The sequence below is a fragment of the Nonomuraea sp. NPDC050643 genome, from assembly GCF_040654715.1.
In the GTDB taxonomy this organism is placed as follows: domain Bacteria; phylum Actinomycetota; class Actinomycetes; order Streptosporangiales; family Streptosporangiaceae; genus Nonomuraea.
On record NZ_JBFAIM010000061.1, the window covers coordinates 1 to 89,041 of the forward strand.

The following is an 89,041-nucleotide window of genomic DNA, read 5'->3' on the forward strand; positions in this document are numbered from 1 at the left end:
ACCGGCTCGCCGCCGCCGCCGCGCTGGCGCTGTGCGACGGCGCGGACGCCGAGGCGGCGGTCACCATGGGCGTCGGCGAGGCCTCGCGTTTCGTCGAGCGCGGCGGCGCCGCCGGCATCAAGGTGCACGAGCAGCGGCTCGGCGACCGGCCGCGCACGGCGCTCGAGGTGGCCAAGGTCACCCGGGCGCACGGGGGCCGGCTGATCGCCACCGGCGGCTGCTTCGACCTGCTGCACGCGGGGCACGTGAGCCTGCTGCGGCGGGCCAGGGCGCTGGGTGACGCGCTGGTCGTCTGCGTCAACTCCGACGACTCGGTACGCCGGCTGAAGGGCCCGTCCAGGCCCATCGTGGACGCGCGCGACCGGGTCGAGGTGCTGCGGGCGCTGGGCTGCGTGGACGCGGTCCTGGTGTTCGACGAGGACACGCCGGCGAGCGCCATCGCGTCGCTGCGCCCGGACGTGTGGGTCAAGGGCGGCGACTACGAGGGGGAAGTGCTGCCCGAATCCGAGGTCCTGGCCCGGCTCGGCGCGGAGACCGTCGTGCTGAGCACGCTGCCGGGACGTTCGACAACGAATCTGATCAAGGAGATCCAGTGAACATTCTGATCACCGGGGGAGCCTCCGGGCTCGGGCTGGCCACGGCGGAGGCCGTGGAGAAGGAGGGCTGGAAGGCCCTCGTGGTCGACGTACGCGAGCCCGACCAGCGTTTCGAGCACGTCACCGCGGACCTGGCCGACCGGGGCGAGGCCGAGCGCGCGGTCCGCGAGCTGGCCGAACGCGCCGGCGGCCTGGACGGCGTGGTGACGGCGGCGGGGATCGACGCCTGCGGGCGGCTGGAGGACGTCCCGGCCGCCGACTGGGAGCGCGTCATCTTGGTGAACCTGCTGGGCACGGCCTCGATCGTGCGGGCGGCGCTGCCGTATCTGAAGCACACCCGCGGCAAGATCGTCACCTGCGCCTCGACGCTGGGGCTGCGTCCGCTCAGCGACGCCTCGGCGTACTCGGCCTCGAAGTTCGGCGTCGTCGGCTTCACCAGGGGGCTGGCGGTCGAGCTGCGCGGCGAGGTCGGGGTGACGCTGCTGATCCCCGGCGGGATGCGGACGGGCTTCTTCGACGGCCGTCCCGAGCAGTACAAGCCGGGCCCGCAGGCGGGCCTGAACGATCCGGCCGACGTCGCGCAGACCATCGTCTTCGCGTTGCGCCAGCCGGCCGGATGCGAGGTGAGAGAGCTCGTCGTGTGCCCGTCCACGGAGACGTCATGGCCCTAGAACTTCTGGTGCTGCGCGGGCTCGGCCTGGGCGACCTGCTCACGGCCGTGCCCGCCCTGCGGGCGCTGCGTCAGGCCTTTCCCAAGCACCGCATCACGCTGGCGGCGCCGCGGACGCTGGCCGCGCTGCTGCCGCTGACCGGCGCCGTGGACGACCTGGTGGACGTGTCGGGGCCGGGGCCCGTGCCGTTCGAGCGGCCCGACATCGCGGTCAATCTGCACGGGAAGGGGCCGCAGAGCATCGAGGCGTTGCGGCGCACCGATCCCGGGCGGCTGATCAGCTTCGGCACCGGGCCGCCGTGGGCGGACGGCGTGCACGAGGTACGGCGCTGGTGCGGCCTGCTGGAATGGCACGGCATCGCCACCGACCCCGCCGACCTGATACTCGGCACCTCCGACCGGACGGGGCCGGTGATCGTGCATCCGGGCGCCGCCCATCCCGCGCGCCGCTGGCCGCCGGAACGGTTCGCCGAGGTGGCCGCCGAACTGGACGACGTCGTCGTCACCGGCACCGCGGACGAGGTGCCGCTGGCCAGGAGGGTCGCCGAGTTGGCCGGGCTGCCGCCCGAGCGCATGCTGGCCGGGCGGACCACGCTGGCCGACCTGATCGACCTGGTCAGCAGGTCACGGCTGGTGGTCTGCGGCGACACCGGCGTGGCGCACCTGGCGACGGCGTTCTGCGTGCCGTCGGTGGTGCTGTTCGGGCCGGTCTCCCCCGCGTTGTGGGGGCCGCCGCCGGGCTGGCGCCACGTCGCCCTGTGGGCCGGCCTGAACGGGGATCCGCATGGGGAACGGGTCGATCCCGGCCTGCTGAAGATCGAGGTTTCCGAAGTCGTGGACGCTGCCATGGAGGTCACATCATGAGGGCTCTGGTCACCGGGGGCGCCGGTTTCCTCGGTTCCTATCTGTGCGAGCGGTTGCTGGCCCAGGGGGCGGAGGTGATCTGCATGGACAGCTTCCTCACCGGAGGGCCGCGCAATGTCGAACATCTGCTGGTACGGCCCGAGTTCCGGCTCATCGAGTGCGACCTGACCGGCTACGTGCACGTGCCGGACCGGCTGGACCTGGTCCTGCACTTCGCCTCGGCCGCCTCGCCGACCGACTATCTGCGCTATCCGATCGAGACGTTGCGCGTGGGCAGCGTGGGCACCCTGCACGCGCTGGGGCTGGCCCGCGAGAAGGGCGCCAGGTTCGTGCTGGCCTCGACCAGCGAGGTGTACGGCGACCCGCTCGAACATCCGCAGCGCGAGACGTACTGGGGGAACGTCAACCCGGTGGGCCCGCGCAGCGTGTACGACGAGGCCAAGCGCTTCGCCGAGTCGCTGACCACGGCGTACCGGCATTCGCGGGCCACCGACACCGGCATCGTGCGCATCTTCAACACCTATGGCCCGCGCATGCGCCCGTTCGACGGCCGGGCCATCCCGACGTTCATCCGGCAGGCGCTGACCGGCGAGCCGATCACGATCACCGGCGACGGCTCGCAGACGCGCTCGATCTGCTACGTGGACGACACCGTGTCGGGCATCCTGGCCATGGCTCGCAGCGACTTCGCCGGTCCCGTCAACATCGGCAATCCCGACGAGCTGACCATGCTCGATCTGGCCACCCTGATCAGGGACCTGGCCGGGTCGTCGTCGGAGATCGTGTTCATCGACCGCCCCGCCGACGATCCGAAGGTCCGGCGGCCGGACACGTCGCTGGCGACCGAGCGGCTCGGCTGGTCTGCGGGCGTGCCGGCCAAGGAGGGCCTCCGGCGGACGATCGAGTGGTTCTCCGCCGAGCTGGCCACGACCGGGCGGCTGGCGCGGGTGTGAGCGGGCGCGGGCGGGTCCGCGGTCACGGGCCCGCCCGCGCTCACCTGGGGTTGCCCGCCCGCAGCCAGGCGAGGTAGTCGGCGACCCCTCGCGCGGTGTCGTAGTGCGGCTCGAAGCCGGTGTCCTCGCGCAGGCGGGTGACGTCGAGCCAGGTGCCGGCGGCGGGGCTGCCGGGCAGGTCGATGGAGGTGTCCGGGGCGGCCTTCCTGATCGCCGCGACGACCTCTCCGTTGGTCGTCAGCCGCCCGGAGGCCACGTTGTACGTCCGGTGCCGCAGCCCGTCGGCGAGTTGCAGCAGGGCGATGGCGCGGCCGCAGTCTCTGGCGTAGAGCAGGTCGATGCCGTCGCCCACCCGCAGCGGGCCGTACTCGGTGCCCCGGGCGGCGGCGTGGACGAGCTGCGGGGCGCCGAAGAACGGCGAGGGCGTGTGTCCGCCCGGGCCCCAGATGGCACCGATGCGGTAGTTGACGACGTCGATGCCGGTGGTCCTGGCGAGGTGGTCGCCCACCAGTTCGCCGATCTTCTTGAAGCCGGGGATCGGGTGCGCGGCGGCCATCGACAGCGGCAGGTCCTCGCGGAAGGGGCCGTCGCCGGGGACGTCGAGGTAGACGCCGATCGTGCTGGCCAGCCCGACGCGGGCCACTCCCCACTCGCGGGCGGCCTTGAACACGTTGAGCAGGCTCGCGAGGGACTTCTCCGCGCCTTCGAGGGGCTCGTACGCGCCGGGCGGCCACGGGACGGAGCCGGCGAGGTGCACGATGCCGGTGATCTTGTGGCGGGAGCCGATGTCGAGCAGCGCCCGCTCGTCGGTGAGGTCGGCCCGCTCGACGACGACGCGCTCGCCGGCGTGCTCCGGGGCCGGGCGGCGCTGGACGAGCACGCAGGACTCCCCCAGGTCGAGCAGCGCGCGGGTGACGTGGGTGCCGATGAACCCGAGGCCACCGGTGATCAGAATCATTGCCTTGTTGTCCTATCAGTAGTTTAGATCGTCAGCTCTACTGATAATCAGGCTATCAGAAGCGATAGTGGAGGACCACGTTGCCCTTCCTGGACAGGGCGGCGCTGTGCGCGGCCAGGCGGGTGACCAGGCGCAGGACCGGCGGGAAATCGGCGACCTCGGGCTCCCGCGTGCAGAGGATCTCCTTGACGAGCCCGAGCCTGGGGTTCCAGTGCTCGGGGACGTGGGGGTCGTCGAAGCCGGGGAACTTGGTGAGCCCGGCGATCGAGCGGCCGACCGGGTGGTGCCGCTGCGCCCAGACGGCGAACGGGCTGTAGCCGTTGAAGGCGATCTCCCCGCCGGGGAAGTGCCCGACGAGCCGGTCGAGCAGCGCGATCAGCTCCCGCTCGGACAGGAAGGCGATCAGGCCGTCGGCGACGATGACGGCCGGGCGGTCGCGGGGCAGGGCGTCGAGCCAGGCGGAGGTGGTCAGGTCGGCGGCGATGTCATGGTGGGTCGCCGCCTCGGGCAGGAGCTCGCGGCGGGCGGCGATGACGCCGGGGAGGTCGACGTCGTACCAGTCGGCGGTGGGCGGCAAGGTCAGGCGCAGAGCCCGGCTGTCGAGACCGGCGCCGAGGTCGAGGCCGACCGCGCCGGGGTGCGCGGCGAGGAAGCGGCCGGCCACCTCGTCCAGCTTCTTGGCGCGGTGGGCGATGTTGAGCGCGGCGCTGGGGGTGAGGTGGAGCTCGCGGTGGTCATATCCGGTCTCGCGGACGATCCGGTCGGCCATCGCGTCGCCGAGGATCGGGCGCGGCGAGCGGTTGTCGAGCGCCCTGCCGCACAACGTCAGCCACAGGCTCGCCTCCAGCGGGGTGAGCGTCTTCATGATCCGGTCTCCTTCAGTGCGTCCTTGGCCGCGTCGAGCACGGCGCCGCCGGTGTAGAGGCCGCGGGTGTAGAGCTCGAGCGTGGGCACCGCCAGGCGGCGCAGCGCCTCGGGGCCGAAGCTCTCGCAGCCGAGCGCCCGCGCCAGCGGGGGCGGCATGGTCAGCGTGGCCAGACTCGTCAGGACGGTCAGCACGGCCAGCGCCCGCACGTCGGACGACGGGTGCATCGAGCCGTCGGCGATCCCGGCGCGCAGGATCGCCTCCGACTCGGCCACCATCGTGGTGACGAACGTGGCGGCGGCGGGGGTGTCCTCCTCGATCGCGCGCGCCATGTACCGCACCTGAAGGCGGTATTCCTCCGGGTCGGCCAGGTATTCCTCCATGACGCCGCGCATCCCGGCCGGGTCGGCGTCCTCGCGGGCCCGGCGGACCAGCACGCTCAGGACATGGTCGTCGCAGGCGCTCCGCAGCTTGTCCTTGCTGCCGAAGTGGTGGATGACCAGCCCCGCGCTCACCCCGGCCGTGGCCGCGACGGCGCGCAGGTTCGCCTTCTGGAAGCCGTCGCGGGCGAAGTGGGCGATGGCGGCGTTGCGGATCTTCGCCTGGGTCGTCAGGTCTGAACACATGTTCAACATGCTAAACACATGTTCAGTCGCGTGCAACGAAAAACGGCCGCCCGGGATTCGGGCGGCCGTTCGGCCGGAGGTTCTGGGGAGGGCGGCCGGTCGGGGCTCAGCGGAAAGTGAGCCCGTTCGGCCGGAGGCTCAGCCGGAAGGCGAGCCCGTCCGGCCGGGGGCTCAGCGGAGGGCGACCCCCAGGAGGGCGTCGGCGAGGTCGCGGACGAGCGCCGGGGCGGCGGGGTCGGGGCCGCCGCCGGCCTCGATGGCCCGCTCGGCCCAGGCGTCGACGGCGGCCAGCGCGGCCGGGGAGTCGAGGTCGTCGGCCAGGCGCTCGCGCACCTCGGCCAGCAGGTCGTCCGCGCGCGGCCCCGAGGAGAGCGCGGCGGCCGCGCGCCACAGCGCCAGGCGGCGCTCGGCCGCCGCCATCAGCTCCGGCACGTATTCCCAGTCGGCCCGGTAGTGCTGGGCCAGCAGCACCAGCCTGACCGCCATCGGGTCGTGCTCGCGGCGCAGCTTGGAGACGAAGACCAGGTTGCCCTTGGACTTCGACATCTTCTCGCCGTCGAGCGCCACCATCCCGGCGTGGGTGTAGAACTTGGCGAACGGCCACTCGCCGGTCGCCGCATGGCCCTCGGAGGCGCCGCACTCGTGGTGCGGGAAGATCAGGTCGGAGCCGCCGCCGGCCACGTCGTAGCCGGCGCCCAGGTGGTCGAGGGCGATCGCGGTGCACTCGATGTGCCAGCCCGGACGTCCCCTGCCCAGCGGTGAGTCCCAGGCCGGCTCTCCGGGCCGCTCGGCCCGCCACAGCAGCCAGTCGAGCGGGTGCCGCTTGCCCGGCCGGTCGGGGTCGCCGCCCCGCTCGGCGAACAGGGCCGGCATCTCCTGCTCGCCGTAGCCGGACACCTGCCCGAACTTGGGCGCGTCGGCCACGCTGAAGTAGACGTCGCCGTCGAGGACGTAGGTGACGCCCTTGGCCGACAGCCTGGTGATCAGGTCCGCGACCTGGCCGACGACCTCGGTGACGCCGACGTATTCACGCGGCGGCATGATCCGCAGCGCCTCCATGTCGCCGCGGAACAGCTCGATCTCGCGCTCGGCCAGGTCCCGCCAGTCGATGCCGTTCTGCGCCGCCCGCTCCAGCAGCGGATCGTCCACGTCGGTGGCGTTCTGGGTGTAGTGGACCTCGTGGCCGGCGTCCCGCCACATCCGGCCGACGAGATCGAAGGCGTGGTAGGTGTTGGCGTGGCCGAGGTGGGTGGCGTCATAGGGGGTGATGCCGCAGACGTACATCCTGGCGGTCGGCCCGGGGTCGGTCTGCCGCACCTGCTTGGCCGACGTGTCGTAGAGACTCAGCGGAATGCTCTCACCTGGGAGCTGGGGAACGTTCTGGGCAGACCACGATCTCATGTCTTTGAGCCTATCCGTCCTGTTCGGCGGTGAGGTCGGTGAAGTCGTACGTCACATCCCCGGGCGAGATCGCGACCTCCATCACCGACAGGGAGGCGAAGATCCGCCCGTCCGGCAGCCGGTGCCGGACGATGAGCGCGCGCCTGTCGGAGGACGGCCGCACCTTGATCAGATCCCGCCATTCGGCGGCGGCGGTGAACTTCGGCAGGTAGTACACGACGCGCGGGTTCTCCGGGTCGAGGCCCGAGTTGACGACCATGCTGATGCCGTCGGGCAGGTCGGAGACGGCCAGGCGCTCGCCGTCCCAGCTGAACATCCGGACCGCGGTCAGGTCGGCGACCACCAGGTGAAAAGGGTCGTAGCGGGTCGGGTCGCCCTCGGGGGTCTCCCCCGAGTACGCCGCCCGCAGCGCCAGATCCCCCCTCGAGACCTTCGTCGTCACCTCGGCGGCCCGGCCGTGGCCGTTGAGCAGGGCCGCGGCGCGGCCGGCCGCCGGGTTGACGGCCAGCCACGTGCCTCCGGCCTTGAGGTCGCGCCCGCCGATCACGCCCGGATATTCCGGCCAGTGCTCCCCCGGGCCCTCCCACGGCCGGTCGGCGAACTCGTCCCGCACTCCCATGAGGGTCAGCGGCCGCCCGGTTCTCACGATCAGCGTGCACATGGGCAAAAGAGTATTAAACGGATCTGGCTATTTCAGATGGGGGGCCAGGGTATGGCGGGCCAGCCCTCCGACGGGTACGGGTGCACGCCGGTGTCGAGCAGCCGCCTGACGCGCTGCCAGGTGGCCTCCACCTCCGCCAGCGTGAGGAGTTCGCGCAGCCTGCGGCCCAGGGAGCCGGACTCGAGGTCGCGCTCGAGCTTGGCCAGCACCGCCACGGCCTCGCGGGCCAGCGGCTTGCCGCGCCACTGCCACAGCACCGTGCGGAGTTTGTCCTCGACGGAGAAGCAGACGCCGTGGTCGACCCCATAGACGTGGCCGGTGGGCAGCGGCAGCAGGTGGCCACCCTTGCGGTCGGCGTTGTTGACCACCGCGTCGAAGACCGCCATCCGCCGCACGACCGGGTTGCGGCTCTTGACCAGCCGCATGAGGTCGATCTCGCGCTCGGTGTCGATCCAGAGCTGGCACATGCCGGGGCCGAAGGGGCCGTCGCGGTAGACCGTGGGCGGCACGATGCGCCAGCCGGTCGCCTGGGAGACCTCGAACGCGGCCACCTCGCGCGCGGCGAGGGTGCCGTCGGGGAAGTCCCACAGGGGGCGCTCGCCGCGTACGGGCTTGTAGACGCAGGCGGCCGAGCGCGCGCCGAGCTTGACCGAGCAGTAGAGCGTCATGTTGGTCGCCTCGACGAGGCGCCCCGCGACCTCCAGGCTGCCGTCACGCAGCAGCGTGAGAGCCTCCTCGTCATGCATGGACGGCGGTGGGGAGGGCTGCTTGATGGCCGGTTCGCTCTCCGGAGCGGTCATGAAGCCGCCTCACCCCCGCGGTAGCCGTTGAGACGTACGCAGACGTGTCCGGCGGCGTCGAGCGGCTGTCCGCACAGGGGGCACGGCGGTCGGCCCGCCGAGACGATCTGGAGGGCGCGCTGGGTGAAGGCGCGGGCGGCTCCGGCGCTGATGCGCACGCGCAGCACCGCGGGATCGGTGCCCTCGAGATCATCCTCGTCGACGACCTCCTGTGCCTCGATCACCACTTGCGCGTGCTCGGCGTCCCAGGCCAGCGCCATGGTGCCCACGCGGAAGTCCTCCGCGACCGGCACGTCGAGCGGCGCCTCGTCGGCCAGGTCGGCGGGAGCCAGGGCGGGCACCTGCGCGGTGCCCCCGCTGAGGCGCAGCACCTCGTCGAGCAGCTCGTCGAGCCTGCCCGCCAGTGCGGCCACCTGCAACTTCTCCAGCGCCACCGTGGTCAGTCTGCCCTCGGCCCTGGCCTGCAGAAAAAAGACCCGTGCGCCCGGCTGCCCCAAGGCACCGGCGACGAACCTCTCTGGTGGGTCGTAGTCGAAGACCGGCATAGCCTGACCTTACGTGGTTCCGGGTCCGCCGCCGACGGCGGCATCGCTCCCGGTGATGTTTTCTCCCCCGTCTTTCTCCTCCGAATCCTCAGGAAGCCTCAATTCCCCCATATCGTTGACCCTGAGAACAAAGGGACGCAAGGGGGCATAGCGAATGACGGTGAGGGCCGCGGGATCGGCCGTTATCCGCTGAAAGTGATCGAGGTGGAGGCCCAGAGCGTCGGCGACGATCGCCTTGATCACGTCGCCATGGCTGCAAACCAGGTAGACACCCTTCTCCCCCAGGCGTTGATTCCACTCCCGGACGGCCGCGACGGCCCGGCGTTGCATTTCGGCCAGCGCCTCCCCTTCCGGAAATGTCACCGCACTCGGGTGCGCCTGCACGACCTGCCACAACGGGTCCTTGGCGAGCTCGGCGAGCGGCCGCCCGGTCCACGCGCCGTAGCCGCACTCGATGAAGCGGTCGTCGGTCTGGAGGTCGAGCCCGCGGCCTCCGGCAACCGCTTGAGCCGTTTCCTGGCAGCGTTCGAGCGGGCTGGAGACAATGGCGTCGAGCCTGACGCTCGCGACGCGCCCGGCGAGCGCGGCGGCCTGCGCCCTTCCCGCCTCGCTCAGATGGACTCCAGGAGTACGGCCGGCCAGCACCGGCCCGGTGAGGTCCGTCAGCCCGTGCCGGGCCAAAAGCAGCATGGTCACACAGCAAGTGTCGCAGGCGTCGATCACAACGTTTCATCGACGTGGACGGTAACCTGGCGGGATCATGGAGCAGCGCTATGTCGGCCACAGTGGCCTGTCGGTGTCCCGGCTGGGGCTCGGCACGATGACCTGGGGGCGTGACACCGACGCGGACGAGGCGGCCGCCCAGCTCCGCACGTTCCTCGACGCGGGCGGCAACCTCGTCGACACGGCCGACGTCTACACCGCCGGAGACTCCGAACGGCTGCTCGGGCGGATGCTGCGCGACTCGGTGCCGCGCTCCGAGCTGGTGATCTCCACCAAGGCCGTGGTGACGCCCGCGGGCCGCCGCCCGCGTGACGCCTCCCGGCGCCACCTGATCGCCGCGGTCGACGACTCGCTCAACCGCCTCGGGCTCGACTACGTCGACCTGTGGCAGCTCCACACCTACGACGCCGAGGTGCCCCTCGAGGAGACCCTGGCCGCGCTCGACGCCATCGTGTCCTCGGGCCGGGCCGTCTACGCGGGCGTCTGCGACTACGCCGGCTGGCAGCTCGCCACCGCCGCGGTCACCCAGCGGACGGTCCCCGGCCGCATCCCCATCACCGCCGCCCAGGTGGAATACTCCTTGCTGGCTCGTGAGCCCGAGCGGGAGCTGCTTCCCGCCGCGGCGCATCTGGGGGTGGGGGTGCTGGCCTGGTCCCCGCTCGGCCGCGGGGTGCTGACCGGCAAATACCGCACCGGCATCCCGGGCGACTCGCGCGCCGCGACCCCGCATTTCGCCGACTTCGTCCGCCCCTACCTCGACGAACGCAGCCGCCGCGTCGTCGAGTCCGTCATGACCGCCGCCGACGGCCTCGGTGTGTCACCGCTGGCGGTGGCCCTGTCCTGGGTCCGCGACCAGCCGGGCATCGCCTCGGCCATCGTCGGAGCCCGTACGCACGCGCAGCTCAAGGGCGTCCTGCCCGCCGAAGACGTGGTGCTGCCCATAGAGATCCGAGAGGCCCTCGACGATGTGTCGTCAATCGACTGACCCTGAACGAGAGTCTCTCTCGCGTATCACTAGTCGATACCGAATCGCAACTTTACCCGGCAAAAGCCTGCGTCTCACGAGCGATGTCCATAAAGATTTCCCCTGGAAGCGACGCAGGAGGGGACGGATGGGGAGCAGGACCGCGATCTCGGCTGGAGTTCTCGCGGTGGCGCTGGCGGCCGTCCCCGTGGCGGCGCCTGCGGCCTCGGCGGCCGTACAGGATTGCGCGCACGACGGCGGCCTGCTCTCGGGGGTGACCAACACCCTGTGCGACGTCGTGGAGGCGGTCACGGGCACCGTCGACACCCTCACCGGGGGCACGACCGACAAGGTGACGGACGGCGTCGACAACACCACGGACGAGGTGCTGGGGCGCGTCGGGGAGGCGGTGCCGACCACCCGGGCCGACACCTCCGACCGCACCGCCAAGACCTCACCGTCCGCGAGCCCGTCGCCGACGCGGACCGGACTGGTGCCCGAGACGCTCGACGAGGTGTGCCTGCCGGTGCTGGCGTGCGAGGACCAGAAGGTCGTCGGCACCCTGTCCCCCAAACCCACCCCCACCGCGACCGGCGAGCGCAGGGGCCGGCTCGTGGACGGCCGGGAGGACGCCTCGGCGGTGCCGACCGTGCCGTCCACGTCCCGCCCCGACAGCCGGCCGCAGCAGATGGGCACGGGGCGGCCGGTGCCGGAGAAGAAGACGGCCGACGCGGAGGAGCCGCGGGTCGACCTGCTGTGGCCCAACCCGTTCGCGCATGAGCTGACGGTGCCGATGCAGGACCAGCACGTGGTCCGTCCCAGCCCGCCGGCGTCCGACGTGCTGGGGACCGTCCTGACGATCGCCCTGCTGGGGTCGGCCGTCCTCGCCACGCGCATCGTCCAGCAGCGCCGGCACCGTACGGAGCCCACGGAGTCGATCCCCTTCGAGCCGGCCCGCGCCGGCAACGGCCGTCACCGCCTGGCCTGAGCCGCCCGGGCCGGCCCGTCTCAGAACGGAACACGCCCCCGAACCGCGCCACCGGTCGGTGGCCGTTCCGGGGGCGTGTGCGCGCCGGTCGTGGAGGGGGGTCAGGCGCCGATCGCGTGGACGCCGCCGTCCACGTGGACGATGTCGCCCGTCGTCGCCGGGAACCAGTCGGACATCAGCGCCACGCACGCCTTCGCCGCCGGGATCGTGTCGGACAGGTCCCAGCCCAGCGGGGCCTTGTCCGGCCAGCTGTCCTCGAACTCCTTGAAGCCGGGGATCGACTTGGCCGCCATCGTGCGCAGCGGGCCCGCCGCCACCAGGTTGACGCGGATGTTCTGCTTGCCCAGGTCGCGGGCCAGGTAGCGGTTGCAGGACTCCAGGCCGGCCTTGGCCACGCCCATCCAGTCGTAGACGGGCCAGGCCTTCGAGGCGTCGAAGTCGAGGCCGACCACCGCCCCGCCCTCCTTCATCAGCGGCAGGCAGGCCACCGCCAGGGACTTGAACGAGTACGTCGACACGTGCAGCGCCGTCGCGACGTCCTCCCACGAGGTGTTGAGGAAGTTGCCGCCGAGCGCCGTCTGCGGGGCGAAGCCGATCGAGTGGACCACGCCGTCGAGACCGTCCACGTGCTCGCCCACCCGGGCGGCCAGCGAGTCGAGGTGCTCGGTGTTCTGGACGTCGAGCTCCAGCACCGGCGCCGGCTCGGGCAGGCGCTTGGCGATGCGCTCCACCAGGCTCAGGCGGCCGAAGCCGGTCAGCACGACCGTGGCGCCCTCCTGCTGGGCCAGCTTGGCCACCGAGAACGCGATCGAGGCGTCGGTCAGGACACCGGTCACGAGGATGCGCTTGCCTTCGAGAATTCCCACGTCAGTGCCCCATTCCAAGTCCGCCGTCGACGGGGATCACGGCCCCGGTGATGTAGGAGGCGTCGTCGCCGGCCAGGAAGCGCACGACGCGCGCCACCTCCTCGGGGGCCGCCTGCCGCCCGAGGGGGATGTTGGCCACGATCGCCTCGTGGTCGAGCTCGGCCGTCATGTCGGTGGCGACGAAGCCGGGCGAGACCACGTTGACCGTGATGTTGCGCGAGCCGTATTCGCGGGCCATGGAGCGGGCGAAGCCGACCAGGCCGGCCTTGGAGGCCGCGTAGTTGGTCTGGCCGGCCTGGCCGCTCAGGCCGACGACGGAGGAGATGAAGATGACCCGGCCGCGCTTGAGCCGCATCATGGGCCTGATGGCCCGCTTGGCGACGCGGTAGGCGCCGGTCAGGTTGGCGTCGATGACGTCGGTGAAGGTGTCTTCCTTCATCATCGCCAGCAGGGTGTCCTTGGTGACGCCGGCGTTGGAGACCAGGACCTCGACGGGGCCGTGCTCGGCCTCCACCTTGTCGAAGGCGGCCTCGACGTCGGCCATGCTGGTGACGTCGCAGCGCACGCCGAACAGGCCCTCGGGCGGCTCCCCCGATCGGTAGGTGACCGCGACGTTGTCGCCCGCCGCGGCGAGTTCACGGGCGATCGCGAGGCCTATGCCGCGATTGCCCCCGGTGACGAGTACAGAGCGTGCCATGGCAACTGACGCTATCTCCTACCCGCCGGTATCCGGTTGTCCGGGTGGCACAAGATCGCAGGGTTAGGATCGTGGACATGCGCCAGATCGATCCCGATTTCCTGGAGCTGCCCCTGCGGCAGCTCGCGGACGCCGCCTTGCAACGCGCTCGCGACCTCGGCGCCGAGCACGCCGACTTCCGGCTGGAACGCGTCAGGGCCGAGACGCTCAGCCTGTACGACGCCCGCCTCGAAGGCGCCATGGACGCCGACGACCTCGGCTACGCCGTGCGCGTCGTCAAGGGCGGCACGTGGGGGTTCGCCGCCGGCATCCACCTGACGCCCGAGGCCGCCGCGGCGGTCGCCGAGCAGGCGGTGCGGGTGGCCGAGGTGAGCGCCCCGATCAACCGGGAGCCCATCGAGCTGGCGCCCGAGCCGAGACACGCCGAGGCGGTGTGGGTGTCGGCCTACGACGTCGACCCGTTCGAGGTGGCCGCCGCCGACAAGGTGAGCCTGCTGGCGGAGTGGTCGGCCGGCCTGCTGAAGGGCGCCGACCACGTCTCGGCGCGGCTGCTGCAGGTCAAGGAGCAGAAGTTCTACGCCGACACGGCGGGCACGGTGACCACGCAGCAGCGGGTGCGGGTGCATCCGAGGCTCAACGCGATGAAGGCGGGCGAGAGCGGCTTCGACGACATGTCGACGATCGCCCCGCCGGTCGGCCGCGGGTACGAATACCTGACCGGCACCGGCTGGGACTGGCAGGGCGAGCTGGCCAGGCTGCCCGAGCTGCTGGCGGAGAAGCTGGCGGCGCCCTCGGCCGAGGCGGGCGACTACGACCTGGTGATCGACCCGTCCAACCTGTGGCTGACGATCCACGAGTCGATCGGCCACGCCACGGAGCTGGACCGGGCGCTGGGCTACGAGGCGGCCTACGCGGGCACCAGCTTCGCCACGTTCGACCAACTGGGCGAGCTGGTCTACGGCTCGCCGCTGATGAACGTCACCGGCGACAGGACGGTCACCCACGGCCTGGCCACGGTCGGCTACGACGACGAGGGCGTCCAGGGGCAGAGCTTCGACATCGTCAGGGACGGCATCCTGGTGGGCTACCAGCTCGACCGGCGGATGGCGCTGATGAAGGGGTTCGGGCGGTCCAACGGGTGCGCGTTCGCCGACTCGCCCGGCCACATGCCGATCCAGCGCATGGCGAACGTGTCGCTGGCGCCGGCGCCCGGCGGCCCCTCGACCGACGAGCTCATCGCGGGCGTCGAGCGGGGCCTCTACATCGTCGGCGACAAGAGCTGGTCGATCGACATGCAGCGCTACAACTTCCAGTTCACCGGGCAGCGGGCGTACCGGATCTCGCACGGGAAGCTGGCCGGGCAGGTCAGGGACTTCGCCTACCAGGCGACGACGACGGACTTCTGGCAGTCGATGGAGGCGGTCGGCGGGCCCGGCACCTACGTGCTCGGCGGCGCGTTCAACTGCGGCAAGGGGCAGCCGGGGCAGGTCGCGCCGGTCAGCCACGGTTGTCCGTCGGCGCTGTTCAAGGGCGTGCGGATCCTCAACACGGTGCAGGAGGGCGGGAAGTGACTACTCCCCAGGAGATGGTGGACAGGGCGCTCGGGCTCTCCCGCAACGACGGCTGCGTGGTGCTGGTCGACGAGACGTCCACGGCCAATCTGCGGTTCGCGGGCAACACGCTGACCACGAACGGGGTCGCCCGGTCCGCGCAACTGACCGTGATCTCGGTCGCGGGGCAGGGCGTGGGGATCGTCTCGCGCGCCGCCGTACGCGCCGAGCAGCTCGAGGACATCGTGGCGGCGGCCGACGCGGCGGCGCGTGAGGCGCGGCCCGCCGAGGACACCCGGCCGCTCGTGGCGGGCGGGGCGGCCTCACCGCACTGGGACGAGGAGGTGCGGCCGACCGACATCGGGGTGTTCGAGGGGTTCGCGCCTGCGCTCGGCGACGCGTTCTCGGCGGCGGAGGCGGGCGGCAGGAGGCTCTACGGGTTCGCCGAGCACTCCATGACCTCGACGTTCCTCGGCACGTCCACGGGCCTGCGGCTGCGCCACGACCAGCCGACCGGGCGGCTGGAGCTCAACGCCAAGTCCGCCGACCTCAAGCGCTCGGCGTGGACCGGCGTGTCCACGCGCGACTTCACCGACGTCGACGTGGCCGCCCTCGGCTCCTCGCTGGCGCAGCGGCTGGAGTGGGCCAAGAACCGCGTCGACCTGCCGGCGGGCCGCTACGAGACGCTGCTGCCGCCGAGCGCGGTGGCCGACCTGATGATCTACCTGTTCTGGTCGGCGGGCGCCAGGGACGCCCTCGACGGGCGCTCGGTGTTCGCCAGGCCGGGCGGCGGCACCCGCGTCGGCGATCGGCTCGCCACGCTGCCCGTGACGCTGTCGAGCGACCCGGCGGCGGCGGGCATCGCGTGCGCGCCGTTCGTGACGGCGCACGCCTCCAGCAGGCAGAGCTCGGTGTTCGACAACGGGCTGCCGCTGGGGCCGACCGACTGGATCAGGGACGGGCGGCTGGAGGCGCTGCTGCAGACCCGCTACTCGGCGGAGCTGAGCGGGCTTCCGGTGACGCCGGGCATCGACAACCTGATCATGTCCGGCCCCGAGGGCGGGCGGCCGATGGAGGAGATGATCGCCTCGACGCGGCGCGGCCTGCTGGTCACCTGCCTGTGGTACATCCGCGAGGTCGATCCGCAGACCCTGCTGGTGACCGGGCTGACCAGGGACGGCGTCTACCTGGTCGAGCACGGCGAGGTCGTGGGCGAGGTGAACAACTTCCGCTTCAACGAGAGCCCGGTCGACCTGCTGGGTCGGCTGACGGAGGTGGGCGCGAGCGAGCGCACGCTGCCGCGCGAGTGGAACGACTACTTCCAGCGCACGATCATGCCGCCGGTGCGGGTGCCGGACTTCAACATGTCGACGGTGAGCCAGGCGAGCTGACCAGGCCGGCGCTCAGGGCTGCCGGAGCTGCTCAGCGGGGGCCCAGGAGGGCGGCCAGGGCGTGGCTGAGGGCCTCGCCGAGCGTCTTGGCACACGTGTCGTAGCCCTCCGGCGGGCCGCCATAGGGGTCGTAGACCTCCAGCGCCCGCCGGTGGTCGCGGCGTTCGGCGGCGGACTCGACGATGGCGCGCGCCCGTTCGGCCGTGTCGGAGCGGTAGCGGCGGTGGCCCGCCCCCGCCGCGAGCTGCGCGAACTCCGGCAGCGTGAACGTCTTGCGCTCGGCCATGGGGTCGAGGCCGACGGCCACCGCGCGGTGCCCGGCCTCCATGGTCAGCAGCAGGTCGGCCGACCTGACGAGGTCGAGGTCGAGGAGCCGGGCCCGGTGCGCGCGGCCGTCGAGGCCGAGCTTGCCGAGCGCGGCGATCGCGTGCGGCGCCATCGGATGGCCGACCAGCGCACGCACTCCCGCGCTTCCCGTCGCCACGGGAAAGGACGCGGAGTGGAGCATCGCCTTGGCGATCACCTCTGCCATGGCGGAACGGCAGATGTTCGCCGTGCACACCAGCAGGACGCTGAACTCACCACTCACGCCCGCCAATCTAACCGCTCGGGGCCTCCCGGGTGAGGCGGATGGTGTGGACGCGGTCCCAGCGCTGCCCGGTGACCAGCCTGGCGGTGCCGGCGTCCAGGTCGTAGACCACCGACCAGCGGGTGTGCGGCTGGGCGACCCGCCTGAGCAGCTCCAGCGCGTCCGCGTCGCCGCCCTCGGCGAGGGTGCGGTAGCGGCGGTCGGCCAGCCTGGCGGCCCGGTCCGTGCCGGTCATGGTGATGTTGGTGAGGAGGCGGTCGTCGATGACGTTCAGTCTGCCGTCGCCGTACTCGACCACCGCCGACCTGCCGGCGCGGTCGGCCAGGAGGTAGTGGAGCTGGGGGCCGCCGGTGAAGTCGACGTCGTGGCGGCGCATGAGCGCGACGGCCTCGGGCACGGTCGCGGCCCGGTCGAGCAGGAGGCGGATGATCCGTACGCCGCCCACGGCCACCCGCCCCGGCGTCCTGGCGGGCAGCCGCGCGTCGGGGGCCGCGGCCAGGCCGACCGCCAGGCCCTTCTCGTTCATGCCGTCGAACGGGGCCAGCACCGCGTGCGCCAGCCGCCTGCGGTCCTGGGGGTCGGCGAGGTCGGGCGGGCCCTTGGCGGCCATGACGTAGGAGACGTCCGACAGGGAGAGCGAGGCGTAGCCGCCGGGCGGGGCGGCGTGGACGATCATGGCGGGGTTGGGGTCCCAGTCGAAGTTCCTGCCGAACTCGCCCGGGCGGTGGAACAGCGAGCACGCCCAGCCGTCCGCGCTCTTGGCGAGCTCTTCGGGGGTGAGCGGGGCTTCGGGGTCGTAGCCGCCGTGGTAGGTCAGCTCGTACAGCGGCAGGTCGTCCACCTGGCGCAGGCCGGCCGCCGTACGGGCCTTCTGGGCGGGGGTCTGCCGGAGGGGGCCGGAGCCGGTGTCCGGGGCCGAGAGGGCCTCTGAGGGGCTTTCCGGAGGGTTTTCCGGAGGCGGGTATGAGGCGGGCTCGGATGTGCGCGGCGCAGCGCTCCCGGGGCGCTCCGGGGCGCACGCCGGGAGCACCACGCACAGAGCCAGGGCCGCCATCACCGCCGCCACGCCGCGTCTGACGGCGGCGGGGCGGGTACGGCGGGTACGGCTGCGCATGCCGCCAGTGTGCGGCCCTCCGCCTGCCTTGTCACCTGACTCCACGACGCGAGCCCGTGACGTGCGCCTTGCATTCCGGCCTGGCAACCCGGCCTGGCAACTCAGCCTGAAAGCTCGGCAGGGAAGCTCGGCAGGGAAAGCTCGGGCCTGCACCGCAGACCCTGTGGATACCTGCCGGTGGAGCGGGCTCTGGCTGCCTGTGGTCGGCGGGTCGGTCAGGTGTCCTCGAGGCGGAAACCGACCTTCATGCCGACCTGGAAGTGCGCGACCTCTCCGCCCTCGATGTGCCCCCGCACTTCGGTCACCTCGAACCAGTCGAGGTGGCGGAGGGTCTGTGAGGCCCTTCTGATGCCGTTGCGGATGGCCTGGTCGACGCTCTCCCCCGACGTGCCGACGATCTCCGTGACCCGGTACGTGCGATCCGTCATCTCCACATCCTCCTTACTCGAAGGCCATGATCGCATGACCCCCGTCTCCGGGCAGGGCTGCCGTCGCTCCCGGCAGGTCCTGGGTCTACCGTGGGAGACATGAAGGGGTGGCGAAGGAAGCCAGACGTCCACCAGGTCACGGACGCCAAACCGTCACTGACCGCGGACATTCGCAAGAGGGAGATCAGCTACCTCATCAAGATGGGGATCCGCACGATCTGCCTGATCCTGGCCGTGGTGGTGCCGGTTCCGTGGCCGTACCGGCTGCTGTTCATCGCCGCTGCGGTCTTTTTGCCGTACATAGCGGTTATCGGGGCCAATGAGAGGGGCGAGGCAGGCCCGCCACCTACCTTTCAGTCCCCGGAAGCTAACCAAACCGAGATACCGCTGCATCGACGCGAGATCGGGTCGTGACTAAGTCTTGACGCATCCCATGGGTTGTAGGTGTACGCTTTAGCCAAGCGCTCCGGTCCCCCGTCGGAGTGCTGGTGCCGGCGTTCCGGGCCCCCGTCGGAACGCCGATGAAGCGACGCCGGGTGGTTTGCCCCCGTAACCACCCGGCGTCGCCCTTTTTTGATCAAGTTGGGCCCGCCGGGACCGTTCCGATAGGGCGGCTTTCCCGAAAGCGTTTTCATGCGCTCCCGCCTCGTTATTCACAGGAAATCTTCAGGCGGGAGCGGCTTGACTTCAAGAGTTCGTTCGAGTGTCAGCCGTCTGTCAGCGTCTCACTAGTCTCTGCACCCCAGTTCTTCGCCAATGTGGTCAGTTTGGCCACCGCGTCCTCGGGTGCGGTGCCGGCTCCCTGAGCCAGCCCGAGCAGGTAGGCCGTCAGCGGCGCGGCCGGCCTGGCGACCCCGTGGGCGACCTCCTTGGTCAGGTCGAGGATCTGGTCGCGGTCCACGCGGGCCGGGTCGATGCCCAGCTCTTCGCAGGCCAGGATGGTCCATTCGTGCAGCACGTTCATGCGAGCCTCCTTCAGGCCGTCCATTGTGTCGCAGTCGAGCCACGGACGCCCGCGCGGCGCCCAGGCACGCGCGTACGAGAGGCCGGCCCTTTTCAACCGGCCACGCGCCAGTGGCGGACCGCTGTGGGCTTGTCCGCCGGGCCTCTCCCCCGCCAGGATGACGGCGCCGCAGCCAGGGCGGTGGTGGCGGGGGCTTTGGTGCGGCCGGGGTTCCTGTGGGGCTGGCGGGGTCAGCCGCCGATGGCGGACATGGGGCGGGCGGGCTGGAGGAAGGAGGGGTCGTCGATGCCGTGACCGGGGCGCTTGCGGGACACGGCCGCGACCCAGCGCCCGGCGAGATCCTCGTCGGAGGCGCCCGCGCGCATCGCCGTCTTCAGGTCGGACTCCTCCGTGGCGAACAGGCAGTTGCGCACCTGGCCGTCGGCCGTGAGCCTGACCCGGTCGCACGCGCCGCAGAACGGCCGCGTCACCGACCCGATCACGCCGACCCTGGCCGGACCGCCGTCGACGAGGAACCGCTCGGCCGGGGCGCTGCCGCGCTCCTCCAGGTCGTCGGCCGCCAGATCGAACGAGGCCGCCAGCAACTCCAGGATCTCGTCGGCGGTGACCATGTCGTCGCGGCTCCAGCCGTGCTGGGCGTCGAGCGGCATCTGCTCGATGAAGCGCAGTTCGTAGCCCTGGTCGAGGCACCAGCGCAGCAGCGGGACGGCCTCGTGGTCGTTGACGCCGCGCATCAGCACGGCGTTGACCTTGACGGGACGCAGGCCCACCTCGTCGGCGGCGGCCAGGCCGGCGATCACGTCGGCGTGCCTGTCGCGGTGTGCGAGCCGCTTGAACGTGTCGCGGTCGAGCGTGTCGAGGGAGACGTTGACCCGGTCGAGCCCGGCCTCGGCGAGGGAGCCGGCCACGCGGGCCAGGCCGATGCCGTTGGTGGTCAGGGAGACCTGCGGTTTGGGCGTCAGGGCGGTGGTGCGGGCGACGATGTCGACGAGCTCGCGGCGCAGGAGGGGCTCGCCGCCGGTGTAGCGGACCTCGGTGATGCCGAGCCGCTCGACGCCGATGGTCACGAGGCGGACGATCTCGTCGGCCGCCAGGAGTTGGGCGTTCGGGAGCCAATCGAGGCCCTCGGGCGGCATGCAGTATGTGCAGCGCAGGTTGCACTTGTCCGTGAGGGACACCCGCAGATCCGTCGCCACCCGTCCGAACGAGTCTCGCAACATGGGGCGTCACCTCCTGTTCGTTCGCCAGAGGGCCAGACTACGACGCCTGTCGGCCGGCGCCCAAAATCACCCCTTCACCGCACGACAACGCATTGTTCCCTAGATCGATTCCTGTTTCGGGCCGTGGCCGGTGCTTTTCCGGTCGGGTGCGGCGTGCACGTCGCGGCGTGTCGCGGGGGGATGGTCAGGGGGTGGTGGCGTGCCAGGTGGTGCGGGCCTCCATCAGGGTGGCCAGATGCTTTCTCGACCACTCGCAGCCGGCGTTCATCGGTTCGAGGAGGCTGCGGCCCAGGTCGGTCAGCTCGTATTCGACGCGGGGCGGGATCTCGGCGTAGGCCGTGCGGGTGAGGAGGCCGTCGCGCTGCATGGCGCGCAGGGACTCCGTGAGGACCTTCGGGGTGATGCCGCGCAGGGGGATCTGGAGTTCGGTGAAGCGGCGCGGGCCCGGCTCCAGGCAGCGGATGATCTTGGCGGTCCACTTGTCGCCGATGCGGATCGGGGCGGAGACCGGCGGGCAGCCGGTGAACATGTCCGGATCGAGAGGGTCGGGCATCTGGCCATCGTAGGTAACTATCGTTGCGGAAAGCGACATGTCGCCCTCTACCGTCTGCGGAGCGGCCGGGTGGTCCGGCCGGCAGGACGGAGGGTGCGGGATGAGCGGAATCGTGGTGTTCGGTGCGGGCGGACGGGCCGGGCGGCGGGTGGTCGCCGAGGCCGCCGGGCGCGGGCTCGAGGTGACGGCCGTGGTGCGGGATCCGGGGAGGTACCGGGCGCTGGCCGGTGAGCGGGTGGTGGCGGGGGACGTCACCGACGCCGCGAGCGTGGCGGGCGTCGCGGCCGGGCACGACGTGGCGGTGCAGGTGGCGGCCCGGCTGGACGTGCCGTCGGAGGAGTTCTTCGCGGCGGCCTCCCGGGCGCTGGTGGACGGGCTGGCGCGGGCCGGGGTGGCGCGGCTGGTGGCGCTCGGCATCGGGAGCCTGCTGGAGGTCTCCCCTGGGGTGCGGCTGGTGGACACGCCCGGGTTCCCCGCCGACGCGCGGGCGTTCTCGCTGGGGCACGCGGTGGAGCTGGAGATCCTCGAGAAGTCGGCGCTCGACTGGGTGGTGATCGCGCCGCCGCCCGTGTTCCTGGACGACGAGGCTCCCGGGACCGGGCGCTACCGGTTCGGGGACGGGCGGGTGCCGGAGGGCGCCGAGACGTTCTCGTACGCGGACCTGGCGGTGGCGCTCGTGGACGAGGTGGAACGTCCTGAGCACCACCGGGTGCAGGTCGCCGTGTCGTCCTAGGGCCGGCGTCCTGGCCGGGATCCGGGCAGGGATCCGGGCAGGGCGGCCAGCAGCGCGAGCAGGGCGACGGCCGGGACGAGCGCCCACAGGAGGGCTCCCGGGAACGCGGCGGCGAGCGTCTCCGGCGGGCCTTCGCCCAGCAGGCCGCCGGTCAGGGCCACGCCGGCGGCCATGCCGAACCCGCGTACCGACACCACGGCCGAGGTGACCGCGCCGAGGTCGGCGGGGCGGGCGGCGTTCTGGGCGAGGGTGACCAGGTTCTGCATGATGAGGCCGAAGCCGACGCCGAGCACCGCCATGCCGGCGGCCACGTACGCGTACGGGCTGTCCAGGTCCGCCAGGCCCAGCACGATCAGGCCGGGGGTGACGAGGATCGCCCCCGTCAGGACGGACGTGCGCAGGCGGGCGCCGCCGGCCAGGGCGGAGGCGGCGATGAAGGGCAGGAAGTACGGGTTGCCCGCCAGCCCGGCCCCGGTCGCGCTCAGGCCGAAGGCCACCTGAAGGAACGTGGGCAGGAACACGATGGACCCGTACAGCAGGACGCCCAGCAGCGCCGTGGCCGGGAACACCACCCGCAGCGCCCGCTCCGCGAACAGCCGCGACGGACATGAGCACCCCCAACACGAGACCCGCCACCGCAAGAGGCACATTCGACGAGGCGACACTGCGAAGGGCCGGGGTGGGGTACGGGATCGGCCCGGACGTGGGTCCGGTGGTCGGCCCGGACGTGGGTGGGGTTGGGGTGGGGGTGGGGTCGGTGGGGGTCATGGGGTGAAGGGGGCGGGGAGGGCGAAGTCCTCGCTGAGGAGGTCCTGGTCGAGGGCGCCGGCCGCGATGGTGCCGCTCGCGGCGGCGGCGATCACGGCCGCGAACGGCATCGGCACGGTGGCCCGCCTGGCCATGTCGCCCGCCGCGTAGACGCCCGGCACGCTGGTCCTGCAGAACTCGTCCACCCGCACGGTCGCGTCGGGGAAGGCGGCGCAGCCGAGGCCGGCGGCGAGCGGGGAGCGCTGGGCGAGGGTGGTCTTGACGAAGACGGCGTCGGCCGGGGCGGGCGCGCCGCTCTCGTACACGATCTGGTCGAGGCGGCCGGACCGGCCCTCGAGGCGGGTGATGGGCTCGCAGCGGACCGGCACGCCGTGGCGGGCCAGGAGGTCGCGGGCGTCCGGCGCGAGCGGGGCGCCGTGGGTGGACAGGGTGAGGCCGGAGGTGAAGCGGGTCAGGTGCAGGGCCAGCCGTACGCGGTCGGGGCCCGCGCCGATGACCGAGACCCGCGTGCCGGTGACCTCGTGACCGTGGCAGTACGGGCAGTGGAACGCCGAGCGGCCCCACAGCCCGGGCAGCCCGGCGATGGCGGGCAGGTCGTCCTTGAGGCCGGTGGCCAGCAGGAGCCGGCGGGCCCGCTCGTCCCCGGCGGCGAACGTGCCGGCGGGGGTGCGGTGCGCGCCGGGCACCGGGGTCCGGCGGAGCTCGACGCTCTCGTACGGCTTGACCTGCTCGGCGGCGAGGCGGCGGAGTTCGGCGGGCGGTGTCCCGTCGTGGCCGAACAGGTTGTGGACCGCGTCCGCCGTGGCGTTGCGGCCCTCGTCCGCGTCCAGCAGCAGCACGTCGCGGTGGGCCCGGCCCAGCGTGAGTGCCGCCGCCAGCCCGGCGGGGCCGCCGCCGATGATGATCACATCCCGCATGTCTCTTGCTCCCAGGGGTGGTTTCGTTGACAGCGGGATCAACTCTGCAAGTTAATGTGAACATGAAGTCAAGCGCGGAGATGAGCATCGGCGAGCTGGCGGCGCGGTTCGGGCTCGCCACGCACGTCCTGCGGCACTGGGAGACCATGGGCCTGATCCGGCCGGCGCGGCGCAGCAGCGGGCGGCGGCGTTACACCGAGGACCAGGTGTCCCGGGTGACGATGATCGTCCGGGGCAAGGCGGCCGGGCTCGGGCTGGAGCAGCTCAGGGAGATGTTCGACGCCGCCACGCCGGATGGCAGGCGGGACCTGCTGCGGCGGCACCAGGCCGAGCTGGAATGGCGGATCCGGCAGGCGGAGGCGTCGAAGACGCTGATCGGGCACGCGCTGGAGTGTTCGGAGCCCGATTTCACGCTGTGCCCGAAATTTCAGCAGATGTGCGCGGGAAGCCTGCCCGAGGATCTGGCCCCGGACATGGCGAACGCCCGGCCTGGCCGGCCGGGCGTTCGTGATGGTGCTTAGCGGCGGCCGATGACCTTGACCCAGTCCTTGCCCTCGGACGGGCCGAGCCACTTGGCGCCCTCGAAGACCGCGCGCCACGTACCGGACGTGCGGGCCTCCACCTTGGTGCTGAAGTAGCCCTTGCCGCTGGTGCGGATGGTGTCCACGTACTCCCACCGGCCGCTGCCCGCCGGCTGGAAGAGGATCACGATCCGCTTCCAGGCCAGGCGGTGCCAGCGCTCCTGCTTCTTGCAGTAGTCGGCGTGGTGCACCGAGACGAAACCGCTGATGTAGTCCTCGTCGCACTGCACGGAGAGCTTGCCGTCGAGGCTGATCGGACGGCCCTTCCAGGCGGGCTCGGGGTTCGCGTCGAGCTGGAGGCTGGTGTTGCCGCCGGCGACATCCGGGTCCCAGTTCGGGTCGTCGTCCGCGAACGCCGGCGAAGCGGCGGTGGCCACCAGCGTGGCGCCCAAGGCAGTGGCCGCCAGGCCGGCGGCTAGACGTCGCATCATAAAAATCGGAATTCCTTCCCCGTCTCGAACGCACCCCAAGCGGGGCACGTCAACGCCAATGACGCGTAAGGGTAAGGAAAAGTTGCGAACTAGTTGATCACAATTCGGCAACGCCGGTTTAGAGTGACGTTCAAGTTAGTGCGATTTTATACCTTATTGCGTGATTTGTCGTGATTTAGAGTGGTCTGCTGAGTACTGGGCTGTTCCGGGGTAGTGGACGCGCCAGAAGCCCCCGGTGTGGCCCGTCACCGTCCCGACGAAGGCGCCGGCCGCGTCCGTGGTCGCCTCCCCCACCTTCTGCCAGGTGGAGGCCGTGTCCGCGCGCCACATGAGCTCGAGCGACTGCTTGGCGAACGGGCCGTAGTCGGTCAGGCCGCGCGGGTCCACGCGGGTGAGCGAGCCCCGCAGCCGTACGCCACTGGAGCGGGTGGTCTTGTCGGCGGTCACGGATGTGAGCTTCGTCTCGCGCTTCAGCTCGAACGAGGCGTACTCGGTGATGGTCGTCCCGCCCCGGCCCTTGGCGGTGGCGGTGATCGTCCAGGTGCCCGCCGGGTAGTAGCGGTTCAGCCTCTTGTCGGGCAGGAAGCGCCAGGTCTGCCAGCCGTCCGCCATGCGGGCGGCCCCGAGGCGCCACACGAGGCGGGGCGGGATCGCCGGTTGGGCGCCCTGCTGGCCGGCACCGCCCGCGGAGCCGACGGCCGGCTGCGCGCCGGTGAGCGGGGCCGTGTTCGACACGGGCTGGTCCGGCATCGTGGCCGGAGAGAGAACGGGCGCCGCAGCCGGCGACTGGGCCGGTGATTGGGCCGGCGACTGGACCGGCGACTGGACCGGCGACTGGGCCGGTGACTGGACCGGTGACTGGGCCGGCGACTTGGCGAATGCCTGGGCCGGTGGCTGGGCGGGTGATTGGGCGCGTGATGGAGCCTGGGCCACCGACTGGGCCGGCGACAGAGCGGCCGACTGGGCCGGCGTCTGGGCCGGGGCCAGGATGGGCGGCTGTACCGGCGCCTGGACCGGCGCCTGGACCGGCGCGTGGACCGGGGCTTGGGCGGGTGCTTGCGCCGGGTCTTGGGCGGGTGCTTGGGCGGGCGCCTGGGCCGGTGAGTCCGGGAGGGCCGGGGGCGCCTTCACCGCCGGCTTGTCGGCCAGCACAGGCCCGGGTGGGGCGCCGGGTTCGACCTTGACGGTGACACCGTCCTTGCCGTGTACCCCCTTGGCGATCACATCGATCACCAGGCGGACGGAACCCTGCGCCCCTACCACGGGATCCGCGGGGCGTACGGTGATGGCGCGGATGGCGGGCTCGGTCGCGGCGGCGGGCGCAGGCGCGGGCGCCGTGAGCGACCCCGCCGCGAGCGAGACGAGAAGGAGACTTCTGGTCATGATCGAGACGGTAGGAACCGGCCGGTAATGGCCAGGACCACAACACACGCCCCGATTGGCAAAGCCCGGTTCAGTCCAGGTAGAGCCCTTCGATGACATCGGCGTACTTCGTGTGGATGATCCGCCTCTTCAGCTTGAGGCTCGGGGTGAGCTCCTCGGTCTCGGCCGTCCATTCGACGCCCAGCAGCGCCCACTTCTTCACCTGCTGCACCCTGGCCAGCTTGGTGTTGGCGGTCTCGACCGCCGACTCGACCTCCTTGACGACCTCGGGATGCTCGGCCAGCTCGGCGAGCGAGGCGAACGAGATGCCGCGCGTCTGCGCCCAGCCGGGGGCCACCTCGGCGTCCAGCGTCAGCACGGCCACCGGGTGGGGCCGGTTGTCGCCGTAGGCGAGGGCCTGGCCGATGAGGATGTGCTCCTTGAGGTGGTTCTCGATCTCGGCCGGGGAGATGTTCTCGCCGCCCGCGGTGATGATGAGCTCCTTCTTGCGGTCCACGACGCGGTAGAAGCCGTCCTCGTCGACGGTGCCGATGTCGCCGGTGTGCAGCCAGCCGTCGGCGTCGACGAGCTCGGCGGTGGCCTCGGGGCGGTTGAGGTAGCCGGCGGTGTTGAGCGGGCTGCGGGTGAGGATCTCTCCGTCGGCGGCGATGCGGATCTCGACGCCGGGCTCGGCCCTGCCGACGGTGCCCAGGCGGTAGCAGGCGGGGCTGTTGCCGGTGAAGGCGCCGGTCGTCTCGGTCATGCCGTACACGTCGATGACCTTGAGGCCGAGGCCGGCGTAGAAGTGCTGCACCTCGTCGGGCAGGGGCGCGGCGCCGGTGGCGGTCCATTCGGCGCGGTCGAAGCCGATCATGCCGCGGATGATGGACAGCAGCGAGGCGTCGGCCTTCTCGTAGGCGGCCTGGATCTCGGGGGTGACGGTGCGGCCGTACTGGCCGGCCTCGATGTACGCGGCGCCGGCGGCCATGGCCTGGCGTACGGCGGCCTGCTGTTCCTCCGGCTGGGTGGCGAGCACGGCGAGCAGGCGGGCCATCATCTTCTCCCACACCCGCGGCACGCCGAAGAACAGCATGGGCTTGACCTGCCCGAGCGTGGCGCCCAGGTTGGCCAGGTCGGTGCAGAAGTGGACGTGGGAGACCTTGACCAGCGGCAGGTACAGGCTGAGCACCCGCTCGGCGATGTGCGCGTAGGTGAGGTAGGAGATCTGGGTGCCCCGCAGGGGCAACCGGGTCAAGCGGTCGGTGGCGGCGACCTCGTAGAAGATGTTGGTGTGGCTGAGCGGCACGCCCTTGGGCGTGCCGGTGGTGCCCGAGGTGTAGAGGACGGTGGCCACGTCGTCGGGGGTGACCGCGCGCCAGCGGGCCTCGACCGTGTCCGGGTCGGCGGCCAGCCGCTCCCGGCCCAGCTCGAGGAAGTCCGCCCACGTCATGAAGCGCTCGTCGTCCGGCGCCCCCTCCAGCATGATGATCTTGCGGAGGCCGCCGAGCCGGTCGAGCACCGGCTGCCAGCGGGCCAGCTCGGCGGGGCCGCCGAGCACCGCGTATCGGGCGCCGACGTCGTCCGCCACGAACGCGATCTGGTCGGGCGCGAACGTGCCGTAGACCGTGCAGCCGACGCCGCCCGCGTGCACCGCCCCCAGGTCGGCGAGCACGTGCTCGCTGCGGTTGACCATCATGAGCGCGACGGACTCGCCCGGTTCGAGCCCGAGTGCGGCGAACGCGGCCGCGATCTCCAGGACCCGCTCACGTGCCTGCCCATAGGTGAGCGTGCTCCAGCCATCGCCTTCCGGATCGGAATAGGCGGGTGTGTCCTGGTATTGCTCGGCCGCCTGTCTGAGTTGCTCACAGACGGTACGGCCGGCGATCTGCCGCTCGATCTCGGCCCGGACCTCGAGGACTTCGGCCATGGCACCCGCCTCCAGTCAGTATTCACTTGCATGAATGGCTTGCATCGCACCACACCCCCGGGGCAGCGGCAAGACCCTGCGCGCCATTCACGTAGAGTGATCGAGTGAACGCGGAGAGGGAGCCCGCCGGCGGGCGCACAAGGACGTTCTTCGGGCATCCTTGGGGGCTGGCCACGCTGTTCTGCACGGAGATGTGGGAGCGGTTCAGCTGGTACGGCCTGCGCGCCATCCTGGCCACGTTCATGGCCGCCTCGCCCGCCCAGCAGGGCCTCGGCCTGTCGCAGGAGACGGCGCAGGCGGTCGTCGGCGTCTACGGGGCGCTCATCTACCTGGTGGCGCTGCCCGGCGGCTGGATCGCGGACCGCGTCCTGGGGGCGCGCAGGTCGGTGTTCTGGGGCGGGTTCGTCATCATGCTGGGGCACATCAGCATGGCGATCCCCGTCACGTCGCCGTTCTTCGTCTGGCTCGGGCTGCTGCTCATCATCACCGGCACCGGCCTGCTCAAGCCGAACATCTCCGTCATGGTCGGCCGGCTCTACCCCGAAGGCGACGACGGGCGCAGGGACGCCGGGTTCTCCCTGTTCTACCTGGGCATCAACCTCGGAGCCTTCTTCGCGCCCCTCGTGGTCGGCTGGCTGGCCGCGGGCGGCCGCTGGCATCTGGGCTTCGGCGCGGCGGCGGTCGGGATGGCGCTCGGCCTGGTCCAGTACGTGTGGGGCGGGCGGCACCTGCGCGGGATCGGCGAGCGCCCGGGGCTGCGGCTGTCGCCGGGCGAGCGGCGGCGCGCGGTCCTGCTGACCGGGCTCGGCACGGCGGTGACGGTGGTCGCGCTGGGGGTGTGGGCGGCGACCGGCACGCTGACGATCGACCGGTTCACCCTGGTGGTCACGGTGGTCATCCTGATCGTGCCCGTCGCCTACTTCGCCTACATCCTGCTGGGCAGCCACAACCTGACCGAGGACGAACGCATCCGGGTCAAGGCGTACGTCTGGCTGTTCGTCGCCGCGGCCGTGTTCTGGATGATCTACGACCTGGCGCCGAGCAAGCTGCTGTTCTTCGCCCAGGACCACACCGACCTGTCGTTGTTCGGCGTCCCGATCCAGCCGGCCACCACGCAGTCGTTCAACCCGCTGTTCATCATGATCTTCGTGCCGGTGTTCGCGGCGCTGTGGGTGCGGCTGGGCACGCGGGTGAGCACGCCGCAGAAGTTCGGGTTCGCGCTGATCACGGTGGGGCTGAGCTTCGTGGTCATGGCGGTGGCGGCGGCGCTGGCCGGCACGGGCCGGGTGTCGGTGTGGTGGCTGGTGCTGGTCTACCTGATCCAGGTGTTCGGGGAGCTGTCGCTGAGCCCGGTCGGGCTGTCGGTGACGACGAAGCTGGCGCCGGAGGCGTTCAAGGGGCAGATGCTGGGGGTCTGGTTCATCGCGGTGTCGGTGGGCGACGCGGTGGGCGGGCAGACGGGGCGGCTGGGCCGGGTGCTGTCCGAGCCGGCGTACTACCTGGTGCTGGCGGCGATGGCGACCGTGGCGGGGGTGGCGCTGTTCATGTTCACGCGGAGGCTCCGGGGGATGATGGCCGAACATCATGAGCCCGCCATGCGGTAGACATTTCGATCGTGTCCGAAATTCTCGACCTCGCCGGCATCTTCGTCTTCGCGCTGTCCGGAGCCCTCATGGGCGTGCGCAAACGGCTCGACGTGGTCGGGATGGGGGTGCTGGCCGGAATGACCGCGCTGGGCGGCGGCGTCGTACGCGACCTCATCCTGAACGTGCGGCCCGCCGCCTTCCAGAGCGTCGGCTACGTGGTGGTGCCGGTGGTCGCGACGGTGATCGTCTTCTTCTGGCATCCGCACGTGGCCCGGGTGATGCCGGCCATCCTGGTGCTGGACGCGGCCGGGCTGGGCCTGTTCTGCGCGGTCGGCACCGAGAAGGCCATGGAGTACGGCCTCAGCCCTCTGCACGCCACGCTCCTGGGCGTCACGACCGGCGTGGGCGGGGGCATGCTGCGCGACGTGCTGGCCGGAGAGATCCCGACCCTGCTGTACGACCGGCAGCTCTACGCGGTGCCGGCCCTGCTGGGGTCGGGGGTGATGGCGGGACTGTCGTGGTACGGGCTGCACGGCTGGCCGGCCACGCTGGCGGCGGCGCTGCTGGCGTTCGGCCTGAGGATCGCGGCCATGCGGCGCAAATGGCGGGCACCACTGGCCAGAGGGGTCGGCGAGTGACCTTCACACCGTCCGGCCCGCACACCGTCCGGCCCGCACACCGTCCGGCCCGCGCACCGTCCGGCTCCCGCACCCTCTGGCTCTCACACCATCGCGATGAGCGAGTCCGCGGAGACGGCGGTGCCGGTGGGGCCGTGGCGGCGGGCCGCGCGCAGGCGGGTGACGGCTTCGGCCAGGAGCCCGGGCGGCTGGGTGTAGGGCAGGCGCAGGTAACCCTCCAGCGTGCCCTCCAACCCGAACCAGGGGCCGGGCGCGACGCGTACGCCGTGGGTGGCGGCGGCCTCCGCGAGAGGGGTGGCGTTCGTGTCGAGGCGGATCCAGAGCGTGCCGCCGCCACGCGGCACCGTGAACGTCCACTCCGGCAGGTGTTCGCGCAGCCCCGACACCAGGGCGTCGCGGGAGGCGCGCAGGGTGCGGCGGCGTTCGGCGCGGGTCTCCTCCAGACGGTCGAACAGCCGGACCACGACGAGCTGCTCCAGCACCGGGCTGGCGATGTCCACCGCGGAGCGGAACATGGCCAGGCGGCGGGCCAGCGCGGCCGTGGTGCGGATCCAGCCGATGCGCAGCCCGCCCCACCACAGCTTGGACGCCGACCCGATGCTGATCACCCGGCTGTCGGTGTCGAACGCCGCCACCGGCGACGTGCGGGGCACCTCGTCCAGGGCCAGTTCCGCCCAGGTCTCGTCCACCAGCAGCATCGTGCCGGCGCGCCGGGCGGCCCCCACGACGACGGCGCGGACCTGGTCCTCCATGAGGGCGCCCGTCGGGTTGTGGAAGTCGGGCATGAGGTAGGCCAGCCGGGCACCCGACTGGCGCATGGCCCCGGCCACGAGGTCCTGCTGCCAGCCCTCGTGGGAGATCCCCACCGGGACGATCCTGGCGCCGCGGTGGCGGGCCACGTCCATGGCGTGCGGGTACGTCGGCGACTCCACGATCACCGCGTCGCCCGCCCCGACGAGCAGGCCGATGACGAGCTGGATGGCGTGCTGGGAGCCGGTGGTGACGACGATCTGCTCCGGCCTGGTGGCCACGCCCTTGGCGGTGTAGAAGGCGGCGATGCGCTCTCTGAGCACCGGCAGGCCCATGGGGTCGTAGCCGTTGCCCATGCCGTACCTGGGGATGTCCTCGATCGCCTCGGTCATCGCGGCGCGCAGGATCGTGGGGGCGGGCGGGGCGGCGCACTGGAGCTGGATGAGGCCGTCGCCGTCGGTGCTGAGCCACGGGTTGTCGGGGGCGGTGGCCGGGTCGGGCAGGGCCGTCCAGCTCCCCGAGCCCTGGCGGCTGTCCAGGTAGCCGCGCTCGCGGAGCAGGTCGTAGGCCGCGGTGACGGTGGTGCGGCTGACGTTGAGGGTCTCGGCGAGGTGGCGTTCGGCGGGCATGCGGACGCGTACCGGGATCTGGCCGTCCATGATCAGGCCGCGTACGCCGTCGGCGAGGGCGCGGTAGTACGGGCGGGCCGCGGGATCGACGTCGACGAGCCGGGCCACTTGCGCCGCTGACATGTGCCTCATAAGGCCACTTTTCGTGATTGGCTCTGTTTTGGCAAGTCGGTTACTGCCACTCTGGGGCCATTATGAGTGAAACGACCGTCTCTCGGCTTACCTCCTTGCCCGCCCGCCTCGTTCGCCTCTACGGCGGGCTGGCGCTGTACGGGCTCGGCATCGGGCTGCAGGTGGAGTCCGGGCTCGGGAACGATCCATGGGACGTCTTCCACCAGGGCCTGGGCCTGCGGGCCGGGCTGTCCATCGGCACGATCATCATCCTGGTGGGCGCGCTGGTGATGCTGCTGTGGATCCCGCTGAAGCAGAAGCCCGGACTCGGCACCGTCAGCAACGTGATCTTCCTCGGCCTGTTCGCCGACGCGGCGATCTACCTGCTGCCCACGCCCGGCCACCTGGCGTTCCAGGCTTTCTACGTGGCGACCGGAGTGGTCTCCGTCGCCCTGGCCACCGTCCTGTACATCGGCGCCGGGATGGGGCCGGGCCCCCGCGACGGCATCATGACCGGCCTGGTCCGGCTCGGCCTGTCGGTACGGCTCGGGCGCTTCCTCATCGAGATCACCGTGCTGATCGCGGGCTGGTTGCTCGGCGGGACCGTGGGCATAGGGACTCTCGTGTTCGCACTCGCGATCGGGCCGCTGACCCAGCTCTTCACGCGCTGGTTCCCCCTGACGTGATCTCGTGGCCGGGGTCGTCATGACGCGACATGATCGAACCCGGCCACGGGATCACCCCCCGGCCGAGTAGCGTCTAGGCATGCGGATCGAGGATTACGCCCTGATCGGAGACATGCAGTCGGCCGCGCTCGTGGCCAGAGACGGTTCGATCGACTGGCTCTGCCTGCCCAGGTTCGACTCCCCCTCGTGCTTCGCGGCGCTGCTCGGCAGCGAACGCAACGGCCACTGGTGGCTCGGGCCCACCGGCAGGAGGCACGCCACGAGGCGGCGCTACCGTCCCGACACGCTCATCCTGGAGAGCGAGTGGGACACTCCCACGGGCACCGTCCGCGTGATCGACTTCATGCCGCCGCGCGACCGCAACCCCGACGTCGTGCGCATCGTCGAGGGCGTCTCCGGGAGCGTGGAGGTGTCCACGCAGCTCAGGGTGCGCTTCGACTACGGGCGGATCGTGCCGTGGGTGCGCCGTACCAACGGGCATCTGCAGGCCATCGGCGGTCCCGACTCGGTGTGGCTGCACTCCCCCGTTCCGCTGAAGGGCGGCGACTACGCCCACCGGGCCACCTTCACCGTCAACGAGGGCGACCGGCTGCCGTTCGTGTTCACCTGGCACCCCTCGCACGAGCCGATGCCGGCGCAGATCGACAGCGAGGACCAGCTTGAGGAGACCGAGGCGTTCTGGGCGGAGTGGGTCGCCAAGTGCACCTACTCCGGGCCCTACCGTGACGCCGTGGTGCGCTCGCTGATCACGCTGAAGGGCCTGACGTACGCGCCGACCGGCGGCATCGTGGCCGCCGCCACCACCTCCCTGCCCGAGGACCTGGGCGGGGTGCGCAACTGGGACTACCGGTTCTGCTGGCTGCGCGACGCGACGCTGACGCTGGACGCGCTCATCAGCTCCGGCTACCTGGAGGAGGCGGCCGACTGGCGGGCGTGGCTGCTGCGGGCCATCGCCGGCCGGCCCCAGGACCTGCAGATCATGTACGGCGTCGCCGGCGAACGCCGCCTGCCCGAGCTGCGCCTCGACTGGCTCGACGGCTACGAGGACTCCCGCCCGGTCCGCATCGGCAACGACGCGGTCAGGCAGCTCCAGCTCGACGTGTACGGGGAGGTCATGAACTGCCTGTACGTCGCCCGCACCCGCGGCCTGTCGGCCGACGACCGGGCGTGGACGATCCAGCGGCAGCTCCTGGACTACGTGGAGGAGCACTGGGACGAGCCCGACGAAGGGCTCTGGGAGGTACGCGGCCCGCGGCGGCACTTCGTGCACTCCAAGGTGATGTGCTGGGCGGCGATGGACCGGGCGGTCAAATACGTGGAGCACTTCGGGCGCACCGGGCCGGTGGACAAGTGGCGGACGCAGCGGGACGTGATCCACGCCGAGATCTGCGACAAGGGGTTCGACGCGACGCGGAACACCTTCACGCAGTCGTACGGGTCGTCGGAGCTCGACGCGGCCCTGCTGATGCTCCCCATCGTCGGCTTCCTGCCCGTCGACGACCCCCGGGTGACGGGCACGGTGGCGGCCATCGAGAAGGAGCTGATGTCGGACGGGTTCGTGCTGCGCTACCCCCTGGCGGCCGACAACGACGTGGACGGCCTGCCGGGTGGGGAGGGAGCGTTCCTGGCGTGCAGCTTCTGGCTGGTGGAGGTCATGGCGATGCAGGGGCGCAAGGACGAGGCGAAGGACCTGTTCGAGCGGCTCCTCGCGCTGCGCAACGACGTGGGGCTGCTGGCCGAGGAGTACGACCCCCGCTACGGCCGGCTGGTGGGCAACTTCCCGCAGGCCTTCAGCCACATGCCCCTGGTCCACGCCGCCCGCGCCCTGTCGAAGTGAGGAACCCGATCATGCCACCGCGACTGCGCGTGACCTCCGTGACGATCGGCACACCCCGGCCCCGCGAGCTGGCCCGGTTCTACTCCCGGCTGCTGGGCTGGCCGTTGACGGCCGACGACGGGCCCGCGCCGGGCGAACCCGCCGAGGCGGGCTGGGCCCAGATCCGGGCGCCCGAGGGCGAGCCCGGCTACACCCTCAGCTTCGAGTACGAGCGGCACTTCGCCCGGCCGGTGTGGCCGGGCGAGGCCGGGGAGCAGACCGCCTCGGAGCACCTCGACATCCAGGTCGACGACCTGCCGGCGGGCGTGGAGTGGGCCGTGGGGTGCGGGGCGGAGCTCGCCGGGTTCCAGCCGCAGGACGACGTACGGGTGCTGCTGGACCCCGACGGGCATCCGTTCTGCCTGTTCCTCTGAAGGTGACCCCGCGGCTCGCCTGCCAGTCGCCCGGGAGGATCGACCGGAGCCGGCAGGTCCGGTTCACCAGGCGGTCGGTGGCGGGGCTGTAGGAGTAGAGCCGGCCGGCGCACAGGAGAGCGGAGTTGCTGCGGCGCTCGTTGACGGCGGGTGTGCCGTCACAGGTCCCAGGGCATGCCGTACCTGCCGGTGAGGTCGCTGATCTCGGCGGCGGTCAGGAGCCGGGGTTCGCGGTCGCCGAGCAGCAGGAGCAGCGCGCAGACCTCCTCGACCTCGACGGCCGCGTCCACCGCCGCGCGTATCGACGGGCCCGCCACGATCGGGCCGTGATTCTGCAGGAGCGCGGCCCGGAACGGGAAGCCGAGCCGTTCCAGCGCCGCGGCCTGGGCGCCGTCTCCCGGGGCGGCGTACTCGATCAGCGGCGTCTGGCCGACGCGCATGAGGAAGTACGGCGTGAGCGGCGGGATCGCGCTGCGCCGTGACCACGGCGGCAGGCACGCGGTGGCGGCGGCGTGCCTGGAGTGCAGGTGGACGACCGCCTTGGTGGCCGGGTCGCGCCGGTAGAACGCGAGGTGCAGGGGGAACTCCTTGGACGGCGCGGGTCCGGCGACGTGCCGGCCGCACTCGTCCAGGACCGACAGGCGCTCGGGGTCGAGGGAGGCCAGGTCGGCGCCGGTGGGTGTGATGAGCAGCCGGTCGCCGTCGCGGACGCTGAGGTTTCCCGACGAGCCCGGGCTCAGGCCGAGGGCGGCCAGATGGGCGCCGGCCGCCGCCAGGTCGGCGCTCATGACGGTGTGTCCCGTGCGAGCTCGTCCCATGCGGTGGTGAAGATGTCGATCTCCCCGAAGTTGCCGGACTTGAGGGCGAGGTTGATCGGCAGCGACCGCCCGTCCACCCGCGCCCGCGTACACGACCAGGTGACGCCGGAGCTGATCTCGGCGCCGACGTGCAGGGTGCGGGCGCCCAGCGCGGTCACCACGGCCCCCGACGTCTCACCGCCGGCCACGAGCAGATGGCGGGCCCCGGCCGCCACCAGATCGGCCGCGCACCGTGCGAGCGCGCGTTCCACCAGGTCCGGCTCTGCGCCCAGGTCGTCGCCGGGGGCGACGGAGTAGATCAGTGGCGGCCGGCCGGGGTCCTCGCGCCAGCTCTCCGTGGCGAAGCCGACCAGACCGGCGACGGTCGCGTCGAAGTCGCGGCGCAGCGCGTCCGTGTCGAGGCGCCGGTGCGGGAGCGCCGGGCGGGCGTGGGCGACCTGCGCGCGGGTCGCCGCCGAGGCGCTGCCCGCCAGCACCACGCCGAAGCGGCGGCCGGCGGGGTGCGGGAGCGCCCGGGCGGAGCCGGGACGCGGGCCGGTGAGGCCGAGCGCCAGGCCGGCCGAGCCGGTCACCAGCCGCAGGCCGTCGGTGGCCGCCGCGATGGCGCGCAGGTCGGCGTCCGTGGTGGCGTCGACGACGGTCAGCGCGCCCTTCGCGGCCGGGGCGGCCAGCGCCGTGCGGATGTCCGCGGCGCCGGCTCGTACGGTGTCGTGACCGATGAGGTGCACCGGCCGCCGCGTCTGCGGGGCCAGCAGCCGGCCGAGGTGCGCGTCCCGCATGGGTGTCAGCGGGTGGTCGCGCATGGGGCTCTCGTCGAGCAGGTCGTCGTGGACGAACAGCCGGGCGCGGTAGACGGTCCGCCCGGTCGCCGGGAAGGCGGGCACCACCACCGTGCCGCTCTCACCGAGCGCGTCGAGCAGCGCGTCGGCGACCGGGCCGATGTTGCCTTCGGCGGTGGAGTCGAACGTCGAGCAGTACTTGAAGTAGAAGCGCTCGCACCCCGCGGCGCGCAACGCCTCCAGCGCCGCCAGCGAGTCGCGCACGGCGTCGCCGACGGGCGCCGTGCGTGACTTCAGCGCGACCACCACGGCGTCGGCCTGCTCCTCGGGCATGCCCTCCAGGCCGCGGGGCCCGACGGCCACCACGGTACGGAACCCGCGGGCCACCAGCATCGTGGCCAGATCCGTCGCTCCCGTGAAGTCATCGGCGACGGCCCCTAGGTACGGCATCTGCTCTCCGGACACGTGAGGACGGTGTGAAGATAAGTTACCTTATTTGACGGAAATGTGAATCAGTGAATAGCTTCTGTGAACCCCCGTACCCCAGCCGGTGAGCGGACTCCCCCGAGTCCCGCCAAGGAGCACCATGAATCTCCACCACCTGTTCGCCGGCACCGGCGAACGCAGGGTCAGGGACGCCGGCGACCGGCGGCCCGTCGGGTCGCTGCAGTCCGTCCTGGGCCTGGGCGGGATCCTGCTGCTGAGCACGGTGATCGGCTGAGCCCGTACGTCAGGATCATGCAAAGATGACGCCCGAAGGAGGGAGTACACGCGATGACCGCCCCGCAGGAGCCACCGCTCATCCCGGACCAGCGCCGCGAACGGCTGCTCAAGCAACTGCGGCGCGAGGGCGTCCTGAGCGTCCAGCAGATCACCCAGATCTTCGGCGTCTCGCACATGACAGTGCGGCGCGACATCGCCGAGCTGGAGCGGCAGGGACGGGTCTTCTCCGTGCCGGGGGGCGTGCGCATCGCCCACCAGGTGCACAGCGAGCCCTCGTTCCAGGACAAGTCGCTGACCGACCAGCCCGAGAAGCAGGCCATGGCCCGGGCCGCCGCCGAGCTGGTGCAGGACGGCATGGTCGTCTATCTCGACGCCGGCACGACCATCCTGTCGATGGTGCCCTTCCTGCTCCCGCGCGAGGGGCTGACCGTGGTGACCAACGACTTCACCACGGTCGAGGAACTCCAGGCGGCCAAGCACCTGACCGTCATCCACACCGGCGGCCGGGTCGAGCCGGACAACCGCTCCAGCGTCGGGCGGCTGGCCGCCGCCACCATCCGGCAGCTCGCCTTCGACCTGGCGTTCGTCAGCTCCGGTTCGTGGGACCTCATCCGCGGCGTCACCACCCCTTCGGAGCCGAAGGTGGAGGTCAAGCAGGCGGCGATGGAATCGGCGTCGCGCTCGGTGCTGGTGGCCGGGTCGTCGAAGTACGGCAGCTTCGGGATGTACCGGATCGCGCCCCTGACCGCCTTCGACACGGTGATCACCGACACCGCGCTCACCGAGGCCGCCGCCGACGGGATCCGGGCCGCCGGCACCGACCTTCACCTGGCCAGGACGGCGACCTGAGCACCGGGCGACCGCCCGCCCGGCCGGGAGCCTCGACGGCGTCCTCTCCGTACCCGTCCTATCCGTACCCGTCCTAGCGGCCACGACATCGGCATGTGCCGATCCACCGGCGTTCATGTCCGATTCATCCGGTTCCGCCACGCTCCCGCCGTAGCCGGAGCACCCTCCTCCGGCCGGACGGAAAAGAGCACGGCATGGGCCACGGGCATCACCACCACCATCACGATCACGACCACTCCCCAGAGGAGGACCAGGCTCCGGCGCGGGACCTGTCGATACCCGACGGCGACCTGTCGCCCGGGGAGTTGTCGCGGCGGCGCATGTTCCGGCGGGCCGGGCTGCTGGGGGCGGGCCTGACCGCCGCCGGGGTGCTGGGGGCGCCGGGTGCGGCGGCGGCCACCGGCCTCGATCGCGGCGGGCGGGAACCGCGGGGCGGCTACCTGTGGCTGGCCGGCGACCACCACATCCACACGCAGTACAGCTCCGACGCCGTCTACCGGGTCATCGACCAGGTACGCCACGGCAACGCGTACGGGCTGGGCTGGATGGTCATCACCGACCACGGCGGCGCCACGCACGCGAAGATCGGGGTGGACAAGGTCAACCCGGACATCGTCGCGGCCCGGGACGCGGTCAAGGACACACTGGTCTTCCAGGGGCTGGAATGGAACATCCCGGCCGCCGAGCACGGCACCGTGTTCGTCGCCCCGGGAGCGAACGAGGTGGCCACGCTCAAGGAGTTCGAGAACTCCTTCGACGGGTCCGTGAAGGGCGCGAGTTCCAACACGCCACAGAACGAGGCGCTGGCCATCGCCGGGCTGAACTTCCTGGCCGAGGCGGTCAGGCGGCGGCGCGTCCCCGACGCGCTGTTCCTCGCCAACCACCCCTCCAGGAAGGGCCTCGACTCGCCGCACGAGATCCGCGGGTGGCGCGACGCCCAGCCGTCCATCGCGGTCGGCATGGAGGGCGCGCCCGGGCACCAGGCCGCGGGCATCGCCAAGCCGAACGGCCCCGGCGGCGGGCGCGGCTTCTACGACAGCACCCCGGGCGCCGACTCCTTCGCCGGCTACCCGGCCGAGAGCTACAAGACCTTCGGCGGGTTCGACTGGATGACCTCGACCGTGGGCGGGCTCTGGGACAGCCTGCTGGCCGAGGGCAAGCCGTGGTGGATCACCGCGAACTCCGACGCCCACTGGGTGCACGGCGACACCAGCGACCGCGGCCCGGGCGGCGACTTCAACGCCAACGGCCGCTACGAGGACCCCGTCTACAAGGGCGTCACCAACCTCGGGTCCGGCGACTTCTGGCCCGGGTACTACAGCAAGACCCACGTCGGCGCCGAGGACTTCTCCTACCGCGCGGTCATGGACGGGCTGCGGGCCGGGCGCGTCTGGGTGGACCACGGCGGGCTGATCGGCGAGCTCGTCGTCCGGGCCAGGACGGCCGGGGCCGGGCAGAGCGGGGTGACGCTGGGCGGGACCCTGCTGGTGCGGCGCGGCGCCCAGGTCGAGCTGGCGATCGAGATCACCCTGGCCGGACGGCCGAACTGGGCGCAGTTCGTGCCGAAGCTGGCCCGGGTGGACGTCATCCAGGGCGACGTCACCGGAGCGGCCGCGGACAAGGACGTGTTCAGCACGCCGAACACGAAGGTCGTGCAGTCGTACGAGGTGAACAAGGACCGCGGGACCGTCACGTTCACCTACCGGCTCGGCGCCGTCGACCGGCCCGTGTACGTGCGGCTGCGCGGCACCGACGGCAGGCGGAGCGCCGTCGGGCTGATGGGCGCGGCGGTGGACCCGCACGGGCCGCAGATCGACGTGTACGGCGACGCCGACCCGTGGAACGACCTGTGGTTCTACAGCAACCCGATCTGGGTGCTGCCCCGCCGATGACGATCTTGGGTTTTGACGCGGGTTCGCGCACCCTGCCGGCCCTGCCGGAGCCGGTCGACCCGTCGCCGGTGGTGGCCTCCTGGGCGCTGGGTGACGCCGGCGCGGGGCCGCTGGCGGCGGGGGCGGCGCTGGCGGCGGCCCGCGCCGAGCCCGCGGCGACGACGGCCGACTGCCAGGAGCGCGCACGCCGCCGCCCGGCTCGTCACCCGGCGCGAGGTCGCCGAGGCGTACGACGACGACGCCGTACGCCACGCGGCCTTCCTCGCCGACCCCGGCTTCTACCGGACCATCGTCAAGCACCCCCTCGCCCGGCGGCCGGGCGACGGCACGGCCCGGCGCTCCCGGCTGCTCGCCGCGGCCGCCCACCGGCACCTGCGCCGGCTGGCGGGCGGATGCGGGAGCGACGGCCCGGTTCTCTACGCGCGGCTCGCGCCGGAGAGCCCCGAAGCGCTGCGCGTCGGCGAGCCGGGACGGGAACGGACCCTCGTCGAGGTGGACGGCGAGCCGGACGCCGCCCTGGAGGAACTGCGCGACCGCTACGAGAGCGCACCCTGGCCGCTGCGGGCCGAATACCTGGAGGACGCCCGGCTGGCGGCGGCCCGGCCGCGTCAGGAGATCTTCTGCGAGGTGCGGTCGAGCCCGTACAGCGAGCGGGTCACGATCGGCGGCCCCGCCCTGGCCCGGCTGCGGGAGGCGCTGTCGTCGGTGCTGCCCCTGTGGTGCCTGGCCGCCCACCTGGCCAGGCGCGGCGACCGCGACGCGGCCCGCGCGCTCGGCGACCTCCTGACCTGCCTCGCCGCCCGGGCGCTCCCCGGCGACGGCGGCGTCATCCGGCTGAGCGGGGCCGACGTGACCGCGGCCACCGCCGCGCTGTGGGCGGGCGAACGGCCCGGCCCCTGCCTGCCCGGCCCCGACCTGATGGCCGTGGGCGACGACCTGGGCCGGGCCACCTGGCTGCTCTCGGGCCTGCGCGACGACTGCCGCGACCTGTACGAAGGGCTCACCGGCAGGCTCCACCCCGCCCCCGACGTGCCACGGGACGACTTCCTGGCCCACCCGGGAGCGCCGGCGCTGCCGCCCCCGGAGATCGACCTGGGCGACCACACCCCGCGCGTCATGATCGACGACCTCATCTACCAGCGGGCCCGCTGGCGCCTGCCCCTTCCCGGGGAGCGCGGCGCCGACCCCTTCGACCGCTGGCTGGCCCTCCACCGCCTGTGCCGCGAACGCGGCCTGCCCCGGCACGCCTTCGTCCGCCACCCCGCCGACCCCCGCCCCCTCTACGTGGACTTCTGCGACCCCCTGGCCGTGGAGGACCTGGCCCGGCGGGAGCCCGCCGAGGTGCTGGTCACCGAGACGGTGCCCGGCCCGGGCGGGCACTGGTGGCGGGTGAACGGCGAGGCGCAGTGCGCCGAACTGCGGCTCGGCTGCCTCGTACGACCGGCTCCCCGGTAAATCGCTTGCCCCCGTAAACCGGGGGCTGGTGTAATCCCGGGCGGAAGCAACCCATGGATCAAGGAGACCCCGATGCGCGAAGCGTACGTGTCCTACCAGCGCCGATCATCCTTCGACCCAAAGGGCATGACGCTTCTTGACAGCCTCCGAGCATCGGACCACACCCTCTGACCCGTCCGTCCTGCGCCTGCTCCGTCCCGGACGGCGCTCCGCCGCCGCGCTCGCGGCGGCCGTCACCGCCGCCACCGCGCTCCCGCTGGCGGCGCCCCAGATCACCCGGCGCTTCGTCGACGACGCCATCGGCGGCGCCGGACTGCGGCACCTGACCCTCATCGCCCTCGGCTACCTCGCGCTCGCCGTCGCCGGCCAGGCCGCCAGGATGGTCACCGCCTGGCTGGCCAGCCGGCTCGCCTGGGACGGCACCAACCGCCTGCGCGAGCGCCTCGCCGGGCACGCGCTCGGCCTGGACCTCGACTTCCACGGCAGGCACACCCCCGGCGAGCTGATCGAGCGGGTGGACGGCGACGTCGTGGCGGTCGCCGACTTCGTCGTGGCGTTCCTGCTGGACGTCGTGGCCGGCGCACTGCTCCTCGCCGGGGTGGTCGTCGTCGTGTTCGGCGTCGACTGGCGCGTCGGCTGCGCGCTGCTGGCGTACTGCCTGCTCATCGGGTACGCCATGGCGCGCGCCCAGCGGCTCGCCGTGCCGTCGGCGGCCCGGTCCCGCGCGGCCGGCGCGACCCTGTTCGGCGCGCTCGAGGAGCGGCTGGCCGGGGCCGAGGACATCAGGGCCAACGGGGCCGGCGCGCACACCGTACGACGCTTCCACCAGGTCGGCGCCGCCCTCTTCCGGGCCGAGGAGCGCGACGCCCGGATCGGCACCGTGCTGCTGGCGGGCACCTCGGTGGCCTTCGCCGCCGGCACCGCGATCATGCTGGGGCTGGCCGCCTGGACCGTTCAGGCGGGCACGCTCACGGTCGGCACGGCGGTGCTGCTCTTCCAGTACACGCTCATGGTGCGGGCGCCGTTCGAGCGGCTGATCGACCAGATCAGGCGCTACCAGGCGGCGCTGGCCGGGCTGGCCCGCATCGGCGCGCTGCTGGCCGAGCGGCGCACGCTCGCCCCCGGCACCCGGCCGCTGCCTCCGTCGGGGCCGCTCGGCCTGCGCCTCGACGACGTCGCCTTCTCCTACCCCGGCGACGACGAGCAGGTGCTGTCGGGCGTCGGGCTCGCGCTGGCGCCCGGGGAGACGCTCGGGCTCGTCGGGCGCACGGGCAGCGGCAAGAGCACCGTGGCCCGGCTGGTGCTGCGGCTCTACGACCCCGTCGAAGGCGCGGTCCGGGTGGGCGGAGTGGACCTGCGCGAGGCCGATCCGGTGTCGCTGCGCGGCCGGGTCGGCATCGTCACGCAGGACGTCCAGCTCTTCGCCGGCAGCGTGCGGGACAACCTGACCCTGTTCCGGCCCACGCCCGGCGACGAACGGCTGCGCGAGGCGCTCACCCAGGTCGGGCTCGGCGCGTGGCTGGCCGCGCTGCCCGACGGGCTCGACACCGAACTGCGCGGCGTGTCGGCGGGCGAGGCGCAGCTCATCGCGTTCGCGCGGGCGTTCCTCGCCGACCCCGGGCTCGTGGTGCTCGACGAGGCGTCCAGCCGCCTCGACCCGGCCACCGAACGGCGCATCGAGGAGAGCGTCGACCGCCTGCTGACCGGCCGGACCGGCGTGATCATCGCGCACCGGCTGTCGTCGCTGGCGAAGGTGGACAAGATCGCGGTGCTCGACCAGGGCAAGGTCGTCGAGTACGGCCGCCGCGCCGACCTCGCCGCCGACCCCGGCAGCAGGTTCGGGCGGCTGCTGGACCTGGCGGGGGTGCGCCGGTGAAGCCGGTGATGCTGGTGGCCACCCGGCTGGCCACGTTCGACCTGCGCCGTTACGTGATCGGGGCGCTGCTGTGGCTGCCGGTCCACGTCATCCCGCTGGCCGGCGGGCTCGTGCTGCAGCGGGTCTTCGACCAGATCAGCGGGGACCAGCCGGCGACCCTGCGGGCGACGCTGTGGTTGTGCGCGGCCTTCGTCGGCGTGGAGGTCGTGCGCGGGGTGATCATCGTGGTCGCCTGGACGTACGGGGTGTACTGGTGGAACGCGGCGGCGACCCTGCTGCGCGCCAACGCGCTGCGCTCCGTCCTCACCGCGCGCGGGCCCGCCGCGGCCCGGCTGCCGCACTCGTCCGGCGAGTCCGTCGCCCGCATGCGCGACGACGTGGCCGACGCGGTGGACTTCACGGACGAGAGCGTCAGCCTGGCCGGCACGGTGCTGTTCGCCGCGGCGGCCCTGCCGATCATGGCCTCCGTCGATCCCGTCATCACGCTGGTGCTGGTGGCGCCGATGCTCGCGGTGGGCGTGCTGAGCAGGACGATGCGGCGTACCGTGGCGCGGTTGCACCGGCGGGCCAGGGGGCTCGGCGCGGCCGTCACGGCGTACGTGGGGGAGGTCTTCGGCGGCGTGCTCGCGATCAAGAGCGCCGGGGCCGAGGCCGCGGCGCTGGAACGGCTGCGCGCGCACAACCGGCGGCGGCGCGACGCCGCGGTCAAGGACCGGCTGGCGACCGACGTGCTGGACGCCGCCACGACCACCACCGTCGAACTCGGCATCGGGCTCGTCCTGCTGCTCGCCGCGCCCGCCATGGCCCGCGGCGACTTCACCGTGGGCGACCTGGCGCTGTTCACCAGCTACATCGGCTGGCTGACGGCGCTTCCCCGGACGATCGGCACGATCCTCTACCGCCTGCCCCAGGCCGCCGTCGCGACCGAGCGGCTCACCCGGCTCATGGCGGCGCACGAGGACGCCGGCGACCTGTCGCGCGGCGCCGAGGTCTGGCTGCGCCGCGACCCGCCCCCGGCTCCGCAGCCCGCCCGGCACGCCGACCCGCTCCAGGTGCTCGAAGCGCGCGGCCTGACCGTGCGCGGGGTGCTGCACGGCGTCGACCTGCGCGTCGAACGCGGCTCGTTCACGGTCGTCACCGGCGCCGTCGGCGCGGGCAAGACCACCCTGGTACGCGCCCTGCTCGGCCTGCTGCCCCTCGACGCGGGCACGATCACCTGGAACGGCACGCCGATCGACGACCCCGGCACGTTCCTCGTCCCCGGCCGGGCCGCCTACGCCGGCCAGGTGCCCCGGCTGTTCTCCGCGACCCTGCGGGAGAACCTGCTGCTCGGCCTGCTGACCGGCAGGGCCACGGGCGACGACGAGGCGCGGCGGGCGCTGGAACTGGCGGCGTTCGAGCGGGACCTGGCCGCGATGCCGGACGGGCTGGGCACGGTCGTCGGGCCGCGCGGCACACGGCTGTCCGGCGGCCAGGCGCAGCGGGCCACCGTCGCCCGCGCGCTCGTGCGCGAGCCCGACCTGCTGGTGGTGGACGACGTGTCGTCCGCGCTGGACGTCGAGACCGAGCGGCTGCTGTGGGAGCGGATCGCCGGGCGCGGGCCCGGGACGGTCCTGGTCGTCTCGCATCGGCAGGCCGCGCTCGAGCGCGCCGACCAGGTGATCGTCCTGGACCGGGGGCGCGTCGCCGGGCGCGGGCCGCTCGGCGAACTGCTGACGACGTGCCCGGAGATGCGGCGGCTGTGGCACGCCGAACGGTTCGCCGAGGCGGAGGAGCAGGCGGGCGACTGAGGCCCGGCCGGGCCAGGTGATCAGCCCGGCCGGGCCGGTGGGCGGGGTGGCGGGGAGCGGAGCAGGTCTGGGGCTGGGGCACCATAGAGCTGTGACACCAAGCACCACAGAGGTCGCGGAGCTCGCCGGACTCGTCGCCGAGGGCGGGGTGGCGGTGCTCAGCGGGGCCGGCCTGTCGACCGAGTCGGGGATCCCCGACTACCGGGGCGTGACGGGCCGGGCCCGGCGGGCGGACCCGATGACGTACCAGCGGTTCGTCGGCAGCGCGGAGGCGCGGCGGCGCTACTGGGCGCGCAGCCACGTCGGCTGGCGGCAGATCGGCCTGGCGCGCCCCAACGACGGGCACCGGGCCGTGGCCGAGCTGGAGCGGCGCGGCCTGTTGACCGGCATCGTCACCCAGAACGTGGACGGCCTGCACCAGGCGGCCGGCGCGCGCGGAGTGATCGAGCTGCACGGCGGGCTCGACCGCGTGGTCTGCCTGTCGTGCCGGGAGCGCACCTCCCGCGCCGAGCTGGAGCGCCGGCTGCGCGCGGCCAACCCCGCCTGGGAGGCCGGCAGCCGGCCCGGCCCCATCGGCGGGAGCGACCCCGACAACCGGATCAACCCCGACGGCGACGCCGTGCTCACCGACGAGCAGGTCGCCGGCTTCCAGGTGGTCGACTGCACCGGCTGCGGCGGGCTGCTCAAGCCCGACGTGGTGTTCTTCGGCGAGAACGTGCCCAAGCCGCGCGTGGACGAATGCTTCTCCGTCGTGGGCGGGGCACGGGCGCTGCTCGTGCTCGGGTCGTCGCTGGCGGTCAGGTCGGGGCTGCGGTTCGTCACCAGGGCGGCCGCGCTCGGCCTGCCCATCGCGATCGTCAACCAGGGCCCGACCGGCGGCGACGCCGACGCCGCCCTCACCCTGAACGCCCCGCTCGGCCCCACCCTGACCGCCCTCACCACCAGCCTCACCACCCGGTTCGGCACCGGCGGCGGCGAGCGTACGGTCGCGGCCGGGGCAGAATAGGGCGCATGCCTCCTCGTTCCTGCCCCTGCGGCCTGCCCGCCCCCTACCAGGACTGCTGCGGCAGGCTGCACCGGGGAGAGGCGGCGGCCACCACGGCCGAGCAGCTCATGCGCTCCCGCTTCAGCGCGTTCGGCGTGGGCGACGAGCCCTACCTGCTGCGCACCTGGCACCCCTCCACCCGCCCGCCCCGGGTCGGCCTGGACAAGCGGGTGCGGTGGGTGCGGCTCGAGGTGCTGGAGAGCACCGGCGGCAGCGTCGTGCACACCGAGGGCACGGTCCGCTTCCGCGCCCACTACCTCGACCGCGGCGATCCGGGCGAGGTGGAGGAGAACAGCCGGTTCGTCCGCGCCGAGGGCCGCTGGGTCTACACCGGCCCGGTCTGAGCGACGGGCTTGCGGGCCACCGCCCCGACGAACGTGTGGTACGTGATCCCGGGCTCGGCCGTGTCCTCCGAGTCCGGACGCCACTCCGGCAGCGGCACCAGCCCCGGCTCCAGCAGCTCCAGCCCGTCGAAATAGGCCAGGATCTCCTCCCGCGTGCGCCACCGCCCCGTCCCCAGCGTCTCGTTGAAGATCCGCTCGGCCGTGAACGCCTGCTTGGACACCTCAGGAAGGGCCGGGCCCGGGTTGTGGAAGTGGGAGAGCGCCAGGTAGCTGCCGGGCGGCAGGTGGCCCATCATGCGGGCGGCGATCCCGGCCGGGTCCTCGTCGTCGGCCAGGTGGTGCAGGATCGCGAACATCAGCAGCCCCACCGGCCGCGAGAAGTCGAGGAGCCGCCGGACCTCGGGATGGCCGACGATCGCGTCCGGGTCTCTCAGGTCGGCCTTCACGACCGTGGTGGTCTCGTCCACGGCGAGCAGCGCCCGGCCGTGGACCAGCACGACCGGGTCGTTGTCGACGTAGACCACCCGGGTGCCGCCGGCGGCGGACTGGGCGATCTCGTGGACGTTGCCCAGCGTCGGCAGCCCCGAGCCGATGTCCAGGAACTGGCGGATGCCCGCCTCCGCCGCCAGGAAACGGACCACCCGCCCGAGGAACTCCCGGTTGGCCCGCGCGGACTCGGGCGCGTCCGGGGCGATCTGCAGGGCGAGTTGCGCCATGCGCCGGTCGGCCTCGTAGTTGTCCTTGCCACCGAGCATGAAGTCATAGACGCGGGAGATGTTGGGCTTGGTGGTGTCGACCCCTCGTGGCGCCTGCTCTCGCTCGCCGCCGGCCACGTTGTCGGCCCTGTTGTCAGCCGCGCCGTCGGCCCTGTTGTCGGCCACTGTGGGCTCCTTCGGGTACGCCGATTCGCATGATCGTACTGCGGATATGCTGAAATGTCGGGTATTCGGCAGCAATCGCGCGACACGATGGACAGGCTCAGGCCGAATCGCGGATGACCAGCTCGGTGGGCAGTATCACGGGCTCGACGTGACCGGCCCCGTCGATGAGCGCCAGCAGCAGCCGGACCGTCTCCTGCGCCATCTCCGCCAGCGGCTGCCGGATCGTCGTCAGCGGCGGATGCGTCGACAGCGCCACGGGTGAGTCGTCGAAGCCGCCCACCGCCACGTCGTCGGGCACGCGCCGCCCGGCCGCCCGCAACGCGGCCAGCGCCCCCGCCGCCATCAGGTCGGAGGCCACGAACACGGCGTCGATGTCGGGCGTGCGCCCGAGCAGCTCGGTCATCGCCCGCTCGCCGCTGGCCTGTGTCCAGTCACCGTGGGCGATCAGCTTCGAGGTCGCCTTGCGCCCGAGCACGTCGGCGAACCCTTCGAGCCGCTGGATGCCGCCCGGCGTGTCCATCGGCCCGGTGATCATGGCGATGCGCCTGCGGCCGAGGCCGACGAAGTATTCGGTCATCTGGCGGGCGCCGAGGCGCTCGTCGGCGGCGGCGTACGGGATGACGGTCTCGCGGCCGATGACCGCGCCGCAGGAGACGGCGGGCGGGCCGGTGCGCAGGGCGTCGAGCAGCGGGTCGCCCGCGTGCGTCGAGACCAGCAGCACGCCGTCGGCGTGGCCGCCGCGCACGTAGCGCACCACCCGCTCGCGGTCGCCCTCGTCACCCGCCAGCATCATCACCAGCGACAGGTCGCGCTCGGCCAGCATCCGGATGGACACCCGGATGAGCGTGCTGTAGTTGGGGTCCTCGAACAGCTTCTCGTGCGGCTCCGACAGGACCATGACGATCGAGCCCGTACGCTGCGTGACCAGGCTGCGGGCGGCGCGGTTGACCACGTAACCGGTTTCCGAGATGGCCCTCTCGATGGCCACGCGCGCCGCCGGGCTCACGTATTTGTCCCCGTTGAGCAGGCGGGACACCGTGCCGCGGGACACGCCCGCGGCGGCGGCGACATCGTGGATCGTTGGGCGCTTCATTTGACGGCTCCGGAGGACAGGTCGGTCTTCCAGTATCGCTGCATCGTGAGGAAGAGCGCGATCAACGGCACGATCGACAGCAGCGCGCCCGTCAGGATCAGGTTGTAGAGCGAGGGCTGGTTCGCCCCGGCGGCCAGCAGCGTGTACAGGCCGACCGTGAGCGGGAACTTGCCGTCGTCGCCGAGCATGATGAACGGCAGCAGGAAGTTGTTCCAGATCGCCACGAACTGGAACAGGAAGATCGTCACCATGCCCGGCACCATCAGCGGTATCGCCACCCGCGCCATCAGGTGCCACTCGCCGGCCCCGTCGATCCGCCCCGCCTCCAGCAGGGAGTCGGGGATGGCCGCGGCGGCGTAGATGCGGGCCAGATAGATGCTGTACGGGTGCAGGATCTGCGGCAGCAGGACCGCCCAGTACGAGTCCGCCAGCCCGATCTTGGAGAACAGCAGGTACTGCGGGATCGCCAGCACCACGGCCGGCACCAGGATGCCGCCGATGAGCAGGTTGAAGATCACGTCCCGGCCGGGGAAGCGGTATTTCGCCAGCGTGTAGCCGGAGATCGCCGAGACCACGGTGGACAGCAGCGCGCCGCCGCCCGCGTAGATCAGCGTGTTGCCGGCCCAGAGCCAGAACACGCCGTCCCGGTAGGCGAACAGCTCGGCGATGTTGTCCAGGAAACCGGTTCCGAAGGACAGCGTCGAGGTGCTGAACAGCTCGCCCGGCGACTTGGTGGCCGCGATCAGCACCCAGAGCACCGGGAACAGGCAGTAGATCGCGCCGATGAGCAGCAGCGCCGTCGGCACCACGCCGATCGTGCCGCCCGCGCCCGGCCGGGCCCGCCGATGTGCGGTGGTGGCGGCTTTGTCACCGGTGACCGTGGCCATCAGCCCTCCCCGAAGGCGCGGTTGCGGACCACGCGCAGGAATCCGAACGACAGGACGAGTGAGATCGCGGCGATGACGATCGAGGTGGCGGCGGCCGAGTACAGGTCACCGGTGACGAACGCGTCGCGGTAGACCTTCATGAGCGGGCTCCAGGTGGAGCTGATCGTGTTGGTCAGCGGGCGCAGGGTGGTGGGCTCGGTGAACACCTGGATCGTCGCGATGATCGAGAACACCGTGGTCAGGATGATCGCCGGGGTCAGGATCGGGATCTTGACGCGCAGCGCGATCTGCAGCTCGGAGGCGCCGTCGAGGCGGGCGGCCTCGTACAGGTCGCGGGGGATCGCGCGGAGCGTGGTGTAGAGCACGAGCATGTTGAAGCCGACCCCGCCCCACACCGCCACGTTCGCCATCGAGTACGTGACGGTGGTGGCGCCCAGGAAGTCGACGTCCAGGATCGCCGTGAACGGGCTGAGCGAGGGCAGGTAGAGAAAGCCCCACAGCAGGGTGGCCGCCACGCCCGGCACCGCGTACGGCAGGAAGATCGCGATCCGGGAGAACCGGGCCAGCCGCACCCGCGCCGTGTCCAGCAGCAGCGCGAACAGCAGCGCCAGCCCCAGCATCACGGCCAGCACCAGCGCTCCGTAGCCGAGCACGCGCAGCCATCCGTGCCACAGTTCGGAATCGGAGAGGGCGGCGGCGAAGTTCTCGAACCCGACGAACACCTCCCGGCGCGCCCCCCTGCCCAGCCCCAGCCCCGAGACCTTGGTACGGCGCATCGCCAGATGGACGGTGTAGCCGATGGGCACCGCGAGGAACAGCGTGAACAGCACGATCGCGGGGGTCAGGAACAGATACGGCCAGACCCCCCTCTCCGACCTTTTCACGAGGCGAGCTGGAAGCCGGACTTGCGCATGTCGGCGACGGTGGCGTCCTGCATGCCCTGCACGGCCTCGGAGAACGGGGTGCCGCTTTGCAGCGCCTTGTCGAAGCCGTCCTTGAACGCGTTGTAGGTCACGCCGACGTTCGGGCCGAAGGTGAAGCCGCGGGCTCCGGCGGACACGGCCGCGGCCTGCTGCCAGAAGTCGGGCTGGTTGGCGAAGTAGTCGGGCGCCGCGCCGAGCGCGGACTGCGCCTTGGTGGCGGCCGGGTAGATCGCGGCCTCCTTGACCAGCAGGTCGATGGCGGCCGGGTCGGTGTTGAGCCAGGTGGCGAACTGCGCGGCGGCGGCCTTGTTCGGCGTCTTGGCCGACACGGCGGTGGAGGAGCCGCCCCAGAAGCCGCTGAAGCTCTCGCCGGCGTTCCACTGCGGCAGCGGCGCCGCCGCCCACTTGCCCTTGGCCTTGGGCGCGTTGCTCGACAGCACGCCCGGCGCCCACACCGCGGACGGCCAGGTCAGCAGCTTGCCGTCGTTGAGCGCCTTGTTCCACTCGGGCGTGAAGTACGGCATGTCGTCGATCACGCCCTCCTTGACCAGCCCGCCCCAGAAGTCGGCGACCTTCTTGGTGGGCTCGTCGGCGATGTTCACCTTCCACGACTCGCCGCTGATCGACCACCACTGCGCCCCGGCCTGCTGCGCCAGACCTGTGAACGCTCCCGGGTCCTTGCTGGAGAACGTCCCGAGGTACGCCTTCGGATCCTTCTCGCGCAGTTGTCTGGCCGCGTCGCCGTACTCCTGCCAGGTCGCCGGCACCTTGAGCCCGTGCTTGTCGAACAGGTCCTTGCGGTAGAAGAGCATCATCGGGCCGCTGTCCTGCGGGATGCCGTAGACGGCGTCGGTGCCCAGCGTCACCAGGCCCCACAGGCCCTCGGTGAACTCGCCCTTGATCGAGGCGGTCTCGGCCTTGAGGTCGGCCACCGCGTCGGCGGCGATGAACGACGGCAGGTGCTGATACTCGGCCTGTACCAGGTCGGGCGGGTTGCCGGCCTTGGCGGCGGTGAGGAACTTGGCCGAGGCGTCGTCGCCGCCGGCCTGCTTGCTGACCGTCACCTGGATGTCCGGGTGGGCCTGGTTCCAGACCGCGGCGATCTTGTCCATGTTGGGGGCCCAGGTCCAGTACGTGAGCTTGACCGGTCCCTGGGCGGCGGCGGTGGTGCTCGGCGCCGCCTCGGGGCTCTCGGCGGGCTCGGTGGACCCGCAGCTCGCGAGGGTGGCCGTGAGTGCGACGGCCAGGGCTGCTCCAAGGCGGTTGGCGCGCATGCGTACCTCCAGAAGGTTCTGTGAACGTGCACAGAGTGGAACAGGGCCGAAACGGCCGTCAAGGGGTCGTTACGTTCTCGTTAACGTCCCAGCGTCAGCAACGAATTGCTGGCCGATGGTTCCCTGCGGGGCCTGGTGCGCATTACTGTGCACGTTCACAGAAGCTTTTCTAGGGGGATGGATGTATCCGGAGCGTCCTGCCGGTATCGCCTATGGCGGGGACTACAACCCCGAGCAGTGGCCGCGCGAGGTCCTGGAAGAGGACGTGGTCCTCATGCGCGAGGCCGGGGTCAACCTGGTCAGCCTGGGCATGTTCTCGTGGGCGCTGATGGAGCCCGGGCCGGGGCGCTACGCGTTCGGCTGGCTGGACGAGATCATCGACCGCCTGCACGAGGGGGGCGTGGCCGTCGGCCTGGCCACGCCGACCGCCGCCCCGCCGGCCTGGTTCGTCGCCCGGCACCCCGACGTGCTGCCGGTGACCAGGGAGGGCCGGCGGATCGGGTTCGGCGGCCGGCAGAGCGCCTGCTCCAGCGCGCCGGCCTTCCGTGAGGCGACCGCCGGCCTGGTGCGCGCGATGGGCGAGCACTACCGCGACCATCCGGCCGTCGTGATGTGGCACGTGCACAACGAGTACGGCGCCCCGCTCGGCGAGTGCTACTGCGAGCACAGTGTGACCGCCTGGCGGGACTGGCTCCGCCACACCTATCGCGACCTCTCGGCCTTGAACGAGGCCTGGGGCACCACCTTCTGGGGCCAGACCTACACCGACTGGTCCGAGATCGACGCCCCCCGCGCCAACCACACGGTCATCAACCCCGCCCAGAGCCTCGACTACGCCCGCTTCAGCGACGGCCAGCACCGCGAGCACTACGCGCTCCAGCGCGACATCCTGCGCGAACTCGCCCCCGGCGTGCCGGTGACCACGAACTTCGCCGGCACCGTCAACTGCAAGTCCGCCGACCTGTGGCAGTGGGCCCGGGAGCTGGACGTGGTCGCCAACGACCACTACCTCAAGGCCGAGCGGCCGGACAACCACATCGACCTGGCCATGTCCGCCGACCTGGCACGGTCGGTGGCGGGCGGCGCGCCCTGGATGCTGATGGAGCACTCGGCGGGGGCGGTCAACTGGCAGCCGCGCAACATCGCCAAGCGGCCCGGCGAGATGCGCCGCAACAGCCTGGCGCACGTGGCCCGCGGCTCCGACAGCGTGCTGTTCTTCCAGTGGCGGGCCTCGCGGTTCGGGGCCGAGAAGTTCCACTCGGGGCTGGTGCCGCACGCCGGCACGGACTCCGAGCAGTGGCGCGAGGTCGTGCGGCTCGGCGCGGACCTGCGCGCGCTCGCCGGGGTGCGCGGGTCGCGGGTGGGGGCCGAGGTGGCGATCGTGTGGGACTGGGAGTCGTACTGGGCGCTGGAGCTGGACTGGCGGCCGTCGGTGGACCTGACGTTCAGGGAGCGGGTGGACGCCTTCTACGAGGCGCTGTGGCGGGAGCATGTGACGGTGGACTTCGTCCACCCTTCCTCCGATATTTCGGGATATCGGGTGGTGGTGGCGCCCAGCTCGTACCTGCTGACCGAGGCGTCCGCCAAGAACCTGCACCGGTACGTCGAAGCAGGCGGCAACCTGCTCGTGTCGTACTTCTCCGGCATCGTCGACGAGCACGACACCGTGCACCCCGGCGCCCACCCCGGCGCGCTGCGCGAGCTGCTCGGCCTGTCGATCGAGGAGTTCCACCCGCTGCGCGAGCACGAGACGGTGACGCTGGCCGGCGGCGAGCGCGCCCGCGTCTGGTCCGAGCGGGTCCGCCCGGCGGGGGCGCGCGCCGTACGGGACTTCGCCGACGGGCCCGACGCCGGGCATCCCGCCTTCACCCGCCACGACCTCGGCGCCGGCACCGCCTGGTACCTGGCCACCGCCCCCGTCACCGGCCTGCGCGACCTGCTCGCGCAGGTGCTCGACCACGCGAACGTGTCCCGTCCGCGCGGCCTCCCCGAGACCCTCGAACTGGTGCGCAGGGGCGGCCACGTCTTCCTGATCAACCACGGCGAGGAGCCCGTCACCGTCGAGGGGGTGAGCGGCACGAGCGTGTTCGACGGAGTGCGCCACGACGGGCCGGTCACCGTCGCGCCGGGCGCGGTCACCGTCGTCGTGGCATCCCCCCACCCCTAGGGAGACCCCGATGAAACGCATCCTGACCGCGCTGCTGTTACTCGCCGCCGTCCTGGTCGCGCAGCAGCCGGCGCACGCCCACGCCCGACTGCCGATCAGGGGCGCCGACATCTCCAGCCTGGCCAAGTCGGAGGCGTACGGCGGCGTCTACCGCGACGCCCGCGGGCGCAGAGGCGACGCGCTGCGCATCCTGTCGCAGGCGGGCCTCAACTACATCAGGCTCAAGGTCTGGGTGAACCCGGCCGACGGCTACAACACCAAGACCCAGGTGCTCGCGGTGGCCAGGCGGGCCAAGGCGCAGGGCATGAAGCTGCTGGTCGACTTCCACTACTCCGACACCTGGGCCGACCCCGGCAAGCAGTTCAAGCCGGCCGCCTGGGAGGCGCTGCCGTTCGAGCGGCTCACGCGGGCCGTGTACGACCACACGTACGACGTGCTCAACGCCCTGCGCCGGCAGGGCACCACGGCCGACATGGTGCAGATCGGCAACGAGATCAACGGCGGCCTGCTCTGGCCCGACGGCTCCAACGCGAACTGGCCCAACACGGCCGCGCTGCTGAACGCCGGCTTCGACGCGGCCAAGAGGGTGTCCCGCTCGACCAAGGTCGTGCTGCACCTGGCCAACGGCGGCGACAACGGCCTGTACCGGTGGTGGTTCGACAACGCGAACACCCACGGCATCCGGTACGACGTCATCGGCCTGTCGTACTACGGCTACTGGCACGGCACGCTGGAGGCCTTCCAGGCCAACATCAACGACGTGGCCACCCGGTACCGCAGGCCCGTGGTCGTGGTGGAGACCGCCTACCCGTTCACGACGGCCGACGACGACGCCTGGGAGAACATCATCACCTCGCCCGAGCCGTACCCCGGCTACCAGGCCACCCCGGAGGGACAGTCCGCGATGCTCACCCGGGTCGCCGACATCGTCCGCGCCGTGCCGGACGGCCTGGGCCTCGGCCTGTTCACCTGGGAGGCCACCTGGACCGGCGTCAAGGGCAACGGCTGGGACCCGGCCGACCCGACGACCGGCAACGGCTGGGAGAACCAGGCGTTGTTCGACTACGACGACCGTGCCCTCCCGGCGATGAAGGTCCTCGGCCACCTCTGACCGAAGCCCCGGGCAAGGCCACCCCCGCCCGGCCGCTTCGGGCGGGGGCCGCCTCACGCACGGTCACGCGAGGTCAGCGCCTACCGTTGGACCTGGACGGGATCGCGATCCCGGAAGGCGCGGTCGTCTACATGTGCGGGCCCGTGCCGTTCATGCGGGCCGCCCGCACCCGGCTCATCGCGGCCGGGGTCGCGCCGCGCGACATCCACTACGAGGTCTTCGGCCCCGACCTGTGGCTGGGCGCGGCCTGACCCGGAACCGCCGCGCGATGACGGCCGGGGACTGGGGATCGCGTGCCGGGTTCTGCATGATGAACGCATGACGATCGACGAACTGCTCACCACCACCCGCAGCGTGCGCAAGCGCCTCGACCTCACCCGCCCCGTCCCGATGGAGCTGGTACGGGAGTGCCTGGAGATCGCCCTCCAGGCCCCCACCGGCGGGAACCGGCAGGGCTGGCACTGGATCGTGGTGACCGACCCCGAGCTGCGCAAGGTCATCGGCGGCTACTACGAGCGCTCGTGGCGCGGCTACTACGAGTCCGGCTCCTCCGCCACGTCGATGTTCAAGGACGACCCAGTGCGGGCGGCGGCCCAGCACCGCGTGTCCGACAGCGCCACCTACCTGGCCGAGCACATGCACGAGGTGCCCGTCCTGGTGATCGGCTGCCTCAGGGTCGGGGACGGCCTGCCCCCGGGCAGCCAGGCGGGGCTGTGGGGCTCGCTGCTGCCGGCCGCCTGGAGCTACATGCTGGCCGCCCGCGCCCGGGGGCTCGGCAGCGCGTGGACCACGCTGCACCTGGCGTACGAGAGCGAGGTCGCCGAGCTGCTCGGCATCCCCGCCGACGTCCGGCAGGGGGTGCTGCTGCCGACCGCGTACTACACCGGCGAGACCTTCAGGCCCGCCGCCCGGCAACCGCTGGACGAGGTGCTCCACGTCGATCACTGGTAACGCCCGCGCGGCGGGCGCACAGTGGAGGTCACGACCGACGAGAGGGAGGACCCGTGATCTCCTTGCCGCCGCTGCCGACGTCGCTGGTCGGCAGCTACGCCCAGCCCGACTGGCTGATCGACCGGGCCAGACTGGCCGATCGGTTCCCGCCGCGCGTGCGGGCGAAAGAGCTGTGGCGGGTCCCGCCCGACCTGCTCGCCCAGGCCCAGGACGACGCCACCGAGCTGGCGATCAGGGCCCAGGAGCGCGCCGGGCTGGACATCGTCACCGACGGGGAGATCCGCCGCGAGAGCTACTCCAACCACTTCGCCACCGCCCTGGAGGGCGTCGACGTGGACAACCCGGGCACGGCTCTCGACCGCAGCGGCCATCCGAACCCGGTCCCGCGCATCACCGGCCCGATCCGCCGCCCCAGCCCGGTCGAGGTCGCCGACCTGCGGTTCCTGCGCGCCCACACCGGGCGAGTGGTGAAGATGACGGTGCCGGGGCCGTTCACGATGAGCCAGCAGGCGCAGAACGAGCACTATCCGGACGCCGAGGCGGCCGCGATGGACTACGCGGCGGCGGTCAACGCCGAGATCCGCGACCTGTTCGCCGCCGGGGCCGACATCGTGCAGATCGACGAGCCGTACATGCAGGCCAGGCCGGACGCGGCGCGCGCCTACGGGCTGGCCGCGCTGAACGCCGCGCTCGACGGCGTCACCGGCCTGACGGCCGTGCACATCTGCTTCGGGTACGCCGCGATCATCCACGAGCGGCCGGAGGCGTACTCGTTCCTGCCGGAGCTGGCCGGCTGCCCGGTGCGGCAGGTGTCGATCGAGACCGCGCAGTCCGGGCTGGACCTGGGTGTGCTGTCGGACCTGAAGGACAAGACGATCATCCTCGGGGTGATCGACCTGTCCACACCCGACGTCGAGCCGGTCGAGGTGGTGGCGGAGCGGGTGCGCAGGGCGTTCGACCGGGTGCCGCCCGAGCGGATCGTCATCGCCACCGACTGCGGGATGAAGTATCTCCCCAGGGCGTCGGCCGAGGGCAAAATGCGGGCCATGGCCGGGGCGGCGCGGCTGCTGCGCGGCGAGCTGGGCCTGTCATGAAATTTCCGCATCTTTCCTCGCCCACCCTGGGCGCCCGCAATTAGGATCATCGCGCTGACCCCCTGATCCACCGCGAGGAGCCGACAGTGCCCGAAAGCGAGCAGGAAAGCGCACCAGGCGGGATCGACACCACCAAACCCAGTGTCTCCCGTGTCTACGACTACATGCTCGGCGGCAAGGACAACTACGAGATCGACCGCCAGGTCGCCGCGGCGGTGCTCAAGATCGCGCCGGACGCGCCCCAGGCCGCCCAGGCCAACCGGGAGTTCCTGCGGCGCACGGTACGCCACCTGGCCGCCGAGGCGGGCATCCGGCAGTTCCTGGACATCGGCTCCGGCCTGCCCACACAGGGCAACGTGCACGAGATCGCCCAGTCGGTCAGCCCCGGCGCCCACGTCGTGTACGTCGACCACGACCCGATCGTCCTCGTCCACGGCCGCGCCCTGCTCGCCGTGGACGAGACCACCACGATCGTCAACGCCGACGTCCGCGACCCGGACGCGATCATCGGTGACCCGAAGACCCGTGCCCTCATCGACTTCGAGGAGCCGGTCGGGCTGCTGATGTTCGGGATCCTGCACCACCTGGCCGACGACGAGAACCCGGGGAGCGTCCTGGGGCGGCTCGTCGAACCGCTCGCGTCCGGCAGCCATGTGGTCATCTCGCACTTCCACAACCCGGGGGAGGCGCTGCCCGAGGTGTCGGAGCAGGCGTACACGGCGGAGCGGCTCTTCAACGAGCACCTCGGCACCGGGCGGTGGCGCACCCGGGAGCAGATCCTCGCCTACTTCGACGGGCTCGAGCTGGTGGAGCCTGGGCTGGTGCCGCTGCCGGAGTGGCGGGCCGACTCCGCGGACCACGCCACCCCGGGGATCACCTACCACACCTTCGTCGGCGGCGTCGGCCGCAAACCCTGACCCCCCCGTACTCCGGCTGGGGTTCCTTTGGGGGAAGGGGGATGGGGTGGCGTGGGCTGCAGGCCGCGACCCCCCCCCGTGCTCCGGCTGGGGTTCCACGAGGGGGCGCGGCCGGCGGTCGTGGTCCTCCCTGATGCCGGTCAGGTGGGGAGTTTGTTGGTGGCGACCACGTCGCGGTACCAGTGGGCGCTGTCCTTCCAGGTGCGGGCCAGCGTGTCGTGGTCCACGCGGACGATGCCGAAGCGCTTGGCGTACCCGTGCGCCCACTCGAAGTTGTCCATCAGCGACCACACGAAGTACCCTCGCACGTCCGCCCCGGCCGCGATCGCCTCGGTCACGGCCGTCAGGTGGCGGTGCAGGTAGTCCACGCGCCGCTCGTCGCGGACGCGGCCGTCGGGGTCCACCTCGTCGGGGAACGCGGCGCCGTTCTCGGTGATCATCAGGGGCAGGTCCGGGTAGTCGCGGTGCAGGCGCACCAGCAGCTCGGTCAGGCCGGTCTCGTCGATGTTCCAGCCCATCTCCGTGTACGGCCCCGGCTGCCGCACGAACTCCACGTCCTCGCAGGCGATCCACGGCGAGGCGGCCCCGTCCTGGTGCCCGTCGGCGGTCTCCCTCGTGCTGGCGCCGTCCCACTGGCGTACCAGCGTGGGGTTGTAGTAGTTCACCCCCAGCACGTCCAGCGGCTGACAGGCGGTCGCCTCGTCGCCGTCGCGCACGAACGACCAGTCGGTCACCGAGGCGGTGTCGGCGATCAGGTCGCGCGGGTAGGCGCCCTCCAGCATCGGGCCGAGGAAGGCCCGGTTGGACAGCGCGTCCGCGCGCCGCACCGCGTCGGCGTCGCGCTCGGACACGCCGCGCACGTGGTGCAGGTTGAGCGTCACCGACATCTGGGCGTCCCGGGCGGCGGTCGAGCGCAGCGCCTGGACGGCCAGACCGTGGCCGAGGTTCAGGTGGTGTACGGCGGCCAGCGCGTCGGCGGGCTCGGTCCTGGCCGGGGCGTGCACGCCGGAGGCGTAGCCGAGGTAGGCCGAGCACCACGGCTCGTTCAGGGTGATCCAGGTCGCCACGCGGTCGCCGAGCGCCTGGCCCATGAGCCGGGCGTACTCGCCGAAGCGCAGCGCGGTGTCACGGTGCGGCCAGCCGCCCGCGTCCTCCAGCTCCTGCGGCAGGTCCCAGTGGTAGAGCGTGGCGACGGGCGCGATGTTCCTGGCCAGCAGGCCGTCCACCAGCCGGTGGTAGAAGTCCACGCCCGGCCGGTTGAGCGGGCCGCTCCCGCCCGGCTGCACGCGCGGCCAGGAGATGGAGAACCGGTACGCGCCCACGCCCAGCGCGGACAGGATGTCGAGGTCCTCCTCCAGCCGGTGGTAGTGGTCGCAGGCCACGTCGCCGGTGTCGCCGTTGGTGACCAGCCCCGGGGTGTGGGAGAAGGTGTCCCAGATCGAGGGGCCGCGGCCGTCCTCGTTCCAGGCGCCCTCGACCTGGTAGGCGGCGGTGGCGGTGCCCCACAGGAAATTGTCGGGGAAAGTAGGCAATGTCACTCCTCGGCGCTCAGGATGATCTCGATGTGGTCGGTGTCGGGTGCGGCGGCGCCGCGCACGCCGGCGCAGCGCAGGTTCCAGGGGGCGGGCGCGCCCTCGATCCGGCGGGCGCCGACGCGCCCGCCCTCGCGGGACACCTCGAACACCGCTGCGGTGGAGCCGTCCAGCGCGGGCACGGTCACGGTACGGGCGGCGCCGTCGGGCAGCTCGTAGACCTCGAGGGTGACGCCGTCGGCGTAGTCGTAGTCGGGCCGGTCCTCGCGGGCCCCGGTCGCGATCACCGCGCCCGGCCGCACCAGCAGCGGCAGGCTGTCGAACCCGTGCCGCTCGGTACGCCAGCCCGGCCCGCTCACCGTCTCCCCGTCGAGCAGCCGCGTCCACACACCCTCGGGCACGTAGTACGAGATGGCGCCGTCGGCCGACAGCACCGGCGCCACCAGCAGGTCGGACCCGAGCATGTACTGGGCGTCCAGGTGGTCGCAGGCCCGGTCCCCGGGGAAGGCGAGCTGCATCGCCCGCATCATCGGCAGCCCCTCGGCCGTGGCCTGCACGGCGGCCCCGTACAGGTACGGCATCAGCCGCGCCTTCAGCCGCGTGAACGAGCGCAGCACATCCACCGACTCCTCGTCGAACAGCCACGGCACCCGGTAGGAGCCGCTCCCGTGCAGCCGGCTGTGCGACGACAGCAGCCCGAAGGCCACCCACCGCTTGAACACCGCGGGGTCGGGCCGCCCCTCGAACCCGCCGATGTCGTGGCTCCAGAACCCGAAGCCGGCCAGGCCCAGGGACAGCCCGCCGCGCAGCGACTCGGCCATCGCCTCGAACGTCGACTCGCAGTCGCCGCCCCAGTGCACCGGCAGCCGCTGCCCGCCGGTCGTGGCCGAGCGCGCGAACAGCACGGCCTCGCCCTCGCCGCGCCGCTCGGTCAGCACGTCGTGCACGGTCTGGTTGTAGACCAGGCTGTAGTAGTTGTGCATGCGCTCGGGGTCGGAGCCGTCGGCGTAGACGACGTCGGTCGGGATGCGCTCGCCGAAGTCGGTCTTGAACGCGTCCACGCCCATGTCGAGCAGCCCGCGCAGCTTGCCCGCGTACCACTCGCGGGCGGCCGGCGAGGTGAAGTCCACCAGCGCCCGGCCCGCCTGCCAGTGGTCGTCCTGCCAGACCGTCCCGTCCGGGCGGCGCAGCAGGTGCCCGGCCGCGGCGCCCTCGTCGTACAGCGCCGACGCCTGGCCGATGTACGGGTTGATCCACAGGCACACCCGCAGCCCGCGCTCCTTGAGCCGCCGCAGCATGCCCTCGGGGTCGGGGAACACCTCCGGGTCCCACTCGAAGTCGCACCAGCGGAACTGCCGCATCCAGAAGCAGTCGAAGTGGAACACGCTCAGCGGCAGGTCCCGCTCGGCCATCCCGTCCACGAACGACGTCACCGTCGCCTCGTCGTAGTCGGTGGTGAACGAGGTGGACAGCCACAGGCCGAACGACCACGCGGGCGGCAGCGCCGGGCGGCCGGTCAGCGCGGTGTAGCGGCGCAGGATCTCGGCGGGCGTCGGCCCGTGGACGATCAGGTATTCCAGGTCGTGGCCCTCGACGCTGAACTGCACCCGTGACACGGTCTCCGAGCCGACCTCGAACGACACCCGGCCCGGATGGTTGACGAAGACGCCGTAGCCCCGGTTGGTGAGGTAGAAGGGGACGTTCTTGTAGGCGATCTCGCTGCTGGTGCCGCCGTCCTCGTTCCAGATGTCGACGGCCTGGCCGTTGCGGACCAGCGGGCCGAAGCGCTCGCCGAGGCCGTACACGAGCTCGCCGGCGCCGAGCCGGAGCTGCTCCACCATGAAGTGCCGCGACCCGGCGTCGTGCATGACGCCCAGGCTCTTGCCGGAGCTGCGGGTCAGCTCGCGGCCGTCCGCGCTGAACGTCATGTCCCACGGCGCGTCCCTGCGCACCCGCACGGTCAGCCCGCCGCTGGTCAGGCTCGCCTCCTCGCCGTCCAGGGCGACCTTCACGCCGGGATCGCCGTCGTGCACCGCGAAGGCGGGGGCGTCCGGCACGGACCCGGCGAGGTGCACCGTGCGCACGCGGATCACGTCGGGCATCGGCGACGACAGGTCCACGGTGATGACCGGCCCGTCGATGGTGTTGCCGCGGCGGGTGATCTCCCGCGTCGGGGCGAGGATCCGCAGCGAGGCGGCGTTCGCGGTGACGTCGTACGCCGCGGTGGCGTAGTCGCCCCGCACGCCGGGGCGCATCCGCCAGTAGCCGTCTTTGAACTTCATGCCCATCCGTTCTTGAGGTCGTGCGGTCAGCCCTTGACGCTGCCGGCCACGAGGTCGAGCCGCCAGAAACGCTGCAGGAACAGGAACAGCGCGATGATCGGGATGACCGACAGCAGCGACCCGCTGATCACCAGCGTGTACAGCGCGGGCTGTGAGGCCCCCCGGTTGAGCAGCGAGTAGAGCCCCACGGTCAGCGGGAAGAGGTCGTCGTTCGCGAGCATGATGTACGGCAGCAGGAAGTTGTTCCAGATGGCGATGAACTGCAGCAGGAACACCGTCACCAGCCCCGGTGTCATGATCGGCACCCCGACCGACCACAGCAGCCGGAACTCCCCGGCCCCGTCCACCCGCCCGGCCTCGAGGATCTCCTCCGGGATGGCCGCCTCGGCGTAGATGCGGCACAGGTAGATGCTGTACGGGCTGATCACGCTCGGCAGGATGACCGACCAGTAGGTGCCGACCAGGTTCATCTCCGACAGCAGCAGGTACTGCGGGATGGCCAGCGTGATCTGCGGCACCAGCACCCCGGCCAGCAGCGCCGCGAAGATCAGCCGCTGCCCGGCGAAGCGGTACTTGGCCAGCGCGTACCCGCAGGCGGCCGAGACCACCACGGTCAGGAACGCGCCGCCGCCGGCGTAGACGAGGCTGTTGAGCATCCAGAGCCAGAACCGGCCGTCGCCGTACGCGCTCAGCGCCGCGATGTTGCCGGTGAAGCCGCCGTTGAAGCTGGGCCAGCCGGAGAACGTGGTGAACAGCTCGTCGGAGGTCTTCGTGCTGGCGAACACCACCCACAGCAGGGGCAGCACCGCGTACAGGCCGCCCAGCGCCAGGATGAGCGTGGGGACGATCTTCATGCGCGCTCTCATCGCCCGCTCCTCACGCCGCGCACCCGGAAGACCGCGAGCGCCGCCAGCGACAGCAGCACCGTCGCGCCGGCCAGCAGCACCGAACTGGCCGCGCCCAGGTAGATGTCGTTGTCCACGAACGCCTGCTGGTAGATCCGCATCAGGGGCACCCAGTCCTGGGTGATCGTGTTGGTCATCGGCCGCAGCGTGGCCGGCTCGCTGAACACCTGCAGCATGCCGATCAGCGTGAAGACCGAGGTCATGGTCAGCGCGGGGCGCAGCAGCGGCACCTTGATCCGCAGCGCGATCCGCCACTCGCTCGCGCCGTCGAGGCGGGCGGCCTCGTACAGCTCCTTGGGGATGGCCCGCAGGGTGGTGTAGAGGACGACCATGTTGAACCCGACCGAGCCCCACACGGCGATGTTGGCCACCGAGAAGTAGATCGACAGGTCGCCGAAGAAGTCGGGCGCGTCCAGGCCGATCGCCTCGAAGCCGGCGCCGATCGGGCTGACCGCGGGCAGGTAGATGAAGCCCCACAGGAGGCTCGCGATCACGCCCGGCACCGCGTACGGCAGGAAGATCGTGATGCGTGAGGCCCGCTTGCCGCCGACCCTGGGGGCGTCGAGCAGCAGCGCGAACAGCAGGGCCAGGCCCATGGTGGCGGGCACCATGACCAGGCCGTAGCCGAGCATGCGCTGGGCGGCCTCGTACAGGGCCGAGTCCTGGACGGCCTCCAGGTAGTTCTCCAGCCCGATGAACACCTCGGTGCGGATGCCGAGCCCGGCGCCGCGCACCCGCATGGCGTGCAGGCTCAGCCAGAGCGCGTACCCGATCGGCACCAGGATGAAGACCACGAACAGGATGACGGCCGGCGCCGCCATCAGGTACGGCGCGCGCGTTCGCTTACCGGTCATTTGACCTGGTAGCCCTGCTTCTTCAGGTCGGCCACGCTCGCCTCCTGCACCTGGGTGGCCACGGCCGCGAGGTCGGCCTTGTCCTTGACCGCGGTGGGCAGCAGGTCCTCGAACCGGCCGTAGGTGACGTTCGTGTTCGGTCCCCAGCTACTGAAACCCCGCGCGCTCTGCGAGATCTGCGAGGCCGACTCGTAGTAGTCGGGCTGGCCCGTCATGTACTCGGGCGCGGCGCCGAGCCCGCCGGAGGTCTGGCCGAGCGTGGCGGCCGGGTAGAGACCGATCTCGACGAGCACCTTCAGCGCCTCCGGGTCGGTGCTCAGCCACCGGGCGAACTTCGCCGCCTGCGGCTTCTGCTTGGACGTCGCGCTCACGGCGGTGGACGAACCGCCCCAGAAGCCGGTGAGGTTCTCGCCCGCGCTCCACTGCGGCAGGGGCGCCATCTTCCACTTGCCCTTGCCCTTGGGCGCGACGCCCGCGAGGACGCCCGCGCCCCAGACCGCGCTCGGCCAGGCGATGATCGTGCCATCGTTCATCTGGCTGTTCCACTGCGGGGTGTACATCGGGTCGCCCAGCACGGCGCCCGACTTGACCAGCTCGCCCCAGAAGCTCAGCACCTTGCGGGTGGCCGGATCGTCGATGGCCACCTTCCAGGCGCCCTCCTCGTTCGTCCACCAGTTGGCCCCGGCCTGCTGCGCGAACCCGGCCACCCACCCGGCGTCGCCGGGCGAGAACGTGGTCAGGTAGCGCTTGGAGTCCTTCTCGCGCACCGTCTCCGCCAGCGCGCCGAACTCCTCCCAGGTCTTCGGCACCTCCAGGCCCATCTCCTCGAAGAGGTCGGCGCGGTAGAAGAGCATCATCGGGCCGACGTCCGCGGGCACGGCGTAGGTGCCGCCGCCGAACGAGGTCAGGTTCCAGGTGCCCTCGGGGAAGGCCGACTTGACGGGCGCGACGGCGCCGGTCAGGTCCTGCAGGGCGTTGTTGGTGATCAGGGTCGGCAGCGACTGGTACTCCGCCTGCAGCACGTCCGGCGCGTTGCCGGCCTTCACCGCGGTCAGGAACTTGGCGATCAGCTCGTCGCTGGCCGCCTGCCCGCTGAGCGTGACCTTCTGGGTGGGGTTCTTCTCGTTCCACAGGTCCACCACCCGCTGGATGTTCTCCGCCCAGCTCCAGAAGACCAGGTTGGCGGCGGCGTTCTCGTCGCCGGCGATGGGGGAGGGCGCGCCGGCGGCGCCGGGGTCGTCGGTGCCACAGCCGGCCAGGACGAGCGTGGCCGCCGACGAGACGAGGAACGTTCTTCTACGCAAGGTGCTCTACTCCAATGACGGGTTTCGGCGCGGCTCAGGACGCGCCGGGATGGGGACGGCCGGGATGGGGACGGCCGGGATGGGGACGGAGGGCGGCGACCGCGCGGGGGGTCAGCGTGACGTGGTCCGTCGCCAGGGATCCGGTCAGCAGGTCGTCGGCTTCGTGGGGGAGGGGCACCCGTACCGTTGCGGTGCCGTGGTTGAGCAGGAACAGGACGTCGCCGCGGCGTACCGCCTCGACGCCGGGCGGCAGGCCGGGCAGCGCGCCCTCGACGCCCGCGTCGGCCAGCGCCCGGCCGGTCAGCTCGCTCAGCGCGGCCGGGGCGGGCATGGTGCCGACGTACCAGGCGACGCCCTCGCCCGAGCGGTGCCGGGTCACGGCGGGCCGCCCGGCCAGGTCGCCCTCGGTGAACTCGGCCACCACCTCGGCGCCCTCGGCGGCCAGCAGCTCGGTCCAGGTGTGCGCGTCGAACCCGTCCCCGCCGCTCCACCGGCAGCGCACCGGCCGGTCGAGGGGGGCCGGCAGCCACTCCTCGCCGGAGGCGCCCAGCACCTCCCGCAGCGGCGCGGGGAACCGCCCGGTACGCACGTGCGCCCGCGGGTCCACCACCCCGGAGAACGGCCCGACCACGAGCACGCCGCCGCCCCGCACGTACGCGGTCAGCGCCGCGGCGTCCCGATCGCCGACCAGGAACAGGTTCGGCACCACCACCAGCGCGTACGCCGACAGGTCCGCCGAGGGCGGGACCACGTCCACGCTCACCCCGCGCTCCCAGAGCGGCACGTAGTAGTCCAGCAGTTGCTCGGTGGCGTTGAGCCGGTCGCTCGGCCGCCCGCGCTCCTCCAGCGCCCACCAGCTCGCCCAGTCGAACACCATCGCGACCTTCGCCGGCACCGGCGCGCCCGCCACCGAGCCGAGCCCGCGCAGCTCCTGCCCGTGCGCGCGCACCTCGGCGTGCAGCCGCGTCTCCGCTCCCGCGTGCGGCACCATCGCGGCGTGGAAGCGCTCGGCGCCGAACCGCGAGGCCCGCCACTGGAAGTAGCACAGCCCGTCCGCGCCGCGGGCGAGGGCCTGCAGCGACTCCAGCCGGAACTGGCCGGGCGGCTTGGGCAGGTTGTGCGGGCGCCAGTTGACGCCGTTCGTGGCCTGCTCCATCAGCAGCCACGGCCGGCCCCCGGCCAGGCCGCGCATCACGTCATGCGTGAGCGCCGTCAGCGCCGGGGCCAGCGGGCTGCCCGGCTCCGGATACCAGTCGTTGGAGACCACGTCCTCCTCCGCCGCCCACGCCCAGCCGTCGATCGGCTTGAACAGCCCCATGAAGTTCGTGGTGACCGGCGTGCCGGGGGTGCGCTCGCGCAGGACGTCGCGCTCGGCGCGGAAGTGGTCGAGCAGCGCGTCGGAGCAGAAGCGCCACCAGTCGAGGCGCTGGCCGGGGTTGATGATGTACGGGGCGCGGCGCGGGGGCAGGATCTCGGCCCAGTCGCCGTAGTGCTGGCTCCAGAACGTGGTGCCCCAGGCGTCGTTGAGCGTGCCCAGGTCGCCGTAGCGGTCGCGCAGCCAGGTGCGGAAGGCCGCGGCGGACTCGTCGCAGTGGCACACCTGGCCGTACTCGTTGCCCACGTGCCACAGGGCCGGCGCGGGGTGTCCGGCGTACCGGTCGGCCAGGGCGGTCACGATCTCCAGCGCCCGTTGCCGGTAGACGCTCGACGAGGGGCAGAACTGGTTGCGGGAGCCGTACCAGAGGCGGTGTCCCGCCTCGTCGACGGGCAGCGTCTCCGGCCACCGGTGGCCCAGCCACGGCGGCGGGGAGGCCGTCGGGGTCGCCAGGTCCACCGCGATCTCGTTGTCGGCCATCAGGTCGAGCACCCGGTCCAGCCAGCCGAAGTCGTACACCCCGGGCTCCGGTTCGAGCCGCGCCCAGCTGAACACGCCGACCGTGACCAGGTTGACCCCGGCGGCCCGCATCAGCCGCGCGTCCTCGGCCCAGACCTCCTCCGGCCACTGCTCCGGGTTGTAGTCCCCGCCGAACAGCAGCCCGCGCCCCTCGGTGAGCGTGTGCATGCCCGGTCGTGCCGTCATGGTCAGACCCCCTTACGCGGCGGCGCGGAGCTGTCCCCGACCACCAGACGGCAGGGCACGAGCCGCTGGCGCGGCGGAGCGTCGCCCTGCAAGCGATCGATGAGCATCCGAGCGCCGAGCCGGCCCAGCTCGGCGCTCGGCGGTTCCAGCGTCGTGAGCCTGGGGTGGAACATCTCGGCGACCCGCGCCGACGACAGCACGAGCATCAGCGTCAGGTCCTCGGGTATCCGCCAGCCGCGCCGCGCCACGGCCGCGATCACGCCGACTGCGGCGTGGTCGTCCATCACGGCGAGCGCGGTCACGTCGGGGTGCTCGCCGAGCAGCCGGTCGAACGCCGCGCCGCCCTCCTCGGCCGACCCGGGCCGGAAGCCGTCCACGTACGCCAGGCCGGCCGCTTCGGCGGCCCGCGCGAACTCCTCGCCCGCCCTGATGGCAGGCCCGTACTGGGCGGCGTACGCGTCGGTCGAGAGGTTGAAGAAGGCCAGCTTCCGATGCCCCAGCCCCGCCACGTGCGCCACCGCGTCGCGGGCCATGGCCGCGAAGTCGATGTCCGCGAAGTCGATCGCCCCCGGCTCGCGCGTCCGCCCTATCATGCTGAACGGCACTCCGGCCGCCGACAGGAACTCCGTCCGCTCGTCGTCGAGGCCCACCTCCATCAGCAGCACCCCGTCCACGAGCCCCAGGCCGGTCAGGTGCCGCAGCTCCTCGATCGGGTCGGTGTGCTCGGGCGAGAGCAGCAGGTGATAGCCCAGCTCACTGGCGGCTTCGGCGGCCCCGGTGGCGAACTGCATCTCGGTCAGCCCGAACCCGCTGCGCGGGGCGGGGAACAGCAGGGCCAGGATGCGGGTCCGCTTGCTCTGCAGCCCGCGGGCCAGCAGGTTGGGCCGGTAACCGAGCTCGGCGGCGGCCTGCTCGATCCGCCGCTTGGTCGCCGCCGCCACCGGGCGGGTGCCGTTGAGCGCGGCGGACACGGTGCTGACCGCGACCTGTGCGCGCTCGGCCACGTCACGTAGCGAGGTCATTCCACTCCGGAGGCTGGGCGTGACCGGCCCAGGGGAGGGCCGATAAGGTTGTCGAAACGTTTCGCACAACCTAGAGTCCGGTTTGTGGAGATGTCAATGGCGTAAATTCGGACATCCGCAAACCGGGATCGATCAGGGTGCGGCCCCGGCGGGCGCGGACCGCCTCAGCCCTGGATCCCGGCTCCGAACACGGTCACCGCTTTGGTCTGGGTGAAGCCGATCAGTTCCTCGACGCTCTCCTCCCGGCCCACCCCCGACGCCTTCACCCCGCCGTACGGCACTCCGGGGAAGTGCTGGGAAGATCCGTTCACCCACACGAAGCCCGCCTCGAAGGCGGCGGCGAAGCGGTGGGCGCGGGTCAGGTCGCGGGTCCAGACGGCGGCGGTCAGGCCGTACTCGACCGCGTTCGCCAGGCGCAGCGCCTCCTGCTCCGCGGCGAAGGTGAGGACGCTCAGCACGGGGCCGAAGATCTCCTCGTTGGCGGCGGTCATGTCCGGGCGGACGCCGGTGAGCAGGGTCGGTTCGACGAAGTAGCCGCGGGCGAGGTGGCCCGGGCGGCCGCCGCCGGTGGCCACGACGGCGCCCTCCTTCCGGGCGGTGCGGAGGTGGGCGAGGACGCGGGCCGCGTGCTCCGCCGAGACGAGGGGGCCCACGTCGGTGTCCGGGTCGAGGGCGGGGCCGACCTTGAGGGCGCTCATGAGGGTGCGGACGCGGTCGGTCACGGTGTCCGCGATGGCGGTGTGGAGGAGCAGGCGGGAGGTCGAGCCGCAGGACTGGCCGGAGCCGGCGGTCAGGTTCATGCCCTTGACGGCGCTCCGGGCGGCCGCCTCCAGGTCGGCGTCGGGGAAGACGACCATGGCGTTCTTGCCGCCCAGCTCCAGCGTGACGTGCTTGACGGCGGCCTCGGCGGCGGTCCGCTGGACGGCGCGGCCGGTGCGCTCGCCACCGATGAAGGCGATGCGGCGGATGCCGGGGTGGGCGGCGATCGCGATGCCCGGCTCCGGGCCCGCTCCGGTCACGATGTTCAGGACGCCCGGGGGCAGCAGGTCCGCGAACAGCTCGCCCATGCGCAGGGCCGACAGGGGCGTCTGGTGGGCGGGCTTGACGATGACCGTGTTGCCGGCGACCAGCGGGGCGGCGATCTTGCCCGCGGCGAACATGATCGGGTGGTTGAACGGCAGGATGCGGCCGACCACCCCGTAGGGTTCGCGCGTCGTGTAGTGCAGGTGGTCGGCGGAGGCGGGGATCACCTCGCCGCGCAGTTCCAGGGCGCAGTCGGCGAACAGGTCGAGGGAGTCGGCGGCCCGGTCCACGTCGAGGAGCATCTCGCGGTACGGGCTGCCCAGGTCGAGGGCGTCCAGGGTGGCCAGCTCCTCCCGGTTGCCGCGCAGGACGCGGGCCAGGTCGCGCAGGCGGGCCGCCCGCGCGCGCGGGGGTGTGGCGCGCCAGGACGGGAAGGCGCGGGCGGCGGCCCGGTAGGCCGCCTCGACGTCCTCGGCCCCGCCGTCGGGGACCAGGGCGATCGGCTCCTCCGTGCTGGGATCGACCGAGGGGTAGCGGCGGCCGCTCACGGCGGGCACCGGCTCACCGCCGATCAGCAGCCGCCAGGGATGCTCGGACGGCTTCACGGCCGCTCTCCGGCGGGCAGCGGGGTGAGGCCGGGGGGCAGGCCCTCGTGGCGGTCCTGGACGACGTCGACGATCGCGGGCCTGCCGGAGGCCAGCGCGCGCTCCAACGCCGGTACGAGGCCGGCCGCGGACGTCACGCGCTCGCCGTGGGCACCATGCAGCCGGGCGAACTCCGCCAAGTCAGGATTGTCGTAGAAGACCCCGAAATATCGCCCTTGGTGGGCGGTGCGCTGGCGGTCCCTCGTGTTCCCGTACGCGTAGTTGTCGGCCACCACCGTCACGACCGGGACGCGCTCCCGTACGGCGGTCTCCAGATCCTGCGCCACCATCCAGAAGCTGCCGTCGCCGCTGAGGCAGATCACCCGCTCGGCCGGACGGGCGAGCTGCACCCCGAGCGCGGCCGGGAAACCCCAGGCCATCGCGCCCCCGGCGGAGGCGAAGTGGCTGCCGGGGCGGGTGAAGCCGATGTGGCGCTGCACCCAGACGCCGGTGCTCGGGGCGTCCACGACCAGCACCGCCGGGTGCGCGCGCAGGATCTGCGCCAGGCCATGGACGAGCTCCGCCGACGACACCGTGCCCTCGGGCGGCGGCCCGGTCTCGGGAAGACGGCACTCCAGCTCGTACGACCTGCGCGACGCGGCCAGCCGGTGCCGCCTGACGGGGTCGCGGTCCGGGCCCAGCAGGTCGAGCAGGTCGGCGGCGGCCAGGATCGCGTCGGCGTGCAGCGCCACCTCCGGCGGGTAGACCTTGCCCAGCTCGGCGGGGTCGATGTCGACGTGGATCAGGCGGGTGCCGGGGGTGAGCAGGGTCCAGCGTTTGGTGGTGAATTCGGAGAAGCGGCAGCCCAGGGCCAGGACGACGTCGGCCTCCTTGATCATCCGCTCGGTGACGGGGAAGGCGCCCGCGCCCAGGGCGCCGAGAAAGTTGGGATGGTCGTTGGGGAACCGGTTCTTGCGGGACCAGGTGGTGACGACCGGGGCCGCCAGCCGCTCGGCCAGCCCGATGACGGGCGAGCCGGGCCACCCGGCCGGGCCGGCGGCGGAGGCGGCGGTTCCCAAGCCGCCCGCGCCCACGCCGCACGCTGCGGCGGACGGGCGTACCCCGCCGCCCACGATCACGGCGGGACGCTCGGCCTCGGCGAGGACGCGGGCGGCGGTCAGGGAGTCCTCGTGGGAGGGGCGAGGCAGGCCGGGGCGGAAGCGGGGCCGCGGCCGGGCCCCGGTCTCGTCCCTGAGCACGTCCAGCGGGAGCGAGACCAGCACCGGGCCGGGGCGGCCGGACAGCGCGCGGCGTACGGCCCGCTGCAGCAGCTCGGGGATGCGGTCCGCGCGGCCGATCTCCACCTGCCACCGCGTGATCGGCCGGAACAACGACACCACGTCCAACTCCTCGAACGCGTCCCGCCCCGCCACGTCGCCGGGCACCTGGCCGATGAGGGCCAGCAGAGGCACGGACTCGTCGAAGGCGTTGCCCACGGCGGTGGCCAGGTTCGTGGCGCCGGGGCCGCGCGAGGCCACGCACACCCCCAGGCCGCCGGAGGCGCGGGAGAAGCCGTCGGCCATGGAGGCGGCGACCTGCTCGTGACGGACCGACAGGTAGCGGACGCGGTCCTGCCGGGCCAGCGCGTCCAGCAAATCCATGATCGTGGTGCCCGGGATGCCGTACACCTGGGAGACGCCCTCGGCGGCGAGCACCTCGACGACGAGCTCGGCGCCGGTCACGCGATCACCACGAAGATCAGCCAGGTGGTCAGCGGCGCGACCAGCACCATCGAGAAGCCCCACCTGATCAGGCCGCGGTAGAGGCCCTCGCGCTCGCGCTCCGGCGCGCTCGCCACGGTGAGCGCCCCGATCGAGGAGAACGGGGTCGCGTCCACCGCCGTGGCCGAGATGGCGAGGGCGATGACCACGCCGGTGACCCCGATGTCGCCGCTGAGCAGGAACGGCACGGCCAACGGGATCATGGCGCCGAGCACGCCGATGCTGGAGGCGAAGGCCGAGGTCAGGCCCGCGATGAAGCACAGCAGCAGGGCCGCGAGCAGCGGCGAGTCGATCCCGGCGACGCTCTCGCCGATCATCTTCACCGTGCCCATGCGCTGCATCAGCGCCACATAGGTGACGACTCCGCAGATCAGCAGGACGGTGCTCCAGCTCACCCTGGTCAGGGCGCCCTTGCTGGAGGCGGGGAACAGCAGGTGCAGGACGACCGCCGCGGTGATCGCGAGCACGCCGATCTCCAGGTCGAAGCCGAGGGCCCCGACGCCGACACCGACGATGGCGAGGAGAGTGGCGGTGAGGACGACGGGCGAGGGGGCGTCGTCGTGGCCGGGTACGCCGCCGCCGGCGGGCCGGGGAGGGGGTGCCGGTTCACCGGCGGCGGCGGGCTCAGAAGCGGATCCGGGGACGGGTTCCGGGGATCCGGGGGTGGATCGCGCGGCGAGGGCCGGGGCGGCGGAGCGGCGCTCCTTCATCAGCTCGCGCCCGCCGAACAGCAGGAACGTCGCCACGCCCAGCACCACGCTGAACGCGAAGTTGCCCACCCACGGCCACACCGGGTCCACGTCGAGGTTGTCGCGGTCCACGGTGCCGTTGACGATGACGCCCAGCACGTTCAGCGGGGAGAAGTTGCCCGAGTTGGACCCGTGGATGACCATCAGCCCGGCCAGCCGCGCGTTGATCCGGTGTTTCTCGGCCATGCGCAGCGCGATCGGCGCGAGCAGCGCCACCCCGGCGGGCCCGGCGGCCCCGGCCGTGGTGGGGATGGCCGCCAGCGCGAACAGCACCCAGGGGATCGCCGTGCGGTTCTCCCGCACCAGCCGTGCCGCCGAGCCGACCAGCCACTCCACGGTGCCGTTCACCGAGGCGATCCCGAACAGGTACGTCACCCCGAACAGCAGCAGGAACACGTCGATCGGGAACCCGGAGACCGCCGTGTCGAAGTCCTCGCCGGCGAGGAGCATCCCCACGCCGAACGTGGCCACCAGCGCCAGCGCCCCCAGGTTGACCGGCCGCGTCGTGCCGACCACGAAGACCGCGAGCAGCACGATGACGGACACGATCTGCAGGGACATCGACGATCCTCCTCGCGTGCCGATGCGACGCGTGGGCTGACCGTACGGCGGAGCCAGAATATAAGTCAATAGTGACTTATTTAGGCGACGCGCCCCCGTCGCTGAGCCGGTCGATGAGCTCCAGGCCCCGGTTCGCCCATTCGATCTCGGTCCTGGCCCGCGCGATGAGCCCCCGGTAGGCGTGCACCTTGAACGCCACGATCGCGTCGTGGGCCGCGCCGGGCGAGCCGGCCAGCCGCCGCCGCAGCAGCGCGGTCTCCCGCCGGGCGAGCTGGTCGGCGTGCAGCTCGTAGCGGTCGCGCAGCGCCTCGTAGTGCGCCCGGTGCGCCCTGAACTGCGCCCTGGCCTCGTCGAACGACACGTATTCGAGGTAGGTGGCCTTGACGTACGCCGAGTCGCGCACCGCCGGCAGCTCCTCCACCTCGCGCACCCAGCTCCGCAGCTCGGCCAGGCCCTCGGGGGTGAGCGTGTAGGCCCGCTTGGTGGCCCTGTCGCCCCTGGCCAGCGTCTCGGCCACGACCAGCCCCTCGCCCTCCAGCCTGCGCAGCTCGGTGTAGATCTGCGAGTGCTGGGCGTGCCACACGTAGGCGACCGACTGGTCGAACTGCTTGGCCAGCTCGTAGCCGGTCATCGGACCGGCCTCCAGCAGGGCCAGCAGGGCGTGACGCAGCGACATGGGGCCACCTTATCCAGCAATGCGTTTATGTCATAGTTGACCTAAATCGAAGCGGAAGAGGTGCGTTCATGTCGGAGCTCTCCCTGTCGTTCGCCTGCTGGGACTACGACCGCACCAAGGCGCTGCGGGAGGGGCGGGTGCGGCCGGAGGGCATCGACCTCACGCAGTTGACGTTGCCGGTCGAGGAGACCTTCTACCGCCAGCTCCGCCACCGGGAGTTCGACGTCAGCGAGATGAGCCTGTCGTCCTACCTGCTCACGCTGGAGGAGCCCGAACCGCCGTTCGTGGCGCTGCCGGTCTTCCCCTCGCGTTTCTTCCGCCACCAGTCGATCTACGTCAACGCGCGCAGCGGCATCGAGGAGCCCGGTGACCTGATCGGCAAGCGCGTCGGGGTGCCGGAATATCAGATGACGGCCGCGGTGTGGCAGCGCGGGATCCTGGCCGAGCACCACGGCGTGCCCGTGGACGCGGTGACGTACTGGACCGGGGGGCTCGAGCAGGGCGGGCGCGAGGAGAAGCTGCCGCTCGACCTGCCGGAGCGCATCCGGGTGCGGCCCATCCCGCGCGAGCGGAACCTGTCGGAGATGCTCGCCGCGGGCGAGCTGGACGCGCTCTACAGCGCCGCGCAGCCGTCGTGCTTCGGCCGCGAGCCGGGCGTCGGGCACCTGTTCCCCGACTTCAGGCGGGTGGAGCAGGACTACTTCCGGCGCACCGGCATCTTCCCGATCATGCACACGGTGGTGGTCCGGCGCGGCCTGTACGAGCGGCACCCGTGGATCGCGCGCTCGCTGTACAAGGCGTTCGAGGAGTCGCTGCGTCTCGCGTACGAGGAACTGCTGCACCGCAACGCGCTCAAGGTCATGCTGCCGTGGCTGCACGATCACGTGCGCGAGACGCTGGACGTGCTCGGCGAGGACTACTGGGCCTACGGGCTGGAGCGCAACAGGCACGTCCTCGACCGGTTCGCCGCCTACTCCCACGAGCAGGGGCTGGCCAAGCGGCGGTGGGCGCCCGAGCAGGTCGTGCTCGGGCAGGCCTCCGACGGGTTCCGGCTGTAGGCGTCAGTACACGTACGGCCAGCCGGCCGAGTCCCAGCCGATGAGGTTGATCCCCAGCTTGGGCGTGCCGTTGTCGGCCCCGTCGTAGTAGTGGTAGACGAGCAGGTCGCCGTCCACGTCGGACAGGACGCTCTGGCCGCCGGGGCCGATGACGCGGTCGTGCGTCTCCAGGACGAGCGTGCCGCCGCCGCTCAGCATCGACCGGCCCGAGCGGTCGGTGTAGGGGCCGGTGGGGCTGGTGGAGCGGCCGACCTTGACCTTGTACGTGCTGCTCGTGCCCGCGCAGCAGCGGTCGTAGGAGGCGAACAGGTAGTAGTGGCCGCCGTGCCGGACGATGTCGGGGGCCTCGACGGCGTAGGGGGCGTCGGGCCGGGTGGCGAGGTGGTAGAGCGTCTGGTCGGAGGAGAGCCGCTTGCCGGTCGAGGGGTTCAGCCGGATCATGCGGATGCCGGTCCAGTAGGAGCCGAAGCTCAGCCACCACCGGCCCGAGGCGTCGACGAGCAGGTTGGGGTCGATGGCGTTGTGGTCGTTGCTCGTCGTGGTGGCGTAGACGATGCCCTGGTCGGACCACGTGCCGGGCTGGCCGGTCGAGCTGGTGGCCAGGCCGATGGCGGAGTTGTTGGAGCCGAAGCTGGAGACCGCGTAGTACATCAGGTATCTCCCGCCCTGCTGGGAGATGTCCGGCGCCCACGGGTCGTTGCCGGAGGAGTACGTCCGCCACCACGACGGCGGCGAGCGGAAGGCGTTGCCCGCCCGGGTGAAGGTGATCCGGTCGGGGGAGGTGCGGGCCTCCAGGTAGCCGTGCGTGGAGTACAGGACGTAGCCGGTCGAGGTGCGGATCATCGTGGGGTCGTGGACGACGACGTCACCGGTGACCCGGCCGGGATTGGGATAGGCGAACGCGGCGCCCAGGAGCGCCAGGGTGCTCGCGGCGGCGATGAGACGGGACAGGCGGCGCAAGGGTCCTCCTCGGATCGGGCCTGCCGGACGCTGCGCCGGTGCGTCGGAGGCAATGTAGGCGCGGCTTTTCCCGGCCGTCAACCGCCTGTGAAAGTTACATCCCTGAGCTGCGCCGATGTCACGAGGTCTTGACAGATCCTGTCAGTCTTCGTACGTTCGGGCCGCTTTCCGCATGGAATGTTAACGCTAACATCCCTGTTGGAGGCTGCGCCGTCAGTGTCAGGAGGCCCGGCCGGGCGACCCCGGCCGGGCGATCGTTCAGGGAGGGGGCGCCGTGGAGCGGCGCTGGATCAGCTCGATCGGGCCGGCCAGCACCTCGGCCACCGTGTCGTCGGGTTTCAGGCTGCCCAGCAGGGTGACGCCGCGCCGGCCCAGCTCCGCCAGCGGCATCCGTACGGTGGTGAGCGCCGGATAGAGGTAACTGGCCAGGTCGAGATCGTGCACGGCGACGATGGAGACGTCCCGCGGGATCTCCAGCCCGGCCGCGCGCACACCCTGCATCGCCCCGATGGCCGAGGCCACGTTCGCCACGAACACCGCCGTCGGCCGCTCGGCGATCGACAGCAGCCGGGCCATGGCCGCGGCCCCGCCCGCCGGCGTGTAGTCGGCCGCCACGATCGGCCCCTCCGCCAGGCCCGCCTCGCGCATCGCCGCCGAGTAGCCCGCCGACCTGCGCGCGGCCGTGTCGGCGCGCGCCGGGCCGGCCAGATGGGCGATGCGGCGGTGGCCGAGGAGCACCAGGTGCTGCACGGCCAGCGCGGCGGCCCGCTGGTCGTCGAGGATGACGTACCGCTTGACGCTCCGGCTGCGGTTGTTGAGCATGAGCCACGGGATGGCCGCCTGGTCGAGCTGCCCGATGAGCCCCGAGTCGTCGCCGGCCCCGGCCAGCAGCAGGCCGTCGATGCGGCCCTGCCCGATCCGGTCCATGTACTCGCCCAGCCCGGCCCCCGTCGCGCTGCCGGTGACCAGCACGTAGCCCTGCGCCGCGGCCTCCGCCTCGGCGCCCTTGATGATCTCGGCGTAGACCGGGTTGGCGAAGTCGGGGATGAACAGCCCGAACATGTGCGCCCGCGACGTGCGCAGGCTCCGCGCGGCGACGTTGGGCCGGTAGCCCAGCTCGTCGATCGCCGCCAGCACCCGCTCGCGCGTCTCCGGCCGGATGTTGAGCGTGGGGTCCTTGTTGACGACCCGCGAGACGACGGCCCGATCCACCTTCGCCATCGCGGCGACGTCGGCGAGCGTGACCCGGGTGCGCATCATGCCGACGATCCTGGACGACGGCTCTCGCCGCTGTCCATCGAACGGTAGAGCGCGTCGAGCAGGCGCAGCGTGCCCAGATTGTCGGCGCCGGAGGTCTCCGGCTCGCCGCCCTCGGCGATCGCCCGCAGCAGCGAGCCCATGGGCCCGGCCACCGCGTCGGGCAGCCAGCGCCGGGTCACCGGGTACGGCAGCCAGCCGTCCGTCGGCAGCACCCGGCTGCTGACCTCGAGGGTGTCGGGACGGCCGTGCGGATAGTCGTACAGCAGGCCGAGCGTGCCCTTGATGGCGCCCTGGGCGCCGTCGATGCGGAAGGATGCCTCCTGGTCGCCGGTGCGGTTCTCGTGCGTGGCGTGCACCAGGGCCCGCACCTCTCCCGGGTAGATGAGCGTGCTCATCGTGCGCGTCTCACCCTTGGCGAGCTGGCCGGGCGTGCGGCTGCCGGTGCAGAAGACGCGCTCGGGGTCGCCCAGGATCGAGCGGATCGCGTCGAGGTAGTGGATGGAGTGGTAGGCGATCTCCAGCCGGTCGGTGGTGACGAGCCAGTCCCAGGCGCTCCAGTCGGTGAGGATGTTCACCGTGAACGTCATCGCCGTCGGCTCGCCGATCCAGCCCGCCCGCACCATGGCGCGGGCGGCGGCGATGCCCTCGTCGAAGCGGAGCTGCTGGTTGACCGCGACCTTGAGCCCGGTGGCCGCCGCCAGGTCCACGATGCCCTGGCCGGTGGCGACGTCGGGCGCGAACGGCTTCTGGCACAGCAGGTGCTTGCCCGCCGCCAGCGCCGCCCGCGCGACGCCGGGCTGCGCTCGCGGGGCGACCGCGATGTCCACGACGGCCACCCGCTCGTCGGCCAGCAACTCCTCCAGCGACCCGTACGTCCGCGGCACCCCGTGCCGGGCGGCCACCTCGGCGGCGCGGCCGGCGTCGAGGTCGAACAGCCCGGTCACCTCCAGCCCCGCCTGCCGGTAGGCCGGCAGGTGGGCCACGTCCACGATGGCCCCGGCACCGACGACCGCGATCGGCCGCCGATGCGCGGCCGGGATGCTCAGGTCGGCGGCGGCCGAGATGGGCGCGAACACGTCGATCACGAGGAGACCTCCTGGCCGCCGGACGGGATGCCGTAGAAGCGGGCCGCGGTGCCGCCGAGCACGGCCGCGCGGCCGGCGGCGTCCAGGCCGGACAGCGCGACCCCGGTCTCCCGCCACACCCGGGCGTAGTCGCCGGCGAGCAGCGCGACCGGCCAGTCACTGCCGAACATCAGCCGCTCCGGCCCGAACACCTCCACCGCGTGCGCCACGTACGGCCGCAGGTCCTCGCCCGTCCACGTCCCCGCGTCGGCCGCCGTGTTCAGCCCGGAGACCTTGGCGTGCACGCCGGGGCACTCGGCCGCCCGCGCCAGCAGCGAGGCCCAGGGCTCCCAGCCCTTCTCCTTGATCGGCGGCTTGGCCAGGTGGTCGATCACCATCCGCAGGCCGGGCACCCGCTCGGCCAGCACCGGCACATGTTCGAGGTGGCGCGGCAGCACCGCCACCACGTCGAACGGCACGCCGGCCGCCGCCAGCAGTCTCAGCCCCTCGATCACCGTGTCCCGCAGCACCCAGTCCGGGTCGGGCTCGTCGTGGATGAGGTGCCGGACCCCGGCGAAGCGGGGATGGCGCCGGTATCGCTCCAGCGCCCCGGCCGCCTCCTCGGGCCGGTCCAGCGGCACCCAGCCCACCACCGCGCCGATGAAGTCGTGCGCGTCGGCCTGCGCGAGCATCGCGTCGGTGTCGGCGTAGGAGTCCATCGACTGCACCAGGACCGTGCGGTCGACCCCGGCCGCGGCGAGCTGGGGGACGAGCTCCGCCGGTTCGAACGTGCGGAAGATCGGCCCGGCCTCCGGCGTCAGCCAGGGGTACGAACCCGTCTCCAGGTTCCAGAAGTGCTGGTGGGCGTCGACGACGGTCATCCAGCCCCTCCTCCCATGATCAATCGTTTGAGCGTCACAAACTAGCAGGAGGTTGGACGAGCTCCAGCGTGATCTCGTCCGGGTCGAGGAAGTAGCAGGCGTAGCCGCCCCTGTTCACGCCCGCCGTGATCTCGGCCGGCGGGTTGACGAACCGCACGCCGGCCGCCGCCAGCCGGGTGTGCTCGGCGCGGGCGTCCTCGACGGTGAGCGCCAGGTGGGCGGCGCCGGGCAGGTGGCGGGCCGGGTCGCGGGGCTCGCCGCGGGGGCGTACGTACTCGACCAGCTCCAGGTCGTGCGTGGAGACGCCGCGCGGCTGGCCGGGCACGGCGAGCTGGGCCACCCGCAGCACGGCGTCGGGGTAGCCGACCAGGCGGCGGGTGTAGTCGTTGTCCTGCTCCTGCCGGTGCACCAGGGTGAACCCGAGCAGGTCGCGGTAGAACGCCACGGACCTGTCGAGATCGGCGACCGTGAACGAGAAGTGCCAGACGCCTCTCATCCGAGCGCCTCCTGCCTGATCGGGGCCTGCGGTTTCGACGCTTCCCGTACCCGTTTGACCTGCCGCTGCCGCCCGGCGACCGTGTAGATCGCGGCGGCCACGACGACGACCGTGCCCACGATCACGCCCTGGTAGTTGGCGCCGAGGTTGAGCACGTTGAAGCCGTTGTCCAGGGTGAACAGGATGAGCGCGCCCACCACCGACTTCAGCACGCTGCCCAGGCCGCCGAAGAGCGAGGTGCCGCCCAGGATGGCCGCGGCCAGCACGGTCAGCTCGGTGCCCTGCAGGCCGGTCGGGTTGATGGCCAGCAGCTTGGCGGCGAACAGGATGCCGACGAAGCCGGAGCCGAGCCCGTTCAGGACGAACGCGCCGATCTTGTAGCGGCTGACGTTGATGCCGGACAGGCGCGCGGCCTCGGCGTTGGCGCCGACCGCGTAGAGGCGGCGGCCGATGACCGTGTAGCGCAGCACCGCCCAGGTGAGGCCGGCGATCACGATCAGGTAGTACGTGGGCTTGCTCAGCCGCAGCTCGAACCCGAGCACCGGGCTCAGCGCGACGGCCGCGACGCCCGCCACGAGGGTGACGATCGCGGCCCGGCGGGAGCCGCGGACCAGCAGGACCACACCGGCGGCCACGGTGGCCGCCCCGAGGATCGCCAGGACGTGCGGGACCGTCCAGTAACCGGCCTGCAGCGCGATCAGCGAGCTCTGGGCCTGCGGATCCTCGGCGGTGATCGTGCGGCCATCGGTCAGGATGAGCACCAGGCCGCGGACCGCCGTCATGGTGCCGAGCGTCACGATGAACGCGTTGATGCCGACGAGCTGCACGATGAGCCCGTTCACCGCCCCGCACACCAGCCCGGCGCCGAGCGCGATCGCCATCGCGAGCGGCAGCCCCAGCGGGGCGACCAGGCTGAGCACGGTGGCGGCCGAGAACGCGGCCACCGACGCCACCGACAGGTCGAAGTTCCCGCTGATCAGGACCACCGTGGTGAACACCGCGAGGATCGCGATCAGCGACGACTGGTCGAGGATGTTGATGACGTTCGTGGCCGACAGGTACGGCGGGCGCCCGAGCCGGGTGGTGAGCAGCGTCAGCACGGCGACGATCAGCAGGAGGGCGTAGACCACGCCCGCGTTCCCCGGCCGCAGCGCCGCCGCCAGTCGTGAACGCCTATCGTCCTTCATGGGCACCCCCTTCGCCGAATCCGTTCGCCAGCATCAGCAGCTCCTCCTCGGATGTCTCGTGTGCCGCCCGTTCGGCGACGATCCGGCCCTGGCGTACGACGAGCACCCGGGTCGCCACGGCCAGGATCTCCTCGAACTCGCTGCTCACCACGAGCACCGCGCCCCCGCCGGCGGCGAAGCGGCGGACGAGTTCGAGGATGTCGGCCTTGGCGCCGACGTCCACGCCGGCGGTGGGCTCGTCGAGCATGAACACGCGGGCGCCGCCGTACAGCCATTTGCCGAAGACGACCTTCTGCGCGTTCCCGCCGGACAGCTCGGTCGGCAGCGCGCCGGGGCCGGGGCAGACGATGCCGAGGTCGGCGATGGCCCGGCGGGCGCGCTCGGTCTCGGCGGGCTCGTGCGGCAGCGACCGGCCCGACGACAGGTCCGGCAGGTGGGGCAGCGAGATGTTCTTCCAGATCGGGAACGTGCCGATCAGGCCCTGGGTGCCGCGGTCCTCGGGCACCAGCGCCATGCCCGCGGCCACGGCGGCGCGCGGGCTGCGGCGGACCGGGCGGCCTTCGACGAGCACCGCGCCGTGGGCGCGCGCGTCGGCGCCGTAGACCGCGTGCAGGATCTCCGAGCGGCCGGAGCCGAGCAGCCCGGCGAACCCGATCACCTCGCCCGCCCTGACCTCGAACGACACGTCCCGCACGCCCGTCGCCGAGCCGAGCCCGCGCACGGACAGCAGCACGGGGGCGTCCGGGGCGGCGGGCTGGGTGCCGCCGCGCTCCACGGCCAGCAGGTCGCGGCCCACGATCACCTGGACCAGGCGGTCCTCGTCGTAGTCGGCGGTGGCGCCCTCGTCCACGACCGTGCCGTCGCGCAGCACGGTGACCTGGTCGGTCAGGGAGAGCACCTCGTCCAGGAAGTGGGAGACGTACAGGAACGCGGTGCCCTGCGCGGACAGGCGGCGGACGACGTCGAAGACCACCTGCCGCTCGCCCTCGGCGAGCGAGGCGGTCGGCTCGTCCATCACGACGAGTTCGGCGCCGGTGGCCAGGGCCTGCAGGATCGCCACCATCTGCCGCTCGCCGATGGCCAGGCCGGCCACCTCCGCGTCCGGGTCGATGGTGTAGCCGACCCGCTCCAGCAGCCGGGCGAACTCCACGCGCCGGGAGCGCGGCAGCCGCCAGGGGCCGCCGGCGCCCAGGAAGACGTTCTCCAGCACGGTGAGGGTGGGGGCGAGCGGCACGTGCTGCATGATCGTCGCCACCCCGGCCTTCCTGGCCGCGCCCGGGGTGCGCCAGACGGCCTCCTCGCCCTTCCACCGCACGACGCCGGAGGTGGGGGCGTGGGCGCCCGCGATGACCTTGATCATCGTGGACTTGCCCGCGCCGTTCGCGCCGACCAGCCCGTGCACACTGCCCGGGTGCACGGTCAGGCGGGCGTCCTTCAGCGCGACGGTGCCGTTGGGGAACGACTTGCCGATGCCCTCCAGGGACAGCAGGGGCGTTCCTACCATTGCGGCGTGCAGTCGGTGAGGTTGTCCTTGGTGATGGCCGGGGTGTCGTAGGTGACGAAGGCCGCGTCCTGCTTCTTCTCGCCGGTCAGGTGCTGGAGGAGCGTGGTCAGGGCGAGCTTGCCGAGGTCCTCGGGCTTGTAGCAGACGGTGCCGGAGATGGCGCCCGACTTGACCGCGTCGATGCCGAGCCTGCTGCCGCCGATGCCGACGATCTTGGCCTTGGAGCCGGCCGCGCTCACGGCCTTGGCGCAGCCCACCGCCATGTCGTCGGACTCGGCGTAGAAGAGCTGCGTGTCGGGGTTGGACGAGAGCATGTTCTGGCAGGCCGACTGGGCCTTGTCCTGCACCCAGTCGCCGGGCTGGCGGGCCACGACCTCGTATGTGGCTCCCTTGGCCTGGGCCGACTTCGGGAACTCCGCGAAGCGCTGCACCACCTCGGCGAACCCGGCCGCGCCCTCCACGATCGCGAGCTTGCCGCCGCCGGGCACGACGTTCGCGGCGATCTCGCCGGCCTTGCCGCCCGCGGCGTACTCGTCCTGGGTGACCAGCGCCACCAGGCCCGGGTAGACGTCCTTGAGCCGGCGCTTCTTCGGGTCGCCGACCTGCGAGGCCACGGCGACCGTGGGGATCTGCGACGCCTTGAGGCGGTCGGCCAGGCCCTGTGCCACGCCGGAGTCGACGGGCAGGATGAGCACGCCGTCGGGCTGCTGGGCGATGAGGTCCTGGACGTCGTTGCTCTGCTTGTCGGCCTTGCCCTGGGCGTCCAGCTCGACGATCTTGACGCCGAGCCTCTGCGCCTCCTTGATGCCCTTGCCGATGGCGGCCGGGAAGGGGAAGCTCAGGCCCAGGTTGGAGACGCCGACGGTGTACTCCTTCTTGCCGCCGGCCGCACTGGTGGCCGTGCCGCCGTTCGCACCGGTGTCGGCACCGGTGGATCCGCAGGCCGTCGCGCCGGCGATCAGCGCGGCGGCGACGAGGAATGCCTTCTTCATGGTTCTCCTGCTAAGTCAATCGTTTGACCATTGGGTTGTCAGCCCTTGACCAGGGCGAGTACATCCCCCGAGATTCGAGCGGCGTCGGGCACCAGGGCCTGCGCCAGGACCGGCGCGGCCGGCATCCGCACGTCCGGCGCGCCGATCCGGATCGGCGGCGCGAGCAGGGGCACCCCGGCCCCCGCGACGCGGGCGACCACCTCCGCGCCGAAGCCGCCGGTCACGTTCGCCTCGTGCGCGACCGCGAGCCTGCCCGTACGGCGGGCGCTCGCGATCACCGCCTCGGTGTCGAACGGGTTGAGCCACGGCGTCTCCAGCACCTCCGCGTCGACGCCCTGCCCGGAGAGGGCCTCGGCCGCCTCCAGCACCCGGTGCGTCATGGCGCCCCAGGTGACGATCGTGACGTCGGAGCCCTCGCGGCGGGTGCGCGCCGCGCCCATGGGCTGCACGGGGCGGCCGGTGTCGACCGGCTCCTTCGCCCCGAAGTACAGCGTGCGGTTCTCGATCACCAGGACCGGGTCGTCGCAGTGCACCGCGGTCACCAGCAGGTCGCAGGCGTCCTGCGGCGTGCTCGGCATGCACACCCGCAGCCCCGGCACGTGCAGGAACAGCGCCTCCAGGCACTGCGAGTGCTGCGCGCACGCGCCCGGCGCGTTGCCCTGTTGCGTACGGATCGTCAGCGGCGCCCGCAGCCGGCCCTCCGACACGTACCGGACGTTGGCCGCCTGGTTGACGATCTGGTCCAGGGCCACCAGCGAGAAGTCGGCCCACATGATCTCCACGATCGGACGGCGGCCCATCATCGCCGCGCCCACCGCGCTGCCCAGGATGGCCGACTCGCTGATCGGGGTGTCGAACGCCCGGTCGCCGAACTGCTTGCGCAGCCCCCGCGTCACGCCGAAGACACCGCCGGGCACGCCGACGTCCTCGCCGTAGACCAGGGTCTCCGGCAGCTCCTCCATCAGCCGGTGCAGGGCCGCGTTCACGGCCTCGCCGTAGGACAGCTCACGCATAGAGGTGCTCCCTTGCGGTGGCGGGGTCGGCGAAGGGCGCGGCCAGCGCGGCCGCGGCGGCGGAGTCCATCTCGGCCCGCGCCCGGCGCTCCACCGCGTCGATGTCGCCTCCGGGCACCCCGTCGGCGAGCAGGCCCTCGCGTAGCCGGGCGATCGGCTCCCTGCGCCTGATCCGGTCCAGCTCGCCCGGCCGGCGGTAGGCCTCGGCGTCGCCGATGTAGTGGCCGACCAGGCGCTCGGTCATGCACTCCAGCAGCGTCGGCCCGCCGCCCTCGCGGGCGACCTCCACCGCGTCGCGCACGTGGAAGCGGACCGCCTCGGCGTCGTTGCCGTCGACGCGGTGACCCGGCATGCCGTACGCGGCGGCGCGGTCGGCCAGGCGCGGCGTGCGCACCATGTCGGCGATCGGGGTCAGCTCCGAGTAGCGGTTGTTCTCGCACACGAACACGACCGGCAGGGCGAACGCGGCGGCGAAGTTCATGGCCTCGTGCACCGCGCCCTGGTTCATCGCGCCGTCGCCGAACACGCTCACCGCGACCCGGCCGGAGCCGTCGTGACGGCCCGCCAGCGCCGCGCCGCACGCGATCGGCGCGCCGGCGCCCACGATCGAGTTCTCGCCGTGGAAGCCGTACTCGGCGGCCGTGAAGTACGCCGACCCGCCCCGCCCGCCGTTGACCCCGCTCGCCCGGCCCATCAGCTCCGCGAACAGCGGCTCCGCCGGCACCCCCCTGGCCAGCGCCCACCCGTGGCCCCGGTACGTCGCGAACAGCGCGTCCCGCTCCTCCAGCGCGTCGCAGGCGCCGACCGGGATGGCCTCCTGGCCGATGCACAGATGCACCGAGCCCACGATCGGGCCCTCGGCCCGCAGGTCGCGCACCTTCTCCTCGAAGGCGCGGATCCGCCACATGGCCAGCAGGTCCGCCAGCCTTCTCGCACTCATCGCTCACTCCTCCAGGGCTCGTTCCGCCAGGCGTCCAGTGCCGCGGCGCAGACCGCCTCGGCGTCGCCGGTGTAGGACTCGGGCGGGATGGGCAGCGCGCCCAGGCTCTCCAGGTCGTCGGGCCCGGCCACGTCGCGCAGCGCGTCGGCCAGCGGCCGGCCCCGCTCGCGGGCCTCGTGGGCCGCCTTGTAGACCAGGTCGTGAGCCCGCTCCCGGCCCAGGACGGGGGCCAGGCGCATCATGTACGCCTCCGCCATGATCAGCCCGCCCTCCGCGTCCAGGTTGGCCCGCATCGCGCCGGGGTAGACGCGCAGTCCGGCGGCGACCTCGGCGGCCGTGGCCAGCGCGCCGGCGGCCAGCTCGGCCAGCAGCGGGACGACGTACCACTCCACCTGCCACTCGCCGGCCGCCCGCTCGTGCCCGGCCTCCATCGCCCGGAACAGGGCGGAGCTGAGCGCGCCGGCCGTGCCCGACATGCCGATCACGGCCTCGCAGCCGATCGGGTTGGCCTTCTGCGGCATCGTGGAGGAGGCGCCGCGGTGATGGCCGCCCGCCTCGCGCACCTCGCCGACCTCGGTCCGCGACAGGTCCACGACCTCGCGGGCGAAGCGGGCCGCGGTGGCCGCCAGGCTCGCGCAGGTCACGCCGAACTCGGCGACGCCGTCCCTGGCCACGTGCCACGGCACCTCGGTGGTGCGCAGGCCGAGCCGGCCGGCCAGGCTCTCGCGGACCGCCGACGAGCGCTCGCCCATGGCCGCGGACGTGCCGCCCGCGCCGAACAGCGACACCACCCGCACCTGCCGCGCGGCCGTGGCCGCCCGCTCGCGCTGCCGGGCCACCTCCGCCAGCAGCACCGCCATCTTCGCGCCGAACGTCGTGGGCACGGCTTGCTGCGCGTGCGTGCGCGCGGCGATCACGGTGCCCGCGTGCGCGGCCACCAGCCGGGCGACCGCGTCGCCGAACAAGGCCAGCAGCGCGGCCAGGTGGTCGAGCGCCTCGCCCATCTGCAGGGCGAGCCCGGTGTCCATGATGTCCTGCGTGGTCGCGCCGTAGTGGACGCGCCCGTTCGGGCCCTCGGGCAGGGCCGCGGAGATCATCCGGACGAGGGGCAGGATCGGGTAGCCCACGTTCACCGCCTCCTCCCAGAGGCGGGGCAGGTCGATGGTGGCGGGCACGCAGGCCGCGGCGATGGCCGTCGCGTCGTCCGGCCCGATGAGGCCCGCCTCGGCCTGGGCGTGGGCCAGCGCCGCCTCGGTGCGCAGCCAGGCCAGCACGGTGCGCTCCGCGGAGAAGATCTCCGCCATCGCGCCGTCGCCGTACAGCTCGGGCAGCAGCTTGAAGGTCTGCCGGGTCTCCAAGGTCAGTTCATCTCCAGTCCGCCGTCGACGTTCAGCGCCTGGCCCGTGATGAACGAGGCCAGGTCGCTGGCCAGGAACAGCACCGCGGCGGCGACCTCCTCGGGCCGCCCGGGGCGGCGCAGCGGCGAGCGCTCGCTGACCTCCTTGAGGTAGCCGGCGCCCGCGTCGGGGCCGAAGCGGCGGTCGCGGTCGCTGATGATGTCGTCCCACATGGCGGTGAGGAAGACGCCGGGGCAGACCGCGTTGACCCGGACGGGGGCCAGCGCCTCGGCGGCCGACTTCGTCAGGGAGAGCAGCGCCGTCTTGGTGGCCGAGTAGTGGGCGGCGTTGGGGCGGCCGGAGCGGGCGGCGACCGAGGCGAGGGTCACGATCGAGCCGCCACCCCGCTCGGCCATCCGCCGGCCGGCGGCCTGGGTGAGCCAGAAGGCGGCGTTCAGATTGACGTCCACGATCCGCCGCCACTCCTCCGGCTCGATGTCGAGCAGGGGAGTGGTGCGCATGATCCCGGCGCAGTTCACCAGCACGTCGATCCGGCCGAGCCCGTCCACCAGCGACCGCGCCTGCTCCGGGTCGGTGAGGTCGGCCGGCCGCGCCGCGACGCCCAGCTCGTCCGCCGCCCCGGTCAGGCGGGGGCCCTCCAGGTCGGAGAGCACGACGTCCGCTCCGGCGTCGCGCAGCGCGCGGGCGCAGGCGAGCCCGAGCCCTCCGGCGCCGCCCGTGACGAGCGCGGTGCGCCCGGTCAGGTCGATCGTGACAGCCATCCCCGGTGGTCTCCCTCTGTCGCGTTCAAACGATTGACCAGAACATAGCAGTGGCCTCACAAACCGAACAAGAGGGAGGTCAAACGTTTTTCTAAGGCGTTAACGCCAGCCAAGCTCCTCGTAGAAGGCGGTACGGGCCCGCTCGAAGGCCGCCCGGTCCAGGACCGCGCCCGTGTGGGGGCCCTCCGTGATGGGCTCCGTGTGCAGGCGGTCCGGGAGTTCGTCGGGGCCGCCGCCCTCGCGGACGGCGTACGCGCGCATGGCGTCCAGGCGCTCCTGCCCGGCCGCCAGCAGGTCGTCCAGGGTGAAGCCCGTGCCGAGCACGGCGGTGACCAGGGCGGTCAGGTGGTCGATGGTGAGGGGGCGGGTGGGGGTGGAGGCGAAGACGCACAGGTTGAGCGCGTCGAGGGCGCTCCACAGCCGCAGCAGCCGGGCGGTGCGGCGGCCCCGCTCCTCGTCCAGCTCACCGGCCGGGGCGGGCTCGGCGCCGATCCTGCGGGCCTCGGCGAAGCTGTAGGCCAGGCCGGCCACCGGGTCGAAGTCCAGGTCGTGCTCCAGGGCATCGTAGCGGGGACCGCCGGGGGCGATCGCGTAGCCGAGCCCGATGCCCGGCTGGATGCGCGGGTCGAAGCAGGGGAGCTCGGCGCCCTTGACGGTCATCGCGTACGGCGCCGCCGCCGGCCCGACGCGCGCCGCGGCCCTGGCCGCCCCCTCGGCGAGCAGGTCGCCCAGCGGGCCCGAGCGGGTGGCGACGTCCGCGATCAGCCCGGCCAGAGCCGCCGGGTCGCCGAAGGCCGGGCCGCCGGGGAGCAGGCCGCGCCCGGCGCACTCCATGGCGAAGGCGAGCGTGCCGCCGAGCGAGACCGGGTCGAGGCCGAGGTCGTTGCAGAGGGCGTTCGCGTCGAGGATCGTGGCGAGGTCGTCGATGCCGAGGTTCCAGCCCAGCGACACGAACGCCTCCTGCCCGAGCCCGCCCGAGCGCCGCCCGTAGACCTTCATGCAGTCGTTCGGGCAGCCGGGGCAGGAGCCGGTGGTGGTGAGCGCGCGGCCGTCGTAGTCCCGGGCCGACGGGACGCGCAGGCCCGGCGCGCCCGGCACCGAGAAGTTGCGGACCGAGGCGTACCCGGGGTCGAGCGGTTCGCCGGCCCAGCCGGCGAACCCCGGCTCGCCGAACTGCAGGGCGGCGAGCGGGTTCGTGGCCAGGGAAGCGCGGTAGTAGGCGGTCAGCGCGGCGACCGCCGCCGGGTCCGCGACCTGCGCCGGGGCGTCGCCGACGCACACGACGGCCTTGAGGTTCTTGGCGCCGAAGACCGCGCCGAGCCCGTAGCGGCCGGCGGCGTAGGCGTGATCGGTCACCACGCTCGCGTAGCGCACCAGGTTCTCCCCGGCCGGGCCGATCGCCGCCACGTGGGCGGCGTCGCCGTGCCGGGCGCGCAGCGCGTCGGTGGTGTCGCCCGTGCCCAGCCCGCGCAGGTCGGCGCACTCGTGCAACGACGCCTCGCCGTTCTCGATCAGCAGGTACGACAGCCGCTCGGCCCGTCCCGTCACGGCCAGGGCCCTGGCGCCCGCCCCGCGCATCCCGGCCGCGAACGGTCCCAGCGCGTGCGCCTCCCCGGCCACCCCCGTGAGCGGCGACTTGGCCAGGAACACGGCCTTGGCCAGGCCCGGCGCCGCCGTGCCGCCCAGCGTCCCGGCCGCGACGTACAGCAGCGCCCGCGGGTCGTACGGATCCAGCCCCGCCGGAGTCCGCTCGCTCAGCAACCGCAGCCCCAGGATCGATCCCCCGAAATGCCCCCTCTCGGCAGAGAGGTATTCCTTTTCCACGTTCCCGCTGGTCAAATCCACAATGATCGGCACGAGCGGCACCACATCACACATCACCCGGCGGGCGCAACCCTCGCTACGGCCGCCCGGGATGCGAGCGCAGCCACCGCGACAGCCCGCGCGCCGTGGTCACCACGACCGGGACGAGGGCGCCCGGCAGCGGGTCGTCGCCGTGCCGCACCACGACCGACAGCGCCGCCGTCACCTCGTCGGACGCGTCGCGCACGGGAGCCGCCACCGACACCGCGTCCAGCGTCACCTGGCGGTCGCTGATGACGTACCCGGCGCGCCGGACCTCGGCCAGCACCGACCGCAGCCGGGCCGGGTCCGTGATCGTGCGGGAGGTGAACGCCGCCAGCGGCCCCGCCAGGTACCGCTCCTGGACCTCCGGCGGCGCGTACGCCAGCAGCCCCAGACCGCGCGGCGCCAGCGCGGCCACCTCCCACAGGTGCAGCCCGATCTGGTAGCGGCCGTCGCGGTCGCGCTCCAGCGCGCCCCACGACACCAGCTCGCTGACCAGGCGGTGCGCCGTCGTCAGCGGCATCTGGGTCCTGCGGCTGATGTCGGACAGGCTCATCCGGCGGCGCTCGCCGGAGAACGCGCTGAGCACGCTCAGGACCCGGCTGGTCACGGAACGGCCCGCCGCCGGCCCTCCGGTTCGGGCGTGGACGCCGCCACCGGGCATCCCTGCGGTGGTCATGAGCGCACCTCCCTGACTGATCCGCTCACCCCCTGTCTCAGGGCGTGGTGAGGAAAGTCTTCCGTTCAGCGGTGCGCGGGCTGCCGCCGGCGCCACCCCGCTCGTAGGGTGTCGAGCGCATCCGAAGCCGTTCCCTCGAAGGAGCTGCTCATCATGGCCGTAGCGCTCAGACCGACCCTGCCCCGCCTGCTCGGAACGATCGCGGCCACCGCCGCGCTGCTGCTCACCACGGTCCCCGCCGTCCCATCCGCCGCCGCATCCGCCGTCCCATCCGCCGCCGTCTCGACGGGCGGCCGGCCCGTGGCGCGTACCGACGCCGGCACCGTACGCGGTGCGCGCGCCGACGGCGTGGACCGCTTCCTGGCCCTGCCCTACGCCGCCCCGCCCGTCGGCGACCTGCGCTGGCGCGTCTTTGACGCAGGAGCTTGATCTGATCGCGTTTGGCCAGCGCCTGCGCCACCTGCGC

Annotated in this window: 84 protein-coding genes and 2 pseudogenes; 32 read left to right on the top strand and 54 right to left on the bottom strand. The window is 72.3% G+C overall.

Going from position 1 to position 89,041, the window contains the following annotated elements; all coding sequences use genetic code 11:
• From rfaE2 to AB0I15_RS50190, 4 genes are all read left to right on the top strand, one after another.
• Positions 1 to 596 (top strand): D-glycero-beta-D-manno-heptose 1-phosphate adenylyltransferase (gene rfaE2, locus AB0I15_RS50175; protein ID WP_358113490.1); only part of this gene is annotated, 596 nt, incomplete at its 5' end.
• On the top strand, positions 593 to 1,267 hold the full coding sequence (locus AB0I15_RS50180; protein WP_358113492.1) for an SDR family oxidoreductase: 675 nt from the start codon (positions 593 to 595) through the stop codon (positions 1,265 to 1,267). The genes rfaE2 and AB0I15_RS50180, both read left to right, overlap by 4 nt.
• Positions 1,258 to 2,130, top strand: a complete 873-nt coding sequence (locus AB0I15_RS50185; RefSeq protein ID WP_358113494.1) for a glycosyltransferase family 9 protein — start codon at positions 1,258 to 1,260, stop codon at positions 2,128 to 2,130. Before AB0I15_RS50180 ends, AB0I15_RS50185 begins: the two co-directional genes overlap by 10 nt.
• Positions 2,127 to 3,083 carry a UDP-glucuronic acid decarboxylase family protein gene (locus AB0I15_RS50190; protein ID WP_358113496.1) on the top strand — a complete coding sequence of 319 codons (957 nt, stop codon included), beginning with the start codon at positions 2,127 to 2,129 and terminating at the stop codon, positions 3,081 to 3,083. Before AB0I15_RS50185 ends, AB0I15_RS50190 begins: the two co-directional genes overlap by 4 nt.
• A 40-nt stretch (positions 3,084 to 3,123) precedes the next feature.
• Here AB0I15_RS50190 and AB0I15_RS50195 read toward each other — a convergent pair whose 3' ends face one another.
• From AB0I15_RS50195 to AB0I15_RS50230, 8 genes are all read right to left on the bottom strand, one after another.
• On the bottom strand, positions 3,124 to 4,041 hold the full coding sequence (locus AB0I15_RS50195) for an NAD(P)-dependent oxidoreductase (RefSeq protein WP_358113498.1): 918 nt from the start codon (positions 4,039 to 4,041) through the stop codon (positions 3,124 to 3,126).
• A 55-nt stretch (positions 4,042 to 4,096) separates the two neighbouring features.
• Positions 4,097 to 4,906 (bottom strand): class I SAM-dependent methyltransferase, encoded by an 810-nt coding sequence (locus AB0I15_RS50200; protein ID WP_358113499.1) that lies wholly within the window; start codon positions 4,904 to 4,906, stop codon positions 4,097 to 4,099.
• A complete protein-coding gene (locus AB0I15_RS50205) occupies positions 4,903 to 5,532 on the bottom strand; it encodes a TetR family transcriptional regulator (protein WP_358113501.1) in 630 nt (209 codons plus the stop codon). Before AB0I15_RS50205 ends, AB0I15_RS50200 begins: the two co-directional genes overlap by 4 nt.
• 171 nt (positions 5,533 to 5,703) lie before the next feature.
• A complete protein-coding gene (mshC, locus tag AB0I15_RS50210) occupies positions 5,704 to 6,933 on the bottom strand; it encodes a cysteine--1-D-myo-inosityl 2-amino-2-deoxy-alpha-D-glucopyranoside ligase (protein WP_358113503.1) in 1,230 nt (409 codons plus the stop codon).
• 10 nt (positions 6,934 to 6,943) lie between these two features.
• Positions 6,944 to 7,594, bottom strand: a complete 651-nt coding sequence (locus AB0I15_RS50215) for an NRDE family protein (RefSeq protein WP_358113505.1) — start codon at positions 7,592 to 7,594, stop codon at positions 6,944 to 6,946.
• 32 nt (positions 7,595 to 7,626) lie between these two features.
• Positions 7,627 to 8,394, bottom strand: coding sequence for an SCO1664 family protein (locus tag AB0I15_RS50220; protein WP_358113507.1), 768 nt, complete (start codon positions 8,392 to 8,394; stop codon positions 7,627 to 7,629).
• Positions 8,391 to 8,939 (bottom strand): DUF3090 domain-containing protein, encoded by a 549-nt coding sequence (locus tag AB0I15_RS50225; RefSeq protein WP_358113509.1) that lies wholly within the window; start codon positions 8,937 to 8,939, stop codon positions 8,391 to 8,393. Before AB0I15_RS50225 ends, AB0I15_RS50220 begins: the two co-directional genes overlap by 4 nt.
• A gap of 9 nt (positions 8,940 to 8,948) precedes the next feature.
• A complete protein-coding gene (locus AB0I15_RS50230) occupies positions 8,949 to 9,629 on the bottom strand; it encodes an MSMEG_4193 family putative phosphomutase (protein ID WP_358113651.1) in 681 nt (226 codons plus the stop codon).
• A gap of 70 nt (positions 9,630 to 9,699) precedes the next feature.
• Between AB0I15_RS50230 and AB0I15_RS50235 the strand changes: the two genes are divergently transcribed.
• Positions 9,700 to 10,647: an aldo/keto reductase gene (locus AB0I15_RS50235; protein ID WP_358113511.1), complete on the top strand. Its 948-nt coding sequence runs from the start codon at positions 9,700 to 9,702 to the stop codon at positions 10,645 to 10,647.
• Between the two features lie 127 nt (positions 10,648 to 10,774).
• Positions 10,775 to 11,614 (top strand): hypothetical protein, encoded by an 840-nt coding sequence (locus tag AB0I15_RS50240; protein WP_358113513.1) that lies wholly within the window; start codon positions 10,775 to 10,777, stop codon positions 11,612 to 11,614.
• A 101-nt stretch (positions 11,615 to 11,715) separates the two neighbouring features.
• Here the strand turns inward: AB0I15_RS50240 and fabI are convergent, their stop codons facing one another.
• A complete protein-coding gene (fabI, locus tag AB0I15_RS50245; protein WP_358113515.1) occupies positions 11,716 to 12,480 on the bottom strand; it encodes an enoyl-ACP reductase FabI in 765 nt (254 codons plus the stop codon).
• A gap of 1 nt (position 12,481) precedes the next feature.
• The gene (fabG, locus tag AB0I15_RS50250) at positions 12,482 to 13,177 is read right to left on the bottom strand and encodes a 3-oxoacyl-ACP reductase FabG (RefSeq protein WP_358113517.1); all 696 of its coding nucleotides are present in this window, start codon (positions 13,175 to 13,177) and stop codon (positions 12,482 to 12,484) included.
• 77 nt (positions 13,178 to 13,254) lie between these two features.
• On the opposite strand from fabG, the gene AB0I15_RS50255 reads away from it, so the two are divergent.
• Both AB0I15_RS50255 and AB0I15_RS50260 read left to right on the top strand, forming a co-directional pair.
• Positions 13,255 to 14,748 (top strand): TldD/PmbA family protein, encoded by a 1,494-nt coding sequence (locus AB0I15_RS50255; protein WP_358113519.1) that lies wholly within the window; start codon positions 13,255 to 13,257, stop codon positions 14,746 to 14,748.
• Between the two features lie 14 nt (positions 14,749 to 14,762).
• Positions 14,763 to 16,118: a metallopeptidase TldD-related protein gene (locus AB0I15_RS50260; RefSeq protein WP_358113653.1), complete on the top strand. Its 1,356-nt coding sequence runs from the start codon at positions 14,763 to 14,765 to the stop codon at positions 16,116 to 16,118.
• A gap of 31 nt (positions 16,119 to 16,149) precedes the next feature.
• Here AB0I15_RS50260 and AB0I15_RS50265 read toward each other — a convergent pair whose 3' ends face one another.
• The 3 genes from AB0I15_RS50265 to AB0I15_RS50275 form a co-directional block, all read right to left on the bottom strand.
• Positions 16,150 to 16,707: a hypothetical protein gene (locus AB0I15_RS50265; protein WP_358113521.1), complete on the bottom strand. Its 558-nt coding sequence runs from the start codon at positions 16,705 to 16,707 to the stop codon at positions 16,150 to 16,152.
• Positions 16,708 to 16,717: 10 nt separating this feature from the next.
• Positions 16,718 to 17,821, bottom strand: a complete 1,104-nt coding sequence (locus AB0I15_RS50270) for a carcinine hydrolase/isopenicillin-N N-acyltransferase family protein (protein ID WP_358113523.1) — start codon at positions 17,819 to 17,821, stop codon at positions 16,718 to 16,720.
• 215 nt (positions 17,822 to 18,036) lie between these two features.
• Positions 18,037 to 18,249: a dodecin gene (locus tag AB0I15_RS50275; RefSeq protein WP_358113525.1), complete on the bottom strand. Its 213-nt coding sequence runs from the start codon at positions 18,247 to 18,249 to the stop codon at positions 18,037 to 18,039.
• 99 nt (positions 18,250 to 18,348) lie between these two features.
• Here AB0I15_RS50275 and AB0I15_RS50280 point away from each other — a divergent pair, with 99 nt between their 5' ends.
• Positions 18,349 to 18,663: a DUF3099 domain-containing protein gene (locus tag AB0I15_RS50280; protein WP_358113527.1), complete on the top strand. Its 315-nt coding sequence runs from the start codon at positions 18,349 to 18,351 to the stop codon at positions 18,661 to 18,663.
• A gap of 292 nt (positions 18,664 to 18,955) precedes the next feature.
• Here the strand turns inward: AB0I15_RS50280 and AB0I15_RS50285 are convergent, their stop codons facing one another.
• The 3 genes from AB0I15_RS50285 to AB0I15_RS50295 form a co-directional block, all read right to left on the bottom strand.
• Positions 18,956 to 19,213, bottom strand: a complete 258-nt coding sequence (locus tag AB0I15_RS50285) for a DUF6457 domain-containing protein (RefSeq protein WP_358113529.1) — start codon at positions 19,211 to 19,213, stop codon at positions 18,956 to 18,958.
• A gap of 230 nt (positions 19,214 to 19,443) precedes the next feature.
• Positions 19,444 to 20,433 (bottom strand): GTP 3',8-cyclase MoaA, encoded by a 990-nt coding sequence (gene moaA, locus AB0I15_RS50290; RefSeq protein ID WP_358113531.1) that lies wholly within the window; start codon positions 20,431 to 20,433, stop codon positions 19,444 to 19,446.
• A 184-nt stretch (positions 20,434 to 20,617) separates the two neighbouring features.
• Positions 20,618 to 20,986, bottom strand: a complete 369-nt coding sequence (locus AB0I15_RS50295) for a helix-turn-helix domain-containing protein (protein ID WP_358113533.1) — start codon at positions 20,984 to 20,986, stop codon at positions 20,618 to 20,620.
• Between the two features lie 100 nt (positions 20,987 to 21,086).
• On the opposite strand from AB0I15_RS50295, the gene AB0I15_RS50300 reads away from it, so the two are divergent.
• A complete protein-coding gene (locus AB0I15_RS50300; RefSeq protein WP_358113535.1) occupies positions 21,087 to 21,719 on the top strand; it encodes an NAD(P)H-binding protein in 633 nt (210 codons plus the stop codon).
• On the opposite strand, the pseudogene AB0I15_RS50305 reads toward AB0I15_RS50300, so the two are convergent.
• Both AB0I15_RS50305 and AB0I15_RS50310 read right to left on the bottom strand, forming a co-directional pair.
• A pseudogene (locus AB0I15_RS50305) lies at positions 21,716 to 22,423 on the bottom strand (hypothetical protein); the annotation flags it as partial. The gene AB0I15_RS50300 and the pseudogene AB0I15_RS50305 sit on opposite strands and share 4 nt — an antisense overlap.
• A 60-nt stretch (positions 22,424 to 22,483) precedes the next feature.
• Positions 22,484 to 23,404, bottom strand: coding sequence for an NAD(P)/FAD-dependent oxidoreductase (locus tag AB0I15_RS50310; protein ID WP_358113537.1), 921 nt, complete (start codon positions 23,402 to 23,404; stop codon positions 22,484 to 22,486).
• 62 nt (positions 23,405 to 23,466) lie between these two features.
• Between AB0I15_RS50310 and AB0I15_RS50315 the strand changes: the two genes are divergently transcribed.
• Positions 23,467 to 23,925: a MerR family transcriptional regulator gene (locus tag AB0I15_RS50315; protein WP_358113539.1), complete on the top strand. Its 459-nt coding sequence runs from the start codon at positions 23,467 to 23,469 to the stop codon at positions 23,923 to 23,925.
• On the opposite strand, the gene AB0I15_RS50320 is transcribed toward AB0I15_RS50315, so the two are convergent.
• The 3 genes from AB0I15_RS50320 to AB0I15_RS50330 all read right to left on the bottom strand — a co-directional run bounded on the left by AB0I15_RS50320 (position 23,922) and on the right by AB0I15_RS50330 (position 27,705).
• Positions 23,922 to 24,416: a hypothetical protein gene (locus AB0I15_RS50320; protein WP_358113541.1), complete on the bottom strand. Its 495-nt coding sequence runs from the start codon at positions 24,414 to 24,416 to the stop codon at positions 23,922 to 23,924. The two genes, AB0I15_RS50315 and AB0I15_RS50320, sit on opposite strands and share 4 nt — an antisense overlap.
• A gap of 153 nt (positions 24,417 to 24,569) precedes the next feature.
• Positions 24,570 to 25,799: a hypothetical protein gene (locus AB0I15_RS50325; protein ID WP_358113543.1), complete on the bottom strand. Its 1,230-nt coding sequence runs from the start codon at positions 25,797 to 25,799 to the stop codon at positions 24,570 to 24,572.
• Positions 25,800 to 25,869: 70 nt separating this feature from the next.
• A complete protein-coding gene (locus AB0I15_RS50330; protein ID WP_358113545.1) occupies positions 25,870 to 27,705 on the bottom strand; it encodes an AMP-dependent synthetase/ligase in 1,836 nt (611 codons plus the stop codon).
• A 104-nt stretch (positions 27,706 to 27,809) separates the two neighbouring features.
• Between AB0I15_RS50330 and AB0I15_RS50335 the strand changes: the two genes are divergently transcribed.
• On the top strand, positions 27,810 to 29,309 hold the full coding sequence (locus AB0I15_RS50335) for an oligopeptide:H+ symporter (protein WP_358113547.1): 1,500 nt from the start codon (positions 27,810 to 27,812) through the stop codon (positions 29,307 to 29,309).
• An 11-nt stretch (positions 29,310 to 29,320) separates the two neighbouring features.
• Positions 29,321 to 29,929 (top strand): TRIC cation channel family protein, encoded by a 609-nt coding sequence (locus AB0I15_RS50340; RefSeq protein WP_358113549.1) that lies wholly within the window; start codon positions 29,321 to 29,323, stop codon positions 29,927 to 29,929.
• A gap of 83 nt (positions 29,930 to 30,012) precedes the next feature.
• Here the strand turns inward: AB0I15_RS50340 and AB0I15_RS50345 are convergent, their stop codons facing one another.
• Entirely contained in the window at positions 30,013 to 31,431 is a 1,419-nt protein-coding gene (locus AB0I15_RS50345) for a PLP-dependent aminotransferase family protein (RefSeq protein WP_358113551.1), read from the bottom strand.
• A gap of 71 nt (positions 31,432 to 31,502) precedes the next feature.
• Between AB0I15_RS50345 and AB0I15_RS50350 the strand changes: the two genes are divergently transcribed.
• The 3 genes from AB0I15_RS50350 to AB0I15_RS50360 all read left to right on the top strand — a co-directional run bounded on the left by AB0I15_RS50350 (position 31,503) and on the right by AB0I15_RS50360 (position 34,355).
• A complete protein-coding gene (locus tag AB0I15_RS50350; protein WP_358113553.1) occupies positions 31,503 to 32,105 on the top strand; it encodes a hypothetical protein in 603 nt (200 codons plus the stop codon).
• 79 nt (positions 32,106 to 32,184) lie between these two features.
• Positions 32,185 to 33,942: a glycoside hydrolase family 15 protein gene (locus AB0I15_RS50355; protein WP_358113555.1), complete on the top strand. Its 1,758-nt coding sequence runs from the start codon at positions 32,185 to 32,187 to the stop codon at positions 33,940 to 33,942.
• A gap of 11 nt (positions 33,943 to 33,953) precedes the next feature.
• Positions 33,954 to 34,355 (top strand): VOC family protein, encoded by a 402-nt coding sequence (locus AB0I15_RS50360; protein WP_358113557.1) that lies wholly within the window; start codon positions 33,954 to 33,956, stop codon positions 34,353 to 34,355.
• A gap of 158 nt (positions 34,356 to 34,513) precedes the next feature.
• Here the strand turns inward: AB0I15_RS50360 and AB0I15_RS50365 are convergent, their stop codons facing one another.
• Positions 34,514 to 35,143, bottom strand: a complete 630-nt coding sequence (locus tag AB0I15_RS50365; RefSeq protein ID WP_358113559.1) for a class II aldolase/adducin family protein — start codon at positions 35,141 to 35,143, stop codon at positions 34,514 to 34,516.
• Positions 35,140 to 36,417 (bottom strand): 3-oxo-tetronate kinase, encoded by a 1,278-nt coding sequence (gene otnK / locus AB0I15_RS50370; RefSeq protein ID WP_358113561.1) that lies wholly within the window; start codon positions 36,415 to 36,417, stop codon positions 35,140 to 35,142. Before otnK ends, AB0I15_RS50365 begins: the two co-directional genes overlap by 4 nt.
• Positions 36,418 to 36,538: 121 nt before the next feature.
• On the opposite strand from otnK, the gene AB0I15_RS50375 reads away from it, so the two are divergent.
• From AB0I15_RS50375 to AB0I15_RS50410, 8 genes are all read left to right on the top strand, one after another.
• Positions 36,539 to 36,673, top strand: a complete 135-nt coding sequence (locus AB0I15_RS50375; RefSeq protein WP_358113563.1) for a hypothetical protein — start codon at positions 36,539 to 36,541, stop codon at positions 36,671 to 36,673.
• 53 nt (positions 36,674 to 36,726) lie between these two features.
• Complete coding sequence (locus AB0I15_RS50380; protein ID WP_358113565.1) at positions 36,727 to 37,524, top strand: DeoR/GlpR family DNA-binding transcription regulator; 798 nt, start codon at positions 36,727 to 36,729, stop codon at positions 37,522 to 37,524.
• Between the two features lie 194 nt (positions 37,525 to 37,718).
• Positions 37,719 to 39,416, top strand: a complete 1,698-nt coding sequence (locus AB0I15_RS50385) for a histidinol-phosphatase (RefSeq protein WP_358113567.1) — start codon at positions 37,719 to 37,721, stop codon at positions 39,414 to 39,416.
• A 90-nt stretch (positions 39,417 to 39,506) separates the two neighbouring features.
• Entirely contained in the window at positions 39,507 to 40,871 is a 1,365-nt protein-coding gene (locus AB0I15_RS50390) for a hypothetical protein (RefSeq protein ID WP_358113569.1), read from the top strand.
• Between the two features lie 136 nt (positions 40,872 to 41,007).
• Positions 41,008 to 42,747 (top strand): ABC transporter ATP-binding protein, encoded by a 1,740-nt coding sequence (locus AB0I15_RS50395; protein ID WP_358113571.1) that lies wholly within the window; start codon positions 41,008 to 41,010, stop codon positions 42,745 to 42,747.
• Positions 42,744 to 44,537 (top strand): ABC transporter ATP-binding protein, encoded by a 1,794-nt coding sequence (locus AB0I15_RS50400; RefSeq protein WP_358113572.1) that lies wholly within the window; start codon positions 42,744 to 42,746, stop codon positions 44,535 to 44,537. The genes AB0I15_RS50395 and AB0I15_RS50400 overlap by 4 nt, the downstream gene beginning before the upstream one ends.
• 91 nt (positions 44,538 to 44,628) lie before the next feature.
• The gene (locus AB0I15_RS50405) at positions 44,629 to 45,543 is read left to right on the top strand and encodes an NAD-dependent protein deacetylase (protein ID WP_358113574.1); all 915 of its coding nucleotides are present in this window, start codon (positions 44,629 to 44,631) and stop codon (positions 45,541 to 45,543) included.
• Positions 45,544 to 45,548: 5 nt separating this feature from the next.
• On the top strand, positions 45,549 to 45,926 hold the full coding sequence (locus AB0I15_RS50410; protein ID WP_358113576.1) for a YchJ family metal-binding protein: 378 nt from the start codon (positions 45,549 to 45,551) through the stop codon (positions 45,924 to 45,926).
• Here AB0I15_RS50410 and AB0I15_RS50415 read toward each other — a convergent pair.
• From AB0I15_RS50415 to AB0I15_RS50435, 5 genes are all read right to left on the bottom strand, one after another.
• Positions 45,908 to 46,807, bottom strand: coding sequence for an SAM-dependent methyltransferase (locus AB0I15_RS50415; protein ID WP_358113578.1), 900 nt, complete (start codon positions 46,805 to 46,807; stop codon positions 45,908 to 45,910). The genes AB0I15_RS50410 and AB0I15_RS50415 overlap by 19 nt on opposite strands.
• A 97-nt stretch (positions 46,808 to 46,904) precedes the next feature.
• Positions 46,905 to 47,900, bottom strand: a complete 996-nt coding sequence (locus AB0I15_RS50420; protein WP_358113580.1) for a LacI family DNA-binding transcriptional regulator — start codon at positions 47,898 to 47,900, stop codon at positions 46,905 to 46,907.
• Positions 47,897 to 48,787, bottom strand: a complete 891-nt coding sequence (locus tag AB0I15_RS50425; RefSeq protein ID WP_358113582.1) for a carbohydrate ABC transporter permease — start codon at positions 48,785 to 48,787, stop codon at positions 47,897 to 47,899. Before AB0I15_RS50425 ends, AB0I15_RS50420 begins: the two co-directional genes overlap by 4 nt.
• Positions 48,787 to 49,671 carry a sugar ABC transporter permease gene (locus AB0I15_RS50430; protein ID WP_358113584.1) on the bottom strand — a complete coding sequence of 295 codons (885 nt, stop codon included), beginning with the start codon at positions 49,669 to 49,671 and terminating at the stop codon, positions 48,787 to 48,789. Before AB0I15_RS50430 ends, AB0I15_RS50425 begins: the two co-directional genes overlap by 1 nt.
• Positions 49,668 to 50,984: an extracellular solute-binding protein gene (locus AB0I15_RS50435; RefSeq protein WP_358113586.1), complete on the bottom strand. Its 1,317-nt coding sequence runs from the start codon at positions 50,982 to 50,984 to the stop codon at positions 49,668 to 49,670. The genes AB0I15_RS50430 and AB0I15_RS50435 overlap by 4 nt, the downstream gene beginning before the upstream one ends.
• A gap of 181 nt (positions 50,985 to 51,165) precedes the next feature.
• Here AB0I15_RS50435 and AB0I15_RS50440 point away from each other — a divergent pair, with 181 nt between their 5' ends.
• The 6 genes and pseudogenes from AB0I15_RS50440 to AB0I15_RS50465 all read left to right on the top strand — a co-directional run bounded on the left by AB0I15_RS50440 (position 51,166) and on the right by AB0I15_RS50465 (position 57,224).
• Positions 51,166 to 53,151 (top strand): beta-galactosidase, encoded by a 1,986-nt coding sequence (locus tag AB0I15_RS50440; protein ID WP_358113588.1) that lies wholly within the window; start codon positions 51,166 to 51,168, stop codon positions 53,149 to 53,151.
• Between the two features lie 10 nt (positions 53,152 to 53,161).
• Positions 53,162 to 54,262: an arabinogalactan endo-1,4-beta-galactosidase gene (locus AB0I15_RS50445; protein WP_358113590.1), complete on the top strand. Its 1,101-nt coding sequence runs from the start codon at positions 53,162 to 53,164 to the stop codon at positions 54,260 to 54,262.
• Between the two features lie 86 nt (positions 54,263 to 54,348).
• Positions 54,349 to 54,513, top strand: a pseudogene (locus AB0I15_RS50450) (hemin transporter); the annotation flags it as partial.
• 67 nt (positions 54,514 to 54,580) lie between these two features.
• Entirely contained in the window at positions 54,581 to 55,213 is a 633-nt protein-coding gene (locus AB0I15_RS50455) for a nitroreductase family protein (protein WP_358113592.1), read from the top strand.
• A 53-nt stretch (positions 55,214 to 55,266) separates the two neighbouring features.
• Entirely contained in the window at positions 55,267 to 56,307 is a 1,041-nt protein-coding gene (locus tag AB0I15_RS50460) for a hypothetical protein (RefSeq protein ID WP_358113594.1), read from the top strand.
• 86 nt (positions 56,308 to 56,393) lie between these two features.
• Entirely contained in the window at positions 56,394 to 57,224 is an 831-nt protein-coding gene (locus tag AB0I15_RS50465; RefSeq protein ID WP_358113596.1) for an SAM-dependent methyltransferase, read from the top strand.
• Positions 57,225 to 57,364: 140 nt separating this feature from the next.
• Here AB0I15_RS50465 and AB0I15_RS50470 read toward each other — a convergent pair whose 3' ends face one another.
• From AB0I15_RS50470 to AB0I15_RS50520, 11 genes are all read right to left on the bottom strand, one after another.
• A complete protein-coding gene (locus AB0I15_RS50470; RefSeq protein WP_358113598.1) occupies positions 57,365 to 58,762 on the bottom strand; it encodes a GH1 family beta-glucosidase in 1,398 nt (465 codons plus the stop codon).
• The gene (yicI, locus tag AB0I15_RS50475; RefSeq protein WP_358113600.1) at positions 58,759 to 61,038 is read right to left on the bottom strand and encodes an alpha-xylosidase; all 2,280 of its coding nucleotides are present in this window, start codon (positions 61,036 to 61,038) and stop codon (positions 58,759 to 58,761) included. Before yicI ends, AB0I15_RS50470 begins: the two co-directional genes overlap by 4 nt.
• Positions 61,039 to 61,064: 26 nt before the next feature.
• Positions 61,065 to 61,904: a carbohydrate ABC transporter permease gene (locus AB0I15_RS50480; RefSeq protein ID WP_358113602.1), complete on the bottom strand. Its 840-nt coding sequence runs from the start codon at positions 61,902 to 61,904 to the stop codon at positions 61,065 to 61,067.
• Positions 61,901 to 62,797, bottom strand: coding sequence for a sugar ABC transporter permease (locus AB0I15_RS50485; protein WP_358113604.1), 897 nt, complete (start codon positions 62,795 to 62,797; stop codon positions 61,901 to 61,903). Before AB0I15_RS50485 ends, AB0I15_RS50480 begins: the two co-directional genes overlap by 4 nt.
• On the bottom strand, positions 62,794 to 64,101 hold the full coding sequence (locus AB0I15_RS50490) for a sugar ABC transporter substrate-binding protein (protein WP_358113606.1): 1,308 nt from the start codon (positions 64,099 to 64,101) through the stop codon (positions 62,794 to 62,796). The genes AB0I15_RS50485 and AB0I15_RS50490 overlap by 4 nt, the downstream gene beginning before the upstream one ends.
• 34 nt (positions 64,102 to 64,135) lie before the next feature.
• Positions 64,136 to 66,181, bottom strand: coding sequence for a beta-galactosidase (locus AB0I15_RS50495; protein WP_358113608.1), 2,046 nt, complete (start codon positions 66,179 to 66,181; stop codon positions 64,136 to 64,138).
• A gap of 2 nt (positions 66,182 to 66,183) precedes the next feature.
• A complete protein-coding gene (locus AB0I15_RS50500) occupies positions 66,184 to 67,203 on the bottom strand; it encodes a LacI family DNA-binding transcriptional regulator (RefSeq protein ID WP_358113610.1) in 1,020 nt (339 codons plus the stop codon).
• Between the two features lie 164 nt (positions 67,204 to 67,367).
• Positions 67,368 to 68,831 (bottom strand): aldehyde dehydrogenase family protein, encoded by a 1,464-nt coding sequence (locus AB0I15_RS50505; protein WP_358113612.1) that lies wholly within the window; start codon positions 68,829 to 68,831, stop codon positions 67,368 to 67,370.
• The gene (locus AB0I15_RS50510) at positions 68,828 to 70,552 is read right to left on the bottom strand and encodes a thiamine pyrophosphate-binding protein (RefSeq protein ID WP_358113614.1); all 1,725 of its coding nucleotides are present in this window, start codon (positions 70,550 to 70,552) and stop codon (positions 68,828 to 68,830) included. The genes AB0I15_RS50505 and AB0I15_RS50510 overlap by 4 nt, the downstream gene beginning before the upstream one ends.
• The gene (locus AB0I15_RS50515) at positions 70,549 to 71,901 is read right to left on the bottom strand and encodes an SLC13 family permease (RefSeq protein ID WP_358113615.1); all 1,353 of its coding nucleotides are present in this window, start codon (positions 71,899 to 71,901) and stop codon (positions 70,549 to 70,551) included. The genes AB0I15_RS50510 and AB0I15_RS50515 overlap by 4 nt, the downstream gene beginning before the upstream one ends.
• 76 nt (positions 71,902 to 71,977) lie before the next feature.
• On the bottom strand, positions 71,978 to 72,577 hold the full coding sequence (locus tag AB0I15_RS50520) for a PadR family transcriptional regulator (RefSeq protein WP_358113617.1): 600 nt from the start codon (positions 72,575 to 72,577) through the stop codon (positions 71,978 to 71,980).
• A 68-nt stretch (positions 72,578 to 72,645) separates the two neighbouring features.
• On the opposite strand from AB0I15_RS50520, the gene AB0I15_RS50525 reads away from it, so the two are divergent.
• Entirely contained in the window at positions 72,646 to 73,635 is a 990-nt protein-coding gene (locus tag AB0I15_RS50525; RefSeq protein ID WP_358113619.1) for an ABC transporter substrate-binding protein, read from the top strand.
• A gap of 3 nt (positions 73,636 to 73,638) precedes the next feature.
• Here AB0I15_RS50525 and AB0I15_RS50530 read toward each other — a convergent pair whose 3' ends face one another.
• From AB0I15_RS50530 to AB0I15_RS50595, 14 genes are all read right to left on the bottom strand, one after another.
• Complete coding sequence (locus AB0I15_RS50530) at positions 73,639 to 74,595, bottom strand: arabinan endo-1,5-alpha-L-arabinosidase (protein ID WP_358113621.1); 957 nt, start codon at positions 74,593 to 74,595, stop codon at positions 73,639 to 73,641.
• Between the two features lie 258 nt (positions 74,596 to 74,853).
• Positions 74,854 to 75,855 (bottom strand): LacI family DNA-binding transcriptional regulator, encoded by a 1,002-nt coding sequence (locus AB0I15_RS50535; protein WP_358113623.1) that lies wholly within the window; start codon positions 75,853 to 75,855, stop codon positions 74,854 to 74,856.
• Positions 75,852 to 76,940: a Gfo/Idh/MocA family oxidoreductase gene (locus tag AB0I15_RS50540; RefSeq protein ID WP_358113625.1), complete on the bottom strand. Its 1,089-nt coding sequence runs from the start codon at positions 76,938 to 76,940 to the stop codon at positions 75,852 to 75,854. Before AB0I15_RS50540 ends, AB0I15_RS50535 begins: the two co-directional genes overlap by 4 nt.
• Positions 76,937 to 77,800, bottom strand: a complete 864-nt coding sequence (locus AB0I15_RS50545; RefSeq protein WP_358113627.1) for an amidohydrolase family protein — start codon at positions 77,798 to 77,800, stop codon at positions 76,937 to 76,939. Before AB0I15_RS50545 ends, AB0I15_RS50540 begins: the two co-directional genes overlap by 4 nt.
• 34 nt (positions 77,801 to 77,834) lie before the next feature.
• Positions 77,835 to 78,296, bottom strand: a complete 462-nt coding sequence (locus AB0I15_RS50550; RefSeq protein WP_358113629.1) for a VOC family protein — start codon at positions 78,294 to 78,296, stop codon at positions 77,835 to 77,837.
• Entirely contained in the window at positions 78,293 to 79,483 is a 1,191-nt protein-coding gene (locus tag AB0I15_RS50555) for an ABC transporter permease (protein WP_358113631.1), read from the bottom strand. Before AB0I15_RS50555 ends, AB0I15_RS50550 begins: the two co-directional genes overlap by 4 nt.
• The gene (locus AB0I15_RS50560) at positions 79,470 to 80,987 is read right to left on the bottom strand and encodes a sugar ABC transporter ATP-binding protein (protein ID WP_358113633.1); all 1,518 of its coding nucleotides are present in this window, start codon (positions 80,985 to 80,987) and stop codon (positions 79,470 to 79,472) included. Before AB0I15_RS50560 ends, AB0I15_RS50555 begins: the two co-directional genes overlap by 14 nt.
• Positions 80,981 to 81,979 carry a sugar ABC transporter substrate-binding protein gene (locus AB0I15_RS50565; RefSeq protein WP_358113635.1) on the bottom strand — a complete coding sequence of 333 codons (999 nt, stop codon included), beginning with the start codon at positions 81,977 to 81,979 and terminating at the stop codon, positions 80,981 to 80,983. The genes AB0I15_RS50560 and AB0I15_RS50565 overlap by 7 nt, the downstream gene beginning before the upstream one ends.
• Positions 81,980 to 82,017: 38 nt before the next feature.
• The gene (locus AB0I15_RS50570) at positions 82,018 to 82,992 is read right to left on the bottom strand and encodes a transketolase C-terminal domain-containing protein (protein WP_358113637.1); all 975 of its coding nucleotides are present in this window, start codon (positions 82,990 to 82,992) and stop codon (positions 82,018 to 82,020) included.
• The gene (locus AB0I15_RS50575) at positions 82,985 to 83,932 is read right to left on the bottom strand and encodes a thiamine pyrophosphate-dependent dehydrogenase E1 component subunit alpha (protein ID WP_358113639.1); all 948 of its coding nucleotides are present in this window, start codon (positions 83,930 to 83,932) and stop codon (positions 82,985 to 82,987) included. Before AB0I15_RS50575 ends, AB0I15_RS50570 begins: the two co-directional genes overlap by 8 nt.
• A complete protein-coding gene (locus AB0I15_RS50580; protein WP_358113641.1) occupies positions 83,929 to 85,290 on the bottom strand; it encodes a lyase family protein in 1,362 nt (453 codons plus the stop codon). The genes AB0I15_RS50575 and AB0I15_RS50580 overlap by 4 nt, the downstream gene beginning before the upstream one ends.
• Positions 85,291 to 85,292: 2 nt before the next feature.
• Positions 85,293 to 86,051, bottom strand: a complete 759-nt coding sequence (locus AB0I15_RS50585; protein WP_358113643.1) for an SDR family oxidoreductase — start codon at positions 86,049 to 86,051, stop codon at positions 85,293 to 85,295.
• Between the two features lie 99 nt (positions 86,052 to 86,150).
• On the bottom strand, positions 86,151 to 87,908 hold the full coding sequence (locus AB0I15_RS50590) for an aldehyde ferredoxin oxidoreductase C-terminal domain-containing protein (protein ID WP_358113645.1): 1,758 nt from the start codon (positions 87,906 to 87,908) through the stop codon (positions 86,151 to 86,153).
• Positions 87,909 to 87,951: 43 nt separating this feature from the next.
• A complete protein-coding gene (locus AB0I15_RS50595; protein ID WP_358113647.1) occupies positions 87,952 to 88,575 on the bottom strand; it encodes an IclR family transcriptional regulator C-terminal domain-containing protein in 624 nt (207 codons plus the stop codon).
• Positions 88,576 to 88,728: 153 nt separating this feature from the next.
• Here AB0I15_RS50595 and AB0I15_RS50600 point away from each other — a divergent pair, with 153 nt between their 5' ends.
• Positions 88,729 to 89,004 carry a carboxylesterase family protein gene (locus AB0I15_RS50600; protein WP_358113649.1) on the top strand — a complete coding sequence of 92 codons (276 nt, stop codon included), beginning with the start codon at positions 88,729 to 88,731 and terminating at the stop codon, positions 89,002 to 89,004.
• Positions 89,005 to 89,041 lie beyond the last annotated feature (37 nt).

Bases quoted from the DNA above. Each gene is read 5' to 3' on its own strand.
- AB0I15_RS50360 (WP_358113557.1), top strand. From the start codon at position 33,954: ATGCCACCGCGACTGCGCGTGACCTCCGTGACGATCGGCACACCCCGG.
- AB0I15_RS50485 (WP_358113604.1), bottom strand. From the start codon at position 62,797: ATGACCGGTAAGCGAACGCGCGCGCCGTACCTGATGGCGGCGCCGGCC.
- mshC (WP_358113503.1), bottom strand. From the start codon at position 6,933: ATGAGATCGTGGTCTGCCCAGAACGTTCCCCAGCTCCCAGGTGAGAGC.
- AB0I15_RS50295 (WP_358113533.1), bottom strand. From the start codon at position 20,986: ATGCCCGACCCTCTCGATCCGGACATGTTCACCGGCTGCCCGCCGGTC.
- AB0I15_RS50445 (WP_358113590.1), top strand. From the start codon at position 53,162: ATGAAACGCATCCTGACCGCGCTGCTGTTACTCGCCGCCGTCCTGGTC.
- AB0I15_RS50500 (WP_358113610.1), bottom strand. From the start codon at position 67,203: ATGACCTCGCTACGTGACGTGGCCGAGCGCGCACAGGTCGCGGTCAGC.
- AB0I15_RS50410 (WP_358113576.1), top strand. From the start codon at position 45,549: ATGCCTCCTCGTTCCTGCCCCTGCGGCCTGCCCGCCCCCTACCAGGAC.
- AB0I15_RS50195 (WP_358113498.1), bottom strand. From the start codon at position 4,041: ATGATTCTGATCACCGGTGGCCTCGGGTTCATCGGCACCCACGTCACC.
- AB0I15_RS50300 (WP_358113535.1), top strand. From the start codon at position 21,087: ATGAGCGGAATCGTGGTGTTCGGTGCGGGCGGACGGGCCGGGCGGCGG.
- AB0I15_RS50435 (WP_358113586.1), bottom strand. From the start codon at position 50,984: ATGCGCGCCAACCGCCTTGGAGCAGCCCTGGCCGTCGCACTCACGGCC.
- AB0I15_RS50425 (WP_358113582.1), bottom strand. From the start codon at position 48,787: ATGGCCACGGTCACCGGTGACAAAGCCGCCACCACCGCACATCGGCGG.
- AB0I15_RS50585 (WP_358113643.1), bottom strand. From the start codon at position 86,051: ATGGCTGTCACGATCGACCTGACCGGGCGCACCGCGCTCGTCACGGGC.
- AB0I15_RS50230 (WP_358113651.1), bottom strand. From the start codon at position 9,629: ATGCTGCTTTTGGCCCGGCACGGGCTGACGGACCTCACCGGGCCGGTG.
- fabG (WP_358113517.1), bottom strand. From the start codon at position 13,177: ATGGCACGCTCTGTACTCGTCACCGGGGGCAATCGCGGCATAGGCCTC.
- AB0I15_RS50220 (WP_358113507.1), bottom strand. From the start codon at position 8,394: ATGACCGCTCCGGAGAGCGAACCGGCCATCAAGCAGCCCTCCCCACCG.
- AB0I15_RS50495 (WP_358113608.1), bottom strand. From the start codon at position 66,181: ATGACGGCACGACCGGGCATGCACACGCTCACCGAGGGGCGCGGGCTG.
- AB0I15_RS50600 (WP_358113649.1), top strand. From the start codon at position 88,729: ATGGCCGTAGCGCTCAGACCGACCCTGCCCCGCCTGCTCGGAACGATC.
- AB0I15_RS50260 (WP_358113653.1), top strand. From the start codon at position 14,763: ATGGTGGACAGGGCGCTCGGGCTCTCCCGCAACGACGGCTGCGTGGTG.
- AB0I15_RS50285 (WP_358113529.1), bottom strand. From the start codon at position 19,213: ATGAACGTGCTGCACGAATGGACCATCCTGGCCTGCGAAGAGCTGGGC.
- AB0I15_RS50240 (WP_358113513.1), top strand. From the start codon at position 10,775: ATGGGGAGCAGGACCGCGATCTCGGCTGGAGTTCTCGCGGTGGCGCTG.
- AB0I15_RS50520 (WP_358113617.1), bottom strand. From the start codon at position 72,577: ATGTCGCTGCGTCACGCCCTGCTGGCCCTGCTGGAGGCCGGTCCGATG.
- AB0I15_RS50385 (WP_358113567.1), top strand. From the start codon at position 37,719: ATGGGCCACGGGCATCACCACCACCATCACGATCACGACCACTCCCCA.
- AB0I15_RS50325 (WP_358113543.1), bottom strand. From the start codon at position 25,799: ATGACCAGAAGTCTCCTTCTCGTCTCGCTCGCGGCGGGGTCGCTCACG.
- AB0I15_RS50200 (WP_358113499.1), bottom strand. From the start codon at position 4,906: ATGAAGACGCTCACCCCGCTGGAGGCGAGCCTGTGGCTGACGTTGTGC.
- AB0I15_RS50205 (WP_358113501.1), bottom strand. From the start codon at position 5,532: ATGTGTTCAGACCTGACGACCCAGGCGAAGATCCGCAACGCCGCCATC.
- AB0I15_RS50545 (WP_358113627.1), bottom strand. From the start codon at position 77,800: ATGACCGTCGTCGACGCCCACCAGCACTTCTGGAACCTGGAGACGGGT.
- AB0I15_RS50365 (WP_358113559.1), bottom strand. From the start codon at position 35,143: ATGAGCGCCGACCTGGCGGCGGCCGGCGCCCATCTGGCCGCCCTCGGC.
- AB0I15_RS50310 (WP_358113537.1), bottom strand. From the start codon at position 23,404: ATGCGGGATGTGATCATCATCGGCGGCGGCCCCGCCGGGCTGGCGGCG.
- AB0I15_RS50275 (WP_358113525.1), bottom strand. From the start codon at position 18,249: ATGACGGATCGCACGTACCGGGTCACGGAGATCGTCGGCACGTCGGGG.
- AB0I15_RS50570 (WP_358113637.1), bottom strand. From the start codon at position 82,992: ATGCGTGAGCTGTCCTACGGCGAGGCCGTGAACGCGGCCCTGCACCGG.
- AB0I15_RS50225 (WP_358113509.1), bottom strand. From the start codon at position 8,939: ATGCCGGTCTTCGACTACGACCCACCAGAGAGGTTCGTCGCCGGTGCC.
- AB0I15_RS50535 (WP_358113623.1), bottom strand. From the start codon at position 75,855: ATGATGCGCACCCGGGTCACGCTCGCCGACGTCGCCGCGATGGCGAAG.
- AB0I15_RS50455 (WP_358113592.1), top strand. From the start codon at position 54,581: ATGACGATCGACGAACTGCTCACCACCACCCGCAGCGTGCGCAAGCGC.
- AB0I15_RS50350 (WP_358113553.1), top strand. From the start codon at position 31,503: ATGAGTGAAACGACCGTCTCTCGGCTTACCTCCTTGCCCGCCCGCCTC.
- AB0I15_RS50380 (WP_358113565.1), top strand. From the start codon at position 36,727: ATGACCGCCCCGCAGGAGCCACCGCTCATCCCGGACCAGCGCCGCGAA.
- AB0I15_RS50560 (WP_358113633.1), bottom strand. From the start codon at position 80,987: ATGGTAGGAACGCCCCTGCTGTCCCTGGAGGGCATCGGCAAGTCGTTC.
- AB0I15_RS50440 (WP_358113588.1), top strand. From the start codon at position 51,166: ATGTATCCGGAGCGTCCTGCCGGTATCGCCTATGGCGGGGACTACAAC.
- AB0I15_RS50185 (WP_358113494.1), top strand. From the start codon at position 1,258: ATGGCCCTAGAACTTCTGGTGCTGCGCGGGCTCGGCCTGGGCGACCTG.
- AB0I15_RS50320 (WP_358113541.1), bottom strand. From the start codon at position 24,416: ATGATGCGACGTCTAGCCGCCGGCCTGGCGGCCACTGCCTTGGGCGCC.
- AB0I15_RS50595 (WP_358113647.1), bottom strand. From the start codon at position 88,575: ATGACCACCGCAGGGATGCCCGGTGGCGGCGTCCACGCCCGAACCGGA.
- moaA (WP_358113531.1), bottom strand. From the start codon at position 20,433: ATGTTGCGAGACTCGTTCGGACGGGTGGCGACGGATCTGCGGGTGTCC.
- AB0I15_RS50355 (WP_358113555.1), top strand. From the start codon at position 32,185: ATGCGGATCGAGGATTACGCCCTGATCGGAGACATGCAGTCGGCCGCG.
- AB0I15_RS50420 (WP_358113580.1), bottom strand. From the start codon at position 47,900: ATGAAGCGCCCAACGATCCACGATGTCGCCGCCGCCGCGGGCGTGTCC.
- AB0I15_RS50235 (WP_358113511.1), top strand. From the start codon at position 9,700: ATGGAGCAGCGCTATGTCGGCCACAGTGGCCTGTCGGTGTCCCGGCTG.
- AB0I15_RS50555 (WP_358113631.1), bottom strand. From the start codon at position 79,483: ATGAAGGACGATAGGCGTTCACGACTGGCGGCGGCGCTGCGGCCGGGG.
- yicI (WP_358113600.1), bottom strand. From the start codon at position 61,038: ATGAAGTTCAAAGACGGCTACTGGCGGATGCGCCCCGGCGTGCGGGGC.
- AB0I15_RS50215 (WP_358113505.1), bottom strand. From the start codon at position 7,594: ATGTGCACGCTGATCGTGAGAACCGGGCGGCCGCTGACCCTCATGGGA.
- AB0I15_RS50525 (WP_358113619.1), top strand. From the start codon at position 72,646: ATGTCGGAGCTCTCCCTGTCGTTCGCCTGCTGGGACTACGACCGCACC.
- AB0I15_RS50280 (WP_358113527.1), top strand. From the start codon at position 18,349: ATGAAGGGGTGGCGAAGGAAGCCAGACGTCCACCAGGTCACGGACGCC.
- AB0I15_RS50515 (WP_358113615.1), bottom strand. From the start codon at position 71,901: ATGTCCCTGCAGATCGTGTCCGTCATCGTGCTGCTCGCGGTCTTCGTG.
- AB0I15_RS50345 (WP_358113551.1), bottom strand. From the start codon at position 31,431: ATGTCAGCGGCGCAAGTGGCCCGGCTCGTCGACGTCGATCCCGCGGCC.
- AB0I15_RS50255 (WP_358113519.1), top strand. From the start codon at position 13,255: ATGCGCCAGATCGATCCCGATTTCCTGGAGCTGCCCCTGCGGCAGCTC.
- AB0I15_RS50375 (WP_358113563.1), top strand. From the start codon at position 36,539: ATGAATCTCCACCACCTGTTCGCCGGCACCGGCGAACGCAGGGTCAGG.
- AB0I15_RS50270 (WP_358113523.1), bottom strand. From the start codon at position 17,821: ATGCGCAGCCGTACCCGCCGTACCCGCCCCGCCGCCGTCAGACGCGGC.
- AB0I15_RS50330 (WP_358113545.1), bottom strand. From the start codon at position 27,705: ATGGCCGAAGTCCTCGAGGTCCGGGCCGAGATCGAGCGGCAGATCGCC.
- AB0I15_RS50565 (WP_358113635.1), bottom strand. From the start codon at position 81,979: ATGAAGAAGGCATTCCTCGTCGCCGCCGCGCTGATCGCCGGCGCGACG.
- AB0I15_RS50315 (WP_358113539.1), top strand. From the start codon at position 23,467: ATGAAGTCAAGCGCGGAGATGAGCATCGGCGAGCTGGCGGCGCGGTTC.
- AB0I15_RS50190 (WP_358113496.1), top strand. From the start codon at position 2,127: ATGAGGGCTCTGGTCACCGGGGGCGCCGGTTTCCTCGGTTCCTATCTG.
- AB0I15_RS50550 (WP_358113629.1), bottom strand. From the start codon at position 78,296: ATGAGAGGCGTCTGGCACTTCTCGTTCACGGTCGCCGATCTCGACAGG.
- AB0I15_RS50480 (WP_358113602.1), bottom strand. From the start codon at position 61,904: ATGAGAGCGCGCATGAAGATCGTCCCCACGCTCATCCTGGCGCTGGGC.
- AB0I15_RS50575 (WP_358113639.1), bottom strand. From the start codon at position 83,932: ATGAGTGCGAGAAGGCTGGCGGACCTGCTGGCCATGTGGCGGATCCGC.